This window comes from Iodobacter arcticus, assembly GCF_042664895.1.
Lineage (GTDB): Bacteria > Pseudomonadota > Gammaproteobacteria > Burkholderiales > Chitinibacteraceae > Iodobacter > Iodobacter arcticus.
Genome location: NZ_JBHTBQ010000006.1, coordinates 115,344 through 227,892, shown reverse-complemented (window position 1 = coordinate 227,892; position 112,549 = coordinate 115,344). Strand labels below are relative to the sequence as shown.

The following is a 112,549-nucleotide window of genomic DNA, read 5'->3' as shown; positions in this document are numbered from 1 at the left end:
TGCGGGCGTCCCGCTGGACCTTCCTTTCTTGCGCGGCCAAGAAACGAAGCCAAAGAAGGCCGCCCCAGCCAGCACGAAGGCCCCTCACTGCGGATAATCGCCTCGGCGACAAAGACTGCTCGCTCGCTGCCTCGCTACCCCTTTGCCGAAACCCCGAGCCGCTTATTCCTCGCTTCGGCGTGCTTCAAGGGGACTTTTAAGCCCCATGCCAAGAGCGGAGCACTTATGATTTTTGGCTGTTTGCTAATACAAAAGCAAACTAGTTAGCACACATGAAGTGTCACCTACCCTACGACAGCACTAGCAGCTGCTGCTCTATCATTTGTCGCAGAATTTTTTTGCTAACTTTGCCCACGCCGGTTTTAGGGAAGGCGTCGATAAACTCGATCCGGTCGGGGATTTTGTAAGCGGCGATGCCTAGTTTTCGTAGATAAGCATTCAGCTCCACCGCTCGCAGGCTGGCATCTCGGCGAATCACAAAGGCGCAGCTTTTTTCACCTAAAAAAGCATCCGGCATGGCCACAATCGCCACGTCGGCCACGCCCTGATGGGCCAGCAATAGATGCTCCACTTCTTCGGCAGAGATCTTTTCGCCGCCACGGTTAATCTGATCTTTTGCCCGGCCTTCCACCACCAGATAGCCCTCAGCGGTCTGCCTGACTAAATCGCCAGTACGGTAAAAACCATCGGCTGTAAAGCTACGGGCATTGTGCTCGGCAGCGCGGTAATAGCCATGAATGGTGTAAGGGCCGCGCGTCAGCAAATGCCCTACTTCGCCAATGGGCAAGGGCTGATCTTCATCATCTACCACGCAGATTTCATCGTCTGGCGAAATTGGCCTGCCTTGGGTGTGCAAGACCAACGCGTCGCTATCGTTGTAGCGCGTGTAATTCACAAGCCCCTCAGCCATGCCAAACACCTGCTGCAAGGTGCAGTCCAGCTCACGCACTAGGCGGGCAGCCATCTCGCTATTAAAACGAGCGCCACCGACCTGCACCACTTTCAGGCTGGATAAATCGGCTTGCAAGCTTGCTGCGGCATCCAGCCATATGGGCACCAAAGGCGGCACCAAGGCGCTGATCGAAACGCGCTCTGCGGCAATCAGCGGGAAAACATGATCAGGGCTGGAATTGCTGCTCAGCACCACCGTGCCACCCGCGTAGAAAACGCCTAAGGAGCCGGGCGAGCTCAGTGCAAAATTATGCCCAGCTGGCAATACGCAGAGGTAAACGCTTTCCGGGCTAAGCTGGCAGATTTCTGCGCTGCCCCGCAGGCTGTAAATATAATCGTCGTGAGTGCGCGGAATCAGCTTAGGCGTGCCCGTGCTGCCACCCGATAGCTGGAAAAACGCAACATCTGAAGCCTTAGGCGGCTCTGGCAGCGGGCCGGCAGCTAAATCATGCAAAGCCGTAAATGGCCCTGCATCACCCAGCACCAAAACATGCTGCAAGCTGGGCGACACGGCTTTTACTTCGCTGGCCAGATTGCGGTAATCAAAGCCGCCATGCTGATCGGCGATGATATAAGCCACCGCTTCGGCATGCTGGCAAAAATAGCTGATTTCTAATTTGCGATGTGCGGGCAGGGCAAAAATCGGCAAAGCGCCAATTCTAAACAGGGCAAAAATCACTGCAAAAAACTCGGCACAATTGGGCAGTTGCACCACCACCCTGTCTTTGGGCCCTATGCCCAGCGCGCTAAACCCCTTGGCAAGGTAATCTGCCTCTGCGGCCAGATCACGGTAGCTCCAGCGGGTTTGCCCGCTCACTACTGCCAGCCGCTCGCCATATTGCTCTACCCGCTCGTCCAGCAAGGCGCTAAAGGTTTGGCCACGCCAATAGCCTTTGCTGCGATATTCCGCTGCCATAGCTTCGGGCCATGGCGTGCAATGGGCTAAGAAATCGCTCATCGAACTACTCCTCCATGCACAAGAACCATGGCATTGAGCATGGTTTGAAACTTCGTCGAAGTTTCTGTCCGAGCACTTTGCGCTAAGAAATCGCTCATCGAACTACTCCTCCATGCACAAGAACCATGGCATTGAGCATGGTTTGAAACTTCGCCGAAGTCTCTGTCCGAGCACTTTGCGCTAAGAAATCACTCATCAAACCGCTCCGGCATGCACAAGGCCCATAGCATTGAGCATGGTGCGAAATTTAGCCGACGTTTCTGCCAGCTCGCTTTGCGGCGACGAATCGGCCACGATGCCGGCTCCGGCAAATAGGCGCAGGGATTTACCCAGCACTTCAGCGCAGCGAATCGTCACAACCCACTCACCATCACCGTTGGCATCGCACCAGCCCAGCATGCCGGTGTAAAAGCCGCGATCAAATGGCTCGATCTGCGAGATCAGATCTCGGGCGCTGCGCTTAGGATGGCCGCACACTGCCGGTGTAGGGTGCAGGGCAGAAGCCAGCATCAGCGACGTGGTGGCTTCATCAATCAGCTCGCCGCTGATTTCGGTGGATAAGTGCCACATCGTTTCGGTATGCAGCAGCACAGGCCGCTCCGGCACATTCAGTGTGCGGCAAAATGGCCGCAAACCGGCCGCAACCGCATCCACCACTACCGCGTGCTCGTGCAAATCTTTGGCCGACTGAAGCAGCGCCTCGCCACGCTCTCGATCAATTTTAGGATCGGGACTGCGGGCGGCAGAGCCTGCCAGCGGATTAGAAAACACCAACTTGCCCTGCTTGCGTACTAATAGCTCGGGGCTGGCACCAATCAAGATGCGCGGCGTGGCTTCCTCTTCTGCAGCGGCGGCAGAAAGGTTCACGGCAAAGGTGTAACCATGTGCATTGCGCTGCGCCAGCGTCACCAGTAATTTGGGAATATCTACCGCTTGCTCGGCGGTTAAATCCAGCGCACGGGCCAGCACAACCTTATCCAGATCTTTATTTTGCAAATGACTGACCGCCAGCGCCACGCCATCGGCATAAACTTGTGGCTCTGGCAGCGATTGAATGGTGCACGGCACGGCTTGCGGCTTAGGCTGCGCCAGACTTTGCGGCAAAGGCCCCGCCCGTAATACGCTGCGTGGGATGCTGAGGCAGGCTGGCTTTTGCCCATCAAAAGGAATCGCCCCCACCACCACCGGATCTAAATGCCCGGTGGCTTTAGCTTGCTTTAAAGCAAGGCTTACCGACTCATTTAGCGCTTCTAAGCTATCGGCCGTGGGCACGGTGGCGTAGTGGCCTTGCGCCAGCAAAGTTTGCCGGGAGCTGGCAAAAAATAAGGCTGAATCTGTTTGGTAGCCCGAGAGTAAATATTGAGCCTGCGTGCGCAATTCACCGCGAAAAAGATCGTTCATAAGCGAGTTCCTCTTGTTCAAAGTGGAATAGGCAAAGTAGTTAAAATCTATAAAACCATTCCTGCACTAGATTTCCTAATCACCACGAAATACCAGACCACGGAGCAAAATAGATTTAAATAAGCCAATAAAAACGAATGATAATGAGTATCATTAGCGAAGTTGGCGAGAGTATGTCATAAGCAAGATGAGTAAGCAATGCTCATGAAGTCACTCGATATTGGCTGTCTTTTATTGCAAGAAAAAGCCAAGAGATTGACAAATTAAAGAAGAAAAAAGCGCAGCCCCCTAAGGGAAGCTGCGCTTTTATAAAAATCAGCAGTCGCTGGCAAATAAGCGAGCATCACCTCATCAAAACGGGCTAGCCAGCTGAAAGCCTGTTGAGCTATAGATTTCTAGCAACCACGAAATACCAATCCCTGCCAGCAGCAGACCAATCACCAGCTTTAGCTTCACTTCAGGAATACTTTGCAAGCGCTTATGCAGCAACATAGCCAGCAGAGTCACAATGGCAATCCCCGTAAAAGCGCCGCCCAGCACGGCAGGCCAATCTCCGCTTATTGCCGCTACCGGAAAAACCACCAGCAAAATTTCAGTCGCTTCAATCACCGCGCTTTTAGTCATCACCAGAAAAACAAAGGGGGAAAACGCGAGGGGAATCAAAGATTCAGGCGTGATGCCTACTTTGCCCAAGGGGTTACTCACCCAGCGCGGCCGCTGATTAAGTATCTGCCTTTTAGCTGACTTAAAAGCCCAATACAGCCCCATGGCAGTGAGCAATAACGCCGCGATCAGCCTTAACCAATCCACAGGAATTGCCGTGTGCGCAGGCAATAGAAAAAACGCTGCAATAAATACCAGCAGATGACCAAAAATCACGGCAGAAATCGCCTCCCGTGGGTGCCCCGCCCGGATAATGGCGTAGGCAATCACCACCGTTTCAAAGAACTCCACTGATGTGCCGGTAAGGGCGGCAATAAAAGGCTGAAACATGGACAACTCCCAGATTTAGATCATAAGAAGTAGATCAATCAAAAAAACAAGCCCTTCACACCGTGATGCCATGCTTACAGTATCACTCAAAAAAACGCCCCTGCATCACAGAGGCACTTCGAGGTGGAATAGTTTGAAATAGCGTAATGCCCAATATTGAGAATAAATATCATTATTAATAATGCCATAGGCAAGCCCTGCCGTACAAGATTAATGTAAGTTTAATTAAGCCCGCACTAGGTGCAATTCATCATTCAAATTACTGAAAAATACAGACCTCAAGACGCAAAAAAACCGGCTGACTCATTGTCTGAACCAGCCGGTTTTGCGATAAAACGAATCAACCTAAGAGCAAGGCATCATCATCAATTTTCTCGCCGCGAGTTTTTTCAAACATCGCCAACAAATCGCCCACTTCCATGGTGTGGCGCTCGTCCCCTGCCACATCCAGCACCACTTGCCCCTGATGCAACATAATCGTGCGATGGCCATGATCAAGCGCTTGGCGCATGGAGTGCGTCACCATCAGCGCAGTTAAGTTGTTTTCTTTTACGATGCGGTTTGTCAGCTGCAACACAAAAGCCGCTGTTTTAGGGTCCAGCGCAGCGGTGTGCTCATCCAGCAACAGCAAACGGGATGGCTGTAAAGATGCCATCAACAGGCTTACCGCCTGCCTTTGCCCGCCGGAGAGCAAATCCATCCGGTCCCCCAGCCTGTTTTCCAAGCCCAGCTCTAAGGTCGCCAGCTTTTCACGGAAAATCGCCCGCTGCTCGTTTTTAACCGCCCGGCCAAAGCCGCGCTTTTTGCCGCGCTGCCAAGCCAAAGCCATGTTTTCTTCAATGCTCAGCCCTTCGCACGTGCCAGCCATCGGGTCTTGAAACACCCGCGCCACCATGCCAGCGCGCTGCCATGCCGACTGCCGTGTGACATCCTGCCCATCGATATGAATGCTGCCGCTATCCATTTGCAAATCGCCGGAAATCGCATTCAGAAAAGTCGATTTACCCGCACCATTGCTGCCGATCACGGTAATAAACTGGCCAGATTCAATGGTGAGCGATAGGCCACGTAAAACCAGATTTTCAATCGGTGTGCCGGGGTTAAAGGTTTTATATAAATCACGGACTTCCATCATGATTTTTTCCCCTTTTTACGAAACAACTTAGCCTTCAGCTTAGGCAACACCAGCGCCACACCAACCAGCACGGCCGTGATTAAGTTTAAATCCTGTGCCTTTAAGCCAATAAAATCGGCATTAAGCGCCAATGCAATCAGCAGGCGATACAGCAATGCACCCAGCACGGTCGCCAGCGTAATCACCCATAGGCTGCGCGATGGCAACAGCGTTTCACCGATAATCACCGCCGCCAAGCCCACCACAATCGTGCCCACGCCCATCGACACATCCGCACCGCCCTGCGTTTGCACATATAGCGCACCGGCAAAGGCAATCAGCGCATTCGATAAGGCCATGCCAATCAGAATCATTCGATCAGTAGCAATACCCTGAGCACGCGCCATTCGAGGATTAGCCCCAGTTGCACGCATCGCCAAGCCGGCTTGCGAGGCAAAAAACACATCGAGCCCTAGCTTGGCCAACACAATAATAACCGCCAACACCGCAGGCTGAACCAGCCAGCCCCGCTCAAATTGTTCACCAATAAAGGGTGAGAACACCGTTGGAGCGCCAATCAACGGTAAATTAGGCGCGCCCATAATGCGTAAATTAATCGAATACAGGCCAATCATCACCAAGATACTGGCAAGCAGCTGCAAGATATTTAACCGCACATTCAGCCACGCCGTTAGCCAGCCCGAGGCTGCCCCGGCCAATACAGCCATGGCACAGGCAAACCAAGGATCATGTCCGCCGGCAATTAAAGTGGCCGCCACCGCGCCACCCAGTGGGAAGCTGCCATCGGCAGTTAAATCGGGGAAATTCAGCAGGCGAAAAGAAATCAGCACCCCAAGCGCCACTAGCGCAAAGATCAAACCAATTTCCAATGCGCCCATTAAGGCAATGGGAGTCATAAGTATTCCAAGGGGTAAACGTCAAAAACATTCGCAAAAGATCTGTAGACACAGAGGGCCCAGAGTACACAGAGAAATACAAAGCTAGGCATTGTCTTTCTCTGTGCTCTCTGCGTTCTCATTTAGCTCTGTGTCTACAGACCTTTTTTGATTAATACAGAAGAGCTTACTTCACCACTTCTTTAGCTTCTTTTAGCAGTGCTGCAGACAGCGTTACACCTTGTTTCTTGGCAGCCGTGGTGTTGACCATCAGCTCTTGCTTAGAGCCTACTTCAGGTGCGATATCGCCGGCTTTTTCACCTTTCAGAATACGCACCACCATTTTGCCGGTTTGGCGGCCTAGGTCGTAGTAGCTCATGCCCATCGCCGCAATCGCGCCGCGTTTAACCAAGCTGGCGTCACCCGAGATCAAAGGAATCTGCGCTTGCTGAGCCACGCCCACTAAAGACTCGTAGCTAGACACCACGTTATTGTCGGTATTGGTGTAAATCGCATCCACCTTGCCCACTAAGCTTTTTGCCGCTGTAGAGATATCCACCGTGCGTGCTGCTGGTGCTTCTACCAGCGTCATGCCACGTTTAGCCAATTCGGCTTTTAATTCTTTAGCCACGATGGTGGAATTCACTTCCCCCGGGCTATACACCATACCGATACGCTTGGCTGTGGGTTTTACTTTGAGGATTAAATCGATCTGTGGGGATAATTGCAGCATATCGGATACGCCGGTTACATTATCGTTGCCCGTCTTCCAGCTTTTAACCAGCTTGGCCGCCACCGGATCAGTCACCGCCGTAAACACCACCGGAATACTGCGTGTTGCAGCCACCACGGCCTGTGCGCTTGGGGTGGCAATCGCCACGATCACATCAGGCTGATCGCCCACAAACTTACGTGCAATTTGAGCGGCAGTGGCGGTATTGCCTTGAGCGCTTTGAAATTGATATTTGATTTGCTTGCCCGGCTCAAAGCCCGCTGCTTTTAATTCATCTTCTACCCCTTTGCGTGCCGCATCTAACGCAGGGTGATCAACAATCGCCGTTACTGCTACTGATTTCATTTCCGCAGCGCCCGCAGTAAACGACAAGCTAATAAGTGCGGCTAAAAGAGTAGGTTTCAATAATTTAAGCATCGGGCAAATCCTTATTTCAAAGTGATTTTGAAGCTTGAGGGAAAGAAAATCTCGAATTTTTTAAGTAAAAAATAAGTTTGCTTACTTATATAAAACAATCGTTTTATTTTTTCATTTGAATGACAAACAAATAGCCAAGCCACTACTTTAGCTTGCAAATCATACTAAATAAAATACCTAGAAGATAAACACAATAAGCTTTAGTTGCGCCAAAGATAATAGAGGGAAGTCTGCATAGGATACAAAACGGGGATATCCCTAATAGAGGGTGTTTTCTTTAATGCAGATTTATACAGGAGGGAGTCAAACAGGCTGTGGATAACTTTGTGGGTAAGATATAAATAAAGCATTGATTAAAACGATTTAAAGCGATGAATCCAGCCTTGGTAGCAGCAAAGAAATAGTGCTAAGAGCCAAGCCAGATACCATTTAGCGGAAAAAAAAGCGATGAGAAATTATATTTATAAAAACCAGCCACAAGCACAGCTCTGCCTGTGTGTAAAGGCTTAGAGCACACTTTGATATACCGCAAAAAACCAGCACTTAAGATGTCAACAGCACTACAGGTTTTAATAAATTTTAAGGAAACAGCGGGTTAGCAAGAAAGATGTCTATCAGACTAGTTCACAGAAATGACATTATCCAGCAATATATTTGAAGGATATCTTGTAAGCTGAGGAACGGTTAAATGCCTTGCTCACACTTGTATTTTGACCTTCTTATGCCTCATTTCAAAAAAAACAAGGCGGAAAACTCTGAGGTTTTCCGCCTGTAAATTCAGGGCATTAGCAGCAGAGCAAGGCCAGCCAATGTGGCTGGCTAGCACTCCCCCTACATGCTGAGCCTGACAATTTAAAGCACGTAGCGCGCTAAATCTTCGTCTGCGGCAATGCCACCTAATTTGCTGCTTACGAATTCTGCATCCACCACAATCTTGCCGCTTTTTGCATCAAAGGAGATTTCTTCCAGCAAGCGCTCCATCACGGTATACAAACGACGCGCGCCGATATTCTCGGTGCTCTCGTTCACCTGCCAGGCAATTTCGGCCATGCGCTTTACACCGGCATCGGTGAAATCCAGCTCCACCTCTTCGGTGGCAAGCAAAGCCTGATATTGCTTCACGAGGCAAGCATCGGTGCCTGTCAGAATGCTGGCAAAATCGCCAACGGTGAGTGAATTCAGCTCAACCCGAATCGGGAAACGCCCTTGCAGCTCGGGAATTAAATCCGAAGGCTTGGCTAAGTGGAAAGCACCGCTGGCAATAAACAGAATATGGTCGGTCTTCACCATGCCGTATTTGGTGGTAACGGTGGTGCCCTCTACCAGTGGCAGTAAATCGCGCTGCACACCTTGGCGGCTGACTTCACCGCTGCCTGCCTCGGCACGGCTGGTAACTTTATCAATCTCGTCGATAAACACAATGCCGTTTTGCTCAACCGCTTGCAGTGCTTCGGTTTTGGCGTCTTCTTCATTCACCAACTTGCCGGCTTCTTCCTCGGTCAGCAGCTTTATCGCCTCAGCCACTTTCAGCTTTTGCGCTTTCTTTTTATCTGAGAACGCGCCTTTAAACATTTGCTGGATCTGGCTGGAGAAGTCTTCCATGCCCGGCGGGCTCATCACTTCCATCGTTGGCACGCTGGCTGCCACTTCGATTTCAATTTCCTTGTCGTCAAACTTGCCTTCACGCAGCATTTTGCGGAATTTTTGACGGGTATCTGATTCATCGTTGCCACCCGGTGGCAAGAGTACATCCAGCACCCGCTCTTCGGCGGCATCAGTAGCACGAGCACGATTGCGGCTAATGGCTTTATCCCGCACCTGCTTGACGGCAACCTCAACTAAATCACGAATAATGCTGTCTACATCTTTACCGACATAACCCACTTCGGTGAATTTGGTCGCTTCTACTTTAATAAAGGGTGCGTCAGATAATTTGGCAAGGCGGCGGGCAATTTCAGTTTTACCCACACCGGTTGGTCCAATCATCAAAATATTTTTGGGTGTGATTTCACTACGCAGCGGCTCTGCCACCTGCTGCCTGCGCCAACGATTACGCAGCGCAATCGCTACCGATTTCTTGGCCGCAGCTTGGCCAACAATATGCTTATCTAGCTCGTGAACGATTTCTTGCGGCGTCATATGGCTCATGGTCAATCCTTAACAATATATAAAAGGCAGATGGCGGCACTCTCGATAAATTTAAAGCCTGATACACACATATTTCATCTCTTTATGCCTTAGTTGGCCCCCTAAAACCACGGGTAATTAATACATAAAATCATAAGCACTTGCATACAAATCAACTAGATAAGTTCTACACTAGCTATATATAAGCCTTACGCAGAGAGAAATATGAGCAATAGCGTAGATGATGATTGGTTAGACGAAGACACTACAGATGAATCAACCCGTGATCACAAAGATTGCTGGACGATCTTGGTAGTGGATGATGAGCCAGATATTCACCATGTCACGCGGCTTGCTCTGGCCAATATCGAATTTCTAGGTAAGCGTTTAGAAATCTTATCTTGCTACTCCGGCGCAGAAAGTCTGGAACTACTCACTACCCGCCAAGATATCGCCTTAGTATTACTTGATGTAGTGATGGAGCAGGAAGATTCCGGCCTACAAGTGGCCCATGCCATCCGCGAAACCCTAGGCAATCACCAGATCCGCATTATTTTACGCACAGGCCAGCCCGGCGTTGCCCCAGAGCGGCGAGTGATTGAAAGCTACGATATCAATGATTACAAAGCCAAAACCGAACTCACCCGCGATAAGCTCTACACCGCTATTCTGGGCACTTTGCGCTCTTATAAAGACATTATGCAGCTTGAGCACCAGCGCCAGATGCTGGCCGCCAATCGTCGGGGTTTAATAAAAGTGATTGAGGCTTCGGCCAGTATTTTTAAACAGCAATCGATTCAGCAATTTGCCCAAGGCGTATTAGAGCAATTGCAATCACTGCTGTTTTTTGAGCAAGAAGCTTTATATGTGGTTGTTCAGGGCGGGATGGCCGCCCTATCACAAGATGGAGGCGTTCAAGTCATGTATGCCACCGGCGGCTATCAAGCGCTTTGCGGCAAGAAACTAGAAGTTGCACAGCTGGCCCAATTTGATGCCTCAATCAAACAAGCAATGCAGGAAAGCCACAGCGTCTACGCTACCGATCATTTTGTCGGCTTTTTTCATACTGAACGTGGGCCGGTTAATTTACTGATTATCGATGGCCCCGTGGCTTTATCTAATCCAGATAAAGAACTGATCGAATTATTCTGCCGCAATGTGAGTATCGCTTTTGAAAATCTAATGATGAATAAAGAAATTCAAGCGCTGCGCGGGGTGGAATGAATCGCTTATGGCGGGTGCAGCTTAGCTAGATACTGCAGCACAATAACAAGCATTGAATCATCGTAGGGCGGGTTGCACCCGCCCTACAAAAAATAAAACTCATGATCTTAGCCTAAGCGGATGCAGAGATAAGCCTGCTAGCCCAGCCTACCATTGCAGGCATAAGCTAACTGAGCTAATCCCCCTTCAGCAAAATAAATCACTCCGATTTGCTACTGCCTGCTTTTGCAAAGCCCCAAGCCCACACTTTCAACGGTAGAATCATCCATTCCCTCTCACCAACCCGTAGCATGCTATGTCGAAAGATTATCTGGAAAGTATTATCAAAGCCCGTGTCTACGATGTGGCTATTGAATCTCCGCTAGAATTCGCCCCCAATCTATCGCGCCGCATTGGCAATAAAGTGCTGTTTAAGCGCGAAGATATGCAGCCCGTGTTCTCGTTTAAAATTCGCGGCGCGTACAACAAGATGTCTAAGCTTAGCCATGCCGAATTGGAACGTGGCGTAGTGGCCGCATCCGCTGGCAACCATGCGCAAGGCGTAGCGATGGCCGCCCAGCATTTAAATTGCCGCGCTACCATTGTGATGCCAACCACCGCCCCACGTATCAAGGTAGACGCCGTTACCCGCCGTGGCGCTGAAGCAGTGCTAGTCGGTGATTCTTACTCCGATTGCTATCAGCACGCGCTTAATTTATCCGAGCAAACCGGCGCTACGCTGATTCACCCTTTTGATGATCCTGATGTGATTGCCGGGCAAGGCACGGTGGCGATGGAGATTTTGCGCCAATACCCCGATCATATCGACGCGATTTTTATTCCAGTAGGTGGCGGTGGCCTGTTGGCAGGGATGGCGGCCTATATCAAACGCCTGCGCCCAGAAATTAAAATCATTGGTGTAGAGCCAACTGACGCCAACGCCATGTATTTAAGCCTGAAGCTGGGCGAGCGCATTACCCTGCCACAAGTGGGTATTTTTGCTGACGGCGTAGCGGTTAAACAGGTTGGTGAAGAAACCTTCCGCCTCTGCAGCCAATTTGTCGACGACGTGATTCTGGTCGATACCGACGCCATGTGCGCGGCCATTAAAGATGTATTTGAAGACAATCGCTCGATTCTAGAACCAGCAGGCGCACTGGCCATTGCGGGCCTAAAAGCCTGGGCAGCGCGTGAAGGCAAGCAAGACGCCACCCTGATCGCCGTGGCCTCTGGCGCAAATATGAATTTTGACCGCCTGCGTTATATTGCTGAGCAAGCCGAAATGGGCGAGCAGCGCGAGGCGATTGTAGCCGTCACTATTCCAGAGCAGCCGGGCTCTTTCCGCACTTTCTGTAAGCTCATCGGTGCGCGCAATATCACCGAATTTAACTACCGCTACTCCAGCAGCACCGAAGCCCATGTTTTTGTCGGCCTATCGATTCAAAATCGCAGCGAAGTGATCGATTTGATTAGCGACTTAGCCACAGCAAAAATCGCCGCAGTCGATCTCACCGATAATGAACTCGCCAAGCTGCATATCCGCCATTTAGTCGGCGGCAAAGCACACAATGTACAAAACGAGCGCCTGATGCGTTTCGAATTTCCAGAGCGCCCTGGCGCCCTGCTGAATTTCTTAAATGGTATGAATGGAGAGTGGAATATCAGCCTCTTTCACTACCGCAACCACGGCGCAGATTACGGCCGTATTTTGGTCGGCATTCAAGTGCCAGAGCAAGACAACGACGCGTTTAAAGCCTTTGTTGAGAAACTGGGCTATATGCATTGGGATGAAAGCGATAATCCTGCTTATGCACTATTTTTGAGTGCTTAAAAAAACGGCCATCAATGATGGCCGTTTTTTTATGCATTAATCCCGGGTTGCAGCCCGCGATCGACAACAATTAAATCAAATTACGCGCAGCTTCAATCACGATATCTACCGCAGTATGCTCAGCCAATTTCATAGCTTCTGCATCTGGGATTTCTTGCTGGGTGCGGTTTACGATCACGCCAGCGACCATCCCTGCACGCCAACCTTGAGTCGCGCACATAGTTAGCAAAGTGGCGGATTCCATCTCGTAATTCATCACACCCATCGCCTGCCATTCTTTCATCGAACCTTGCAAGCTGCCTAGTACACGACCGCTACAAGTATCGTAGCGCTCTTGGCCTGGGTAAAAAGTGTCTGATGAAGCGGTTACGCCGATATGCAGTGGCTTACCGGCTTTTTTAGCCGCATTCACCAGCGCAGTCGTGCAGTCAAAATCGGCTACGGCAGGGAAGCTCATCGGGGCAAAGTGCAAGCTTGCGCCATCCAAGCGAACCGAACCGGTGGTCACCAGCACATCGCCCACATTGATATGCGACTGAATCGCACCCGTTGTACCCACGCGCAAGAAGGTGTTGATCCCCAACTGAGCCAACTCTTCAACCGCAATCGAAGTAGAAGGGCCGCCAATGCCGGTTGAGCAAATCACAATCGGCTTGCCATCGAGCTCAGCAAGGTAAGTGGTGAATTCACGGTGGCTGGCCAGCAACTTGGCATTGCTCATTTTTTCAGCAATACGCTGCACACGGGCAGGGTCACCCGGCACAATCGCAAGAGTGGCACCGGCTAAATCGCTTTTAGCGAGACCTAAATGGAAAACTTCAGATTTAGACATGAGAGTCCTTCAATTTGAAAAAAACGAACCCAAACCTTGAACCACGGAGAACACGGAGGGCCACGGAGAAAACCAATCATTTCCTCGTATCACCTCGTCTTCTCAGAAATTCCACGTTTTGTAGTTTGAGTTTAAATTTGAGCTCTAATCCGTAGGGCGGGTGAAACCCGCCGCTGTTTCATCACAAAACTTGGCGGGTTGCACCCGCCCTACGGTTTTGCATCCGGTTGGATATTTACAGCGCAGGTGTATCTTTTGGGTCGAGGTAGAAAGCACCCGGCAGCAGATCGCCTGCGGTGGTGATTTCCATATCGTCTTTCATATTGCCCAAGATCACTGGCAGCGCGGGTGTACCGATTTCTATCATCACCTGACGGCAAGCACCGCAAGGCGCGATTGGGCCGGGAGTATCACCCACTACGGCAATAGCAGAAAAATCACCCGGCTTATAGCCATTAGCTACCGCGCTAAACAGCACAGTACGCTCTGCACAGTTGCACAGGCCATAAGAAGCGTTTTCTACATTGCAACCATGAAATACGCGGCCATCTTTGGTAATCAGTGCCGCGCCCACTAAAAAGCGCGAATACGGCGCATAGGCTGAAGTGCGAGCGATACGGGCCTGATCTAGTAATTCTCTTGCATCGAGTTCTTCACGCGTCATGACTTACTCCAAGACATATATATAAATGAGTACAGTTGGTTCATTCAGTGCTTTCGTAAAAATCCCCCAGCATCGTTATGCCTCCTAGCCGTACAAACTGCACTGTCTTTGTCGGCATGCCTTGCTGGAAATTTTTTACTTAAGTACTTACGTTTTTTAAAACGGCTTAGTCTAAAAACGCTTTCCCAACAGGAAAGGACGACAGATTGAACCAGTTAGCCAAGCTCTGACCCACGTCTGCGAAAGACTCGCGAATGCCAATGCTGCCAGCCGGAACGCACTTGCCGTAGACCAACACCGGCACATGCTCACGAGTGTGCTCAGTGCCCGGCCAAGTTGGATCGCAGCCGTGATCGGCCGAGATAATCAGAATATCGTCGTCTTTAAGCAGGGCCAGCATTTCTGGCAGGCGCTTATCGAATAATTCCAAGCCACGGGCATAACCCGCTACATCGCGGCGGTGGCCAAATTTCTCATCGAAATCAACAAAATTGGTCATCACAATACTGTTGTCAGGCGCGTCGAGCGTGGCTTTTAGCGTGGCATCCCATAGCGCGGTTAAGCCGCTGGCTTTAATGCCCTTGGTAATGCCGCAATGCGCGTAAATGTCCGCAATTTTGCCGATAGAAACCACCGTGCCGCCTGCATCAGTCAGCTTTTCTAGAACCGTTTTAGCTGGGGGCGCAACAGCATAATCATGGCGATTACCGGTGCGGGCATAAGTTGCTGGTGTTTCGCCATCAAATGGGCGAGCAATCACGCGGCAAATATTGTATTGCAGCATTTCTTCATGGGCGATCTGGCATAGCTCGTAGAGTTTTTCTAAGCCAAAGCTTTCTTCGTGTGCAGCAATCTGGAATACCGAATCGGCCGAGGTATAAAAGATTGGCTTGCCAGTAGCGCGATGCTCATCACCCAGCTTGGCAATGATATCGGTGCCAGAAGCGTGGCAATTACCCAGATAGCCGGGCAGGCCTGCACGCCTTACCAAGGTTTCCAGCAGCTCTGGCGGGAAAGTGTCGGTTTTTTTGGTGAAATAGCCCCAGTCAAACAACACCGGCACACCGGCTAATTCCCAGTGACCCGATGGCGTGTCTTTGCCGGACGAAATCTCAAAAGCTGCGCCATAAGCGGCAGTCGGCTTGATCGTGGCGGATAGGCCTGCTGGCACTTTGCCGCTGGCTAAGCCACAAGCCAAACCCATTCCCAACGCTTCAAGATGAGGAATTTTCAGCGGGCCGCTGCGCTCGATATCAGCCTCGCCATTGAAACAACGCTCTGCAATATGGCCAAGTGTATTGGAGCCTACATCACCAAACTTGTCTGCATCAGGCGCAGCGCCTACACCGAGTGAATCCATAATCAGGAAGATGGCACGCATGGGTGACTCCTTAGGGCGGGTGTTTACCCGCCAAAATTAATACTATTAATAAATAATCGGATTGCTGGCAACGGCAACTAAGCCGTATGTAAACGCAGCCTGTATTTCTTGTACCGCCAGCTCGGCCGCCTGCGCGCTTTGTGCATGCACAATCGCCAATGGCTCGCCAGCTCTCACTTCTTGGCCTAAACCTGCAATTTGCGTCATCCCTACTGCGTAATCAAGTAGCTCACCCGGCTTACGACGGCCACCGCCTAGGCTAACTACAGCCATCCCTAGCGCACGGGTATCTATAGCCACAATAAAACCATTCTGTGCCGCTGGCACTGCAATTTGTAGCGCAGCCTGTGGCAAATATTCATCTGGCTTTTCAACAAAATCTGCCGGCCCGCCAAGGCTGGCGATCATACGGCCAAAGATTTCCGCTGCACGGCCGCTATTAAGGGCAGCCATTAGCTTGCTTTCTGCCTCGGCCACATTCGCCGCCAATTTACCCAGCACCAGCATTTCGCTACACAGCGCCATCGTCACCTGATGCAAACGCGCTGGGCGATGTTTGCCGCTTAGATAATCCAGCGCACAACGCACTTCGATAGCATTGCCCGCACATGGGGCGAGTGGCTCGTTCATATCGGTGAGCAGCGCTGCAGTGGGCAGGCCTGCGCCATTGCCAACTTCTACAATACTGGTCGCCAGCTCACGCGATGCGGCCAGATTAGGCATAAATGCACCGCTGCCTACTTTGACATCCATCACCAGCGCATCCAACCCTGCCGATAATTTTTTCGACAAAATCGAGCCGGTAATCATGGCCACCGATTCCACCGTGGCGGTCACATCGCGAATCGCATAGAGGCGTTTATCCGCAGGGGCTAAATCACCGGTCTGGCCAATAATGGCAACGCCCACTTCACGCACCGTTTTGCGAAATAGCTCGGTACTTGGCTCGGTGTTGTAGCCGGGAATGGCATCAAATTTATCCAGCGTGCCACCGGTATGGCCCAAGCCACGGCCAGAAATCATCGGCACAAAGCCGCCACAAGCCGCAATCATTGGCCCCAGCAGCAGCGAGACTAAATCGCCCACACCGCCAGTTGAATGTTTATCCAGCACCGGACCAGATAAATCCAAGCTGCGCCAATCCAAAACCTGACCCGAATCACGCATTGCCAAAGTCAGCGCCACGCGCTCGGCAAGCGTCATGCCTTTAAAGTAAACCGCCATTGCAAGGGCGGCGATCTGCCCTTCAGAAATGCTCTGATCGCTAATGCCGGACACAAAAAAACGAATCTCATCACCACTTAAAACATCGCCATTGCGCTTTTTACGGATGATTTCCTGGGGCAAAAACATATAAACCTCTTTGAAACAAAGCACATGCCATCACAAGCATTGAATCATCGTAGGGCGGGTTTCACCCGCCCTACAAAAACTTAAACCACAGAGAAAAACATTCTATCGTTGGCTTCCTCTGTGAAACTCTGTGCTCTCAGTGTTCTCTGTGGTTCAAGAATTGGCTCTGCTTAATCAATACGCCGATTTAGCCGTTGCGCCTGCATCGTGGCCCAAGGTGGTGAGCAAGCTGCCCATCAGGCTGGATGCGCCAAAGCGGAAAGTCGCTGCTTGCGCCCAATCTGGCCCCATGATGCGATCAGCAATTGCGAGGTATTCCAGCGCATCTTGTGCAGTACGCACGCCGCCTGCAGCCTTAAAGCCAACCGCTTTGCCGCTGTCTTTAATCGCCTGAATCATGATTTCAGCGGCTTCTTGCGTCGCATTAACCGGCACTTTACCGGTAGAGGTCTTAATAAAATGCGCGCCTGCAGCAATTGAAATTTCACTGGCTTTACGAATCAGCGCGGGTGTTTTTAACTCGCCGCTTTCGATAATCACTTTCAAAATTTTGTTGCCCACTGCAGCGCGGCTTTGTGCCACTACATCAAAGCCAACTTGCTCGTCCCCCGCCATCAGCGCGCGCCATGGAAACACCACATCCACTTCATCTGCGCCATTGGCAATGGCGGCAGCTGTTTCAGCTGCAGCCTCAGCCGGTGTTGGCTCGCCCTTAGGAAAATTAGTCACGGTGGCCACCGGAATATTTAAACCGTGAGCCGCCAGCGCCGCTTTTGCAGTGGGTACAAACTGTGCGTAAACACAAAGCGCAGCAGGATTGCCCACAGGAGTTTTAGCTGAAGCCGCCAAAGCTTCGATGGATGCCACGGTGTCAGAATCGTTCAGCGCGGTTAAATCCATTAAATGCAAACCACGCAGGGCTGCGGCACAGAGTTGATTTTGGGTCGTCATGATTTTTCCTTTTACAAAATATTTGAGCGGTTCGCCTCAAAGATGAAGCTTGATCTGAGCATGTTGGGTTACGCTTGTTTATTGGCAAATACGGCCAACAAACAAGCTAACCCAACCTACCCAACTAGCCACTAGGCTCTGTTGACTTGTATTTCACAAGGGAACAAATCAACAGAGCCTGCTTTAAAACCTTAAGCCATGCTAATAAACAAACCAGCAATCGTTGCACTCATCAAATTAGACAGCGTTGCAGCAGCCACCACGCGCAAGCCATAACGGCTTACTTCGGAACGGCGCTCTGGCGCTACCGAGCCAAAACCACCGGCCAAAATAGCAATCGACGAGAAATTGGCAAAGCCACACAGCGCAAAAGACAGAATCGCCAGTGTTTTAGCATCCAATACTTGCAAGCCAGCAGCCGTTACCGATGCCGCGTCTTTAAGGTAAGGAGCCAAACCAACAAAGGCCACAAACTCGTTCAAGATCATTTTTTGGCCAAGGAAGTTACCCGCCAGCGCCGCATGTTCCCAAGGCACACCAATTAAGTAAGCCAATGGCGAGAACACATAACCCAGAATCAATTCCAGATTGTATTCAGGATGGCCAAACAAACCGCCAACACCTGCAACCAAGCCATTGACCAGCGCAATCAAGCCAATAAACGCCAGCAACATCGCGCCTACATTCAGTGCAATTTTCAAACCCACCGAGGCACCTGCGGCACCCGCTTCGATCAGATTAGCCGGGCGCTCGTCGTCAAAAGTCAGGTCTTTAATTTCTACTGTGCTTTCTTCGGTGCTTGGACAAATGATTTTGGCAAATAACAAACCACCTGGAATTGCCATAAATGAAGCGGCAATCAGGTATTCCATACGCACGCCAAGGCCTGCATAACCCGCCAATACCGAGCCAGCAATCGCAGCCATACCACTCGACATCACCGCAAACAGCTCCGGGCCGCTCATGGTTTTCATAAACGGCTTAACCACCGCAGGCATTTCGCTTTGACCCAAGAAAATAGTCGTTACCGCTGAAAAAGATTCCAGCTTGCTCACGCCCAACAGCTTTTGAAAGATCGTGCCTAAAATGGTCACAATCCAGCGCATTACACCGAGGTAGTAAAGCACTGAAATAAATGAAGTCATAAAAATAATCATCGGCAATACACGGAATGCAAATACAAACCCGCCGTTGCCAAAGACCTCAAACATTTTTTTATCGACTAAACCGCCGAATAAAAAGGCGATACCATGATTGCCGTATTCCAATACATGATTCACGGCATTAGCCACATTGAGTAAAATATCTTTACCAAGCGGGATAAAAAGTACAATTGCACCAATTGAAATCTGTGTTAATAATGCGGCGATAATAACGCGGGGTTTAATTGCTTTTCTATTCATTGAAAGTGCAAAAGCAATCAATAATAGAACAGCGATACCGATTAGGCTGCGTCCAACTTCTAACATCTTCGTCTCCTGAAATTTCACATACCGCTTTATTTAGCGTGCGCTGCGGCTTGTTTTTTACGGGTTTTCACTCTGCCTGCAATATAGGCTTGGCAATATTTGAAGAAATAAGGTGTTTCACTTATACGTCGACCACCCAAAAAAGAATGAATGTTTAGCAAATCAGCCTATGTAAGTAAAGTAGTCATTTTTCAAAAAAAGCTGCACATATTAATGCTTTTTAAGTAAAAAAAGCTAAATTTCTCTGCCAATTATCAGAAAAAATCAATTTTCTTTGTTTTATTTTTTCATACATTGTAAGCAATAGCATTTACTGTTTTATTTGAGAGAAATCAAAAAAGGCACAACCCATAGGGTATGTGCCTTTTTTCGCCGATTAAATATGGCCACTTTTTTTAAACAAAATCAAGCAAAGCCTGACATTTTAAATAGGGGAAATCTGAATCTATTTATTTCATTAAAAGTAGCTCAGCGATTATTTTTAACCCATTCCAACCATGGCTTAAATAAGGATGGGCAGCGTGCGGCTACCACTGATCTTTGCCAGATATGATCCTGCCAATAATTGTCATGGTGGATACTGGCAATTTGCCCTCCGGATTCTAATAAAATCAAAACCCCTGCCGCGTAATCCCATAATTTTTGCGAGCCATGCAGCATTAAATCGGTACGCCCTGCTGCCAGCCAGCACCAATCGATAGTCGACGATCCATAATTGCGCAAGCTGCTGAAAGGGGCCACGCTCACCACCCGCGCTGGCAAGCGCCCGCCTAAATACTTAGGCTCCACCGCCGCCACCGCCTCACACAAAGACTTAGGTATCTCGGTGCGTAGCGGCAAAGAGCGCTCATTCATCCACGCGCCATAACCTGCCGCAGCGGAAAAACACTCATCCAAAGCGGGTACATACACCACGCCCAACACAGGCCGGCCTTGGCGAAAGAGCGCAATCGATACCGAAAAATGCGGCAAACCATGTACAAAATTAGTTGTGCCATCAATCGGGTCCACTATCCACAGCCCATCCGCATGGTTTTCCCACAGCGCCTTTTGCTCGGCAACGCTCATTTCCTCGCCCAGCACAGGGCAATTTATAATTTTAGGGAGCTCACGCTGCAAAGCTGCTTGCGACGCCATATCCGCCTCGGTAAAGAGACTGCCATCTTGTTTACGGCTCGACGCCACCTGCTGAAAACGCGGCATGATTTCATCAGCCGCCACGCGCCTAGCCAAAGCCACCAGATCAGATAAACGCTCAAAATCGCTCACAGCTTTCTCCCTTGTTTACCCCTCATTGTAAGGCCCCAAGCCCACTTTGTTGCATGTGCACATAAAAAAACGTTGGGGAATATGTGTAGGGAAGGAGGGCTAGTTTTTTTACCTATACACATTAGGCTGGGTATTTGTCATAGCATCTGCTGCACGTTAGTAAAAATAACGACTCATAGGACGGGTGAAACCCCATGTGCACTAGACAATTTGGTCTTTCGATAACAAACAGCAAAAAACGTAATAACCACGCTCTCGGCACGGGGCTTAAAAATCCCCTTGAAGCACGCCGAAACGAGGAATAAGCGGATCGGGGTTTCGGCAAAGGGGTTAGCCTTTGTCGCCGAGCCGATTATCCGCAGTGAGGGGCTTTCGTGCTGGTCGGGGCGGCCTTCTTTGCTTACTTTCTTGGCCGTTCAAGAAAGTGAGTCCCCGCGGGGATGCCGCACCAAAATCAACGTGCCGAAGGCACTAAAAAGATCTTTTAAACTTTTGTGAACAAAAACGGCGGGTTTCACCCGCCCTACAAAAGATCCCACCCATAAAAAAACCGCTCCCCCATCAGAGGAGCGGTTTTTGTGGGTTTTAATCAGCTAAACACCGCTAATTAATAAGGCCACTTCCAGTTTTTAACTTCTGGCATATCGTCGCCGTGTTCTGCGATGTATTGGCCGTGTTCTGCCAATTTATCCGACAGTTTTTGACGAACATGTGCGCCGATTTTTTGCAAAGATGGCACACGATCAATCACGTCGATAGCTAAGTTATAGCGATCTAGCTTGTTCACCACCACCATATCAAACGGTGTAGAGGTCGAGCCTTCTTCGATATAACCACGTGCATGAATATTGCTGTGACCATTGCGACGGTAAGTCAGGCGGTGAATCAGCCATGGGTAGCCGTGGAAGGCAAACATCACGGGCTTATCAGTTGTAAACAGCGAATCAAACTCACGATCTGATAAGCCGTGTGAGTGCTCTTTTTCTGGCTGCAAGGTCATCAAATCGCAGACGTTTACAAAGCGGATTTTCAGATCAGGGAAGTGCTGGCGCAGCAAATCAGTTGCAGCCAAGGCTTCCATAGTCGGTACTTCACCCGCGCAAGCTATCACTACATCTGGTTCGCCGCCTTGATCATTAGACGCCCAGTCCCAAATCCCCAGACCCTTAGTGCAATGGGTAATGGCTTGATCCATGGTCAGGTATTGCAACGCTGGCTGCTTACCGGCAACCACTACGTTTACATAGTGACGGCTGCGTAATACATGATCGGTGACGCTGAGCAGGGTGTTGGCATCTGCAGGCAGGTAAACACGGATCACTTCGGCACGCTTGTTGATCACATGATCAAGGAAACCTGGATCTTGATGGCTAAACCCGTTGTGATCCTGACGCCATACATGCGATGTGAGCAGGTAATTAAGCGATGGCAACGGTTTACGCCAGTTGATGGTGCGCGTTGTTTTCAGCCATTTTGCGTGCTGGTTAAACATCGAATCAATCACGTGGATAAACGCTTCGTAGCAGCTAAAGAAGCCGTGACGGCCGGTCAAGTTGTACGCTTCCAGCCAGCCTTGGCAAGTGTGCTCAGACAAGATTTCCATCACGCGGCCATCTTGCGCCAAGAAGTCATTGTTTTTATCGGCTTCAAGGTAATCAGCAAACCAAGTTTTGCCTGATACATCAAACACATCGTTCCAGCGGTTAGATGCAGTTTCATCCGGCCCAAAGATGCGGAAATTCTTTTGCTCTTCGTTTTCTACCATCACATCGCGCAGGAATTTACCCATCACGCGAGTGGCTTCTGCGTTCACTGTACCTGGCTTGTCAAAAGTAACCGCATATTTGCGGAAATCTGGCATGCGCAGATCTTTTGATTCCTGACCGTGCACCACTGGGTTAGAACCCATGCGCAATGCGCCTTCCGGTGCTAATTCAGCCAGCTCGGCCTTGAACGAACCATCGGTATTAAATAATTCTTCTGGACGATAGCTCTTCATCCAGTTTTCTAAGTTGTGAACGTTTTCTTCATCGATATCAGAGAACGGCACTTGATGGCTGCGCCAGTAATCTTCAACTTTCTTGCCCTTAATTTCTTTCGGGCCAGTCCAGCCTTTAGGCGTACGCATCACAATCATTGGGTAGCGTGGGCGAACGATGGGCTGACCAGCATCCATTTCCGCCTGTGCTTTAGCACGAATCGCATCCAGCTCGGCCATACACAGATCCATGGTCGCCGCCATTTTTTGGTGGATCTCGGTGAATGATTCATTCTTTTCATTGAATGTTTCGGTTTTCAGCTCAACAAAGTGCGGCTTGTAACCAAAACCTTCGAACATCTTGGTAATTTCTTCGTGGCTAATACGGGACAGCAGTGTTGGATTAGCAATCTTGTAGCCATTCAAATGCAAGATAGGCAGCACAAAACCATCATTCACTGGGTGCAGGTATTTATTAGAGTGCCAAGATGCAGCCAGCGGGCCAGTTTCAGCTTCGCCATCACCCACAACGGCAATCACCGTTTGAGTTGGATTATCAAATGCTGCACCAAAGGCGTGTGAAAGCGAATAACCCAACTCGCCGCCTTCGTGCATCGAGCCCGGAGTTTCTGGGGCTACGTGCGAAGGAATACCGCGTGGGAAGGAGAATTGCTTAAACAGGCGTTGCATACCTGCCGCTGTGCGGTCGATATGTGGATAAAACTCTTCGTAGCTGCCTTCTAGATAAGTATTTGCCACCAAACCTGGGCCGCCATGGCCAGGACCAGTGATGTAAATCATCGGGCTTTTGCGTTGTTTAATAATGCGATTGGCGTGTACATAAATAAAATTCAGACCGGGCGTTGTGCCCCAGTGGCCCAACAAACGTGGCTTGATATGAGCAAACTTCAGTTGCTCGGTAAGAAGCGGATTATCTAACAAATAAATTTGGCCAACAGAAAGGTAATTAGCCGCACGCCAGTAAGCGTGCATTTTGTCGATTTGTGCAAGAGATAGCTGTTGAGTCACGGAACACCTCGTTGAGAGTTGCTAATCAGTAAATCGTTAAGAATTTCATCTGTTGAAGCTCACTGTACATGATTGCTATTTCAGTCTGCATGACAAAAATCAAATCTGTTTAAAATAGAACACAATAAGTTTTTCACCTTAGTACAGACAGCCCAAAGGGCGATTTGTTCCTGATTTTTTCCAAAACAACAAAAAATACCATCGCATTAAATATAATATGGCGTATACACCCCTTATTTTAAAAAACAAAGCGGCATAAAGAAGACACATTATATTTTATTAACTGGCTGTTTATTTAAAATAAATAGCGTTATGTTTTAAATAAAACACATCTTTAGTTAAATATAATTATATTAATTGGAATTGGAATGCAGTTCAGGCAAGAATTTATCAGCAATAAGTATCGATCTAAGCAGCGCTATGCCTTACTTGCTCTTTATTTATTGTTCCGGTAACTTGGCAATGTTGCGTAAATTTAAAGTAAAAAAGCCTGTATATCATGCCCACACTAGTAGCCAAGCCATTTTCAAAACGGCTTATTTATACTAGCAAGTGCAGATAAGATGGCACATGGCACGCCTTACACCCCCATTTTTCTTATATTAAATGATTGGAGCAATCTATGAGCTTGCCTATGGCGAAAGAGCAGGAAAAAGTTCGTTTAGTTTTACAAAAGCAGAATGTGCCACCAAGCTTTAAAATCAATATGAAACTGTTTGCTGATGTAAGTGGCTCATTTAAAGATGAGTTCACCAAACAATTAGCCAATGGCAGCTATATTGTTGATCCATTTTTTACTGCTGCGCTCGCAATTGCAGGCGTCATTGATCCAGACCGTAACATTCAGATTATTGGCTTTTCTGATCGCGCACTCGATACGGGTGACTATTCGGTTGATGGGGCAGAAGGGATACGCACTGAATTCTTACAGCGTGCCAAGCCTATTTTATGGGGCTCTACCGATTATGCTAAGGCGCTAGAAGCTTTACTTAAAAGCGAAGCCATGGAGAAATCACTAGGTGGCATGCTCAAAGGCTTATTTGGCTTTGGCAAGAAAAAAACCGTAGAGAAAAAAGAAGCATTTTTAGTTTTATTTGTTTCCGATGGCGAAGATATGGGTTCGGCTCAGAATTTTATTTCTCAATTAAAAGAGCTGGCTGAGATTGGTACTTTTGTCGCATTAATTGGTGCAAACTCGGATAAAAATGTAAAGTTTAATTTGATGCAAAAAGCCGCTAAAGAAGTAGAAGGCTGCACATTTCATCGCTTAACTGAATTAGCCAACCTATCGACAGACCAACTTTATGATCGTATTTTTGATACTGAATTTAAGCGCTGGTTTGAGCAATTACCCGCTGAATATAAAGTGTAATATTGGCTGAATTAAGCGGCAGCCAAGCCTACCGTTTTAAGATTTGATTCAACATTAAACCAATGTAAGGATAAAAAATGCTCCCCATGACTAAAGGCGGCAGCTTGCCGCTCACAAAAAACAGTGAACCATTACAAGAAGTCCGCCTTGAGCTATCTTGGTCTCCGCCCAAAAATAGCAGCAAAGGCAGCTATGATCTGGACGCTAGCGCCTTCCCCCTCAATAGCAACGGTGGTGGCCCAATGGGAACCATCACCGAAGTAAGTCATATCTGCTATTGGGGCCAGCAAAAAACACCATCTATGGAGCACTTAGCTGGCGATGATCGTACGGGTGACGGCGATGAGCCTGATGAAATCATCTTGATCCGCTTTAATGCCCTGCCAAGCAATTGCGATTTGATCGCCATTGTTGGCTCCATCGATAAAGCCATCGAGCGTGGGCAAAGCTTTGCAGAGGTTGCCGATGCCACAATGCAAATCTTTAATAATAAAACCAATGAGCTCTTAGCCTCAGCTAAGCTTGCAGCGCTGGACGCTGGCTCTACGGGCTGCTTATTTGCAAGTATCCGCAAGAAAAATCAGATTTGGACAGTAGAAAACGTAAGCCAAGGCTATCCGGGCAAAGAACTGCCTGATTTCTTCCAGCTATTTGGCTATCAAGGCTAATCATGTCTGGGTATCGCGATTTATTTGGTGCTCCTTCAGCCCCAATGCGCGACCTGTTTGGGGAGCAGCCTGCTGCTCCCCAAACAGCCCCCGTTGCCGAAGCATTGACTGATCTATTTGCCGGGCAAATCAGCAGCGCCGTGCCTGCTAAGGCAGATTTAAGCCCAGCCCTCCTTGCACCAACAACAATTGCCAGCACTGAAGGCGTTAATCTGCGTTATGCAGAATTAACTCAAGCCAGCGAGCAATTAATGCACCGTGTAATCGATCTCACCCAATCCGTTAAAAGCCGTGAAAATCTATTAAATACGATATTTACTGAAGCCAAGCGCCAAGCAGATGATTTACAAGCCGCAATCAATCCCAAACGCAGCATATTATTCAGAAAAACAACGATAGATAAGACGCAGGCACATCACTTAATCGATCAGTTGCAATTATTTATGCGGCAAGAATTAAAACCAGATCTGTTTTTACAAAATGATATCGACGAATTACTACGCCAAACCGATTATTTAGATCGCTTGGCGCATGTTTTAAAAACAGATGCGCTACTTGTATTAGCGCCAGAAGATCAGCTACTTAACCGTATTCTGACACAAGCACAAATTCTGGCCCTGCAAGCGGCATCAACACGACAACTCACCGCCCAACTAGGCGAGCAATTACACGATATTGAAAACTGGCGCACTCATTTTCTATCTCTATTAGTCGTCAATATTCAGCAAAAACTCTGAGGATCACCATGTCGCAATATAAAGATTTATTTGGTAGCCCAACACCAGGCCCAAGCCCAAGCCCTCAAACTAGCGAAGTAAACCAAACCGTAAACACCGTGTTAAATGTTATTCAGCCATCAGAAGTGGCAGCCCCTGCAGCTGTCGATCCCGCAGCGACCTCAGCCCCAGTTGCAGATCCCGCCTTAGTGGCACAGATTCGCCAATTAGGAAACGAGCAGCTCGAGGAAATCGGCAACAGGCAAACTCAGCAATTGGTTAATTTATCCGACCAGCTACTAGCTAAAACACGCGCCAGTGATACCGGCGATTTTGGCCGTGGGATGAATGATGTGCTGAAGCTGATGACCACCGTGCACTACGATCAGCTCGGCGAGCCTAGCGGCTTAAACGGGCTGGTTAACCGCCTGAAACGCACTTTAAAAGTGGCAAAAGTAGATGTTGTGCAAGCGTTTGATAGCGCAAAAGGGCAAATCGACAAAATTTGCAACGATATGCGCAATCGCCTGCGCGTCATGGAAACCGATAACCAATGGCTAAGCAACGCTTACGAGGCCAATCTGGCCGATATGCGCGCCCTAGAGCAAATCCTGCCCGCCATCGGCGTTGTGCTGGCCGAAGAGCAGCAAAAGTTGGCAGCGCTTGATCCTAACGACCCGATGCAAATTGCCGGGCAACGGCAACGGGTAGATCGCTTAACCCGCAGGGCAGAAACAATTGAGCTGCAAATCCATCAGGCCAAATTACGCGCATTTCAAATCAAGGGCCTAGAAGACGCAAATCGTGGGATTACCGATGATTTTCGCTCCTTGCTGGAAAACGCGATTCCCGCATGGGGAACGGATATCAGCATGGGTTTACTCAGCCTGCGACAAAAAGCTAATTTAGAGATTAGTAACCGCGTTAAAGATCAAATTCAATCTTCAATGAAACGGGCAGCAGATCAAATTCACGACAATGTAATTGGCGCTGAAACCGCACTACAAAGGCAGGCTGTAGATGTGAATACGCTGCAACATGTGCAAGATAAAACCATTAATATGATCAGGCAAAAAATCCAATTGGCCGAACAGCGCAGCCAGCAGCGAGCCAAAACAACCCAAGAGCTGATGCGGATGGATGCCGAATTAAAACAAACTTTAAAGCAATAATCCAAAGCATTTAAAGCCAAAGTTTTACGATTACTCATTGCTATTAGTAAAAAGCCCCGCTGTTTTTGCAGCGGGGCTTTTTATTTTAAAACGAATGACTAAAGAAAATTAAAGTCATTACTACAAATAACGGTAAAAGAATCGCGCAAGACCAAGCCATATAGCCAAAGAAGCTTGGCATTTTAATACCACGATCTTCAGCAACTGCCTTCACCATAAAGTTCGGTGCATTACCAATATAGCTTAATGCGCCCATAAATACCGAGCCTGCCGAAATAGCCAGCAAGGTAGAAGCCATCGGGCCCATCATTTGCACCGCATCGCCATGAGCCAGATTAAAGAACACTAGATAAGTTGGTGCATTATCCAGGAAGGCAGAGAGTAAACCTGTCATCCAGAAATACATATAATCAATTGGGCCACCACTCGCATTACTCACTGTATTGACCAGAGGCGCTAAATGCCCTGCCTCTCCCGCCCGCAAAATTGCAATTGCCGGAGCCATTACAATAAAAATACCGGCAAATAATTTAGCCACTTCTAGAATAGGGCCCCAATTAAAGTCATTACCGGCCCGCACAGGCTTGGGAGTGAACTTTAAAGAAAGCAGTGCTAAAGCCAGCAGAATTAAATCGCGCATTAAATCCTGAATCGCCAGCTCAGTACCCGCAATATTCCAACTAATTCCTGGCTTCCACACACCCGACATCACCACCGATGCCACCACCGCTGCGATCAAAAAGAAATTGAATTTGCCATGAATTTTAATCGGCTTATCTTTGGTTTTATCAATTTCCAGCTCGCCTTCTTTTTTGAAGTAATAGCTATCAATAAAATAAAACACCGTCAGCAATACAGCAGCGGCAAAAGCCACTAAGGGCAGCATATGGCTAAAGGTCCAGAAAAAATCTACACCCTTTAAAAAACCCAGAAACAAGGGAGGATCACCCAAAGGGGTTAAACCACCACCAATATTCGCCACCAAGAAAATAAAGAACACCACCACGTGCACATTATGTTTGCGGTTGTCATTGGCTTTAATTAAGGGACGAATCAAGAGCATCGCCGCGCCAGTCGTTCCCATAATCGATGCCAATACCGTGCCTAAAGCTAAAAGAGCGGTATTAAGTTTGGGAGAACCGTGCAAGTTTCCCCACACTAAAATCCCACCCGAAATGGTGTACAGGGCAAATAAAATCAAGATAAAGGGAATATATTCAGCAATCATCGCATGCGCAATCACGCCCAGCGATGTAGATAAGCCAAACACCATGGTAAACGGCAGTAAAAGACATGCCACCCAAAAAGCGGTGACCTTGCCAAAATGGCTGTGCCAAAAATGCGGTGCAAACAGCGGGAATAGCGCAATTGAGAGCAAAATACCCACAAAAGGCAGCGCCCAAAGCAAGCTTAAGCTAGCACCATCAAAATCTGCCGCCAGCGCAACGCCAGGCAGCAGACTTAAAGCAAGAAGTAAGTTTTTTTTCATCATGACTTTTGGATAAATTCGATTTTGTAACCATCCGGATCCTCAACAAAAGCAATAATCGTAGTGCCATGCTTCATTGGACCCGGCTCGCGAACCACCTTACCGCCTTTTTGGCGTACATCGTTACAACAGGCAAAAATATCGTCTATTTCAATGGCGATATGTCCATATGCATTGCCAAGATCATATTGTGCGGTATCCCAATTATGAGTGAGCTCAAGCACTGTACCGCTGGCTTCATCTTCGTAGCCTAAAAATGCCAAAGTAAAGCGCCCCTCGGGAAAATCTTTGCTGCGCAATAAACGCATCCCTAATACTTCGGTATAAAACTGAATAGATAGTTCCAAATTGCCCACACGGAGCATGGTATGCAACAAGCGCATGACGATTGTCCAATTCAAGAAAACTTAAGTTTACCGTGTTTCTATTGCCTTGCTGTATTAAGGCCACGGCATAAATTCACGATTTTTTGCCCTTGTAGCTTTAGCCAAAGCCAATCGATACACCCATTCACCTTACAAAAAACACCTGTAAAATCAGTAAGTAAGCGATTAACTTAGTTATTTAAAGCTTATTTTTGCTGCCTAAGGGTTGACACAAAATCTCAATACATTACAATGCGTCCTCTCTGAAGTGCGAGCGGGTCGTTAGCTCAGTTGGTAGAGCAGTGGACTTTTAATCCATTTGTCGCAGGTTCGAATCCCGCACGACCCACCACTCACTCCACTCAGATAAAAGATTTAGGGCTGTTAGCTCAGCTGGTAGAGCAGCGGACTCTTAATCCGTAGGTCGACAGTTCGAATCTGTCACAGCCCACCAAAAAACAACCCAATCAAAAATGATTGGGTTTTTTGTTGGCTGTCGTTTTACCCCCCCCCATTCATCGATTACAATTACAGCCGCCTTAAGCTGCCCAGCCACAGATCTTACCCATGAATGAAGCCCAACAAATGCGCTGTCTGCAGCTCATTAGCCTCGGCACTTTCCGCTAACGCGCATCAATAGAGTCTGTTAACCCTTCATTCACAATTGTGCTGAGCCGGAAAACAGCTAGGCACAAGGCATACTACGAAGACAATAACGGGTTATTTCCGAGGAGCATAACGCAGTGAATGGCCGTTTTCCAGCCAAGCCCGGTCTTGGCGAGGAAAAACCCTCGCAGGCGGAGGGGCTGTACGGAGTTAAAATGCCTAGGTGCTTGTATTTCATATCAATCGCAAGTTTATAAAGTAGCAAAGTAATCTATGCAGGGATGCCGGCGCTCTGCCACAGGGGTGTAAAGGTCAAGAACACCCCAGAACAAGAGCAAGCAACAACAAACATTTCCTGCTCACTAAAGTATTTATTTTTCAAAAGCATTTGACAAGCTAAATATATCAGCTATAATCCGCATCTCTTTAGAGCGGGTCGTTAGCTCAGTTGGTAGAGCAGTGGACTTTTAATCCATTTGTCGCAGGTTCGAATCCCGCACGACCCACCAAGTATTAAGTATACAAAAAGCCCAATCTTCAGATTGGGCTTTTTGTTTTTCAGCAAGCCTTCTGTATCCCTGCCTCCTTCCCCCAAGCTCATATCCCACACTGCCACTTTATTATTTTTCTTTGATTAACTGTAGTTTTTTACAAATTCAGCGGGTTTAAGTTAGTATTTAATGTGATCCAAAGACTATATTTTTAATCTTTTTAAAAAAGTACTTAGATATTAATTTTTAAGTATCGAGCCTGAGCTCATCACATCAGTAGTATAAGGATATTTGAATGCTTGGCCTGCTAGGAACCCTTAGTGCCATTTTATTGGTATTTCTGGTGATGGCGATTATTTTAATTCGTCGCTTGCTAAGGGATAGTCAGCGCTATCAGGCACTGCTCGACAGCATTCCGGATTTAGCCTGGGTCAAAGATAAACAAAGCCGCTTTGTGATTGTTAATCAGGCCTTTCGCAATATATGGGGTATTGCAGACCCAAAATGGCTCATAGGTAAGGATGATTACGCCCTTTCCCCGCCTAATTTAGCAGCCAGTTATCAGGCAGATGATCAACGTGTCATGAACAGCGCAAAAACAATGCGCTCCGAGAATAATTTTGAGCACATTCAGGATGGCACTCGCTGGATGGAGCTAATCAAAGTCCCTGTATATTTGCGCGGCAACGTTATTGGCACAGCGGGTATTGCCCGTGATATCAGTGAGCGAAAAACCGCCGAAGAACGTTTATTCTGGCTTGCTCACCACGACCCGCTCACTCAGCTAGGTAATCGCACCTTCTTAGCCCAGCAGCTCACCCAAAAGATCAAGGCCGCCCAACCATTTTGCGTTTGGCTGATTGATTTAGACCACTTTAAGCGCATTAATGACGCTCTGGGGCATCAAGCAGGCGATCAGGCGCTCACACAAGTCGCCAGCAATCTCAGTAGCTTAGGCTCAGAGGTATTTCGCTTGGGCGGTGATGAGTTTGTATTGCTTGATGCGCTCAATCACGCTCACGCCATTAATCAGGCCTTAATGGGGCTTTTAAACATCCCGATCATCATTGAAGGCTTGAAGTTTGAGCAGACATTTACTGCAGGGCAAGTGGATTTTCCCAACGATGGCACTTCGGCAGAGCAATTATTAAAACACGCCGATGTGGCACTCTATGAAGGCAAAGCATTAGGGCGAGGACATATACGCCGCTTTGAAACTCATATGGCTACCCAAGCCGTCAGACAATTAGAATTAGAGCGGGATTTACGCAGCGCATTAATCAATCAGCAGTTCAGACTAGTCTATCAACCACAAATCGCCCTCTCTACTCAAAAACTGATCGGCTTTGAGGCCCTATTACGATGGCATCACCCAGAACGAGGAGAAATCCGCCCCTGCGACTTTATTCCCTTTGCAGAACAAACCGGCATTATCTGTGCAATTGGTGAATGGGCTTTAGATCAAGCGATTGCCGAGCTTAGCTATTGGGATCAATCAGGCCTGCCCTTAGTGCCGGTATCAGTGAATGTCTCTGCACTACAATTAGAAATCCCCAGCTTTGCCGATTCCGTCATTGAGCGATTAAACCTTTTACCAGTCCATTTACGCAGCAATATTGCGCTAGAGCTAACAGAATCAACCCTCATGCAAAATCAAGCATTAGAAAGCATTCAAGCTTTATGCGCGGCAGACATTCCTTTGTATATGGATGATTTTGGAACGGGCTATTCTAATTTATCGATCATCTCCCAATTAGGCCTTTCTAAATTAAAATTTGATCGCAGTTTAATTCAAAACGTACCCAATAATAATGCTCATCAGAAGGTATGCAGTGCCCTGCTCGATTTAGCCGGAGCTTTAGAATTAGAAGTCATTGCTGAAGGAGTAGAAACGCCAGAAGAAGCACAATGGTTACTTGAGCAAGGCGTTTTATATGCACAGGGTTATTGGTTCTGCCATCCGCTTGAAAGCGCACAAGTGGTGCACTACCTGAAAGAGCACCAGCCCTAATCGCCGAATAAGCTTTTAAGCGCTCCCTATTTAACTCTTTTTAAAAGCAATGCTTGCGCCAGTCTATAACGGCTTATCCCTTGATTGGAGCATCATGATGCGCGCCCTCTATTTTGCTTAGCTCTACAAGCTTTGCTGCTGAGCTTATGCCCCAGATAGGCCAATGGGAAATCACCAGCGAAATGCCTGTTGAGCAAAAAGCAGCGATGAGCAAAATGACACCGGAAATGCTCAAGCAAATGCAGCAAGGCAATATGCGCTTCGATTCCAAGGCAGGAACAATGATTATGTCGACTTGCTTATCCAAAGATAAGCTGGGCACTTGGCAGCAGATGGGGCAAAAACCACCGCAGCATTGTGATGCCGCCAAAATAAGCTATAGCGGCAATACCGTAACCATGGATATGCAATGCCGCCAGCCACAGACATCAACAATGCATAGTGTGATTCAATTTAGTGCAGCAAGAGACAGCGATCAATACCAGCACCATATTCAGGCTCAGGGTAAAACAATGGTCTTAAAAGGAAGCGCAAAGCGGCTAGGAGATTGCAAATAAGGCGGAAAAAAACAGGGGCGCAATTTGCCCCCCTGTTTTTACAATTAGCTCTGAATACGGAATGTACGCAGGAAAGGGGTATTGGTTTGCGGCCCAAACCAGCGATTAAAGATCAGCTCTGCTTCACCGCTTTTTTCAGTTTCCAGCAGTGTTTCATTAATCAGATTAAGCAGGCGCTTTTCATTGAGCTTCACGGCGACAGAAAGAATTTCAGTGGCATTGGCAAAGCTGGACAATTCATACTGTGCTTTTGTTGTCATGGTGTTTAAAGCGCCCGCCAAGGTAGGCTCATCATCCATCACCGCATCCACACCGCCCTGCTCTAAAGATCTAACTGCATCAGATATATCAGCAAAGGCCGTGATATTTGCCTTAGGGTAAAGCTTTCTGGACAGATCTTCTCCTGTCGTACCACGTGATACGGCAATCCGCGATTTAGCCAGTGATTCTGCAGTAGGATACTTCCCTTTTTTGCTCAATGCTTTTTGCGAAGCAACGAAATATCCAATACTGCAGGCCACTTCACGTTCACGCTCCGGCGTTTTAGTAAAAGCCGCCACAATCACATCAACCTTGCCTGTTTTTATACTGGGAATTCGCTCTGCCGGATCGACATCCTGTACAACCAGCTTCACCCCTATTTTTTTAGCAATCGCCGCTGCAAAATCAACGTCATAACCTGAAACAGTACGGTTTTTATTTCTTTGCCCAAACGGAGGTACATCTGCGGAAACACCGACAATCACCGTGCCTCGCGCTTTGATCGTATCGAGCAAATCAGCATGCGCCACTATGCTGCAAACACTAAGTAAACCAGCCAAAAGTAATCGTTGCATAACAAGCTCCGGGCAATAGCACAAAAACCTGCACTTCATTGCCGTATCAGATTAGAGATAGCTAATCTTAAAGCGCTTTCGCCACGACCGTCATACTGCGGTAATCGCCAACTGTATAATTTATCCCGCTGTGCATGCGTTCAAAAACACCACAATACATAACTTCACTAACTGGCTAGCTTGGTTACTTACAATAGAGCAACAAAAACACTCAGTATAAAAACTTATGTTTATAACTGAGTGTTGTTAAATCAACCGCGAATCTTGAATGTACGTGGGAATGGTGTCGCCGTTTGCGGGCCAAACCATTGATTAAAGATGCGCTCGGCTTCACCACTGTTTTCCATCTCAACCAGCGTTTCATTAATCAGGCTCATCAGGCGTTTTTCACCCAGCTTGGTGGCAATTGCAAAAATCTCAGTTGAGTTTGCATAGCTAGATAATTCAAATTGAGTTTTATTTGACATCTTGCTTAAAGAACGCGCCAGAGAAGGCTCGTCATCCACCACAGCATCAATCTTTCCATCCTCAAGGAAACGCACTGCTTCAGGGATATCATCAAAAGCAATCACAGTGGCCTTAGGGTATTGCTTACGCACCAGATCTGATCCGGTAGTACCACGCGCCACACCAACATTAGCTTTGGCTAAGGATTCCGGTGTAGGAAACTTACCTTTTTTTGACAGTACTTTTTGGGCGGCGACAAAATAGCCAATACTGCAGCTCACTTCACGCTCACGCTCTGCTGTTTTCGTAAAGGTTGCAACCAGCACATCCACTTTGTTGGATTTCACGGCAGAAATACGCTCGCTAGGATCCAGATCCTGAACCACCAGCTTCACGCCTAGCTTTTTGGCGATCGCACCAGCGAAATCGACATCGTAACCAGAAACTGTTTGATTTTTATTTCTTTGGCCAAAAGGAGGGATATCAGCACGCACGCCAACAACCAAAGCACCACGCGCTTTAATCACATCCAGTAAATCGGCATGTGCCATCAGGCTACTACAAGCAAACAATGTGGCAAGTAAGAATTTATTCATTATATGAATCCTAATTTTGGGCAGTGTCAGACACAAAGCAGTAAATGCTTTGTACTAGTACATCAGTGTTTGCTTATTCTATGTGTTTGGGATATTTCCACAATTGGGGATAAGTCGCAAGTGTAGATACTTATACCCATTAAAGCCTTACTCACTGCCCTGCTTAAAACTCATATAAGCAGCTATTCTCCTGCACCAAGATGCTTTTTATTTCAGGCACTCAATATCATCAAATGTATATTGAGTGCCCTCCACAGACTAAGCCTGAATAAACCCACGAATCTGGCTTAGCAGCTCTTCTTCCTGATAAGGCTTACCCAAGAAGGCATTAACGCCCAGCTCGAATGCGTAATTCTTATGCTTATCTGCAGTACGCGAGGTAATCATAATGATAGGGATCTGACGCGTTCCCTCGTTAGCACGCACATTACGAGTCAGCTCAAAGCCATCCATACGCGGCATCTCGATATCCACCAGCATGACATCGGGTGTTACATCAGAAAGCTGTTGCAAAGCATCCACACCGTCTTTCGCTGTAAGCACCTGGAAGCCTTCACGCGCTAGCAAGCGTCCCGTGATTTTGCGCACCGTCAGGGAATCATCCACCACCATTACCAAAGGTGTGGTTTTGAGCGTTTCCGGCGCAGCAGATTCAGCAGTAGTACTCCGTGTTTCACCATGTGCCAGCAGCAAAAGTGGATTCATAATCATCACCACATCACCGTTACCCAGCACAGTAGCGCCTGTCACCCCTGGAATCCGTGCTAACTGTGGCCCAATGGTCTTCACTACCACCTCTTGGTTACGCAACAGCTCATCCACATGCAAGGCCATACGCCCGGTACCGCTACGCAGCAACAAAATAGTGTTATAGCGTTTTTGTTCAGGCACCGATTGCGCATCGCCCAACAATCTCGGGAAATAAGCAAATGGATAACGGTGATCCATCCATTCCTGGAAACGGCTCTCGTAAATTCGCTCCAATACGCCCAGCTTAATTTCCTGCACCTGCTCGATCATTCCCGAAGGAATAGCGAATTGCTGTCCACCCGCTTTCACCAGCACCACTTGGGTTACGGCAAGGGTTAAAGGCAGGTAAATGGTAAAGGTCGTTCCCACACCCGCTTGGCTGGATACGTCGATGCGTCCACCCAAATCACCCAATTTATTTTTTACCACGTCCATGCCGATACCACGGCCTGAAAGTGCAGTCAGCGAGCTCGCCGTACTGATGCCCGGCTCAAAAATCAGCTCGGTCACCATCTGATCGCTGGCATGAGCGGCCAGCAGACCTTTTTCCACCCCCTTAGCGCGAAGTGTTTCCAGATCGAGGCCCTTACCATCGTCTTTTAGCACTAAGACCAGCTCGTTACCTTCCTGTCTTACTTCAACCTGCACTTCACCAAACTCAGACTTACCCAAGGCAACTCGTTGTTCGGTTGTTTCCAGACCATGATCGATGGCGTTACGCAGCATATGCTCAAACGGCGACATCATTTGATCCAGCACCCCGCGATCAACTTCTACACGACCACCACGCAGCTCCAGATTGACCTTCTTACCGACATCCTTACCGGTCTGTCGAGTCAGACGGTAGAGGCGATCAGATAAGCTGCTAAACGGCACCATACGCACTCGCATCAGGCTTTGTTGTAGCTCTTTGGTCATCCGCGCCTGCTGGCTAAGCGCTGCAGTAGAATCATCGTGATTTTTCAGCAAGTTTTGCTGAATAGTTGCCACGTCGTTCACACTTTCAGCAATAAAACGCGTTACTTCCTGCAAACGGGTAAAGCGATCAAACTCAAGCGGATCAAAATTAGCCTCATGGCTTTCTTGTTCCTTCACCTTCGCCTGCATTTGCGATTCAGCTTGGATTTCCATCTCACGCAGCTGGCTGCGCAAACGATTTACGTTTTCTGTTAAATCGAGCAACGATGCTTTCATGGTGATCATTTCGGCATCAATACGCGATCGGGCAATCGAAACTTCACCGGCCTGATTCACCAGCTGATCCATCAGCTCTGATTTAACCCGGATCGTCGTGCCGCTTTCTACATCGACCTGATTAAGCGGAGCAGCTTTAGCAACGACAACCGGTTGTTTAACACCTTTTAATTCATCCGCTAAGGTTTGAATTAAATCAAAATCAGCATCAAGCGCGTCTAACAATGCCGCGGAGTAGTGATTACCAGCAGCCAGCAAGCGACTTTCCATTTGGTGGGCCACTTCCCCCATCCGCATCGCACCCGCCATCCGCGCGCTGCCTTTAAAGGTATGTAAATCACGCTTTAATGCACTGGATTCTTGCTGCACTTCGGCTGGCACACGCAAACCACGCAAAGAGCCGCTAATTTGCTGCATCAGCTCGTCTGCTTCTTCGATAAACACGGGCAAAAGCTGCTCATCAATATCATCGGTTTGCAGGCCATCCAGCTCAGATTGGCGCTGCACATCGTGTTTATCCAGCAACTGCTCAAACGGCGTCAGCGATTCCATATCCAAGAGGCTGACCAACTGCTCTTCTTCGTCGGCGCTATCCAGATCATCAGGCTGATTCAGCAAGCCATCAAGCAGCGGCGATAGAGCCTCTGACTCGTCTTTAAGCTCATCAACTACGGGTTCTGCCACCTCCTGTGTTTCAGCGACCTCGCTGCTAAGCGGCTCTGCCTCACCCTGTTGCTCAAACTCATTCACCGGTACCAGTGCTTCTGCCAACAGCTCGTGCTCTTTGAAGACATCCGACAATTCAGAATCAATTTCTTCTATCAAAGACTCGGCAAACGCATCGTTAGCAAGCTCGGCGGGCTGATCTAATCCATCCAGCAGTTGCTCGTGTTCTTTGAAGCTATCCAGTTCAGAGTCAATTTCAGCAACTAAAGGCTCAGCAAACACATCGCAGGCAGGCCCGGCAAGCTGATCCATCCCATCCAGCAGTTGCTCGTGCTCTTTGAAGGCATCCGGCAATTCAGAATCAATTTCTTCTATCAAAGACTCGGCAAACGCATCGTTAGCAAGCCCAGCAGGCTGATCCAGCCCATCCAGCAACGGCTCGTGCTCTTTAAAGGCATCCAGCTCTAGGCCAACCTCTACTGCCAGCTGCTCAGTAAACGTATCGCTGACAAGCTCTGGTTTGATCGCAAGATCAAGAGGGCCTTCAAGTGAAAAATCTAACGGCTCAGCGAGCTCATCAAGAGCTGCTTCTGGCTCTACGCCCGCGATATCGTCTGCTTCAACCACATCGGGCACGGCAAACTCTGCTGCACTGCTATCAAGCAGTAGGGCCTCATTTTCTGCCTCAGGCTCGCTTTCAGCTAAACCATGCCCAAGCTCGATCGCTACGCCTTCAGGCTCAATGGATTCATCCAAGGATATTTCATATGTTTCGGCTTGCAGATTTTGTAGAGCAAGGATTTCAGCCTCAGCAAAGCCTGGCGCTTCAAGAGCAAAAATAGACTTCAGCATGCTGCCGATTCGCTCTACAGCCTGATCCAGCGCGGGTTCCCGGCCGATCACCGTTTCACCCAGCTGCTGTACTGCGTGCTCGAGGGTATAAGCCAATTCGCCTAAGCTGCGAAAGCCTGCAGTCGAAGCAATGCCACCAAGGGTATGAGCAGCCAAAAGATAGGCTGATGGATGGCTGTTTTTTCCGCCTTGCAAGGTCTGCAAATATTGGGCTGCTTCATTGCGGAATAAGGAAAACAACGAGGACGATACCGTCACCGTACCGATTGTCACTTCGTCGCTGGCACCCTGCTCACCCTCAAGCGATACGCTGTCTTCAAATGGGGCAGAAACCACGTCAAGGTGGGCTTTTAGTTGCTCTGCTGCTGCAATCAGATCACTACCTTCAACCTGAGCAACGCCATCACGACCAAGCTGCTGCACCCACGTCGCAAACGCGGTATGCGCCTGGGCCAGTAATTGCAATAGCTCAGGCGTGGCGGTTTTTTCAATTTGCATCAGCTTATTGAGCAGTTGCTCAATGGCCCAGGCAACCTGAGCTAAGTGATTCAACCCCACCATGCGGCCACTGCCTTTTAAGGTGTGGAAGCTGCGCCTTAAGACAGTAAGCGCCTCTCTGTCATGCGGAGTCTGCTGACAAACCAAGATTTGCTCGGAAATACTCGCCAGCACCTCAGCCGCTTCTTCTAAGAAGACTTCAAGCAGCTCGGCATCTACTGCCGCGTCGCTTGCGGGCAATGGGCGCGAAGGATCAGGTAAAGGTTTAACATGCTGCGGTGCAGGTTCGGCATCAAGCTGCGGTTCTTCTTCCAGCTGTTCAAGCTCGTTTTGCGCTGCATCAGGCTGCACCGAGCCAGCCAGCTTATCAATCATCACCAAGAGCGAGGCAGGCTCGTCTCTGTTTTGGGCAATGCTATCAATATAAAAACCAAGGCAGGATAAACCTTCGGCCAATAGCTCCAGATCTTCTTGCGCAGGAAGCAGCAGCTCACTCTGCGTAAACTGCTCAATTCGCTGCTGACAGCGTTGTAATAGCTCAACAGCCTGATGCTTCTCCAGCATCACCAAAGCGCCTTGAATCTGGCGCAGGCTTGGGTCAATTTTATTTAATTCTGCGCTGCTGTCTGGTTTACGGAACCAGCCATCAAGAATGTCTTCAACTCCCTGCAAATTGCTGCGCATTTCGTGCGCCAATTGGGCTTGTAATAAGCGCTCTTGTGCCTGCCGGGTGATTTCATCAAGCTGAGGCAGCTCATTTTTTACAGTTGGGTGCAGCAAGCGCAGGCACATGGCCTCCGCCTGGGCAGGAAAATCATCTGCTAGGAGAGGGTAAATCACCAAGCAGTTATCGATCAGTAATAATGCGGTGGCCACTTCAAGGGCATCTGCATCACTCGGCGCATGATCATGCAAACGCTGCACAGCCACGGTAATCGCGGGCCATAGCTGATCCAAGCCCGGAATCGCTAAAGGCTCAGCACGCGCGGATAGTGGCTCAAAATCGGCCATAAAGGCATTTAAGCGTTCAAACTGACCCGAGCTGATTCTGCCCCAGCCTTCTTTACACGCATCCAGCTCTTCACGCAGGCTGCGGGCCAATAAGACACGCAATGCGGATTCGGGCGACAATAAATCGCTATCTGCGCCCGGTAATAAGCTCTCTAAAGCAAAGCCTTTGCGTAATGCCAAGGCTAGTGTGCTGCTGGTTTCCTGCATTAACAGGGCGTACAAAATATCACGGTATAAGCGCTCTGCAACTTTGCCTGAGCCCTCACTCAAACGGCGTAATTGCATATTGAGCCGCAAGATAAGCTGCTTCAGATCCAAATCTATATTTAAATCAAGCGGTCCTTGATGACGGCTTAAACCATCGAGTAAACCCGCGGCGGCCCACCAAAAATGACGCGAAATAGCCAAGGATTGCGTGGCCGCAATTTCAGCCAGACACTTGGCCATTACTCCCGCAGCGGCGGGCTCGTTACCAATCCAGCTCAGCAATACCGCTTCAAAACGTTGGCGGCGCAAACGAATAAAAGCACTCGCGTCAGCGGCTGCCACCGTGCGAACAGGCAAACCCTTAGGCAGCTCCAGATCAGCAAGGTGCGGAAAAAACAACTCGGCACCGCTCTCTGAAGCCTGACGCAAAGCAGCCATCTTTTTAAAGCTGCCAAGTAATCTTAAAGGCTGATTAGGCGCGCCTGCGGCAATTTGCTCCAGATAATGGCTGGCTTCTGCAATCGCTCTTTGGATAATGGCAAGTGTGTCAGGACTGATCTCGTCCGAGGCAAGTGTTTGTTCGATTTCTTCACAAAAACGCGCAAGGCCAGTGAGCTCAACCATTTGCACTGCACCATAAGCCTGATGCAAAAAGGTTCGAGCATGTTTCAGCAGTGCGCTATCTTTGGTCTCGCCAAACTGAGCCAAAGCTTGCGACGCTTTTTGTAAAGTTTGCTCGATTTCGCTCTTAACCCAGACCAGAGAGCCCAGATCAAATTCGGTGTGCGCGCTCATTTAAAGCCTATTTTCAAGTAACACTTCAACATATTAGATGTAGGTTGGGTTAAGCGATCTATCGTCATAACCCAACGTCCTTATCAGCCTCTTGGCTTAGCAAGCGTCATCGCCTAAGCCTATAGGCGTCAACTTAAGTGCCAAACTTAACCTTTGCAGAATAAGTTTTCTGCAGGCGGGCTATACAGCCCCCTGCAGATGCCGTCAGCTAGCAATAGAAAAATTAAAGCTTAAAGCCCGAAGCGGAGTCTTTCAGCTCTTGCGCCAGAGACGTGAGCTGCCCCACCGCCGCCGCAGATTGCTTCGTCCCTGCTGTAGTTTGCTCAGTAATAGCCAAAATATCACGCATGGACAAGTTAACCTTACTAGCCAGTTGGGTCTGATCTTCCGTTTCATGCGCAATCGATTCAATCAAACGCGCCAGATCACGGGAAACCTGACCAATCTCGGTCAGTGCCTGACCCGCGGCATCGGATAGTTTTGCCCCTTCAACCACACCCTGTGTGGAAACTTCCATCGCGGCTACCGCATCATGGGTATCGGTCTGAATCGTTTTCACAATCGCACTAATCTGCTTGGTCGCCTCGCCTGAACGTTCCGCCAGACGCTGCACTTCCTCAGCAACAATCGAGAAGCCGCGGCCTGCATCGCCCGCCGCAGCAGCCTGAATCGCCGCATTCAAAGCCAAAACGTTAGTCTGTTCGGTAATGTCTGAAATCAATTCAACGATTTCACTAATTTCTTGCGAGCTTTCACCCAGACGCTTAATCCGCTTCGCCGTTTCCTGAATTTGCTCGCGAATGTCGCCCATACCCTTAATCTGATTCTGTACCGCCTCTGCGCCCTTCTCTGCAGCCATCAGGGATGACTGCGCCACGTTGGCTGATTCGGCAGCATTGCTCGATACACCGCGAATCGATGTCACCATCTGCTCAACCGTCTGATTGGTACCTTCAATTTCTACAGATTGGCGTTCAGCAGCAGCCAGCAACTCATCAGAAATACCCTGCGCTTCTTGTGTGGCCGAAGTAACCTGCCCTGTTGCACGGTTAATCTTGGTAATCAGGGAACGCAGCTCTTCAATCGTGTAGTTAATCGAGTCAGCAATCGCCCCCGTCAGGTCTTCAGTAACCGATGCACGAACGGTCAAATCTCCGTCAGCTAAATCGGCCATTTCATTCAGCAGGCGCAAAATCGCCTCCTGATTCTTTTTGTTCTCGGCTTCCAGTACCAAACGACGACGTACCGACTCCTGGTTAAATACCGCCACCAGTAAATACAGGGCCAATACAGCTACCACGATAAAAATAAACTCTAAAAGACCATTGACGATACTACTGGCGGTGTTTTCATAGGCATCCGCCAGTTCGCTGGTTTCTTTCAATAGTTTTTCTGAGTCAGAAACGATACTTTGGCTGGCCATCCGCGAGCTCACCAAAGGCTGCATGTTTTTAGAGAACGAAGCCACAACCACTTCAAAGTCATTAAAACGCTTAGCAATTTCATTTAATTTAGCAATCATTTCAGGATTGCTAACCGCCCGCAGTTGCAGCTCTGTATTTTTGCCATCCAAAAATGCAGTTACGATTTCATCAAATAAAACCGCGTCCTTACCCAATAAAGACACCACTTCAGGGTTGATCAGATCATCGCCGAAAACGGTGTTCGAGTTTTTCGCCATACGCTGCGATAACATCGATAGGAGATACGCGTTCTCCATTTCGCTTGCATTACCGCCATTTGCGGCCAGCAGTTTGGCGAAATCCTGGGTGTTTTCCAGTAATACGGCATCGTTACGGTTAATCGTAAATACAGACTGACCAATCGTCACCAAAGCTTTCTCTTGCTTCAGGATGGTATCTACGGTGGGGCGGGATGCATTGCTACTAAACGATTGCTTCCACGTCGCATTAATCGAGCTAATCAGCTTGGATGGGTTATGCGACAACAAGCTAACCAGCAAGCCACCGCTCGACAGCTGCGTCAAATTGGCGTCAAAGCGAACATAAGCATCTTTCAAAATAGGGAAAGCGTCTGCCTTACCCTGAACAGCCTGCGTAGATGCTCGCGCAATACGCTGCGAAAGCATCTGCATTTCAGTAGAAATAGCACGACGCTCAGCGTTATAAGACGAAGCTCGAAACGCAAGAAACGCGGTAATAATAAACAAGCCGGCAGAAAGCAACATAACCGCTAGCAAAATAGCCATTTGCTGACGAATTGGCAGCGCCCCAATCACGGGCAATGGTTTTTTTACTTGTGTGTCATCCGACTCAGGCAGACTCAACTTTCCCATGATCCATGTTGTTTTTGTCGGCTCATAATTAGCCGCAACAGGAGCCGCTTGTTTGCTTCCGGAAAAAAGGCGTTTTACGCCATCCAGATTCAGTGCCATTTTGTGTTACTCCCAATCCCGTATCTATTTTTATGGGTGCTGCTCATTAAACAGACCATTTAAAACCACTACGCCCTCACCATCATCCAATGATGTATGAGAGCAATGGCAGGAACGCCCAGCTTACAGTCATAAACCGAGCTTTTTTACTACCCTGCCATGCTCTGGCCAAGGGGATGCTACATTTTTCAACAGCCCGCTACATTTGACCTGTCTGTAAAAAAGCAGGCTGTGCAACTAAAGTCTGAATATCTAAGCTACGCCAAGAAACACCCACCGCATCGCGATACGCATCTCCTGTACAAGCAGATGAGCGGCTAAGTACAGAATCAGGCGTTAAATCTGCTAAATGCTTTAAACCAAGCATGCGATCAACCAACACCGCGCAATGCAAGATATGCCGAGGATGCAAGAGCAATAATCTCGCGGCAGGGGTAGCGGATAAGCTGCCCGTGCCAAGAAACGCAGCCAGATCACTCACACTGACTAAATTACCCCGTAAGTTCGCCACCCCTTTAAACCAGTGGTGAACCAAGGGAACAGTTGAAAGGGCTGGCACAGGCATCACCTCAGCCACGTCTGATAAATCAACCAGCCAATTCTCTCCGCCGATTCTCACGCCCAAACGAGCATCAACTTGAGCACTTGCTGCCACGCTTTTTAAACGCGCCATTACCCCTTCTTGATAATCGCGCAGGCTAATCCGTTTGGCCATGATTCTTCCGCTTAAATAAGCTGCAATTTAAAATACAACAGATCAAAATTCAGTCAATACCTGATTCACCTCAATAGGAGGCAGAAAATCATGCCGAAGAAACACTAAACGAGTAAATGGCTGACTCATTTTAGAATCAGCCATTCGCTTTAAAAATGCGGACTAAATCTCACCTAAATGGCGTTATTTCTGGCCCGATTTTTATGTTTCTTACAGATATATTGCGGCTTAATCAAGCAGCTCTATATCAAAGGCTTGGCATAGGAATAAGCTATTTTTTACAAAGCCGCAATTTTGGCAAGCAATTCCTGGGGGTCAACCGGTTTAACCACGTATTCCACGGCACCTTGTCTGCGCCCCCAGACCATATCTGTTTCCTGGTTTTTAGAAGTGCACATAATGATAGGAATATGCTTAGTCACTTCATCACGGCTAATTGTGCGAGTTGCTTGAAAGCCATTCATTCCTGGCATTACAACATCCATCAGAATTAAATCTGGCATTAATTCTTTAACTTTTGCCACCGCTTCCTCACCCGACTCTGCGGTGACGACTTGAAAACCATTCTTCGTAAGTAATTCACCTAGGAAATGACGCTCTGTTGGTGAATCATCGACGATAAATATTTTTTTGATACTCATTGGTGTCCTACCCATAGTCAAACGCTGCGAATATGCGCAGCAACAGCCTGCAATAGGCTGTCTTTAGTAAAAGGCTTAGTTAAATACTCATCAGACCCAACCATCCTGCCTCTGGCACGATCAAATAAACCATCTTTAGAGGACAGCATAATAACGGGAGTCGTTTTATATCGAGGATTTTTTTTAATCAGCGAGCAGGTTTGATAGCCATCAAGCCTTGGCATCATTACATCAACAAAAATCACATCGGGTAAACGATCGCTGATTTTAGCCAATGCATCAAAACCGTCCTCTGCAAGAATCACCTCGCAGCCAGCCTGCCCCAAAAAAATCTCCGCACTTCTGCGTATGGTATTGCTGTCATCAATCACCATGACTTTTACCCCGGCGAGCTGTGACATTACTTTTTTCCCCTCATCAATTTTCTTAGCATGGTTTTATCGGGAGCAAACAAAAATTATAATATTAGTGGGCAGTATATGCGCCCTATTTTATCTGCGCACATTCTTTGCCGCAAAATAATAGGCCAATACTAAGAAAATAAGAAGATAGAGGGATATAGAAAAAAAAGAAACCCCGGTCTGAGCAGGCATTGACCGGGGTCATACAGGCTTTGGCACGTTGCCAAAGCACCCGCTCAGGGAGGAAAAAGCGGGAGGTGCAGGGGCGCACCTAGAATCAAGATAGAACCCCGGCATAAAACTGCAAGCCTGTTTACTCCCCGTCTATCAGCTCTGGGTTTTCACCTACGCTTTTGAGCTGCTCTGACTGGTAATTCATGGCATCAAACCAGCCGCCAACGACCTTTTCAGTAATATCTGCTCCTAGCTTTTTAGAGCTGGAAAACAGCTGAACTGTAATCATCGATTCGTCAGCAAACTCTGCCTCTACCTTGCGTAAAATGGCAATTTGATCTTGGCGGTTCAATTTGTCACATTTGGTCAAAATGCAGTGGATCGGCTTGCCCGTTGGGCGAAACCAGTCGAGCATTTGACGATCTAAATCGGTAAGTGGACGGCGAGAGTCCATAATCAATACCAGACCGATTAAGTTAGTTCGCCTTACCAGATACTGGCTAAGCAATTTTTCCCAGTGTTGTCTTACTGACACAGGTACTTCAGCGTAACCATAACCTGGCAAGTCAACCAATCGGTTGTTGGCGTTACCAAATTTGAAATAGTTGATATGTTGAGTACGGCCCGGTGTTTTAGAAACAAAGGCAAGCCGCGTATGGTTAGCCAGTGTATTGATAGCACTGGACTTGCCGGCGTTGGAGCGTCCGGCGAATGCAACTTCCATACCGTCAGCCGGAAGAGCCTTCAGGTCGTTGACGGTTGTCAGGAATTGCAAGCCTTGGAAAAGCGACATTGGGTAACCACTGTGGTTTGTGAACGGGTCTTGTTATAGAATACCAGCAATTGAATAATCTTCGGCCGGTTCAACTTATTGCAAAATTGACTGCGACGCTCGTACGGCATGCTAAAAACAAAAAAATCCTCATTTACTCTAGTAAATTCCAGATTTTTTGTCTTACCTGCCCAGTACCTGCCCCGCCCTATTTTGCAGCAAGCTGATTTATCCGGCTACTCGCACTTTTGAGGAGCAAATGCTTATGCGCCGTGCGCCTGTTGCAGCAATCATTGCCACACTATTAATGGTGGCCCCGACCGCATTTGCCGCTGGCGGCACTAAAGCAGATCCGGCAAAAGGTAAACAATTGGTCGAGCAAGTCTGCGCGGCCTGTCATGGTATTGATGGAAACAGCGCTGCATCTGCTAATCCCAGCCTTGCAGGCCAACATCCTGAATACATTGTAAAACAATTGGTCGAGTACAAGACGGCTAAGCGAAAAAATCCCGTTATGATGGGAATGGCAGCGCCTTTATCTCCTGCTGATATGGCCAATGTAGCGGAATACTTCTCCCAGCAGCCCGCCAAAGATCGTGGCGCATCTGATAAAGCGCTGATCGAAACCGGTAAAAAAATCTACCGTGGCGGCATTATGGCGAAGGGTGTTCCTGCCTGTATGGCCTGTCATGGCCCGTCTGGCGCAGGGATTCCCGGACAATACCCTCGCATGGGTGGCCAGCACTCGGCCTACACCTTGGCTCAGCTCAATACTTTCCGTAGCGGTGAGCGCACCAACAACAGCGTAATGACTGATGTTGCGGCCAGATTGTCTGATGCAGAAATTAAAGCCGTTGCTGAATATATTCAGGCACTGCATTAATTTAGACCGTAGAGCAGCACAAGCTGGCTCAATCCGCTTGTGTTGCTACTCCTTACCGGAACTTTATTCGGTATCAGGGTTCTTTTAAGCTAGCTACAAACAACTGTAGTTGATTAACGGATCCCTAGAACAAGGGGCTTATGCCCCTTTTTGACTTCTATGACACCCAAAACTTCTTTTCTAAAAGCATGGTACGAATTATTTTCGTCGATGCGTTTTGCCGTAAGCCTGCTGACTATTCTTGCAATTGCTTCGATTATCGGTACCGTCCTCAAACAAAACGAACCTTACGCCAATTATAAAATTGAGTTTGGTGAATTCTGGTTTCATATTTTTCATCCCTTAGGCCTGTTTGACGTTTACCACAGCGCATGGTTTTTGCTGATACTTTGCTTTCTGGTGCTTTCCACCAGCTTATGTATCTGGCGGCAGTGGCCGGGAGTTTGGCGTGATATTCGCGGCTACCGCGAAAATGCCAGCAATAACTCGCTGCGCCTGATGTCGCACAATACCGAACTGGACAGCGAATTAGCCTCCGAAGAAGTGATTGATGTGCTGGCTAACCGTGGCTACCGCAGCCGTATTCGGGAAGAACACGGCCATGTACTGATTGCTGCCAAAAAAGGCAGCTTTCAGCGTTTGGGCTATTTATTTGCCCATGCCGCCATTGTCGTGATCTGCTTAGGCGGCTTACTTGATGGCAATGTGCCGCTCAAGCTAACCGAGCTATTTGGCTTTAAAACGCCAGAAATACACGACGTACCTCAAAGCAAAGTCCCCGAACAAAGCCGCTTGCCCGAAGATAATTTATCTTTCCGTGGCAACGTCACTCTGCCCGAAGGCTCGGTAGGAGATGTGGTCTTTTTAAACGCAGGCCAAGGTTATTTTGTACAAGAGCTGCCATTTGCACTGCGTTTAAATAAGTTTTATATCGAGCATTACTCCACAGGCCAGCCTAAGCTCTTTGCCAGTGACATCGATTTACTCGATAAAAAAACCGGCAAAGTGCTGCGCAGAGCCAAGGTAGAGGTCAATAAGCCACTAATTTATAATGGAGTTGCCGTATATCAAGCCAGCTTTGGCGATGGCGGCTCCTCGCTGGAAATGCGGCGCTGGGATTTAAACAGCAACACCTCGCAAGCACTAAGTGCCCGCTCGCAAGCCAGCCAGGCGATTCAAATTAATGGCCAACCTTACCAGCTAGAAATGGGTGATTTCCGCGCATTTAATATTGAAAACATGGGCAAAGTGGCCAACAACGCCATGGCCGTCAGCAAATTTGCCCAAGCCATGGCCTCTGCCCAAGCCGTGCAAAGCGAACACAATCTCAAAAATATCGGCCCATCGATTCAATTTAAATTGCGCGATAAAAACGGCCAGGCAATCGAATACCTGAATTATTTCTCCCCTTTCTTTGAAAAAAGCGCAGGTTATGCCGTAACAGGCATGCGCCGCGAAGTGGCAGCACCTTTCCAGTTTGTCCGTATTCCTCTCGACAAGGAAATGGAAGCCAACACCTTTATGCGCTTGCGAGCGGCTCTGCTGGATAAATCGCTCTACCCGGAAATTGCCCGCCGTACCGCAGCCAAAGCATTTCAAAGTGGCGGGATTTCCAAAGAAGGTGAAGCACAATTTAAAGATGTCACCATCGGAGTGCTCACTCGCTTTAGCGAAGGCGGCTTTCCTGCCATAGAAAGTTTCCTTGATGATAAAGTCCCCAAAGATCAGCGCCAGACCGTTGCCCAAACCTATATCAAGATTCTGCAAGGCACGGTGATTGATGCAATGGATGTGGCACAAGGACGCGCTAGCCTGCCGATACTGCCTATTGATGAGACGCAATATCGCTTTCTAATGGATAGTCTGGTGGCAGTGAGCAGCTTATTTGAATACGGGCCGCCAATCTGGCTGGAAGCGAATCGCTTTGATGAAGTCAAAGCCAGTGGCTTTCAGATTACCCGCGCTCCGGGCCAGAATATTGTTTATTTCGGCTCTTTATTATTAGTTATCGGTATCTTCTGCATGTTTTATATTCGTGAAAATCGCGTTTGGGTGCGCCTTGCCTCTGGCAAAACCTTAATCGCCATGAGTAGCAACCGCAAAAACTCCGATCTGGATCATGAATTTACCGAGCTAAGCTCGGCTCTGGCTGCCAAAGGAAAAACACAATGAGTCTCTCCAAACGCCGTCTGTCACCGTTTGATATGGTGTTTGCCGGTCTGATTATTGCCTCTGGGCTATTTGCCTATAAGCGCTACGCCGCGTTTATGGATTATTACGAAGAAGGCATCTTACTTGGCACCGTGGCCGCCATCGTATGGTTTGGCCGTTTTTGGCCAGCGATGCGCGTATTTTTGCCGGTCAGCGCACTGTTCGCTCTGGCAGGGATTGGCCTGTATCAAAACTCGCTGGCTAATGGGCAAAGTGTTTTCTGGCTCAAATATATCCTCTCCAGCCAATCGGCCGTGATGTGGATGTGCGTGCTTTATCTTTTGGCCACACTGATGTACTGGCTAGGCATGTTGCGCCGCTCTAATACCGCTCTGGATATCGCCAGCAGCTTAACTTGGGCTGCAGCTTCCGCCGCGCTGATCTCTAAACTGGTGCGCTGGTATGAAAGCTATTTAATCGGCGCAGATGTAGGCCATATCCCTGTTTCCAATCTGTACGAAGTCTTTATTCTGTTTTGCCTGATTACTACCCTGATGTATCTGTACTACGAGCAAAAATTCAAAGCACAGAGCATGGCTAAAACCATGGGCGCATTTGTACTACCCATCATTCTGGCCGCGGTTGGTTTTATTCTCTGGTATAGCGTTGATCGTCAGGCGCATGAGATTCAGCCGCTCATCCCTGCCCTGCAATCCTGGTGGATGAAGATTCATGTACCGGCAAACTTTGTGGGCTACGGTGCATTTGCATTATCTGCGGGCTTGGCAACGGCTCAGCTTTTAGTTTCGCGTGGCATTCTGGTCAACCGTCTGCCTAGCTACGAAACGCTGGGCGAAGTGATGTACAAAGCGATATCCATCGGCTTTCTGTTCTTTACCATCGCCACCATTTTAGGCGCGATGTGGGCTGCCGAAGCGTGGGGTGGCTACTGGAGCTGGGATCCAAAAGAAACATGGGCGCTGATTGTATGGCTCAACTACGCATCATGGCTGCATATGCGCTTAGTGAAAGGCTGGCGCGGCAATATCTTGGCTTGGTGGGCACTGATTGGCTTGCTAGTCACCACCTTCGCTTTTATTGGTGTAAATATGTTTTTATCAGGCTTACATTCATACGGCGGCTTATAAGTAACATCTTACTAAATCCAGCAAAGCTTTATAAAATATCGCCTCATGCACCCCTGTGCATGGAGGCGAATTACTTTCTAGCCCTGAATGCATTATGAAAGTACCACCTCTTGCTAAATACTTACAAATACAGCCTATCCTCACCATACCTCAATACTGTTGATGCTCTAGACAAGGCACCTACACGCCTTTCCCCCTCCTCAATTAAAGTGACTCTCACTCCACTGCATCTAGCGTGCAAGAACGTACTCCTGCTCGCCACCGCTCATTCTTAGCAATAAATATAAGCCCTAAGCAAGAAAACAAAATAACTTACTTACAGAAATACCTGCTCAATATCGATGAGTATTTGACTCTCAAGCAAAGCCCATCTAGCTTTACTTATGCTTTTTCACTTACTTTACTTTTTAAAGAGGCCGAGGCCATCCATGAAAGCGGCTTGGTTTGATGATCTTATCCGCTTAGTTTTGACTCGTACCGGCATCGTCGTTCGCGAGCAGGATAGCCCGCTGCTGTGCAAAGAAATAGAAGTCTTGAGCAGCAAGCAACTTGGCCTGACCCCCACAGAATTACTGATGTCCTTGCATCAAAGCAAAACCGAATCGAGCAAGGTATGGCGAGAGCTGCTGGCCCTACTCACCGTCGGTGAATCATATTTCTTCCGCGATCAGGGGCAATTTAGCCTACTTAGCGATCACATCCTACCGGAGCTTATTGCGCATAAGTGTGAATCTCGGCGGCTACGCATTTGGAGTGCCGCTTGCTCATCAGGGGAGGAAGCCTATTCGATTGCCATTATGATTAGCCAATTACTGCCCATACTGGCCGCTGGGCAACAATGGGATATTACAATTGTTGCCAGCGATATTAATCAAGCCGTTTTAGATAAAGCCCGTGCGGGTATTTATAGTGCGTGGTCATTTCGCCGCGTCGATCCGGCGGTCAAAGAAATGTATTTCACTAAGCAGGGGGATGGCTGGAAGATTAATCAAGATATACAAAACAAGGTGCATTTTTGCTACGGTAATTTACTCGAAGATCAATATCCTAGTTTAGGATCGGCACTGCATGATTTTGATTTAATTATTTGCCGTAATGTATTTATCTATTTTCAAGCAGAAACAGTGAATAAAATCGCCAGCAAATTAGCGGACTGTTTAAATGAGCATGGCTATTTAATTGCAGGCCATGGCGAATTAGGCCTACGGGGCATTAAAGGATTAGAAACAAAAAGCCTTGATAATCTGGTGGTGTATAAAAAAGGAAATACAACACCCATAGTAATGCCTCCAGTATTCAAGCCTATCGCTGCGGCCATGATTACGATACCAATGATCCAAGCTGCACCAACGATTACAGTAAAACCAATAAAACCTGCTCCCGTCTTTGCTAAGTTATTACAAGAGGCAAAAACACTGGCCAATCAAGGCCAATACGATATGGCTGCGCTAAATTGCCAGCAGGCAATCAGTATGAATCAAGATTCACCGCAGCCTCATTTTGTATTGGCCCAAATCGCCGAAGTGCAAGGCCGTCGCCAAGAAAGCAAAGTGATACTCAAAAAAGCTTTGTATTTAGATCACGAATTTCTGCCTGGTTATGTCGAATTATTTAATATCTATTTGCAAGAAGATAATAAAAAATTAGCAGGAAAAATGCTCGCTAGCGCCCTTCATATTGTACGCAATCTACCTGGCCATACTCCGGTTCATTTATACGATGAAACCAATGCCAGTGAATTACTAACTTTATTAGAACAATTTCAAACCAGCTTATAAGCGGTGAAACAAATGGAAATATCTAGTAATTTATATTTTGTATTTAGTTTAAATAACGCGCTGTATGCGATTGATGCCTTGGCCGTTAATATGACGTTTAGCCTCCCCGCCATTCGTAATATGGAAGATGCGCCAAGCTATATTGCCGGAGTAATTAATTTACGCGGCAGCATTATCCCTGTCTTGGATTTAAGCCTGCTCTTAGGCGGTGGCACACAAGAAAAAAATCTATCCGATGCAATTTTGGTGATGCAAAACGGGAAAGCACTGGTTGGCATGATTGTGAATGAAGTGCTGGACGTGATTAATATCTCCAGCGAGCAAATTGATATTCCACCAAGGCTAGAAGGCAAAAAACAGCGCCATACCTCCCTTGTGCTAGGAATGGCGCGGGTGGATGAGCAGATCATTAGTATTCTGGATCATAGCCGCTTGATGGATCAAGAAAGCGATCTCATGCTGGACGAGCAACAGCATAACGATCTATATAAAACACCAGATGTGCCGAGTAATGGCGATAAAAGCATTTATCAAAAACGCGCCGCAGAATTAATGCGCAAAGTAGAAGCCGATAGCGATAGCGAAACCCTGCAATTGGCGGTGGTTTTACTCGGCCAAGAATACTTTGGTATGGATATTCGCTATGTGAATGAATTTACCAAAATTAAAAACATTATTCCCCTCCCCAATTGCCCCCAACATGTATTGGGCAATATGAATTTGCGCGGCAGTATTCTCACCATTATTGATATTCGCAATACCCTAGGTATGTATTCAGAAACCTTTAACCACAGCGCCAAGATTGTCGTCAGCTCAGCAGGCGATATTTTAGTCGGCGTGGCCGTAGATGAGATCGACGATATTGTGCAAGTGAGCCCCACTGATGTCGTACCGCTGCCCGCATCCACCCATTCTGATGTCTTGCGCTATGTCATGGGCACGGTGCATTACAACCAAAAAGCCATGACGATTCTTAATTTGCCGGAAATTTTAAAAAACAAAGATTTAGTTGTAAACGAGCGTTAGCAATGCCAATTGAAGAAGGCATTACCCAAGGAGATCGTCATGTTTGAAGGATTAAAACTCAAATACAGCATTTTGCTAGGCTATGTTATGCCACTGCTGCTGCTGATCGTGGTTGGCTTTATTGTTTACAAAAATATCAAAACGGCCGAGGAGCAATCTATAGCTGCGGAACAAGCCAGCGAAATTGTCGCAGAGGCCGCATCGCTTCAATTTCATTTAGTCGGCATGCAGGCCTCTGCTCGCGGCATGCTCTTGATCAAAAATGACAAAGATCATACGAATTATCAGGAGCATGTAGCCGAGTACAAAAAAACAATGGATGCTTTAGAAGGTATGGTGCATGACCCCAAGCAACGTGAAGCCCTAAGTAAAATTAAAGAATTAGCACAGTTCCTTAAAGATGCCACCGGCAGCTATATGAGCCAAGTTCAGGAAGGTGCCGCTGAAACTGCTCTGGCTACTTTTCGCGCAGGAAAAACATTATCTGCGGGCCATGAATTACAAGTGACCGTCAATGAATTCCAAAAAAAGGAACGTGAATTACATGACGAACGACAAAAGAATGCCACGGAGGCATTTACTTCGCTCATTACCACCCTCGTGTATGGCATCGTGCTCGCCGTTGTTTCGGCCATCCTACTCGGCCTATTTGTGGCCTCGCGCATTACTCGCACCATCAATGTAGCGGTCAATGCGGCCGCAACAACATCGAGCGAAATTGCCGCCACCATCGCCCAGCACGAGCGCACGGCCAATCAGCAGGCGGCCATGACCAATGAGATGACCACCACGTTGGAAGAATTATCCGTCTCCTCGCGCCAGTCTTCAGACCAATCGACCAATGCTGCCGATATGGCCAAAAACGCCAGCAATATGACCGAAGACGGCAATGAAGCGATACGGCAAGTGGTCGAAGCCATGGGCGGTTTGAAAGTCAAAATTGGTGCGATTGCCGAGCAAATTTTGTCACTGTCTGAGCAAACGGGCCAAATTGGCACCATCACCGAGCTGGTCAAAGATCTCTCCAACCAAATCAATATGCTGGCCTTAAACGCCGCCGTCGAGGCCGCCCGAGCAGGCGAGCATGGCAAAGGCTTCTCGGTGGTGGCAGCAGAAGTCAGAAAGCTATCGGTAGAAAGTAAAAAATCCGCCGAGCAAGCCAAGGGCATTGTTTCAGGCATTCAAAAAGCCTCTGATACCACCATCATGCGCACCGAAGAAGGCACCCGCAATATCGAAACTGTGATGGGCATTGTTGCCAAGGTGAACGAGCTATTTGAATCGATTTCTGGCTTATCCAATCAGGTTTATCAAAGCTCGCAACAAGGTGCACTCAACGCCAAGCAACAAACCGCCGCCATTGCCGAGGTGGTAGGAGCCGCGAACACCATGAACGCCGGAGCCAAAGAAACCGCCGCCGGTATCACCCAAACCAAGGTCGGCATCCAGAACTTGAACGAAGCCAATAACAAGCTGAAATCGATTGTTTGATTAAAAAAACAGCGTCTTGCTATATTTAGTTGGGCGGGTGAAACCCCACTTAGTAATTTTTGTACATTAGCAAACAACGAAAAACACAATAACCACGCTCTTCGCATAGGGCTTAAAAGTCCCCTTGAAACACGCCGTAGCGAGGAACAAGCGGGGCGGGGTTTCGGCAAGGGAGCGAGGAACGAGCCAATCCCGCCCGCCGCCGACTCGATTGTCCACAGCGAAGGGGCTTTCGTGTTTCGTGGGGTCGCCTTCTTTTGGTTCTTTTCTTGGCGAAGCAAGAAAAGAACGCCCCTGCGGGGGCTCCCGCGCCTAAATCAACGTGCCGAAGGCACTAAAAAGGTCTTTTTGTATTTGCTTAGAAAAAACGGCGGGTTTCACCCGCCCTACAAAAGGCTCGATCGCCTGGGAGGTCGCATGATAGAAGATAATGAGATGCGCGATTTATTCCGCATCGAAAGCAGTGAACACCTGCAAGCGATTGAAGATGGCTTACTGAAAATTGAAAAAGATCCTGACAATCTGGCACAGCTAGAGGAGCTATTTCGTGAAGCACATAGCTTAAAAGGTGCTTCACGGATGCTGGAGCTCTATGATATCGAGCGTATTTTCCATCGCTTTGAGGATATATTAGGCAAGGTCAGAATCAGCGGGCAACACATGGCTGGCGATACCATAGATGGCATGTATAAATCGCTTGATGCCATCAGAAAGCTAGTCGATGAGGCGGTAAATGGCGGCATTGCCGATGTAGATGTCTCTGAAGTTCTCGCCTCACTCAAAATACCCGGCATAGCCGTGTTAAACACAACTGAAACCATTGCGAAAGATAGCCTCACCTCCACCCAGCAAACAGCAATTGCGGCTCAGATTGAGCCCACCCCCAACCTGCCACAATCTGACACATACCCTGCCTCAAGCGAGCCCATTCCAAACGGGCAAATTGATGAAGTCTTTGATGTAAGCAAAGCGATTCTCAGCAGCAAAGCCAATACCGAACAATTTGTCATCGAAACCATACGCGTTGAAACGCGTAAGCTCGATATGCTGATGACACATGCAGGCGAGCTAACCGTCGCAAAAATTCGCATTGCCCGCCGTCATATGGAGCTGGAAGAACTCCAAGAGAAATGGGACCAAATTTATCTAAATATTAAAAATTCCAGCGCTAAAAACGCCCATCTGCTCAGCATGCTGGATCAATACACCAGCCATTTAGAAAACTTAATCAGTGCCGCTTATGAGGACAGTGCAAGGCTGGATTTTGTCACTGGTGAGCTAGAAGAAGGCATTCGCACCATACGTCTGCTGCCACTTTCCACTATTTTTAATTTATTCGGGCTGATGGTCAGAAAGCTGTCTCGTGAGCGCGCTAAAGAAGTAGAGCTATATATCGAAGGCGGTGAAATCACCGCAGATAAGCGCATTTTGGAAGAAATGAAAGACCCGCTTATGCATATCCTTAGAAATGCAATTGACCATGGCCTTGAGTTGCCAGCAGAGCGTTTAGCCAAAGGTAAATCCAGCACAGGAAACATCAGGCTGCGTGCCTATCAATCATCATCCAAAATTGTCATTGAAATTGAAGATGATGGCCGGGGACTGGATCTGCAAGCGATCAAAAGTGCCGCCAGTAAAACGCGCTTATGGCGAGAAGAAGAATTAGCAGCGATGAGCGATGAGCAAGTGATGGGCCTGATATTTATGCCCGGTTTTTCTACCAGTCACTTTGTTTCTGATGTGTCCGGGCGCGGCGTAGGTATGGATGTGGTACGCGCCAATGTAGAAAAGCTTAAAGGCAACGTGAATGTATCGTCCGTGCCGGGCCAGTCATGCACCATCAATATCAAGCTACCACTCACCCTCGCCACATCACGGGTTTTGATTGTGCTCGCAAATTCAATCAAATATGCAGTGCCGGTTGAATATGTACAGAAATCCTATCCGCTTTCAAAAAAAGAGCTATTCACCGTAGAAGGCCATCTGGCCACCATGTTTGAAGATAAAGCCGTCGCAGTGGCTAGGCTACTTGATTTGCTGCAATTTAAGCGCAATGATTTTGTCCCCGCAGCCGATGATAAGGCCGAACAAAAAGCCGATGAATCATCGCCGTGCATCATTATGGAGGTCAATGGCGAGCGCTTTGGCCTGATCGTCGATGAATTACTCGATGAGCAGGAAATTGTTTTGAAATCACAAAGCGCCCTGCTCAAACATATCAGTGATCTGTCCGGCGTCACCATCCTAGGCACAGGCGAAGTATGCATGGTGCTTAACCCGCCTGATTTCATCGCTAAGCTCAAACAGCAAGCCAGCCAAGCCGTCACCGCCAGCAGCCAGGAAGTAGAACGTAAAAAACAATTAATCTTATTGGCCGAAGATAGCTTAACCACCCGCGCCCAGATGAAGCGCATTTTGGAATCAGGCGGCTATGAAGTAGTCATGGCAGTCGATGGCCTAGATGCTTTTAGCAAGCTGGAAACACGGCCCTTTGACGCGATTGTGAGCGATATCAATATGCCCAATATGGATGGCTTAACGCTGGTTCAGAAAGTGCGCAGCAATAAAAAACACACCGAGCTGCCCATCGTACTGGTCACCATGTTATCCACCGAAGAAGATAAAAGGCGGGGCATGGAAGCAGGGGCCAACGCTTATATTTCTAAAGCGGCTTTTGAACAAAAGCTCTTACTCGATACCTTAAGAAGATTGGTGTGAAATGCGACCAGATAAAATACGAGTCCTGCTGGTTGATGATTCGCCGATTGCGCTTCGTATCTTAATAAAAATATTGGAAAAAGCCGATGATATCGAAATAATTGGCACTGCCAGCAATGGCAAACAAGCTTTAAAAATGATTGCCAGCTTAAACCCGGCCGTGGTTTGTACCGATTTTCATATGCTAGGCATGGATGGTTTAGAGCTGATACAAAACATCATGGAACATCATCCATGCCCTGTGCTGGTCATTAGCGTCTCGGCCATGCCCGGCTCGGTAAATGTATTTAAACTACTTGAAGCAGGCGCTTTAGATATCGTCACCAAACCTAGGCTGGAGCAAGAATCTGTTTATGGTGGCATTCGCTCTGAATTACTTAGCAAAATACGTATTTTGGCGGGTGTGCATGTGTTTCGTAAAAAGAACCCTGCCCCCCGCTTGCTACCCGATATCCTCTCAGCAGCAAGCTGTAAATACCGCTTACTCATCATTGGTGCATCAACTGGTGGGCCACAGGCGCTGCAAGCCATACTCTCGCAGTTACCAATCAACTTTCCGCTGCCTATTATTTGTATTCAACACATCAGCGATGGCTTTTTGCATAATTTAGTCTCATGGCTAGGCGAGCAATCTGCTTTAAAATGCCAGATCGCTGCAGCGGGCCTAGCTCCACAGGCTGGGCATGTGTATTTTCCTCAGGAAAAAATGCAGCTCGAATTTGATTCCTATGGCCGCTTCTTAATGAGTAATAATGTGCCCAATAAGGGGCACTGCCCTTCCGTTAGTACTACCATGCAATCTGCAGCAAAACAGTTTGGTGAAAATACAATCTCTGTTTTGCTGACAGGAATGGGCGATGATGGGGCAGATGGTATGCAAGCCATCAGCCAAGCGGGTGGCATGACCATTGCCCAAGATGAAAAAAGTTGCGTGGTCTTTGGAATGCCTAAGCAAGCTATTGAGCTGGGTTCAGCCAAGCGCATCTTGGCTTTAAACGATATTGCACCCCATTTAATCAGCCTCTGCCTGAGAGCCGCCTAATGAGCACATTCGATTCCAGCCCAAGCGGCATAGCGACATCGGTGTTAATCGTCGAAGACAGCACGATTCAGGCCATCATGCTCAAGCGTATTTTGCTGGCCGAGGGTTATCAGGTTTTACTCGCAAAAAATGGCAGTGAAGGGCTGGAAATCACACGCAGCCAGCGGCCTGATATCGTCATCAGCGATATTAATATGCCCAATATGAATGGCTTTGAATTATGCACATATATTAAGCAAGATCCTGCCCTGCAAGATATCCCGGTGATTCTGTTAACCTCGCTCACTGATGTAAAAGACGTCATCAAGGGGCTTGAATGCCGTGCGGATAATTTTTTGACCAAGCCCTACGATACAAATGATTTATTGCTCCGCATTAAATATATGCTGCTCAGCCGCGATATCTATAAAAACAACGATGCAGATGCAGGCGTACCGGTTTTTTTCTCGGGAGAGAAGTATTTAATTAAATCTGATAAACAACATATTCTAAGCCTGTTGCTTTCTATTTATGAAACTGCAGTACAAAATAATAATAAACTATTAGAAATGCAGGAACATATTCGCAGTGCCAATGAAAAACTAGAACAAATGGTTAAAGAAAGAACCGGCGAACTCTCTAAAGAAGTAGAAGAGCACAAAGCGGCAGAGCAAAAAATATTAAAATTAAACCTGGAATTAGAAAGCCGGGTAGAAGAGCGCACTGCGCAACTACAATTAAGCTACAAAGAGCTAGAAAAAGCACGTGATTCAGCCGAACAAGCCACCAAGGCAAAAAGTGATTTTTTAGCGTCAATGAGCCATGAAATCAGAACACCGATGAATGCAATTATTGGCCTTTCTCATTTGGCACAGAAAACAGATTTAAACCCTAAGCAAAGAGATTACATTGATAAAGTACAAGGAGCTGGTAAGCACCTATTAGGTATTATCAATGATATTCTAGATTTTTCTAAAATAGAAGCAGGCAAGCTGGATATTGAGCTTGTTGATTTTTCTTTAGAAAAAGTATTAGATAATGTAGCCAACCTGATTAATGAAAAAGCAGTTGCTAAAAACTTAGAGTTGGTTTTTGATATCGACCACGCTGTGCCACGGCATTTAATTGGCGACCCTACTCGTCTGGGGCAGGCAATCATTAACTATGCCAATAATGCAGTCAAATTTACCGAACAAGGTGTTATTAAAGTCATTATCAAATTAAAAGAACAGTTTAACAATGATGTGCTGATCTATTTTGCAGTGCAAGATACCGGCATTGGTTTAAATAGTGAACAAATCAGTAAATTATTTCAATCTTTTCAGCAAGCAGATTCCAGCACTACCCGTAAATATGGCGGCACAGGCTTGGGCTTGGTCATTGCTAAAAAACTAGCACAATTAATGAATGGCGATGTGGGTGTCGAAAGCGAGCCAGGCAAAGGCAGTACATTCTGGTTTACTGCCCATTTAAAACTTGCAACAGACGGGCCTAAGTACCCTGTGCCGCAACCTGATTTACGCGGAAGGGATATTTTAATCGTCGATGATGTGGATAGCGCACGTGAAGTCATGCAAGATTTATTAGAAAGCATGTCATTCAAAACAACAGCCGTGCCCTCTGGGCAAGCGGCCTTAGAAACCATCAAGCAACGCCAACACTCGCCTTTCGATGTGATTTTAATCGATTGGAAAATGCCGGAAATGGACGGCATCGCTACGGCTCAGCATATTTTTGAAATGAATTTATCTCCGCCACCTAAGGTGGTGATCATCACTGCTTATGATAGCAGCGATGTGCAATCCCAAGCACAGCAACTAGGGATTGAAAACATTCTGGTCAAACCTGTTCAGGCATCTCAATTATTCGATGTGGTCATCCGCGTGCTAAGCGCTGGAAACAGCACCACAAGAAAGCAGATGGAGCGCTCATCAGCAAGCCAGGAAGAGCAGCTTAAATCGCTCGCAGGCGGGCGAATTTTGTTAGTAGAAGATAATGAACTCAACCAGCAAGTAGCAAGTGAGCTTTTATCCGATGCTGGCTTAATCGTTGCCATTGCCGACAATGGCGAAATTGCAGTGCGCATGGCCCAAGCCGCTCCTTACGATATAATCTTAATGGATATGCAAATGCCGGTTATGGACGGCATTAGCGCAACACGCGAAATTAGAAAAATTGATCGGCTCAGCAAGACCCCCATTCTGGCCATGACCGCCAACGCAATGCAAAGCGACCGGGACAATTGCACAGCAGCAGGGATGAATGACTTTATCAGCAAACCTATCGATCCAAATGTATTCTGGGGAGTATTACTAAAATGGTATACAGCGCCTGCAACAACGGTATCTCCTGCTCCCGATACCATTACGAAATCCGTTTCTAGCTATGCAAATCAGCTACCCTGCAATATTGAGGGGCTCAATGTTGAAGCAGGCTTGCAATTATGTTTGGGGAAAAAAGATCTTTATCTATCGATTCTGCGCAAATACGTTAAAGCACAAAAAAACACCGCAGCTGAAATTAATGCCGCAATGGAACAAGATGATTGGGCCAGTGCCGAACGAATAGCCCATACGCTAAAAAGCACATCCAGTTATGCAGGTGCTGATTTTATCCATGAATTATCAGCCTCGATTGAGCTAGCGATTAAAAGCCGGCGCTCAAAACAAGATATCAGCACCTTGGTCTACACTCTGGAGATCATCTTATCGCCATTAATTCATAATTTAGAAGTTCAATTAGCGCTTGAAACTTCAACATCCTAATAAGCCTTCCCCCACTACACCATTCAGTGGCTGTGGTGTCTAAACCACACTCGCTCATATTAAATGGCAGCAATAGTCCGCTATAAACAGTGGTTTTACATGCTCCTTTCAGCAAAATAGCCGCAAATATTTTTATACTGTAAATTTAAAAATAAATAAATAAATTCATCATTAATATTTTATATAAGTAGTATTGGCTTATATGTGAGAGTGGGGTAATCTGAGCTTACACAACCCTATCTGGCCGGCCGTAAAATGGATCAGCAGCGTTTCACTAAAACAGCCAAAGGTAGTAAAGAAATCGAAGAGCGCAGTGGTTTGCTCTCTTCGGTAGCGCGTCGTATTTTAATTATGACAGATGGAAAAAGAAGCCGTGCTGACTTACTACAAACATTCAGCATCAATGAATTGGAAGAAGGCTTAGCCCGATTGGAGTTGCTCAAGCTGGTAGAAGAAGTGGGCAGTAATAGCCACGGTATAGTCAGCATTGATCAGCGTGCTTTGTCCCAAATACGACAAATGATGCATATGAGTAATCAGCAATACTTGGCAGGCCAGCTTGATCGTTTTTTAAATGAAGACTTTGCCCATATCCACAATAGAGCAGGACTAGAACCAGTATTAGAGCATTGGCATCGGCTATTATGCGATGCAGGACATGAAGTAACAGCCTATGCCTATCTTAGACAGATTAAAAGCACTTTAGGCTGGGATAAAAGAGCCGCATAATGATGTGTTGGTTTGTAATCAGCCAACATCATGCAGTGCAATAAATATAGCTAGAGCAATTTCATCCGGCTTTGCGTTTGCAGCTGTAAAATTCGCTGCCGGTGTTTTGCGCTTATCTTAAAAGTGTGTCTCTCTTCATTTTGCAGTAGGGCATTAAAACTGGGCATCGCCAATTCATAATGATGCTGTGCAATATGCCACTGAATTAAACCCGTATGACAGCGATTTTGTAATTCTTTTATTCCTGCCTGTAGTGCTAAATTTAAAGCCTGCTGCAATCTCTCTCCGGCAGCAACATCATTCAATACTAGTAATACCTCGGCCAAAGCGGTTAAAGCATGAGCTTTACCCCACATATTTTCATTTTGATCGCAGAGGGTAAATGCAGTTTCTAATTCAATTTTGGCTTGTGCAAATTGCTTTTGCTCTGCGTGCACAGCCCCTAGATAATAAATAATTTCTGCAGACCATATTGGATTAATAACCGATTGCTGTAATAGTTTTTCTGCTTCAGCAAGACATTGCAAAGCATAAGAGAACCGTTTTAAACGATAAGCATCACTGGCCACATTCAGCAGCACCTCGCATTTCAGGTGATCACTCCCCAGCTTGCGGGCTAACTCCAGTGCCAGCTCATTAAACCCCAACGCCGCCTGATGATCACCAAAACCAATATAAACCTGCCCGATCCCCATATAGATGCGCGCGCAGAGTTTTCTGTTTTTTAATAGGCGAGCTATTTTTAATGCCTCAGACCAATCGTCAAGAGCAAGCATCGGCTGGTGGCTCAATAAATGCGAAAACCCCAGCAGAATCAGCGTTTCGGTTTGCTCCTTCTTACACTGCATGGCTTTAAAGCCCTGTATTCCCGCCAGAAAAGCCTGCTGGGCCTTCAGATGCTCGCTTAAATGCTGCCAGGAATGCCCCAGAATCACCTGAGCCGTTGCCATCAGTTGCTCATCACCTGCTGCCGCAAGCAATAGCTGCTCTGATTCAGAGGGTGAAGGAGGTGCACCGCAATACGACGCCTTGGCAATCATTTCTAATTGGGCCGCAAATTGTAATTTCGCGCTCATTTTGTGGCTTCATCCCAGAGTAATTGACCTTGCCCTTTGCGTTGCCCCAGAAACAGGGCTAAATCTGCCCGCAATTGCAAAATCTCGGCGGTATCGCCCTGCTGGAAAAAAGCCCCTCCCATACCCACACTAAATGGCTCGGGCAAATGAGCGCTTTCCAGATGCGCAACATCCAGCTGCATGCAGGCAGCCATTTGCTCAATAGCCGCTTTATCCATACCGGCTAAAACCAAGGAGAATGAGCCTATTCCAGCGGACACCAAGATAGCTTTAGCCGGGGTATGCTGCTGCAAAATACGGGCAACCTGATGATAGGCAATGTAGGCCAGCTCGCTGCCAAAGACTTCCCGAAGACTGGCAAAGTGATCTATGCCAATACTGAGCAGACAAAGCGCTGTTTCATCAGCCTGATCTAATAAAGCAGGCCAGCGCATCGCAAGATAGCGTGCATTATGCAAGCCGCTTAGCTCATCGCGAAAACTCACGTTTTCTAGCTCTTGCACCTGTTGATGCTGTGCCACATTTTTTTCACGCAATAGTTCAATTTCAATATCGCTGGTCATATGGCGCAGCTTGTATTCCACCGCAGCCAAGCGCCTTGGCCGAGATTTTTTCTGCACTTTAGCCAGCTGCAAGGCATGGCGAAAGTAATCCGCAGCCTCAGCAAATTGCCCCAATGCCTGACAAGCATGGCCCAGCTCTGTCTGCATTTCGCGCTGATAATTGGGCAGCAAATGCATGTATTTTTTTACAATAGCAATCCCATCAACCGATTCAGACCAGACAGCAGCCTTGGCCTGCAATTTAAGTAAAGCCAAGCCACAGCATGCCAGCGCCAGCGGCTCGTTCTGATACAGAGCAATCGCCTTTTCCAGCAGGACCAGCGCCTGCAACCATTCGGCTTGCAAGGAATAAAGCTGGCTTAATCGCTCAAGCAGGTAGGCGCATTCATATAGTGCAGGGTTTTCCATGGACTGTTGCATCATGGCGAGCGCCGATGCTGGTTTATTCAGTACCCATAAATCGGCAGCCAGTCCTAGCCTCGCAGCGCAAATCAAATACGCATCGTCTGCTGCTAATTGCAATCCATATTGATTTAAAGCTAATGCCCTTTCCACCTGCCCTGTTTCGCGGAATAAATGCGCCAGCTCAAGCCAATAAATAGCTTCGTTTTCGCCCTTATCCAGAGATTCTTCGATACCAGAAAGAAAGGCAGAAATAGCCAGAGCAGGCTGCCCTTGCCGGTATAAGTTCCGCCCTTCCAGCAATAGCGCTTGCTGATGACTCATGTTGATCTACTCACACCCTGCACGTAATTTGCACAAAATCAACAGCCCTCACTTAAGGCGCTGGTTTAAGCGCATCAAACGGATAAGCAGACAAACTAGCCCAGCAGCACTAGGCACCACATCAGCGCCAGATTAAGTAAACACACCAGTTGCGCTGCGCTACCTAAGTCTTTGGCCCGTTTAGCCAATACATGGCGCTCTAAAGAGGTGTGATCGACAGCGGCTTCAATTGCAGAATTAAGCAACTCTACAATCATCGAGGCCAAATGGCTGCCAACCAAAATAGCGCGCCCCCAGTGAGGCAGGCCAGGAATCAAAAAGGCACAAGGAATACCAATAAAAGCCAGCATGCTCACTTGGCGAAAAGCGGCTTCATTAAGCCAGCCCGCTTTTAAACCGTCTAATGAGTAGCCCAGTGCATTAAAAATGCGGGCGACTCCTGTTTTACCTTTGAATGGGCTTTCCAGCACTTTAGGCTCCATCAACGCCGACGGGCGCTGCGTCAAAAATTTCTCGGTATGCCATATATTGCGTCAACATCATGACAGGCAGCACAACGACTAATGCAAGCATTAAAGTAAATGCCGACAAAATAAATAAAGCGGCAGCAAGCATGCCACTCAGTAAAAAAGCCTGCCAATTGCTGCAAACACCTGAAAACGACAGCTTCATTGCTTCAATCGCTGAATGACCTTTAAGCAGTACCAAGGCCGGTGCAAACCACGTAGCGCACTTCACGGGTGCCATTAAAATCAGGCTCAAAGACACGTGTAAATAGATGGCTTTCATCTGTTCCGGGCTGGGCAAAGTGTCGGCAGGAACATCAGGAAAACTACCTTGGCTACCAAAAAAACTGAGCAATATCGTAACCAATACCGCAGCAAATAAATCAACAAAACCAATAAAAAGTAAGGGCTTTATTTCGCCGCGAAAAGCAGCAAATAAATCCAAAGGACCCAGTTTATTGCCTAAATCCGCTTGCTTAGCCGCCTGATAAAACCCCGCAAATAACACAGGAGCCGCTAGGGCATAAGCGATGGCACCCACGACCGAAAGCACATAAGCCAATAAAGCGACAACCAAAAACTGCAGGGCAAGCACAATCCACATCCCTGACTGGCGGCGAAACAGCTTAAATCCACTCACATACCACTGCCAGCCGCGCCCGGCAGGCAGGCGACGTGGCTCAGGCAAGAGATCAATTACATTATCATTTTCCATTTTTTCCTACTCGTACTCCGGCAAGGCTTGAAGGATACGTGAACCACCTGGCTTACTCAAAGGTAAACATAGCAAGCAAGCTAGAAATGGGCTTACTACGATAAATTTGCATGAAACAATTAGCCCAGTATTTGTTGCAAACATAAAACTAAATCACTGCAGTCCGTGAAGTTACCTTCAGTTTTAAGTAGAGCACGGAAGATTGCCCGCTGAGTGCAGCCATTGTGCTGCTTTTAAATAAAAATTTAATTTCAAAGCAGATTAACAACACCCCCTACTGCATTTGTTTTTTACATAAAAAAAGCCACATGAATCAACTCATGTGGCTTTTTTAACACTAGAAAATTAAATGGCAATGCACTTTAAAGCATGACGTGCAATCATCAACTCTTCATTGGTTGGAATGATATACACAGGAACACGGCTGCTTGGCAGAGAAATGCAGCGCGCTTCTCCTGAGCGTTTTGCGTTTTCTGCTTCATCAATTTCCACGCCTAACCAGCGCAATTCATTGCATACCGTAGCGCGGGCAATATCGTCGTTCTCGCCAATACCTGCCGTAAACACCAGCGCATCAAAGCCTTGCATCGCCGCAGCTAAAGATGCCGTTTCACGCACAACACGGTGAGCAAAATAATCCACAGCAAACTTAGCATGTGGATCGTGGCTTGCGTGCAGATCGCGCATATCGCTAGAAATACCCGACATACCCAATAAACCTGATTTTTTATAGATTAGCTCTTCAATTTGTGAGGCATCCATTTTCAGATGGCTCATAAAGTGCAGAATCAAAGCTGGATCGATCGTGCCGCAACGTGTGCCCATAGGCAGGCCTTCCAAGGCGGTAAAGCCCATTGTCGTTGCCTGGCACTTCCCACCCAGCAAAGCAGCCATCGACGAGCCATTGCCGAGGTGAGCTACAACCGTGCGGCCTGCGGCAGCCTTAGCATCAATCGCAGGCAGCACACTGGCGATATATTCATAAGAAAGGCCATGAAAGCCGTAACGACGAATACCGTGTTTTTCGCTAAATTCATAAGGTAAGGCGTATTGTTGTTCGATTTCTGGCTGAGTGCGGTGAAAAGCGGTATCAAAGCAGGCAACTTGCGGCACATTAGGTAACAGCTGAGCCAGAACACGCATCGGCATAATATTATGCGGCGCATGCAGTGGTGCTAGCGCAATCGTTTCATCCAGACCTTTTAAAACGTCTTCTGTAATCTGTACTGGCTGGCAAAAGCTTAAACCACCATGCACGACACGATGGCCAATCGCTGCAATGGTGCGGCCTTCGATATGGCCATTGAGCCAAGCTAGCATATGACGTAGTGCAGAGTCGTGGTTCTTAGGCATATCTGCCGGTATCGATTCGGAAACCAGCTTATTGTCATTCGCATCTTTAGCCACAAATTTAGGATCGACATAAATGCCGTCTGCTAAGCCTTTAAACAGCAAGACAGGATCTGCTGCTGTGGTTTCAAACAGGGAAAATTTGATGCTGGACGAACCGGCATTGATAACTAGAACCAACTCACTCATAAACTACTCCTTAGTATTACGCTGGCGGTGATAAGAATACCTTACCACCAGCCCTGTTGTGCCTTTGCAAATCATCATTCAATCGCAACATCACCTGCTTTTCAAAAGCGGGCCGATAATCAAGCCTTGGCCTCTGTAAACACGCCATTCAGAGACAATCAATCCAGCAAAATCAACGCTGGTCTATCTCATTTTTCGTGTCAACCAAAAAAATCGGGCAGGCTGCCAAGCTGTGGCTGCGATAATATTCATAGCAATTGCTGCTTATCTCTTACTCATTCGGCGCAATGTTAGAAACTGCAATGCTGCGCTGCAATGGAATAATTACTAGTGCATATTCTAAACAGCCATAAAGTCGGCTGTATTGGCCAAAATCAAGCAAAATCACTCAAATTAGGTGCATATTCACCATGACCGCATTCACGACCCACCTGATCTGTGTTCCCGAGCTGGCAGATTCCGCCTGCGTGAGCGCTCTGCATATCGCGCCCGGCCACCATGTTCAGAGTAATGCCCCCCTGCTAACCTTAAGCTACGGCAGTGAAGAAATAGAAATTTGTGCGCCCGAAGCGGGTCTGGTTTCTCATTTAATGGTTTCACTCGCCGAAACCGTATTTTGTGGCGATTTATTATTACAAATGGAAATCGAAGAAACACCCGAAGCTGTTTTTGGTGCAGAAGCCACCTTTGTGAGCGCCTGCCAAGTTGACTGGCCGGAAACAGCCGTGCTCAGCGTTAGCCCGCAAGCCGCTCAATTTGCAGCAAGGCTAGGTGTAGACCTCAGTGCCGTCGTGGCCGAGGGTAAATACATTGAAATCACCGATGTAGAAGCCCATATACGATCAGTGATGCTGCAATGGCAAGCTGCAAACCATCATTAAAAAACCTGCCGCACTTGCTTGCATAAGAGCGGGAGTAGCCGCGCCTGCACCTGCTGCAAAGACTAAAGTTCAGCAGGCTGCCCAGCGCTATTTTTTTTGCAACTGCTCCATAATCGCAGCCGGATTCTGGCTCGTCGCCAATACCGCCCGCACCTGATTAAATGCAGTGCTTGCCTCATTAGGATGTTTGCCATAAGACACCACACTGGCGTGTTTCCAGCCTGCCGCCAGCAAAGCATTGCGTTTAAACGTGGTTCCCTCGATACCACCACCACCCAGCTGCATCAAAGCTTGTTCGATCAGAACATGGGGTAAAGGAGTGCGAGAGATAATATTAAAATGATCGGGTAGTACTTCATCAAATTGCATATGCTGGCTCCGATATCAGGCAATATATTTCCAGTATGGCAAGCTGTTTGCTAAGCGATCTTTCAAAAAAATAGACAACTTAGCTAAGACGCCCTCAAAAAAATATCCCTGATCGTTTATCAGGGCATTTTCAATACTAGTAAAGAGCTGTGCCAAATCCAGTAATTCCTTTCCATGGGCACTCGCTAAGCGGCAGATGGAAATGCAAAACGCCCCGATTTACGGGGCGTTTTCTTATAAAGCTCAAACTTATTTCAAGCTTTTAAATATGTACTTTAGCAATTGCACGACGATCAACCACTGCCTTGGCTAAATCGATCAGCATGGTTTCAGTTTGATCCCAGCTAATGCAGCCATCCGTAATCGACTGACCATAAGTCAGCGGCTTGCCTTCAACAGGATCCTGACGGCCACCCACTAAATGACTTTCAATCATCACACCAAACACCGCATTGTTGCCCCTAGCAAGCTGCCCACACACATCGGCGGATACATCAACCTGCCGACGGTAATCCTTGCTGCTATTTGCATGGCTAAAATCGACCATTATTTTTTGTGGCAGACCCGCTGCAGATAAATCGGTCATCGCAGCGCACACATGATTGGTATCAAAGTTAGGCTCTTTACCACCACGCAAAATAATATGGCAATCAGGGTTGCCCGCTGTCGCCACAATAGCTGAATGGCCCATTTTGGTTACAGACAGAAAGTGGTGCGACTGGCTGGAAGCACGAATGGCATCAAGAGCAATTTTTAAATTGCCATCGGTCCCGTTTTTAAAACCAACCGGGCAAGATAAGCCCGAAGCCAGCTCGCGGTGTACCTGCGATTCAGTAGTGCGCGCACCAATTGCGCCCCAGCTCATCAGATCCGCCATATATTGTGGCGTGATCATATCGAGAAACTCACCCGCGGTTGGCATGCCGTCATTGTTTAAATCAAGCAGCAATTTACGCGCAATACGCAGGCCATCGTTGATATTAAAGCTACCGTTCAGGTAAGGATCGTTAATCAAACCTTTCCAGCCAACAGTAGTGCGTGGTTTTTCAAAATAAACCCGCATCACGACTTCTAAATCGTTTTTATGCAGCTCACGCAGCACTTTAAGCTTAGCGCCGTATTCATGCGCAGCATCAGTATCGTGAATGGAACAGGGCCCAATGACGACCAAAAGACGATCATCTGTTCCTTGCAGAATGCGTTGAATGGCTTGCCGGGTTTCAAAAACGGTGACGGATGCAATTTCGCTGACGGGAAATTTTTCCATCACGGCAATAGGGGGAAGTAGCTCTTTGATTTCTCGGATACGGACATCGTCTGTTTGATATTGCATATTCTTCCCTAGAGCGGCTGCCTTGCACCACGACAAGCACATAATAAAAGGAAGAGATTATCGTCTATCGACAGTCGGCGCAAATGCCTTTCACGGTGATTTCAACCATGCGAGCCATAAAGTGCGCAGGCAAACTTACGGGCAGATCACTGCTGACGTTTTCTAGGCAGAAAAAACGGCCACAATTTTCACACTGAAAATGTGCATGATGGTGTGGGGCGGGTGCAACAGAAAAGCGCCAAACCCGATCATCGCCAGATAATTTATGCGCTAAATGCTGCTCAGTGAGCCAATCCAAAACTCGGTAAACCGTCACCCGGTCGATGGCAGGCTGTAACGCGGCCAGCACATCAAGATGCGATAAGGGACGCTGAGCATCCAAGAGAGCAGCCAGCACCCGTACACGCGCAGGCGTACTACGGGCACGGGTCTGGATGACTAAGTCACGTGCTTTCGCAATTGTCTCGGAAGTATTACTCATCAACACAGCACGGCATTAATCTGCGTACTGCTTTTTCATACGTTCACGACGCTCTTGCGCTTCCAAAGACATGGACGCAGTTGGGCGTGCAACCAGACGTGGCAGGCCAATCGGCTCGCCGGTGTCTTCACAGTAGCCGTAATTACCCTCGTCAAGCTTACGCAAAGTCGATTCAATCTTCATTAGCAACTTACGCTCACGATCGCGAGTGCGTAGCTCTAATGCGTATTCTTCTTCTAAAGTAGCGCGATCAGCCGGATCAGGCGTGGCTTCCTGCTCTTGCAAGTGTTGGCTGGTCTGATTGGCATTTGCCAACAGCTCTGCTTTCATTTGCAGAAGCTTAGCCCGGAAAAACTCGAGGTGATCCGAGTTCATGTAATCATCTTCTGAGCCGTTCCAGTTAATGATTTCTTGTTCCGTGAGTTTGGCCATGGTAGTTCTCCCTTTCTGCAAATGGGGGCGGGGCAAAGATGTGCTGTGAGAGTATTTCATGAATCTGAAACAAAAACTAAACAGAACATCAACTTACGAGCATACACCCCACCAAATGGGGAGGCAGCATAATCAAGTCCCCGCCGCAATGCAATAACTCGTTTTGCCATACAGGCGGTATGGTATTAATGAGACAACACCCAACGCACAATAATCCTTAAATCTTTCTCTTCAATTTGCTGGGCAGGCATAGGAATTTTGCCCCATTTCCCGCCCGGTAAACCACTACGCACTTCTTTCATTAACATCGCTTCTGCATCTTTTTGCCCACGATACTTAGCGGCTACTTCTTTATACGACGGACCAACGATTTTAGTATCAACAGCATGGCAAGCTAAGCAATTATATTTTGCAGCCACTTTTGCGCCATCTTCAGCCCAGGCAAGCGGCGTACAGGTCAGCAATAGCGGCAAAAAATACTTAATCATGTTTTTTCCTTACGGGTAGATGAAGCGTAAAGCTATTTTAGCAGCAAGCAGGCAGCCTGCGTCGTGCTACACTCCCGCGATTAAAAATCTTAGGCAAGTACAGGTTGGCAAATGGATAGAGCGCAACGCTTTATGGCTCTGGGCGGGTTCTTATCGGTACTCGCACATGCCATTCCTATTTTCGGCATGAAGTTTGTCATGCCCGATCCTAAGACGCTGTTTTCAGCACAACCACTCGAAGTGGTGCTTGTGAACCAGCGCACACTGCAAGATGCTCACAAAGCCGATGCATTAGCCCAAGCCAATCTCAATGGTGGCGGCAATACGGATGTGGCCAATCAACACGTAAAATCCCCCCTGCCTGCCAGCAATAATGCCCAATCCAAAGAGCTTGAGCGCGTTAAAGAACAGCAAAAAAAGCTGGAAGCCGATGCAGAAAAGCTGATGTTGCAGCTCAAAGCCAATACCCGCGTCGCACAGGATTTGGGTAAGAGCACGCAAACTGAAAACGTAGGTCTGGATAATGAGCAATTAAAGCAGCAGGCGCGTGAAATAGCTGGCTTAGCGGCGCAAATCAGCAAGCAAACCAGCGATTATCAAAGCCGCCCACGCATGACTTTTATTGGCGCACGGGCGAGAGAATATCGTTTTGCCCGCTATGTAGAAGACTGGCGAATGAAAATGGAGCGAGTCGGTGCGCTGGCTTATCCGCTGGATGCGCGCGGGCAGAAAATGTACGGCCGCTTGCTGGTTTCAGTAGAAATTGATGCTAACGGCAATGTGCGCCATGCTGAAATCACCAAATCATCGGGAAATAAAGAATTAGATTCTGCCGCTTTGCGCATCATAAAAATGGCCGCGCCTTTTGGTAAGTTCCCAGACGATATTCGTAAAGACACCGATGTGCTCAGCATTAGCCGCACTTGGACCTTTGCCAAAGGTGACACTGTTTTAGGTAATGATTAGTAGCCAGTCAAGCTGAAACGACAGGCATAAATCGCGTCTTTTTCCGCCTAGCTGCGTTGCTCGTCATTGCATAGCCAGCTAGGCGGCTTCCTCGCACCTTGCCAGACGAAAAAATCCGTCGATTTCTAACCTGCCCTTTTTCAACTGGACTGACTACGAATGCGTATTTTAGGAATTGACCCCGGCTCTAGAATCACTGGCTTTGGGGTGATTGATGTCGATGGGCAAAATAGGAGTTATGTGGCTTCGGGCTGTATTCGTACACCGGGTGGGGAGCTCGCTGCGCGGATTAAATCCATTCTGCGCGGCATTGCAGAAGTCGTCGAAACTTATAAGCCAGACGTGGCCGCCGTTGAGATTGTATTTGTAAACGTCAATCCACAATCCACTTTAATGCTGGGCCAAGCCCGAGGGGCGGCAATGTCGGCCTTGGTATTGGCGGATCTCCCGATTGGGGAGTACACGGCACTGCAAGTGAAGCAGGCCGTGGTGGGAAATGGCCACGCCGATAAAGAGCAAGTCAGCCAGATGGTGCAACGCATGTTGCGCTTAAATGGTGCGCCACAATCTGATGCTGCCGATGCCTTGGCTGTGGCACTTACCCATGCTCAGCACGATAGTGGCGCAATGAAGCAACTGGCAAGCCTAGGCCTCACCATTAAGCGTGGACGTTTAGCTTAAAGCTTGCTACGGCAAAGCGGCAGCTCGGCATTAAAACGCGCAAGAAACTCCGGCTCTTCTTTTAAGAAACGATGGCCAAAATACACCCCTAAAGGTTTGTCTTCTAATAGTTCAGAACGAATTTTTCGTTCTGAATGCGTTAAACGAATCGACTCATTCATCGCCAAATCACTCGCCAATACCGCCTCTACCCTTCCTGCTATCAGCATTTTTAATAACTGATCGTGAGCGGGAGGAGAAGCATAAATACGATAACCGGACATTTTTAACCAGCTCAGCATATTCGAGCCAAAATAAGCCCCCACCATGGCTGACTGGCGGAATTCTTCACTTAAAGGCTTGGCATGACTATCGCGGCGAAAATACCAGCGCCACTGCTGAGGCGCAATCATTTGCGTCAGCGTGGCATAGCGATCCCGCTCATGGCTTTGCGATGCTGAAAAAAAGCCATCGGCTTCACCCAGCTCAACTAAATTCTGTGCACGCTTCCATGGCAAAAACTTAATTTCTACCGGGCGCTGCAATTTATTCATGACGCAACGTACCGCTTCTAGGGCAATGCCCGTCTGGCGCCCGTCTTCCTGCTGATTACTGTATGGTAATTGCTGCTGCGTCAGTAGCTTTACGGGCACTGCACCCGCTTTTAGAGCAGATGCTAAACAAAAAATACCTAACGCCACTTTCAAATTCGTCAAGCGATTGTCGGCCATTTATACTCCCCGCTTTGATAAAGAGATGCACACCATGATCGGACGCCTTACCGGAACCCTGATCGAAAAACAGCCGCCGCAAATTGTGATTGAAACCAATGGCGTGGGCTACGAAATAGACGTGCCCATGAGCACGTTTTATGTATTGCCCCACATGGGTCAGCCATCCAGCTTATATATTCATATGGTAGTGCGTGAAGACGCACAGCTTTTATACGGTTTTGCCACCCGGGCTGAGCGCGATACATTCCGCTCGCTGATTAAAGTAAGCGGTATTGGCGCAAAAATTGCGCTCGCTATTTTATCGGGAATGAACGCCGACGAGCTTGCGCAAGCGATTGCCGCAGAAGATCTGGTGCGGCTATCCAAAGTACCGGGCATTGGTAAGAAAACAGCAGAGCGGCTGGTTTTAGAACTACGTGGCAAACTCAACAATCTGCCTATTATGACCTCTGTCAGCAATAATAGTGCACTGTTTCAAACGCCTGCATCAAATAAAGATGATGTGCTACATGCATTAATTGCCTTGGGATATAGCGAACGCGAAGCCAATGGAGCGGTCAAAGAGCTCGCCAACGATGTTGATGTTTCTGACGGCATCCGGCGCGCCCTTAAACAACTGGTTAAAACCTAAATGCGAATCCTGTCCATCACCGCCATTACCGGCACTATCCTGTTCATTTTTTTAGCCACGCTCTTGAGTACGCCAGAGCTCAATGCACTTGATGATGCCATCGGTAATGTCTTTTACAATGGACCAACATGGCTGATTGCTCTCTGCAAAACTTTAGCTTGGTTTGGCAGTGCATTAGGCTCCCTGCTGCTGGCATCGGTGATTGGTGCAGGTTTATGGTTTAAATTAGGCGATCGCCGCAATGCCATTGGCCTGCCCTTGGCCATTTTCAGCGGCTGGCTATTAAATGCCGCACTTAAATTCAGCATTTTACGGCCCCGCCCCAGCTTAGAGTTTTTAGCCTCGGCACACGGCCCGTCTTTTCCTAGCGGCCACGCCATGAGCGCATGGATTATGTCTTTTGTACTGGCCCTGATTGCCTCACAATACCAGCCACAACGCCGTACGCTGTGGTTTGGCCTTGCCTTTTGTGCTGCCATTTTAGGTGGAATAGCCAGGCTGGTACTCGGTGTGCATCATTTCTCCGATATCATTGCAGGCTTTAGTGTTGCGAGCGTGGTGGTACTTGCTTATTGCTACGCTGCAAGCCGTACTACCCTCTTGGATCGCCTACTGCCATGATCGAAACCGATGCGCTTTCTGCAGCTCCTGCTGATCGCCTGATTAGCAGCACAAAATTATCTAATCAAGAAGAAAGACAAGAACACGCCCTCAGGCCCAAATTACTCGATGAATACGTTGGGCAGGCCAAGGCGCGTGAGCAATTAGAAATTTTTATTGAGGCTGCTAAAAAGCGTGGTGAAGCACTCGATCACGTGCTGCTGTTTGGCCCACCTGGCTTGGGAAAAACCACGCTGGCGCATATTATTTCCCGCGAATTGGGCGTGAATCTGCGCCAAACTTCAGGCCCGGTACTTGAGCGTGCTGGCGATCTGGCTGCAATTCTGACTAATTTAGAGCCGCATGATGTCTTGTTTATCGACGAAATCCACCGGCTCAGCCCTGTGGTCGAAGAAATTCTTTACCCGGCGCTCGAAGACTTTCAGCTCGATTTAATGATTGGCGAAGGCCCGGCAGCCAGATCAGTAAAGCTTGATCTGCCACCGTTTACGCTGATAGGGGCAACCACCCGGGCGGGGATGCTCACCAACCCGCTGCGCGATCGATTTGGGATTGTGGCAAGGCTAGAGTTTTACACCGCAGAAGAGCTGACTCGCATCACCACACGTTCGGCACAATTACTCAATGTGAATATCGCACCTGACGGCGCATTCGAAATTGCGCGAAGATCACGGGGCACGCCGCGAATTGCTAACCGCTTGCTACGCCGTGTGAGGGATTACGCCGAAGTGCGTGCCGATGGGCATGTAACGCGAGAAGTGGCCGATGCCGCGCTCTCGATGCTGGATGTCGATCATGCGGGGCTAGATGTCATGGACCGGAAGCTTTTATCTGCCATTCTAGAAAAATTCGCTGGTGGGCCAGTGGGCCTCGATAACGTCGCCGCAGCAATCGGCGAATCATCGGATACGATTGACGATGTGATCGAGCCTTTTTTGATCCAGCAAGGCTTTTTACAAAGAACACCGCGCGGCAGGATTGCTACACTGGCAGCGTACGAGCACTTCGGGCTTAGCCCGAAGAAACAAGATTAATGCCAGATTCAAGCGGCACAGAATATTATTTCGGCGGCTTCAACCGCCATAACAACACGCTAATAAAGGATTCCCCAAAGTGGACGCTGTTGCAGCCAATCAAGATCTGTCGATTATCACTTTAGTCCTGCACGCCAGCCCCGTAGTACAAGCCGTCATGGGCATTTTGCTGGTGATGTCGTTTATGTCTTGGTGGTATATCTTCAGCAAGCACTTCGCCCTCTCCCACGCAAAAAAACAAACTGAAGAGTTTGAAAACCGTTTCTGGAATGGTGCGGATCTAGCAACTCTTTACGATCAAGTGCGCCGTGGCCAGACACTTGGCATGGAAAAGATCTTTCAGGCGGGCTTTGGCGAATTCTTAAAATTGCGCCAGCGTGCGGGCGAGCGCGGCAATATGGAATTATCTGACGTCATGGAAGGCAGCCGCCGTGCCATGCGCGCCGCTTGCCAGCGTGAACTGGACGAGCTGGATTCGCACACTGCGTTTTTGGCTACCGTTGGCTCGATCAGCCCCTATATCGGCTTATTCGGTACGGTATGGGGCATTATGAATGCCTTTACCGGCCTCGCAAATGTAGGCCAGGCTACCTTAGCCACCGTTGCCCCCGGCATTGCCGAAGCCTTGGTGGCCACCGCCATCGGCCTGTTTGCCGCTATTCCTGCCGTCGTTGCCTATAACCGCTTTGCCAATGATGTAGACAAGCTCGCCAATCGCTTTGATACCTTTATCGAAGAGTTTTCTAATATCTTGCAACGTCAGGTGAAATAATGGCCCGCCGCGCACGCAGAATTAAAAACGAAATCAACGTCGTTCCCTATATCGACGTGATGCTGGTTTTGCTGGTGATTTTTATGGTTGCCACACCGATGATGCAACAGGGCGTGGTGAATCTGCCTACAGTTGGCAAATCTGATCAGGAAGTGAACGTAGCCCCGCTGCGAGTTGAAATCGACGCCGCTGGTGCAATTAAGCTGCACGATAAAGAGGAAAGCAGCGATCTAACCGATCTCAAAGCGCTAGTCGCCAGTGTGCAAGCCAAACAAGCCATCACGCCCAATCGCCCTGTGGTGATTGCCGCAGATAAAACCATACGCTACGAGCAGGTAATGAATGCGATGGATGCTTTAAAACAGGCCAATATTGCCCGAGTTGGCCTGCTCGTTCAGCCGAAGTGATATGAGCCTAACTCTTAACCGTAATGAACGTCCCACACTGGCCTTTATACTGGCCGCTGCCGTCCATTTATTACTAGTGGTGGGCTTATTGCTGTCGATGAACTGGCAAACCAAGAAACCAGAACCGATAGTGGTTGAATTATGGGGAGGGCCGCCGCCTGCCAGCTCGCAGCAAACACCTGATCCAGAGCCTCCTACGCCCAAAATTCGACAGCCAAAAGTCGAGCCCAAGCCTGAGCCTTTACCCGAAAAGCCCGCCGATATCGCCACGGCCAAGGTAAAGCCAGCGCCGACTCCACGGCCTACCCCAATTCCCACGCCAACACCGACGCCAAAGCCTAAAGCGACGCCGGTGCCGACTGCAGTGCCTACTGTTCAGCCAAAACCTACTGCGGCTCCCGTAGCCAAGCCAACACTAGCCCCCAAAACCCCTTCTAAGCCAAAAATATCGGCATTTGATGCGGCATTATCTGAAGGCAGCTCCTTAGAGCCCAATAAACCTGGAGCAAAGCCGGGTGGCAAAGGCAATAATTCCAATGCCACCAACAACACCGGCCCTGGCTCGGGCAGTGGCAATAGTCCGATTGCCAGTAAGGGGGGGCTAGGCGACTATCGCAGCAAAGTTTCGCAACTGATTCGCTCTAAATTGGTCTACCCCACACCTAAGGGCAACCCATCGGCAGAATTTAGGATTAGCGTACTGCCCAATGGCGAGATTCAAGACGTCACGCTGCTGAAATCTAGCGGCGAAACAATGTATGACGAAGCAGCAAAACGTGCCATTCTAGCCTTGCAACGCATGCCGCCTTTGCCTGATGGGCGGCTCTTTAGCGGCGATATGCGCAATATCACCATCTCGTTCCGTTTGAATGACTAAGCCCTATCCCGCAGGGGAAAGGGGGACGTATAGCACCTTCGCTGCCGTTTTTATTTTCTGGAGAACTCCAATAATGCTTTGGCGTAAATTTTTTAGTCTGCTCACTGCAAGCTTGCTCTTAAACGGCTTAGCTCATGCGGATATGACCATTGATGTGGTTGGCGTAGGCGCATCGCAATACCCAATTGCCATTGCCCCTTTTCAAAATGAAAACCAGCAAAAACAAGCGCTCACGCCGGTTATTAATGATGATTTAACCCGTAGCGGGCTGTTTAAAGTGATCGGCGCAGGCGATCTGTCGCCCGTGCCATTTGCACCGGAGCAGGTCAATTACACGACGGCACTGGCAAAAGGCGCGCAAACCATGGCCATTGGCCGGGTAACGCCTGATGCGGGTGGCTTTAATGTGCAATTCTGGCTCATCGATCTAGCCAGCAAAAAACCCTTAATTACTTGGGAGCGCAAAGCCACTGCAGGCCAGATGCGCCGGGTTGCCCATCAAATTGCCGATTTGATTTATCAGCAAATCACCGGCCAGCCGGGTGCGTTTAATTCACGGATTGCCTATGTGCTCAAACAAGGCTCACGCTTTGAATTACAAGTGTCAGACGCCGATGGCTTTGGCTCACAAGCCATTTTGGTCTCCAAACAACCAGTGATGTCGCCAAAATGGTCGCCAGATGGGGGCAAATTGGCCTATGTTTCTTTTGAAGCCCAAAAACCCGTGGTGTATGTGCACGAATTAGCTTCAGGACGGCGCTGGAAAGCGGCTAGCTTTAAAGGCAGCAACTACGCGCCAGCTTGGGCACCCAATGGCCGCGAACTCGCCGTTGTACTCACCCAAAGTGGCAGCTCGCAAATTTATCTGGTCAATACCGATGGTAGTGATTTACGCCAGCTAAGCCGGGGCGGCGAAATCAATACCGAGCCTGCGTTTTCACCCGATGGACGCTTTATTTATTTCACCTCGGATCGTGGTGGCAGCCCGCAAATTTATCGCATGAATAGCAATGGCAGTAACACAGAACGGGTAACGTTTCAGGGTAGCTACAATAGCTCGGCTAAGCTCAGCCCGGATGGCAAGAATATGACCTTTATTACCCGTGATGGTGGCTACCGTGCCGCAATTATGGATTTAAGCAGCCGTCAGGTGTTAACGCTCACCGATACAGGCTCTGACGATTCGCCCAGCTTTGCACCAAATGGGCAAATGGTGTTGTACGAAACCAAAGCGGGCGGGCGGGGTGTGCTAGCGGCAGTTTCAAGCGATGGCAGAGTAAAACAGCGCCTTAGAGCGCAGGCTGGAGACGTAAGACAACCCGCATGGGGGCCGGTACTTCGGTAAAGATACCATGTGCGGAACCTTTGCTAAGCTAAATGTCATACTGCTCGAACGCTTAGCTTTATTTCTTTAAGATCTCAGGAAGAAACACAATGAAAAAAGTAGCGCTTAGTTTAATCATGACTGCCCTGCTAGCCGCATGCGCTAGCACCCCGGTGCCAACAACAAAACCTGCTGACAACTCTGGCTCAACAAATACCAGTACGACTCAGCCCAGTACTAATCCTACAACCGTTGACCTGACTCAAGGCACGGCAAAATCCTTTACCGAGCTGACAGATCCAAACAATACTCTGTCCAACCGTCGTGTATATTTTGATTTTGATTCCTTTATTGTGCGTCCGGATTTTCATGAGCTGGTACAAGCTCATGCTAAATACTTAAATACGCACAAAGACGCCAAAATCATCCTGCAAGGCCATACCGATGAGCGCGGCACAGCAGAGTACAACTTAGCTCTGGGCCAAAAACGTGCAGATTCAGTACGTAAAATGATGAATGTGCTTGGTGTACCCGATAGCCAGATCGAAACAGTGAGCTTTGGTGAAGAGCGTCCGCTTGAAGCCGGTGATAGCGATGCCATTCGCGAACGTAATCGTCGTGCCGAAATTGTTTACAATGGTGAAACTGCGCAGTAATCAACTTGCCGCTAAAGCAAAAAAGACCTAGTCTCTACCACGGACGAGCAATAGCTCGTCCGCGCGTTTTCAACTTCACATCAGATCAATCTATGAAACGAATTGCTACTCTGCTCTTGCTCGCATTTTCTGTGCAGGCTCACGCTGGTCTTTTTGATGACAAAGAAGCGCGCCAGCAATTAAATGATCTGCGTAATGTTCAAACCCAGGCGCAAAAAAAGACCGATGATCGCCTCATGCAATTAGAGGCAAGTAATAGCCGCGCTATCGAACTAGTTGGCCAGCTAGAAAAACTACGCCAGGAAATTGCCACTTTACGTGGGCAAAATGAAGTGCTGCAATTTAATCTAGACGAAGCCGCCAAGCGTCAAAAAGATCTTTACACCGATCTAGATGCTCGCATGCGTGCGATGGAGCTGGCTAAAGTAGAAAGCAAAGCCGCCGCCGTCGTGTCTGAACAGCAGCAATTAGACGATATCGTGCAGCTCACCCGCTCAAGCAAACACAAAGAAGCGGTAGTCGGCCTGCAAAAATTTATTAACGAAAACAGCGGCAGCGCACAGCTGCCCACCGCCTATTACTGGATGGGAGTCAGCCAAACAGCGCTTAAAAGCTATAAGGGTGCACAAGCCTCTTATCAGCAAGTGCTGGCCAGCAATGACGAAACTCGTGCACCCGATGCACTCTTTGGCCTAGCCATTATTGCCAACGCACAGGGCGATAAAAAATCATCGCGTCGCTTTCTATTGCAGCTGATTGAAAAGTATCCACAAGCAGAAAAAGCGGCGGCAGCCAAGAAAGCACTGCTTGCAACTGATTAAGTGTAATTAAAACAACTCTAAAAACACTAAAACTGCGTAAAATTGCTTCGCTGAAACATTGCAACGCCCACATTTTTACCCGGCGTCACCGATTAGGTTGACGCCGTTTTTATTTCCACCGGACTGTTTTCCGGTTTGCCATGCAGCATCAAATGCTGCCGCTGGCTTAGGAGCTTCTCTTGAAAGACGCATTACGCATTACCGAAATTTTCTGCTCATTGCAGGGCGAAACCACCCGTATGGGTCTGCCTACGGTGTTTGTCCGCCTGACCGGCTGTCCGCTGCGCTGTGGCTATTGCGACAGCGCCTATGCTTTTACCGGCGGCGAAACGCAATCTTTTCAAACCATCCTCGATAAAATCGCCTCATTTAACACCCACCATATTTGCGTAACTGGCGGCGAGCCTCTGGCGCAAAAAGGCGTGCATGAACTGATGCGCTTGCTCTGCGATGCAGGCTACTCACTTAGCCTAGAAACCAGCGGTGCTTTATCGATTGCCGAAGTGGACCCACGTGTTTCACGCATTCTGGATATCAAAACGCCAGGCTCGGGTGAATTAGCCAAGATGCACTGGGAAAACCTCGCATACTTGAGCAAAACGGACGAAATCAAGTTTGTTTTGTGTGATCGTGGCGATTACGAATGGGCGCGCGATTTAATCCGTGAACGTCGTCTAGAAACACTTGCTCCGGTGCTCATGTCGCCCGTCTGGGAAACACTCCCGCCCGCTAGTCTCGCCGCTTGGGTACTGGAAGATCATTTGCCAGTACGCATGCAAGTGCAATTACACAAAATCCTCTGGGGTGAACGTCCCGGCGTTTAATAGGCAAGCTCATGTATTGGAAACGTTGGCTGGTACGCATTAAGCACTTACCAGAACGCAGCCGCGCCACACTGGCTCTCTGGTTTGGAGCGGCCTTAGTAGGCCTTGTTGCTGTTGTTTTGGCCAAGGTGGCTGACGGCGCACTGGCGATTTTCCAAAGCATGAGTACACGCTGGGCATGGTGGCCCTTTTTTGCACTACCCTGCGGTGGCATGGCGATACGCTGGCTGATGCAAAGAATGGGTAAAGGCTCAGAAGGCAGCGGCATTCCGCAGGCAATGGCCGCATTGCAAGTAACCGATCAGCCCGCCCTCATCAAACAACTGCTCAGTTTACGTATCGCTTGCGCCAAGTTTATCGGCGTGGTCGCGGGGCTTGGATGTGGCTTTGTGTTAGGGCGTGAAGGCCCGACCGTGCAAATTGGCGCGAGCTTAATGTATGCCTGCCGGCGCTTTATTCCATTATCTGATGCCGTATTTCGCCGCCAACTGATTCTGGCTGGGGGAGCCGCTGGGATTGCCGCCGCGTTTAATACGCCACTGGCAGGGATTGTGTTTGCATTTGAAGAGCTGGCGCGATCTGTAGAAGAAAAAACCTCGGGCAAGCTATTAGGCGCAGTGATTTTAGCTGGTGTAGTTTCTTTGGCAATTCAAGGTGATTACACCTATTTTGGCCGCATTCATGTGCCCGGTTTTAACTACAGTATTTTGTGGCCGATGTTTATTGTGGCGGTGAGTGCGGGCTTAGTCGGTGGATTTTTCTCCTGGCTTTGCGTGCATCAGGATCGCTGGTTGCCTGTAAAAGTAAAGATGTGGCGCGCAGCCCAGCCCTATTTATTTATCGCCGCATGTGGCTTTTTAATTGCCTGCATGGGGCTGGCCGCTCCTATTTTTGGCAGTGGGGCAGAAATCACCAGTGAGGTGGTTACAGGCCAAGGAACAATGGCTTGGTACTTTTTGCCGCTGAAGTTTTTAGGGCTGCTGGCGACCTTTTTGACCGGCTTACCTGGCGGAATTTTTGCCCCGTCGCTCTCTATGGGCGCAGGAGTCAGCAGCTGGTTTTTGCCATGGTTTGATAGCAGTATTCATATCAAACTGATAGCAATTGGAATGGCGGCAATGCTGGCCGCAGTGACGCGAGCACCGCTGACCTCGGCTATTATTTTGATAGAAATGACAGATGGACACACGATGGTGATTTCAATTTTGGCAGCCGCAATGATTTCATCCACCATAGCCCGCCTCTTTGGCACCAATCTTTATCATGATCTGGCGGAAAAAGCCCTGCAACGCTTGGCTTACCCCCAACTTTTAAAGTGATCCTATGCGCTACTTTTTAGCAGTATTTGCACTCATGGCCGCGTTTGCTCAGGCAGAATCCACAGGGCCTGACGGGATGACCACTGCTCAGCTCAGCGAGTTTTTAACATCGCTGCAAACAGCCATCGCCAAAGACAATGCCGCCAGCGTGGCTAAGCTGGCCCGCTTTCCCCTGCGAGTAAATCTGCCAAATAAAAAAACACTGAAAGCGCCGCAGTTTATTGCCCAGTACCCAAAAATTATCACACCCAAAGTAAAAGCGGCCGTGCTGGCACAAACAGCTGAATCGCTATTTCGCAATAGCAATGGCGCGATGATAGGCAATGGTGAAATCTGGTTTTCCGGCGTTTGCCTGAATAAGGCATGCACAGAGCAAACCACCAAAATCATTGCCATTAATCCATAAACAACACTATTTAAACTGAAAATATCATGACCAAAAAACCTGCTGTGATCTTACTATCTGGTGGCCTAGATTCCGCTACCTGCCTTGCCATTGCCAAAGCAGAAGGCTTCGCGCCCTATTGCCTGTCTTTTGATTACGGCCAAAAACACAACGCCGAGCTAAAAGCCGCCGCCCGCGTGGCAGAAGCGCTAGGCGCAGTTGAACACCGCATTCTGAAAATTGATTTAGCAGGCTTTGGCGGATCGGCACTCACCGACGCCAATATTGATGTGCCCGTCGACGGCGGCAAACCCGGCGAGATCCCTGTGACCTATGTGCCCGCACGCAACACCGTGTTGCTCTCTTATGCGCTGGCTTGGTCTGAAGTACTGAAAGCCGATGATATTTTTATTGGCGTGAATGCCGTGGATTATTCAGGCTACCCAGACTGCCGCCCGGAATATATTGCGTCTTTTCAAGCCATGGCAAGGCTGGCGACTAAGGTGGGCGTTGAAGGCTCGAAGCTCACCATCCACACCCCGCTGCTAAAACTCACCAAGGCAGAAATCGCCCAAAAAGGCACCGAGCTGGGCGTTGATTATGCCCTTACCGTGACCTGCTACAAAGCCGACTTTGAGGGCCGCGCCTGCGGCCAATGCGAAGCCTGCCGCTTGCGCAGCGCTGGCTTTGCCAATGCAGGGTTGACTGATCCAACTCGCTATCAAAAATAATATCGGGCGTACTGAGAGGCTTTTCGAGTAACGTTTACGTCGCTCATCAAAAGCAAACTGAGACGAAAATGACCTACAAAAAAATCGGCTTACGTGTTTGCACGGAGCCGATTTACTTTTATATCAACTAACAACGAAAAATTGTAATAACCACGCTCTCCGCATAGGGCTTAAAAAACCCCTTGAAGCACGCCGAAGCGAGGAATAAGCGGCTCGGGGTTTCGGAAAAGGGGTAGCGAGGCAGCGAGCGAGCAGCCTTTTTCGCCGAGCCGATTATCCGCAGTGAGGGGCCTTCGTGCTGGCTGGGGCGGCCTTCTTTGGCTTCGTTTCTTGGCCGCGCAAGAAAGGAAGGTCCAGCGGGACGCCCGCACCTAAATCAACGTGCCGAAGGCACTAAAAAAGCACTGTTTTTGATCTGCTTCACCCCTTACAACAACACATCACTTCCCAGCCAACCACCTAGCTGCATCCAATGCAAAGTAAGTCAAAATCCCATCTGCACCAGCACGTTTAAAGCCCATTAAGCTTTCCAGCACCACGGCTTCTTCATTCAGCCAGCCATTTTGTGCGGCGGCTTTGAGCATGGCGTATTCGCCAGACACCTGATAAACAAAAGTCGGCGCGGCGAATTCGTCTTTTACTCGGCGCACTACATCCAAGTAAGGCATGCCCGGCTTCACCATCACCATATCAGCGCCTTCTGCCAGATCAAGCGCTACTTCGTGCAAGGCTTCGTTTAGATTGGCAGGGTCCATTTGATAGGTTTTTTTATCAGCCTTGCCCAGATTAGCAGCCGAACCAACGGCATCGCGGAAGGGGCCGTAAAATGCCGATGCGTATTTTGCCGAGTAAGCCATGATGCGGGTATTGATAAAATCATCCGCATCCAAAGCCTTACGAATCGCACCAATACGGCCATCCATCATGTCTGACGGCGCAATAATATCGACGCCCGCCTCAGCATGGCAAAGCGCTTGCTTGACCAGTGCGGCAACGGTTTCTTCATTTAATACATAGCCATTGCCATCAATAATGCCGTCCTGACCATGAATGGTATAAGGATCAAGCGCACCATCGGTAATCAGGCCCAGCTCCGGGAAACGCGCTTTTAACTCACGCACTACGCGTGGCACTAAGCCATTCGGGTTCCAGGCCTCAGCCGCATCCAGTGTTTTTAAATCTTGCTCAATTACAGGGAATATTGCTAAGGCAGGCACGCCCAGCTTGACTGCTTGCTCGGCGGTATAAAACAGCTGGTCCAGACTCTGGCGATTTACCCCGGGCATAGAGACAATCGCCTCACTGCGATTTTCACCATCTAAAACAAACACCGGCAAAATCAGATTATCCGCAGTTAAATGATTTTCACGCATCATCCTGCGCGAGAAATCATCGTGGCGCATACGGCGTAAACGGGTAGTAGGGAACGAGCGATTGCTATGCATAAGGCGCTACCAATAGATGAGTACGCTTATTTTAACGAAGATTGGGAGGGGATGATTGCGCAATGCTGACAAAACTTGAAAAAAAATGGGGTGAACAAATGTTCACCCCATATCGAGATCAATAACGCGCCAAAGCCAAGCCGCTGCTTTCGATTTCTGGTTGTTTCTTGGTAATCAAATCAGCCAGCACACGGCCAGAGCCGCAGGCCATTGTCCAGCCTAAAGTGCCATGGCCAGTATTCAGCCACAGATTTGGATAAGACGTGCCGCCCACCAGCGGTGTGCCATCCGGCGTCATGGGGCGCAAACCCGTCCAAGGCGTGCCCTGGCTGGTATCCCCAGCATCAGGGAACAAATCATTGGTGACCATTGCCAGCGTGGCAACGCGATTCATATCCAGATGCCGATCGTAACCTGCTACTTCGGCCATGCCACCCACGCGCAGGCGTGAATCAAAACGAGTCAGCGCAATTTTATAACTCTCATCCAGCACGGTAGAGCGTGGCGCAGCATCGGCATTTTTTAAAGGAATAGTCAGCGAATAACCCTTCACCGGATAAACTGGCAAATCTAGACCCAGCGGCAAAGCCAAGGCACGCGATGTGCAGCCAGCGGCCAGCACCACATGATCAGCATCGAGAATTTCACCGCCCTTAAGCTGCACTTGGCGAACTTGCTGATTTGCAGCAATCAAGCGCTCAACCGTCACGCCGTAGCGAAACACCACACCTGCGGCTTCGCATCGTGCAGCCAGCTTATCGGTAAACATTTTGCAATCGCCAGTCTCATCATTAGGCAATTGCAAAGCGCCAACCAATTTACCCGGCACCCGTGCCAGAGCAGGCTCTACATCAAGCAGGCCTTGCACATCCAGCAAATGATTAGGCACACCAATGGTTCTTAAGATCTCTGAATCGCGTTGTGCGCCTTCTAACTGCTTGGCCGTACGGAATACTTGCAAAGTGCCTAAGCTGCGTTGCTCGTATTGCAGATCAAGCTCTTCACGCAAATCGCGCAGGCAATCGCGGCTGTATTCTGCCAAGGGCACCATACGGCCCTTATTGCGCTCATAAGCGGCATGAGTGCAATTAGCCAGCATTCTTGCCATCCATGACAGCTGGAAAAAGCTGCCATCGGGGCGAATTTTGAGCGGGGAATGTGGCTGAGTCAGCCATTTAACCGCTTTCCACGGGATGCCTGGTGCCGCCCAAGGTGCAGCGTAGCCTGGGGACACTTGGCCCGCATTGGCAAAGCTCGTTTCGGTTGCAGGCCCGTCCAGTTGTTCTAGTACGGTGACATCGCATCCCGCTGCACGCAGGTAATGCGCAGTGGCTACGCCGACAACGCCAGCTCCGATTACAATCACTTGCATATTATTTATGTCCTTAACCCAGATGGGTATGTACTGTTTGCAGCATATCGCTGGGGGGTAGTTTCAGCGATAGGTGATTCCCCTTGCACAAGTATATTTGGGTATTTATTCCTTAATCAAATAAATAAAGAAATGATCAACCTAACTTTTTGGTCTATACGCAATTTAATTGTTATATACATCAAATATTGAGCATAAATTTTTTGTTTGCTTGCCGATTTGCGAAGCTTTTATATGAGTTAGAGTGAATAAATCTTGCTGGTGCATAAGCATCAAGCTACCCCCTAATTAATTACGAAATATAAAATATGAAATAATTCAAGCCATTATTCTTACCACGGCCTAACTAATTACTTCCAATGGTGGCGTAGCCCCCCCCGGCTCGGCAGGGGGTATGGCGGTTGTGGATCGGATCTGCACATACAGCGTCATCGATGGCTTCTAACTTGATAGTAGAGACAAAATACGTTTACTTAACAGCACACTGGTACGACGATTAAATCGTTCAACCATGCCGTTCATTTGCAGGTTACTTGGAGAAATCAGAGACCACTTCTTTTCTTTTTAAGAACGTAAAAACAGCAAACTAACAGAATAATAAATGGGATGCCAAACACCAATGTCATCCGGAATGTTTCTGTAAATGCGGTGGTCAATAAAATTGCGGTCATCAAAAACAAGCCAAGCAATGTACTTGCTGGGAAAAACTTCATTTTAAATGAAAGGGACAAGCCACCATTACGGTCATGATATCGTCGAAAGAAATAATGAGTTAAAAAAATCATTAGCCAAGTAAATATGGCACCAAACATCGATAAAGCAATCATGGTAGTAAATGCTTGCTCTGGAAATAAAACATATATTGCCGTGGCAAGTGCGATACCAACCGTAGATAGCAACAAAGCATTCATAGGAATACCATTGCTATTTAGCTTACCTAAGGCTTTAGGCGCATCCCCTCCACGGGCTAAGCTAAACATCATTCGGGTCGTAATATAAAGCTGACTATTCATTGCAGATAAAGCCGCTACAACCACTACAAAATTTAATATGCCTGCAGCGTATGGAATATTCAAAACTTCCATCACAGTTACAAAGGGGCTATGCCCTTCTCCAATTCTAGTCCAAGGCACAATAGCTAAAATGATAGCGAGTGATAAAATATAAAACACCAGCAAACGCACAATAGTTGCACGAAATGCTTGTTTGACCGCTGCCTCTGGATCTTTCGCTTCGCCTGCAGCAACGGCAATCATTTCTACACTTAAATAACTAAAAATAGAAATCACCACCGCCACCCACATCCCCCATACGCCATTGGGCATAAAGCCACCATTTGCCGTGTAGTTGTGTCCTCCATAATTGGGATTCCCCTCCCCCCAAATAACATAAGCCCCCATAATAATAAACCCGACAATTGCAAAAATCTTAACCGTTGAAAACCAATACTCCAGAGTTCCAAAAGCCTTCACACTCATTGCATTAATACCGATAAGCAAGCCAGAAAATAGAACAATCCAAAACCATGATGGCACGCCTTTAAACCAAAACTGCATATATTCCGCAACGGCAGTGATTTCTGTCCCCACAGCCAACACAATTGCAGCCCAATAGGCATAGCGCACTAAAAATCCCGCCAACGGGCTAATATAATGCTCTGCATATGCGCCAAAAGAGCCTGAAGTAGAATGAGCAACGGTCATCTCCGCCAGACACCCCATTAAAAGTAATGTAATGAATCCACCAATTGCATAACTTAATATGACACTAGGCCCAGCAAAGCCAATTGCAAATTTACTTCCCAAAAACAAACCAGTGCCAATCGCTCCACCAATTGCAATCATGCTCATTTGCCCTGCAGTTAGCTTTCTCTGCAAGCCTTGTTCACGGGCTTTAATTTTATCAAAACTCATCAGGCATCTCCGGTGGTATGCACAAAATTTGCGCTATTGCTTAAGCTCTATTGATCACGGCTATTGCAACTCAAATTACATTTTTAAAAAAGGGAGCAAAGATTCTTTGCTCTTGCCCCCCCTTTTTTAAGTCACAACAACACGCTGGTGATGCGTCTTTGTATTCCAAATTTTTCGATCCAAAATATCCTTAAGTGTATCTACTGCATCCCAAATATCGGTGTAACCAAGATAAAGTGGAGTTAGCCCAAAACGCAGCACTTCTGGTTCGCGATAATCACCGATGACACCTTTTGCAATGAGTGCTTGCATAATGGCAAACCCATATGGATGACGATAACTAACATGACTGCCCCGTGAGGCATGTTCTCGCGGCGTGACCAATGTCAGTGGATGATCAGCACAGCGCTCTTCTACTAAACGAATAAATAAATCACTAAGTGCCAATGATTTTTCACGCACAGCCAACATATCAGCTTGCAATGCAATATCCAGCCCACATTCGATCAATGACATCGATACAATCGCTTGTGTGCCGCAAAGAAAGCGGCGAATGCCTGATGCAGGCTGATACTCAGTCGCCATTGCAAAGGGATTTTGATGTCCCCACCAACCAGAAAGAGGCTGCCAGAATTGATCCTGATGCCGAGGGGATACCCAAATAAATGCAGGTGACCCAGGGCCGCCATTCAAATACTTATATGTACATCCCACCGCAAAATCAGCATGAGAGCCATTCAAATCAACGGGTACAGCCCCAGCAGAATGAGCCAAATCCCAGACAGTGATCACGCCTTGCTGATGTGCCAATGCTGTAGTAGCCGCCATATCATGCATATAGCCCGTGCGATAATTAACATGCGATAGCAACAAAACAGCAACATCCTCACCCACAGCCTGCTCGAGCGAAGTTTGCTCATCAATCAGCCTTAACTCATAGCCTTGCTGCAAGAAATCAATCATTCCCTGAATCATGTACAAATCAGTGGGGAAGTTATCACGTTCTGAGACGATAACTCGGCGCTGAGGGAGGGCCTTTTGCTGAATTCTTATTGCTGCTGCTAATGCTTTAAATAAGTTTAAAGAAGTAGTATCTGTAATCACCACCTCCCCCTTAGCGGCCCCCAACAAGGGTGCAAGTCGGTCACCAAGCCTCCCTGGCAAATCAAACCAATTGGCATCGTTCCAGCTACGAATCAAGCCTTGCCCCCACTCCTGACCAATCACATCATGGCTACGTGCCTGAGCACTTTTAGGAAGCACTCCCAAAGAATTACCATCCAAATAAATCACACCCGGAGGGAGAAAAAATAAATCTTTAAATGAAGCTAGTGGATCTTGCTGATCGGCCAGTAAACATGCAGCACGCGTTTGCATATAACTTCTCCTTATTAAAAAAAATTCAAAATCAAAGCCCACGCAATATGGCTCTGACAGGACTGGCATCTAAATGAAGAAGCTTCAAAGGCAGGGCAATCAATTCATAGTCCCCTTCCGGCACGTGATCGAGCAGTAGGTTTTCCAATACAGCCATACCGTGATGTGCTAGCGCATGATGCGCATCCAACGTTTTACTTGCCACAGGATCAAGTGAGGCACTATCTACGCCGAGCAGACAAACACCTTGTTCTGCCAGCCAATTTATCAACTCAACTGAAATCCCAGGAAAATCTGACCGCCATGTTTCAATTGGATTAACGTGCCATGTGCGAATCAAAAGCCGAGCAGGCAAAGGGGTATTCATTGTCTGTAAGCGATTTTGCACCTGAGCTAAGCTGACATGCGTCCCTGCATCTAAACAATGCACCACACGGCACACCCCTAAATAAGGAGTAAGGGAAAGTTGATCAACAGCGCAGCCATCCGATTGATAATGCAAAGGTGCATCAGCGTGTGTGCCACTGTGAGTAGAAAGCGTCATTCTGGACACATTGACAGGACAGTCATTTTCTAACTGCCATGTAAACTCCGTAGAAAATGGTGTATCTCCCGGCCAAATAGGCATCCCAGAAAAAACAGGCATACTGATATCTAAAAGCATAAAAGAGCTCCAATTTTTTATGGCATTCGCATACGCTGAGCTTGTGACCTAAAAATTTTCTTCCAAATACGAAGTAAAGTTTAGCACTGCCCCCCCTTGGAAAAATTGCAAGTTTGGCTTGCCCAAACCTCATTTTTCGCAGACTATTCAGTTATTTAAGTGCTTTTAGAAGGAAAGTTGTGTATGCACACTGATGCCATCGATTGGCGCATTCTTGCTGCACTACAGCAAAATGGTCGCTTAAGTAACCAGGACTTAGCAGATCAAGTAGCGCTATCCCCTTCCGCATGTTTAAGGCGAGTAAGAGCCTTGGAAGAGCAAGGTTTGATCAAGGGGTATCATGCGGTACTAGACGCTCAGCAACTGGGCCATGAGTTGGAGGCAATTGTCCATATTTCCTTGGACAGCTCCCGAGAGGGATGGCACGACGAATTTTTACAGCAAATCACTATTTTTTCAGAAATAGCAGCCGCCTATATTGTGACAGGCAATTGCAACTATATTTTGCACGTACGCTGCCAAAACCTTGCTGCGTTTTCTACATTTATGGTGGAGCGACTAAACAAGCTGCCGGGAATGCGTGATGTTTGCTCTTATATCGTCATGAAGAAGATTAAAGACCAACTTTCCTTACTCCCAATAAGCAAGGGACAACTGTCAAGTTCCGCCTAATTAGATCTAAATGAAGAAGCAACATCCGCCGCAGCTCAGCCACGATCCACTCCTGAGTCTGAGAGAGCGTAGCGTCTAGGCTCGCCCCGTTGTTGCCACTTACGCACTGTGTGCCAAATCGTGTTGTAGCTCTTGACCAAGGGAGATTCCTTAATTTTGCTTCTTGTTTTTGAGGTTGTGTGTGCATTGCTATCGATATGATGACGCATGCCTTGCCCCGCTCCAGGGTTTTAATTAGTGTCTGCGAATATCATAAGCTTCGAATAGAGCCCAGCTCCAAGTAGAGATGTATCCACACGGAACCAAACAAGTAAGCATCTAACATTCAAAATACTTGCCCAAGGCAAAAACATACCGTACGATTGGTTTGTTTTCACGCTATAGAGTGCTGTAATGCCCATCACCAAGCAACAGCTGATCGATCAAGCTACCGCCTTATTCAGAATGAAAGGTTATGCTGCAAGCAGCATCAGTGAAATTGTGCAGGCCTGCGGCATTACCAAGGGCAGTCTTTATCACCATTTTGCGAGCAAAGAAGCATTGGGGCTGGCTACGCTAGAGCAGTTAGAAGCTTATTTTGACGAGCATATTTTCTCAAAAATACGCCAAGATCAGTCCGCAGCAGGGCTTGCTGCATTTAATCTGGCAATTGAAGAATTCTTTTGGCTGCACCCCAATGGCTGCCTGCTTGCTAGCTTAAGCTTAGAAACGAGTACCGCGTACGAGCCATTCCAAACTGCCATTCTGCATTTTTTTAGCAAGTGGCAAAGCTGCTATTACCATGCTTTTATTGCTTTTTACCCCGCCGATCAAGCCAAAACACTCAGTATTGACGCCCTCGCCATCGTGCAAGGCTGCATTTTAATGTACCGGGTGAATGGCAATATCGAGCCCTTACAGCGCCAGCAGCAAGCTCTGCTCAAGCTCTGCGCTTAATTGAAGCTGACAGGGCTAAACTCGCCTTGCATAAAAAGACATACCAATCGTTCAGTATAAAAAAGGAAAATTATGATAGATAAGCACGCTTTAAAGCATGCCTTGCTCGCCGGAATGGGGGGATTTATTGCCATCTTACTGCTGGCAAGTGCCAGCGAATTTGGAGCGGCAGCACTGATTATGGCGCCGTTTGGTGCAAGCTGTGTTTTGCTTTTTGCACTGCCTGAAGCAGCACTATCGCAGCCTAGAAATGTGATCGGCGGGCATTTACTGACGGCAAGTGTGGGGCTGGCTTTCTATTTACTCACCCCCAATACCGCGCTATTTGCTGCACTAGCTGTAGGTGTTGCCATTAGCCTTATGGTGCTGACTAAAACCACTCACCCGCCAGCTGGCGCAAACCCATTATTATTTTTTCTAACTGCCAAGCCGCTGAGCATCTGGTTTTTACTCACTCCTGTGGCAAGTGGTGCCATTTTGCTGGTGCTACTTGCCACCCTCTACCACCGTGCCACAGGTAAATTTAGCTATCCGGTAAAGCGTTAAGCTGCAATCACCATATCGATATGCAGAATATTGTCTTCTAAGTATTCCTGCCCCACGGGTACAAAGCCAAAGTTAGCGTAAAAACCCTGTAAATGAGATTGCGCACCGATACGATGGCCTTGATCCGGGTAGAGCTGCCTTGAATAGCGTAAGCCTTCTGCCACCAGTTTTGAGCCTGTCCCGCCACGCCGTGCATCGGGATGAGTAATGACTCGGCCAATTGATGGCTCCGCATATTTAAGGCTCGGCGGCACGAGGCGCAAGCTGGCAAGCACCTGGCCATTTTGATCAAAACCCAGTAAATGCTGCGAAACAGCGTCGTATTTATCCATATCCGGATAGACGCAATTTTGCTCAACAATAAACACATCTTGCCGCAGCTTTAAATAGGCATACAAAGTAAGCGCATCAAAATCTGCTAATCCAAACCAGCGCCATTGCAATTCCATGATGAACCCCTAAGAAAAAAGGCTGCCGAAGCAGCCTGTTAGTACACATTCAGCGAAGGTTTCCCTCTAAAAAAGCAAAAAGATCTGTAGACACAGAGCTACGAAGAGCACACGGAGAACACAGAGAAAAACACGAGTATTCCAAGATTTTCTCTGTGTGCTCTGTGTTCTCACTGATCTCTGTGTCTACAGATTTGAAGCTTTTTTGAGAAGGGATAAAGTATTAGCAGCCTAGCTTTTCACGCCATCTGGCAATTTGTACCAGCACTTGGAATGGCGCAGTGCCGCCTACATGATTTCGGGCGTTTAAAGAGCCTTCCAGCGTCAGTACTTCAAAAATATCTTCGCCAATCAAGGGTGAAAAGCTTTGCAACTCAACCAATTGCAAATCACCCAAGTCTTTATGCTTTTGCTCGGCATAGCGCACTGCCAAAGCCACCGCTTCGTGCGCATCGCGGAAAGGAATACCACGCTTCACCAGATAATCGGCCAGATCGGTTGCAGTAGAGAAGCCCTGCTTCACCGCACGCACCATTGCTTCAGGCTTCACGGTAATGCCGCGCATCATATCGGCATAAATACGCAGGGTATCGGTCAGCGTGTCCACAGTATCAAATAGTGGCTCTTTATCTTCCTGATTGTCTTTATTGTAAGCCAGCGGCTGGCCTTTCATTAAAGTGAGCAAGGAAATCAGGCTACCATTTACACGGCCCGTTTTGCCACGCACCAGCTCAGGCACATCCGGGTTTTTCTTTTGCGGCATGATTGAGCTGCCGGTACAAAAGCGATCGGCAATATCAATAAAGCCGTAGCGCGGGCTCATCCACAGGATCAGCTCTTCAGATAAACGTGATAAATGCGTCATGACCAGCGCAGCGGCTGCGGTAAATTCAATCGCAAAATCACGATCAGAGACTGCATCGAGCGAGTTCTGACAGACTTCGTCAAAGCCCAGCAATTTTGCAGTGTATTCCCTGTCAATCGGATAAGTTGTACCCGCCAATGCAGCCGAGCCAAGCGGTAAGCGATTAACACGCTTACGTGCATCCACAAAGCGTTCTGCATCGCGGCCCAACATTTCTACATAAGCCATCATATGGTGGCCAAAAGTTACAGGCTGGGCTACTTGCAAATGAGTAAAACCTGGCATCACTGTAGATGCATTTTTTTCTGCCAGATCGATCAAGGAAACTTGCAGCTCATGCACAAGGCCAACCAGCAAATCAATTGCACCGCGCAAATACAAGCGGATATCGGTAGCTACTTGATCATTACGGCTGCGCCCAGTGTGCAGGCGCTTGCCTGCGTCGCCAATCATTTGTGTCAGGCGACGCTCAATATTCATATGCACGTCTTCTAAATCCAGGCTCCATTCAAATGTGCCTTCGCGGATTTCGTTCAGGATATCAGCCATGCCGCCTTGAATGGATTTCAAGTCTTCAATCGACAACACGCCTACTTTATTCAGCATGGTGGCGTGAGCTAAAGAGCCTTGGATATCCACTTCGGCCATGCGTTTGTCAAAATCTACTGAGGCGGTATAACGCTTAACGAGTTCGGTAACCGGCTCGTTAAAACGGCCAGACCACATCTTTTTACTCTGATCTTGCATGCTTTGTTTCCTGATCGAATCTAGATTTAGGGCAAATTATATCTGCCATGCCAGATAATACGTAAAATTTCCGCGTAATAAATCATAAGCAGGCATTCAACTGATGGCGATAGCATGTTGCTATTTTGCCCAAGAAAAGAACCTATACTGAGCTTAAAGTAGATTATTGCTTATACAGCCATGAGAATACGCTGTAAAAATACAAAATGCCTTATAAAAACCAAAAACGATGCCTGCTCCAAAAGTGTAAAGAGCCGTATAATCCGCAGCATAAATAGAAGTGACGGCATAATAATGCAAACAACATAAGTAGTTTCATTTAATCATCACAAAAATATAAAAATATCCTGAGCCAATATCCACAATAAAACGGTATTGCAAGCACGTCACTACTTATTAATCGTTTCTTATTTAGCTTAGAAACGTATCTTCTGAACTCAGAATCTTTAAGGAGTTGGACAGACTCTATGTCTATAAGTGCCCAATATAAATAGGCGCTTTGAGCTAGAAAACAGATCTGTCACAACTTAAACCGCCATTGAATACTGAAGCGCAACAGAGAGTAAGCAAGCAATGTCCAGAGACATGAAAAGAACACCTCGCAGCAATACCGGTAACGCCTCAAAAAGCGGAGGCGGAGGGTCCTTGCTCACAGGCTTATTGATTGGCTTATTCGGAGGAGTGGCTGTGGCTGTGGCTGTCGCCGTTTTCTTAAACCGTAGCGGCAATCCTTTTGCAGGAAAAGTCAGCAGCACGCCGGCCGACGCAATCTCTTCTGCCCCTGTTGGTTTGCCCCCACAAACTCCGGAAGTCTTATCCCCAGGTGGTAAAAATGATGTGATCATTGTCACCCCTACGCCCACCGCCTCAGCCGTTAAAAACGAAAATGGCGAGCGTTTTGATTTTTATAAGATGCTGCCGGAACTTGCAGACAAAAAACCTGCCGAAGCGGCTAAACCTGCCGAGCCTAAAAAACCAGAAGCCAGCCCCCCAGTTAAAGTAGAAGTGCCTAAAGGGGCTTATTTACAAATTGGCTCATTCCAAAATGAGCAAGATGCAGATAATCTTAAAGCGAAACTGGCCTTACTCGGCATAGAAGCCCGAATCCAAACCAGCGATATTCCTGGTAAAGGAATCTGGCACCGTGTTCGCCTTGGGCCATTTAATTCCAGCAGTGAGCTGGATAATGCCCGTTCACAACTTAAAGCGAATGGCGTAGATAGCGCCGTTGTTAAATAACAAAGTCCCTGCAAAACAGCCCCTAACAATAGGATCTATGTATGTTGAATACTTGGCTCAAAAGATTACTGATTAGCACCACACTTCTCGCTGCCAGCCTTGCTCACGCTGACATCCGTGAAGGCGTTGAATATAAAAAGATGACTAAGCCGCAAGCTGTTGCAGTTGCAGGCAAAAGCGAAGTCATAGAGTTCTTTTGGTATGGTTGCCCACACTGCTTTACCGTGGCCCCTTATGTAGAAGACTGGGCTGCTAAATTACCGGCCGATGTTAATTTCCGCCGCGTACACGTTGCATGGCCAGGCCGTAGCGATATGGAAGGCCACGCTAAAATCTTTATCGCCCTGCAAGCAATGGGTCTGGAAGGTAAGCAACAGCTTGCAGTCATGAGCGCCATCCAGAAAGATCGCGTTGAATTACGTAAAGAAGACATCTTGTTCGCCTGGATCAAAAAACAAGGCATCGATGTAGATAAATTCAAAGCGCAATACAACTCATTTAGCAGCAGCGCCAATATGAATAAGCTGGCGCAAATGACGCGTGATTACCAGGTAGATGGCGTGCCGATGTTTGTCATCAATGGTAAATACGTTACAAGCCCTGCCATGGTTGGCAAAGAAGATGGCACCATCACCCAAGTGATTGATCAGTTGCTCGCCAAAGACAAGCCAGCAACCGCCAAAAAGAAATAAGCTCACTGATAACTTGCATGCCCCGAGAATTCTTCGGGGCATTTTTTACGCCCTGAATCTAAGCACAAAAGGCATACTCAAAAACTGGATTGTTCATGCGGTGCAATCCCCCAACAGGAGCTTTCAACATGCAATGGATCGATCTGCGTAGTGATACCGTCACCCAGCCCACCCCTGCCATGCGCACTGCCATGATGAATGCAGCGGTAGGTGATGATGTTTATGGTGATGACAGCACAGTTAATGAGCTTGAGCGCCTTGCTGCAAGCACACTGGGCTTTGAAGCCGCCTTGTTTGTGCCAACCGGCACCTTTGGTAATCAGCTCGCGCTTTTTACCCACTGCGAGCGCGGTGATGAAGTGATCTTGGGCGAAGACACGCATATTGTCTGGCACGAAGTAGGTGGAGCAGCGGTGATTTCCGGCGTTAATCTACGCCCTATTCCCACACAAAATGGCGTGCTGGATGCCGAGCAAGTACGCCGCCGTATTCGCCCCGAAGGCGATATTCACCTGCCGCGCACTCGCCTTATCTGTATGGAAAACGCCCATTCTAGTGGCCGAGTAATTCCACTCGCCGCCATGCAAGAAGTCTGGGAAACAGCAAAATCTGCGGGGCTAAAAGTCCACCTTGATGGTGCACGCGTGTTTAACGCCGCCACCCACTTAGGCGTCGATGTAAAACAAATCACCCAATACGCCGATAGCGTGATGTGTTGCTTATCCAAAGGGCTGGCTGCCCCGATTGGCTCTATCCTTGCAGGCGACGCCATATTTATTGCCACCGCACGCAAAAAACGTAAACTCTTGGGCGGAGGCTGGCGGCAAGCCGGTGTACTTGCGGCCCCAGCGATCTTGGCGCTCACGGAAATGACAGAGCGCTTGGGCGACGATCACAACAACGCACAATATCTGGCTGAACAACTCGCCAGCCTGCCTGATGTACACGTTTGCACCGACCAGCTACAGATCAATATGGTGTTTTTTGAAATCAGCAAATCCATCGATGAAACCAAGCTGCTCACTTATCTAAGCGAATGTGGCATTAAATCAAATGGCACCGAAGACGGCCAATGGCGCTTTGTTTGCCACTGGCAGATCGACAAGGAAGAGATTGATAAAGTGATTGCTGCGATGAAAGTAGCGCTGGCCGCAGCTTAAGGCTCCACCTCAACGTGTGGGCACAGATCATGCCCACCCTAAGACTTACCTTAACTTATCCACAACCGCCAGCAGCGGCAACAAAACGCTTGCGCCAAACTGGCGGCTACGCTCGCCGTTCCAGCCGACTTCAGGCAATGGACGCTTGGCGGTGTCTTTAAATGGCATTTCGATGGTGTAAGCCAAGCAATCAAAAGCATCGCCTACCCAGTTGGTGCCAATGGTCAGTGTTTCCGGGCCAAATTTGCCTTTTTCATAGCCGAATTCGGTTTGGAAATCCGGGCTAGTCGCCAACCAAGCTGCTTTAAAAGCCTCTTGCAGGCTGGCTTGGTGAGCCGAGAATGAAGCATTATCATCACAGCCTGCCACAAAATTATGCGGAATTGCTTCATCGCCGTGCACATCAAGGAAGGCATCGATACCGGCTTCCAGCATCATCTGGCGCACAAGGAACACCTCTGGGCTGCGCTCCATGGTTGGCGTTGCCCATTCACGGTTCAAATTGGCCCCCGCCGCATTGGTACGCAAATTACCGCGCACACTGCCATCCGGATTCATATTTGGCACAATGTAGAACACCGCTTTTTCGAGTAACACACGCGCCACGGCGTTTTCCGGGTCGAGTAATGTTTCTAGCAAGCCTTCAACAAACCACTCAGCCATGGTTTCGCCCGGATGCTGACGCGCCGTAATCCAGATCTTTTTCTTGCCCGGCATTTCCACGCCAACGCGCAGCAAATCCATATCTCGGCCATCTAAGGTGCTGCCCAGATGCACCAACTCGCACAGGGGCGAAGCCTCTACGGCTTCGCCAACCAAGCGCATATGACGTTCCCACGAGTACGGCTCAAAATAAGCGTAGAAAACCGATTCGCGTTCCGGGCGGTGGTGGATACGCAGAGTTTGACCATCGTAGTCACTGGCCACGCGGAACCAGTTTTCCGTGTCGTAGCTGGCCACGGCATTGTAATCAGGCCAGCCGTCCGGATAAGCACTGCTGGCCGCATTATCAAAATGGATCACACAATCCTGATCTTTAGCGCCGAGTAAGCGAAAGTGGAACCACTGGCTAAATGGCGATGCGTTATCGCTGCGGATCTTCAAATGGATATTCTGAGCATCAGCAAGGCTGACTACTTCAATAGCACCAGAATCAAACTGGCTAGAGATTTTTAGCATGAGCTAACCTTATTAATTAAGAGACATAAAAGTTCTGTAGACACAAAGACCAGTGAGAACACAGAGCACAAAGAGAAAACCTTTTCCTAGCCAGTAGACAAAGAATTTAAAAGATTAAAAGTATGTTTTCTCTGTGTTCTTTGTGTGCTCGGCATCCTCTGTGTCTACAGGTTTAAGGTTTTTCAGCTTCAAACGGATAGACTAGGCCTAGCTCGGCTCTGGCCGCGTCCATCATGGCAATCATCGCTCTGGAATGAGCGTAAGGCATCAGCGGGCTTTCACTTTGACCTGTGGCCAATAAATGGCAAAAATGCGCGGCTTCGTATTGCAGGCCAGAGCCCACAGGCGGCATTTCCAGCCTGACTTTGCGGCCATCTTTATAAAAAATGGTAGCAGCAGTTGGGTTCCACCATTTTTCATCCAAAACGATATGCCCATCCGGGCCAGCCAGCATAGCCTCGCCAGAGCCAGCCAGATCAAGGCCACAGTAAAGCTGGCTGATGCCGCCACTGTGCTGGCTATTGATGCTGGCAAAAGTATCCACACCACCATTCAGCCGCCCCAAAGCCTGCGTCTGTTGCACATCCCCTAGCCAATCCACTGCTAAAAACGCGCCATAAATACCGATATCCAGCAGGCCACCACCCGCCATTTCAGGCTTTAGTACGGCATGATCTGCTGCTACATTAGGGTTGGCAAAGCCGCAACGCACAAAAGCAATTGGGCCGATCGGGTCATTCAATAAGTGTTCGCGCAGCGCCTGATAGAGTGGATAAAACCCCGGCTTCATCGCCTCCATAAATAACTGGCCAGTTTGCGTCGCCACATCCAGCACACGCTCCAGCTCGGCAAGGCTAGTCGCCGCTGGCTTTTCACACAGCACCGCCTTACCCGCCTTCATAGCTGCAATACTGTACTCAGCATGACTGGTATGGGGCGTGGCGATATATATCGCGTCGATATCGCTGGCGAGCAAATCATCCACGCTTTGATGCACCACCCCGCCATGCTGATCCACAAAAGCCGCAGCCTTAACCTGATTGCGATTCCAGACGGCAGCAAGCTGCGCCTGCTCCGAAATCAAAGCCAAGCCCTGAGCAAAGCGATTGGCGATATGGCCAGTGCCGATAATCCCGAAACGAATAGTCATTGAGTGCCTTTGTAATCAGGATACAAACCTTAAACCTGTAGACACAGAGAACACAGAGAGAAACAAAAAGAGATAATCACACAACGACCATTAACCATTTTTATTCGATTTTCTCTGTGAGCTCTGTGTTCTTAATTTCCTCTGTGTCTACAGAACTTTTAGATTTAAACTTTATTAAACCGCACCAAGGCCAAGCTACCTAATAGATTAGGCAGGAATTCTACTTTTTCGCCCTGATTCAATACCAGTTGATGATCAATTTTTAAGCCTAATTTATTCAATAATTTAGCAAAATCATGCACGGTGCAAAAATGGATATTGGGTGTGTTATACCACTCAAAAGGAATCGTTTCTGATACTGGCATTCTGCCCATGAGGATTTGCCAGCGATTTTCCCAAAAGCCAAAATTAGGAAAGGTCACAATGCCAGTTTTACCCACCCTGACCATTTCCTGCAAAATGCCTTCAATATTGTGCATGGCCTGAATCGTGAGGGAAAGCACCACATAATCAAAGGAATGGTCTTCAAAAGTCGATAAGCCACTTTCCATATCGCTTTGAATGACATTCACGCCATTGGCCACGCAGCCCACCACGCCATTGACATCAATTTCAACGCCATAGCCGCTAACATCTTTTTGGGCCGCCAGCCAAGCCAGCAATTCGCCATCACCACAACCTAAATCTAACACTCTGGATTGTGGGGCAATCCAATCGGCAATATATTGCAAATCGGGGCGTAAAGTTTTTAACTCGCTCATTGAGTAATCTCCTTAGCAATCCGCAATAAATAGTTGCGCATAATGGCGTGATAAGGAGCGTCTTCCATCAAAAATGCATCATGGCCGTGTTCTGATTCAATTTCTGCATAAGAAACTTGGCGCTTGGCAGCGAGTAAAGCCTTAACAATTTCTTTAGAGCGGGCAGGAGAAAAACGCCAGTCGGTAGTAAATGAAACCACTAGGAATTGTGCCTTAGCTTCACTTAAAGCTGCGACTAAATCATTATTGTAATGACGGGCCGGATCAAAATAATCTAGTGCTTTGGTCATCAATAAATAAGTATTGGCATCAAAGATTTCGGCAAATTTATCGCCTTGATAACGCAAATACGATTCTATTTCGAATTCCACTTCAAAGCCGTATTTATATTCACCCGAGCGCAATAGCCGGCCAAATTTCTCGCCCATGCCATCGTCGCTTAAATAGGTGATATGCCCCAACATGCGGGCCAATCGCAGGCCACGGCGTGGCAGGGTATTGTGCTGATAATAATCGCCGCCATGAAAATCCGGATCGGTCAGAATCGCTTGGCGGGCCACATCATTAAAAGCAATATTTTGCGCAGTTAATTTAGGTGCAGAGGCAATCACCAAGCAATGGCGAATTCGCTCTGGATGGGTAATGGACCAGCGCAGCGCTTGCATGCCACCCAAGCTGCCACCAATTACTGCAGCAAATTGGGCAATACCCAAACGATCAGCTAATCGCCTTTGCGTTTCTACCCAATCCCGTACCAATACCAATGGGAAAGTCGAACCATAGGGCTGGCCCGTGGCCGGATTAATTGAAGAAGGCCCGGTTGAGCCATGGCAACCGCCCAGATTATTTAGCCCGATAACAAAAAATTGATCGGTATCAATCGGCTTACCCGGCCCTATCATCGTATCCCACCAACCCGGATTTTTATCATCGACGGTATAGCGGCCAGCTACGTGATGATTACCCGACAAAGCATGGCAAACCAAAATGGCATTCGACGCATCGGCATTCAGCGTGCCATAGGTTTCATAAACCAACTCGTAATACGGCAGGATAGCGCCGGAAGATAAAGTAATTGGCTCGTCAAAAACCGCTTTTTGAGCGGTGACTAAACCAACGCTGCGAGGTAGCTGCATTGTTTTTCCCAAGTCTAAAAAGCTCAAACTACACCCCAAACCATAAACCTTCGACACGGAGAAAAACAAAAACGCGAGTGGAAAAAAATATAAATCCCCCTAAAGGTTTTCTCCGTGAAACTCCGCGTTCTCTGTGTTCTCCGTGGTTTAAGATTTGGGTTTTAAGCCCTATTTATTCAATTGTGCTAATTGCGCCCGCTCTGCATCCGACCATTTATCTTCCAGAGCTATCAGCTGATCTCTGTCCGCAAATGGCGGATAACCCGCTTTCATAGTTAAGCGAATATAGTGGTGGATAAATACATCTAGGCAAACATGCATTGCGCGCATATCGCCAATTTCTTGTTCACGCTTTTTAGTGCGCAAATATAAATCGAAATCTGCGGCCTGAATGCGCTCATCCCACTCGCCAATTTTAGCCAGCGCACTACGGGCAATCATCACTGTATTGCCCACAAAGCCTTCTTTAATCTGATGCTTAAATCGCGTTTGCCGATCAAGGCAAAAGCCTTCCCAATTACGATACATCAGCTTATGCATCCAGCTGAGCGTGGTGCGATTAAAACCAAATAAGCCAAGAAAGTTTTTAATTTTTTGCCAACGATGCTTCAGCTTTTTAGTCTCTTGAGCATTTTCAATTTGCTCAATTCCGCAAACCGTAGCGACTTCTAAACCATTCGCTGTCATCGATTCAATCAGCTTAAGGTCCCACTGGGGAGATACGATAATGTCATTATTCAGAAAAGCGAGCCAGTCATATTTTGCAATGACAATCCCTTGATTCTGGCTATGCGGATAAGCGTAATTCGCATGATTACGAATCACCGTTACCCCCACCGAATCAAAAAACTCCGCACTACCATCGTTCGAGCCATTATCAATAATAATCAGCTCAAAAGGGTGATGGGTATAGCGCTGCAGGTTTTCCCAGAATAATTGATTCACTGCTAATTGATTATGGATGGCCGTAATAATGCTAATCATAAAGAAACCTTACGCTGAAAACTGGAGCCCGCCAACAAAGCACAAGCCAAGAGCACATAGGCTAGGCCCGTAATATTATCGGTAAAAAAGGAATTGGCTAAAGTCGATATTCCATAAGAGCAAACTAAAACCAAACCCAACCAGCGCTCAGCCGAAATGGTATTCCATGCTTGTTTTGCTGTGGCGAGTAATACTAAAACCAAGGACAACATCCCCACAATACCCAGCTCTACACCCAACCATAAATAATCATTATGCGGATTAGCAAAAGAGCGGCGCACTTCCGAATCACCGGCATTTTTTAAATAATTCTGCTTATAGCTGCCAGTGCCGTGCCCTAAAACCGGCGCTTCTTTAATTAAATCTTTAGCTACTTTATGAAAAAATAATCTCAAGCCAACCGAAGTATCGATATCGCCTTTATCGTAGCTTTGCACATCGCTTTGCACGGTGCTCATTCCTGTACGCAATGAACTAGAGCCTAAATAAAGTAAGGGGCCCATTACCGCAGCAGCAATCAGCGCAATAAAGAAACCACGCCGCCCCTGCCATAGCACCACTAATAACCCTAACAGTAAGAGCAGCAATACTTGCGCCGTGCGCCCTTTCACCATAAAAAATACATCAAAAATACACAGGGCAATGGTGATTGCCGCTGGCCAGCGCCATTGCTTAGGCAAACGCCCCGCCATCCAATAAGCGGCAATACCGCAGGCAAGAAAACTCACAAAGGTGCTGTGATAGGTATGTGTTCTAAAAACGGAATAATCGCCGATTGCACCTTGAATAATAGGCGTGCCACTCAGGCCACTGCCAATTGAAAGCACAAGGGTAATCACCGCCCCAAGGCCGAATCCGGCTAATAAATACTGGCGAACAGGAGCTAAAGTACATACTGCAAAAAATAAAGGCGCTAATAAATAAGCCCGCATTTTAAGCAGCATGCCCAGCGCATCGTTAATTGATGAATCGGTCCAAAATACGCCCAATACAAACAGCGAATACATCAGAAGGCAGGCCTGAATTAAAGGCTGGCGTAATGCATTGCCAATATGTTGGCGGATTTCCGGAGTAAAAATCGCGAATAAAACCAATACCCCCGCGCTGATATTTTGCATGGCGGTTGAAACAGGAATAGCCAACCCCGCCAAAAAAGCAAACCAGAGTAGAGGCTGCCGAACGATATTTAGATTCATGCCACCACCAGACGATAATGTTTTTTAGTTAAATCGCGGCCCAGTAGTTTTTCTACTTTCATTTGCCAGCGATGACGTTTTTCGCGTTTGGATAAACGATATTGCGGATCAGGTGTGAATACTAATTCGGCATAATCCTGAAACCAAGGCTGAACAATAGCCGGATGTTTGCCTTTAAATGGCTGCAATATACTGGCATCAATCTGGCTGTAATCATGCGCCTTAGGGGTGTGATTCCAATAGCGAGAAACCTGACGAATCTTCTCATTCATTTTTTCGCTAGATCGCACATGGCCATAATGATAAATCGGGCAGCCCACCACCGCAGCATTTGGATAACGCCCACGCTTATTCTGATGCATCACCACCCAAAACAAGCCATCAGGTGCCCAGCTGCGAATGGTGTTTCTAATAATTCGAGGGGCACGGCGATACCAAGCAGGGCTTTTTGCTACTAAATCTGGGCAGCCATAAAAATGGTGATAATCAAACACCAGTGCTTCAACTTCAAGGTTAGCTAAATGCTTTTCCATGGCGGCGCGAATCTTGGGCGCATCTTCTTCGTGAATGACCTCGTCGCCTTCCAGATAAAACGCCCAATCACCACTGCAATTAAACTGAGCAATCATTTTTTGCTGAGCGTAGACATAGCCACGGTCTTTCATATCCTCATTCCACGTGGTTTCAATCACCCGAATCCGTGCATCGCCAATAGAGCGCACGCGCTCCAATGTGTCGTCATCGCTCTTACCTACCGCCACGACCACTTCATCGCAAACGCTCAGTAAGCTTTTTAAACTTTCAATATAGGGATAGCCAAGCAGAGTGCCATTGCGCAGGAAGGTAAAGCCGCTAACTTTCATAGGGAATCCGTAAAATGCAAGCTTGCAAGTAGCTAGCCAATCGCGAGATTATAGCAGCCTCAATACAGCTATCTCGCGTCTACACGCTTGCAAAACATGTTAAAAATAAGTGGTCTGATTATTACGTTTAATGAAGCGCACAATATCGTTGAATGCCTGCGCTCTATGAAACAGGTTTGCGATGACATTGTGGTGGTCGATTCTTGCAGTAGTGATAACACCGTGGAATTAGCCAAGCAAGAAGGCGCAACGGTGATTTCGCAGCCCTTCCTAGGCGATGGCCCGCAGCGCAGCGTGGGTTTGCCGCATTGCCGCCACGATTGGGTGCTTAATTTAGACGCCGATGAGCGCTTAGAAGACGATTTGGTGGCATATTTAAAAGATACCGATTTAAGCCAGCAAAATGTCAGCGCCATTGAAACGCGCCGCCGCAATTATATTGGCAATCAAACCACTCGCTTTGCCGGGCAATATCCGGATTATGTGCGGCGCATTTTTAATAAAACACAGGTGGATTTTTCGCCAGTCAGCGCGCACACCAAAATTCAAAGCCATTCATTAAAAAAAATACCTGCGCATATTACCCATTATTCATATAAAGATTATCCGGATATCTTTAAGCGAGCCTGCCTCTACGGCACATGGCAGGCGCAAACTATCGCCAAAACCAATAAAAAAATCGGCCCGCTCACGCCTGGGTTTCATTGCCTGTTTTCATTTTTAAAACATTATGTAATTAAGCTCGGCTTTCTGGCTGGGCACGATGGATTAGCGATCTCGCTAGGCAAAGCCATCGCCTCCTACATCAAATACGCCCATGCGATTGAACTACGCCGAAATAAAAACTAAAAACCCAAATCTTGAACCACAGAGGGCACAGAGAACACGGAGGGTCACGGAGAAATACCTTCTGTTGTTTGGTTTTCTCCGTGATCCTCCGTGTCCTCCTAAACTCCGTGGTTCAAGATTTGGGTTTGGATTTATAAATTCACATCATCGCGGCCAAGATGGCTGCCTCTATCGACGCCCAATCGGGCACGGTGTCGCTGCTGACGATCACTTCAAAACGTGAATCGCGACGATAAGCCGTAGTGGTAGCGCCCGGCATACCGTCTACCCAGTCGAATCGATACCAGTCCCGCTCGGTATGGAATACGCCTTTAGCTCGGGACAATCCTGTTAAACCCAAACTTTGTGGGCTAGATAGCGCATCAAATAAATCGGCGAGTTTGGCGCTAAAAAAGAGTGTTTCTGGGGCAAAAATCCAGCCGCAGCTGTGCGAGCCTAAGGCGGAGTGGGATTTTTTAATCGGCCAGACCAACTCTTCTTCCACCGCTGCAACTGGTTTAACGCGTTTACGCAGATTATTGCTATGAGTGTTAGGCGTTCTGGTGGCTGGCCAGCGCTCTGGGTGCAGCTCTAAATCCAGTAAAGCCGGATCGAACTCGCCTTGCACGGCTTGCACAATGGCGAGCTTTGGCGGGAACATCGCTTCTGCCATTTTCCACGCTGCGGCCATTTGATCGACATCGGCCAAATCGGCCTTGCTCAGTACAATCACATCGGCCAATTGCAACTGGTCGCGCCATGTTTCATGGCTGGTATAGCGGCTATCTTGCAAATGACGCGCATCAAGCAGCGTGAGCACCGCCCGCACATCCAAGGCTGCCGCCAAAAAAGGATCACGCAGTAAATCAATAATCCCCGCTGGATGACCCAAGCCAGATGGCTCGATCAGCAGGCGATCAGGGCGCTTACCTTTGAGTAATTTAGTCAGCGTAACTCGCAGCATGGGGCTGGTGGTGCAACAGATACAACCGCCGGGTACTTCGGCAACTTGTATATCTCCAACCGGCAAACCATCCCCCGCCACTGACAAGCTGGCTCCGTCTATGCCTACTTCACCAAACTCATTCACCACCACAGCCCAGTATTCATCTTGTGGCTTAGTGGCGAGCAGCTTCATCATGGCGGTGGTCTTGCCCACGCCTAAAAAACCACTGATTAGATTGACCGGAGTGCGATTCATAGATTGTCATTAGTCCTAAAACAGAAAATCTCAAAGTTCTTTAGGCATAAAACCCAATTCTTGAACCACAGAGGAAAAGGAGAACACGGAGGGCCACGGAGAAAAGCATTACAAGGTTTTCTCCGTGTAACTCTGTGTCCTCCGCGCTCTCCGTGGTTCAAGAATTGGGTTTTATGTGCAAGAAGAATTGCGGTGTTCTAGCTTATTGTGCCCGTATCTGGCTTAGGTTTATTTGGCCTTTGCACACCTGCGTGCAATTGCTGCATCGCCCCGCCCATATCGCCTGCCAGCATTTTAGGCAGCACATGATGGGCTTTGATAAACACATCCATGATGCCTTCAAATTCTTCTTTACGGGGTGGCTTCAAGACAAAATTAGCCACTTCGGCCTTATTACCAGGATGGCCGATTCCCACGCGTAAGCGCCAGAAATCAGGTGTTCCCAGATGGGCTTGAATGTCTTTTAAACCATTATGCCCACCATTGCCGCCACCCTGCTTCAGCTTGATCTGCCCAGCAGGGATATCCAGCTCATCGTGTACCACCAGGATTTCAGCGGGCAATATTTTATAAAACTGCGCCAAGGCCACCACGGATAAACCACTGCGGTTCATAAAAGTTTGCGGCTCTAGCAGCCATACGTCGCTGCCATGCAGGCGAGCTTTAGCAGCTAAGCCGTGGAATTTATTATCGTGGCGCAAAGAAGCATTAGCGTCTTTAGCTAATTCATCCACCCACCAAAATCCCGCGTTATGGCGGGTTTGCGCGTAATCGCTACCCGGATTACCCAGCCCTACAATCAATTTAATTTGCGGCATAGTCTTTCAAAAACAGGCGAAAAGGGCTACATGTTAGCAGCCTGTCAGACTTCTGCTAAGCGCCCATTGTTTTCAGCGCGGCAAAAGCTGCAGCATTGGGCTGGTGACGAATGATGCGCAAGCTGGCATCAGGTGCTAGATAAATCTTTCCCCATGCAATACGGTCTGATTCTATATCGATACTCCAGCCGCCAGACCAAGCCCAGCCTGAGCTCGCGGGGATCAGTTTAAAGCGCCCAATCCAGCGCCCCGGTGTAGCAGCTGTTGCATCGCCTACGCCGGGAACATCAATCACCGCCTGCCATTCAATTTTGCCAGCACGATTCCGTAACACTAATTGCTGGGTATTTTCTGATGAATACTGGCTCAGCGTAAACCCCGGCCAAGACCCAAGCAGGCTCAACTCGGCCTGAACGAGGGGCTGGCCTTGCGATACTTTACGATCAGTAGACACTTGCACATCAGTGAAGTAGGGAGCGTAGTTCAAGCCATCTTGCCGCACATGAAAAGGTGAAACGCCCAGCCTTGGCGCCAGCCAGTAGATCAAAATAAATAACAACAGCAGTAGCGCCGCCCCCATCACTTTTGCCTTATGCCTCGGTGGAATAACGGGTAAATTTGCCAACCACACCAAAGGGCTCCAGGTAAATGTCTGGATATAGTCCTGACCTGATGACTGCTCTTCTCTACGCATAGCTTTCTCTAATTTTTATTAGATAGAAAGAATAGCAGAGAGATAGAACTAAAAGACGAAAAAAAACCCACCGTAGCGGGTTTTTTAAGAGCTAAAACTTAAACAGATTTTGCACCGTTCAAGTTTACAACGCCCAAGTCTTTACCAGAAACCAACGATACCAATTCGATACCATCAGCCAACTTGATGTCGGACAAGTGAACTGAAGTCTTAAGAACAGACAAGTCGCTCAGGTCAACAGTTACGAATTCTGGCAGCTTAGAAGCTACGCAACGAACCATTACTTCGTTCAGCACAGTGCTGATCGTGCCACCTTGCAACTTAACACCTAGGCTGTTTTCGCCGTTGATGAAGTGCAATGGTACTTTCAATTCAACAACAGTTGCTTCGTTTACGCGTTGTAAGTCAACGTGCAGAACCAATTGCTTGAATGGGTGGTATTGAACAGCACGAACCAGAACTTGCTCAGCAGCAGCACCTTCAACATTCAGTGTGATCAAAGCAGTGTGGAACGCTTCTTTTTGCAAAGCGTAGTACATGCTGTTGTGGTCAAGTGTTACGGCTACAGGGGCTACATCGCCACCGTAAACGATTGCTGGCAAACGACCGTCACGACGCTGGCGGCGGCTCGCACCCGTACCTTGCGTGTCACGTGCTACTGCATTGATTTCAAAAGTCATGATAAAACTCCATAAGCACTTTGCTCACCCTTAGGGCTGGCTTGGTGCATTTAAATAAGTGCTGTCCGCGACCAGACAGCACAGCAAGCGGACCGAGGTCCGAAAATCAAATTAATCTACAAACAAGGATGAAACGGATTCATCGTTGTTAATGCGGCGCATCGTTTCAGCCAAGAGGCCAGCAATCGATACCACGCGTACACGGCCACTATCTTGTGCAGCTTGGCTCACTGGGATGGTGTCAGTCACAACCACTTCATCCAAGTCAGATTGCATAATGCGCTCTACAGCAGCGCCAGAGAATACGGCGTGTGTAGCGTAAGCTAATACGCGTTTCGCACCGTGTTGCTTCAGGGCTTGCGCCGCTTTGCACAGGGTGTTGGCGGTATCGATCATGTCATCGATAATCACACAGGTACGGTCTTTAACATCACCGATAATATGCATGACTTCGGCAACGCCAGCCTTAGGGCGACGTTTATCGATAATCGCCATATCCACACCCAATTGCTTAGCCATGGCGCGAGCACGCAATACGCCGCCTACGTCTGGGCTAACAACCATCAGGTTTTCATAGCGCTTTTCACGGATATCCGACAGCAAAACAGGTGTCGAGTAGATGTTATCTACAGGGATATCGAAGAAGCCTTGGATTTGATCTGCATGCACATCGACGGTCAGCACACGATCTACCCCAGCAACGGTCAGCATATTTGCAACCACTTTGGCGGATATCGGTACACGAGCAGAGCGTGGGCGGCGATCTTGACGGGAATACCCAAGGTAGGGGATTGCTGCAGTAATGCGGCCAGCCGATGCGCGTTTCAGCGAATCAACCATTAACATCACTTCCATCAGATTATCGTTGGTCGGAACGCAAGTGGACTGCAAAACGAAAACATCACGACCGCGAACGTTTTCCAGCAGCTCAACGGTCACTTCACCGTCCGAGAATCGACCAACCGTGGCACGGCCAATCGAGATGTCCAGGTGATTAACTACGCTATCAGCAAGTTTCGGGTTAGCGTTACCAGTGAACACCATGAGACTATCGTAAGCCATTTCTGTATTCCAGAAGGACGAAAAGCGCGTAATTTTTAAATTACACGCTTTTCTATTCGAATGATGGCAGGGGAAGAAGGATTCGAACCTTCGCATGTCGGAATCAAAATCCGATGCCTTAACCAACTTGGCGACTCCCCTAATGAAACTGCCTACACACTACTCGGCAAATTCATGTAATGGATGCTTACTTAATGACCTTGCTACATATCCAGTCATCTTTTTTGGCAGGTCGTATATTACACGGTTTGCTTCGTTGGGTGAAGAAAAACTTGCAAAAACACAACTACCTGAGCCGGTCATCCTTGCGTTTGCATACTGGCTAAGCCACGTAATACTTTCGCTTATTTCCGGATAACTCTTACACGCCACTTCTTCCAGATCATTTTGGGTAATGGCGCTGCTGAGGTGCGGAACTGTAATCGGCGGAGTATCCCTTGTCAAGTTAGGATCGGAAAATATTTGTGGTGTAGAGACATGCACTTGAGGATGAAGAATCACAAAATGGGCTTCAGGAGTAAGGATCGGCGTCATGATTTCGCCTATACCTTCTACAAAAGCATTCTCGCCAAAAATAAAGAAAGGCACATCTGCACCGAGGCTTAAACCCAGCTCCATTAAGCGTACACGTGGCAAATTAAGCTGCCAAAGGCGATTGAGCGCCAACATCACCGTGGCCGCATCAGAACTCCCCCCACCTACGCCACCGCCCATAGGCAGACGCTTAGTCACGCGGATATCCACGCCCTTGCTGCAGCCAGTCTCTTTTTGTAGCAGGCGCGCTGCACGCACAGTTAAATCGCTATCCGCTGGCACACCGGGTAGTGGATTAAGGTGCTGCACCTCACCGCCCTCGTTCACCCGCAGGCTAATGGTGTCGGCCAAATCAATCAGCTGAAAAACAGATTGCAGCAGGTGATAGCCATCGTTGCGACGACCGATAATATGTAAGAAGAGATTGAGCTTAGCCGGTGCAGGAAAATCTTGCCAATCGTAAGAACTGCTCATTAAGGATTCCATTGCCATTCTGATATCACTACTTTGATTTCTAAATCACTGCGACTTAGCGTTAATTTATGCGGCAAGCTGGGTTGCCCGCGATAATCACTACTTTCTATGTGCCAACCTGCCTGTAAGAGCAGGCGGCCATTTTCAATCTCACTCTGGCTTGTTACCGCAAGCTCTGGATCAGGCTCGCCACGCAGCCACCAGCGTAAACCTGATACAGGCAAAGGCCAGCCTAGTGCTTCTGCGATCAGTTCGTCAGCAGAGTTGGCTGTAATTTCGCGTTGATTAGCACCACGAAAGCTCGCTCTGCCGGGGCTAAAACGCAGCTCTGCTGCCGTTTGCCCGAGCGGGCCAGAAAGCGACAGCTCGCTTTGCTCGCCCAATTGATGCCAATCAAACTGAGCATAGTGCCTTTCATTCGCCACTTTTAAAGCCACCCGCCCGCTCGCCGAATAGCCCGCCCGAGTCGCTTGCGGGGTAGATGCGCAGCCTGCCAGCATAAATAGCAGCAGCAAAACAAAACCTAAGCGCATCAACGAATACCTAGCCGGGAGATTGTTTCAGTCAAGGTTTCATTTTTGGCATCAATCAAGAGTGCGGCATCCACCACCTTTTTCGCCTCGACCTTATCACCCAGCTGCCACAATACTTCAGCTAAATGTGCCGCAACATCAGGCTCAGACAATTTTGTGTGAGCCCGCTTCAGTAACTCTTTTGCCTCTGGCAGCTTGCCTTGCTTATAACGCAGCCAGCCCAAGCTATCCAGAATCACAGGGCTATCTGGCTCTAAGGCGATGGCTTGCTCGAGCCATTTTTCGGCTTCTGCAAGCTTGGTGGTGCGTGTCAGCAGCGTATAACCCAAGGCATTCATTCCCTGAGCATTAGCAGGTAGCAGCTGTACATACTTACGCAAATCGCTTTCAGCTAAAACGTAATTACCTTGCATATCGGCCATTAAGGCTCGATCGTAAATTAAATCTGCCGACAGTGGATAAGTTGTAATTCCCTTACTTAAAATATCCACACCCTTTTTATAATCGCGTGCCTCACGCCACAACTGAGCCTCCATCTGGATATGCTCAATCCTTGCTTGCTCGGTGTCCGCAGGCAAGGCTGTGATCGCCTTATGTGCCTCCTCCATGCGGCCTAAGCGGGCAAAGACCCGTGGCAAGCGTTTTTTAGCCGGCAAGGCAAATTCACCACCTACCTGGCTATACCACTTTAATGCTTCATCAAAACGATAACGCTCTTCGGCAATCTGCCCCAGGTAGTAACGTAAGTTATCCACATTGCGCGGGTTTTGCGTAATGGCAGCGCTTAAATTGCGATAGGCCGTATCTAAATCTCGCTGCTGCAACGCAATTAAACCCGTGCCAATCAAGGC

General features: G+C 48.1%; 99 protein-coding genes and 4 tRNA genes (1 of these 103 running past the window's edge). 44 read left to right on the top strand and 59 right to left on the bottom strand.

Annotated elements, in window-relative coordinates; all coding sequences use genetic code 11:
- Nucleotides 1-289 precede the first annotated feature (289 nt).
- The 7 genes from ACFQNF_RS03850 to hslU form a co-directional block, all read right to left on the bottom strand.
- Nucleotides 290-1,909, bottom strand: a complete 1,620-nt coding sequence (locus tag ACFQNF_RS03850) for a (2,3-dihydroxybenzoyl)adenylate synthase (protein WP_380186221.1) — start codon at nucleotides 1,907-1,909, stop codon at nucleotides 290-292.
- Nucleotides 1,910-2,104: 195 nt separating this feature from the next.
- Nucleotides 2,105-3,310, bottom strand: a complete 1,206-nt coding sequence (dhbC, locus tag ACFQNF_RS03845; protein WP_380186220.1) for an isochorismate synthase DhbC — start codon at nucleotides 3,308-3,310, stop codon at nucleotides 2,105-2,107.
- A 351-nt stretch (nucleotides 3,311-3,661) separates the two neighbouring features.
- A complete protein-coding gene (locus tag ACFQNF_RS03840) occupies nucleotides 3,662-4,303 on the bottom strand; it encodes a hypothetical protein (protein WP_380186219.1) in 642 nt (213 codons plus the stop codon).
- A 340-nt stretch (nucleotides 4,304-4,643) separates the two neighbouring features.
- Nucleotides 4,644-5,438 (bottom strand): ABC transporter ATP-binding protein, encoded by a 795-nt coding sequence (locus ACFQNF_RS03835; protein WP_046353661.1) that lies wholly within the window; start codon nucleotides 5,436-5,438, stop codon nucleotides 4,644-4,646.
- Entirely contained in the window at nucleotides 5,435-6,334 is a 900-nt protein-coding gene (locus tag ACFQNF_RS03830) for an ABC transporter permease (RefSeq protein ID WP_046353662.1), read from the bottom strand. The genes ACFQNF_RS03835 and ACFQNF_RS03830 overlap by 4 nt, the downstream gene beginning before the upstream one ends.
- Nucleotides 6,335-6,500: 166 nt before the next feature.
- Nucleotides 6,501-7,463, bottom strand: a complete 963-nt coding sequence (locus tag ACFQNF_RS03825) for an ABC transporter substrate-binding protein (RefSeq protein ID WP_380186218.1) — start codon at nucleotides 7,461-7,463, stop codon at nucleotides 6,501-6,503.
- Between the two features lie 852 nt (nucleotides 7,464-8,315).
- A complete protein-coding gene (gene hslU, locus ACFQNF_RS03820) occupies nucleotides 8,316-9,611 on the bottom strand; it encodes an ATP-dependent protease ATPase subunit HslU (RefSeq protein ID WP_380186216.1) in 1,296 nt (431 codons plus the stop codon).
- Between the two features lie 204 nt (nucleotides 9,612-9,815).
- Here hslU and ACFQNF_RS03815 point away from each other — a divergent pair, with 204 nt between their 5' ends.
- On the top strand, nucleotides 9,816-10,814 hold the full coding sequence (locus tag ACFQNF_RS03815) for a DUF3369 domain-containing protein (protein ID WP_380186215.1): 999 nt from the start codon (nucleotides 9,816-9,818) through the stop codon (nucleotides 10,812-10,814).
- 295 nt (nucleotides 10,815-11,109) lie between these two features.
- A complete protein-coding gene (gene ilvA / locus ACFQNF_RS03810) occupies nucleotides 11,110-12,624 on the top strand; it encodes a threonine ammonia-lyase, biosynthetic (RefSeq protein WP_380186214.1) in 1,515 nt (504 codons plus the stop codon).
- 70 nt (nucleotides 12,625-12,694) lie between these two features.
- On the opposite strand, the gene udp is transcribed toward ilvA, so the two are convergent.
- From udp to ACFQNF_RS03770, 8 genes are all read right to left on the bottom strand, one after another.
- Nucleotides 12,695-13,456 (bottom strand): uridine phosphorylase, encoded by a 762-nt coding sequence (udp, locus tag ACFQNF_RS03805; RefSeq protein WP_380186213.1) that lies wholly within the window; start codon nucleotides 13,454-13,456, stop codon nucleotides 12,695-12,697.
- Nucleotides 13,457-13,691: 235 nt separating this feature from the next.
- Nucleotides 13,692-14,120, bottom strand: a complete 429-nt coding sequence (locus ACFQNF_RS03800) for a cytidine deaminase (protein ID WP_380186212.1) — start codon at nucleotides 14,118-14,120, stop codon at nucleotides 13,692-13,694.
- Between the two features lie 166 nt (nucleotides 14,121-14,286).
- Entirely contained in the window at nucleotides 14,287-15,501 is a 1,215-nt protein-coding gene (locus ACFQNF_RS03795) for a phosphopentomutase (protein ID WP_380186211.1), read from the bottom strand.
- Nucleotides 15,502-15,546: 45 nt separating this feature from the next.
- Nucleotides 15,547-16,854, bottom strand: coding sequence for a thymidine phosphorylase (deoA, locus tag ACFQNF_RS03790; protein WP_380186209.1), 1,308 nt, complete (start codon nucleotides 16,852-16,854; stop codon nucleotides 15,547-15,549).
- A gap of 174 nt (nucleotides 16,855-17,028) precedes the next feature.
- Complete coding sequence (gene deoC, locus ACFQNF_RS03785) at nucleotides 17,029-17,805, bottom strand: deoxyribose-phosphate aldolase (RefSeq protein ID WP_046353669.1); 777 nt, start codon at nucleotides 17,803-17,805, stop codon at nucleotides 17,029-17,031.
- 191 nt (nucleotides 17,806-17,996) lie between these two features.
- On the bottom strand, nucleotides 17,997-19,274 hold the full coding sequence (locus ACFQNF_RS03780) for a NupC/NupG family nucleoside CNT transporter (RefSeq protein ID WP_380186208.1): 1,278 nt from the start codon (nucleotides 19,272-19,274) through the stop codon (nucleotides 17,997-17,999).
- A gap of 468 nt (nucleotides 19,275-19,742) precedes the next feature.
- A complete protein-coding gene (locus tag ACFQNF_RS03775) occupies nucleotides 19,743-20,543 on the bottom strand; it encodes an inositol monophosphatase family protein (protein WP_380186207.1) in 801 nt (266 codons plus the stop codon).
- Nucleotides 20,544-21,150: 607 nt separating this feature from the next.
- Nucleotides 21,151-23,550, bottom strand: coding sequence for a phosphoketolase family protein (locus tag ACFQNF_RS03770; RefSeq protein WP_380186206.1), 2,400 nt, complete (start codon nucleotides 23,548-23,550; stop codon nucleotides 21,151-21,153).
- A gap of 622 nt (nucleotides 23,551-24,172) precedes the next feature.
- On the opposite strand from ACFQNF_RS03770, the gene ACFQNF_RS03765 reads away from it, so the two are divergent.
- From ACFQNF_RS03765 to ACFQNF_RS03750, 4 genes are all read left to right on the top strand, one after another.
- Nucleotides 24,173-24,922 (top strand): VWA domain-containing protein, encoded by a 750-nt coding sequence (locus tag ACFQNF_RS03765; RefSeq protein ID WP_380186204.1) that lies wholly within the window; start codon nucleotides 24,173-24,175, stop codon nucleotides 24,920-24,922.
- 77 nt (nucleotides 24,923-24,999) lie between these two features.
- The gene (locus ACFQNF_RS03760; protein ID WP_380186203.1) at nucleotides 25,000-25,590 is read left to right on the top strand and encodes a TerD family protein; all 591 of its coding nucleotides are present in this window, start codon (nucleotides 25,000-25,002) and stop codon (nucleotides 25,588-25,590) included.
- Nucleotides 25,591-25,592: 2 nt separating this feature from the next.
- Complete coding sequence (locus tag ACFQNF_RS03755; RefSeq protein ID WP_380186202.1) at nucleotides 25,593-26,327, top strand: hypothetical protein; 735 nt, start codon at nucleotides 25,593-25,595, stop codon at nucleotides 26,325-26,327.
- A gap of 8 nt (nucleotides 26,328-26,335) precedes the next feature.
- Nucleotides 26,336-27,478 carry a toxic anion resistance protein gene (locus ACFQNF_RS03750; RefSeq protein WP_380186201.1) on the top strand — a complete coding sequence of 381 codons (1,143 nt, stop codon included), beginning with the start codon at nucleotides 26,336-26,338 and terminating at the stop codon, nucleotides 27,476-27,478.
- An 85-nt stretch (nucleotides 27,479-27,563) separates the two neighbouring features.
- On the opposite strand, the gene ACFQNF_RS03745 is transcribed toward ACFQNF_RS03750, so the two are convergent.
- Nucleotides 27,564-28,967, bottom strand: coding sequence for a sodium:proton antiporter (locus ACFQNF_RS03745; RefSeq protein ID WP_380186458.1), 1,404 nt, complete (start codon nucleotides 28,965-28,967; stop codon nucleotides 27,564-27,566).
- On the bottom strand, nucleotides 28,967-29,350 hold the full coding sequence (gloA, locus tag ACFQNF_RS03740; protein ID WP_380186199.1) for a lactoylglutathione lyase: 384 nt from the start codon (nucleotides 29,348-29,350) through the stop codon (nucleotides 28,967-28,969). The genes ACFQNF_RS03745 and gloA overlap by 1 nt, the downstream gene beginning before the upstream one ends.
- Nucleotides 29,351-29,608: 258 nt before the next feature.
- Between gloA and ACFQNF_RS03735 the strand changes: the two genes are divergently transcribed.
- From ACFQNF_RS03735 to ACFQNF_RS03715, 5 genes are all read left to right on the top strand, one after another.
- Nucleotides 29,609-29,684: transfer RNA gene (locus ACFQNF_RS03735), tRNA-Lys, on the top strand.
- 26 nt (nucleotides 29,685-29,710) lie between these two features.
- Nucleotides 29,711-29,786: transfer RNA gene (locus ACFQNF_RS03730), tRNA-Lys, on the top strand.
- A 585-nt stretch (nucleotides 29,787-30,371) separates the two neighbouring features.
- Nucleotides 30,372-30,447, top strand: a tRNA-Lys gene (locus ACFQNF_RS03725).
- 277 nt (nucleotides 30,448-30,724) lie between these two features.
- On the top strand, nucleotides 30,725-32,440 hold the full coding sequence (locus tag ACFQNF_RS03720; RefSeq protein ID WP_380186198.1) for a putative bifunctional diguanylate cyclase/phosphodiesterase: 1,716 nt from the start codon (nucleotides 30,725-30,727) through the stop codon (nucleotides 32,438-32,440).
- A 146-nt stretch (nucleotides 32,441-32,586) separates the two neighbouring features.
- Entirely contained in the window at nucleotides 32,587-32,997 is a 411-nt protein-coding gene (locus ACFQNF_RS03715) for a DUF3617 domain-containing protein (protein ID WP_380186197.1), read from the top strand.
- Between the two features lie 44 nt (nucleotides 32,998-33,041).
- On the opposite strand, the gene ACFQNF_RS03710 is transcribed toward ACFQNF_RS03715, so the two are convergent.
- The 8 genes from ACFQNF_RS03710 to yihA all read right to left on the bottom strand — a co-directional run bounded on the left by ACFQNF_RS03710 (nucleotide 33,042) and on the right by yihA (nucleotide 45,968).
- Nucleotides 33,042-33,833, bottom strand: a complete 792-nt coding sequence (locus tag ACFQNF_RS03710) for a transporter substrate-binding domain-containing protein (RefSeq protein ID WP_380186195.1) — start codon at nucleotides 33,831-33,833, stop codon at nucleotides 33,042-33,044.
- 251 nt (nucleotides 33,834-34,084) lie between these two features.
- Nucleotides 34,085-34,876, bottom strand: coding sequence for a transporter substrate-binding domain-containing protein (locus tag ACFQNF_RS03705; RefSeq protein ID WP_380186194.1), 792 nt, complete (start codon nucleotides 34,874-34,876; stop codon nucleotides 34,085-34,087).
- A 258-nt stretch (nucleotides 34,877-35,134) separates the two neighbouring features.
- Nucleotides 35,135-40,849: an Hpt domain-containing protein gene (locus ACFQNF_RS03700; RefSeq protein WP_380186192.1), complete on the bottom strand. Its 5,715-nt coding sequence runs from the start codon at nucleotides 40,847-40,849 to the stop codon at nucleotides 35,135-35,137.
- 223 nt (nucleotides 40,850-41,072) lie between these two features.
- Nucleotides 41,073-43,244, bottom strand: coding sequence for a methyl-accepting chemotaxis protein (locus tag ACFQNF_RS03695; RefSeq protein ID WP_380186190.1), 2,172 nt, complete (start codon nucleotides 43,242-43,244; stop codon nucleotides 41,073-41,075).
- A gap of 199 nt (nucleotides 43,245-43,443) precedes the next feature.
- Nucleotides 43,444-43,959 carry a chemotaxis protein CheW gene (locus ACFQNF_RS03690; protein ID WP_380186188.1) on the bottom strand — a complete coding sequence of 172 codons (516 nt, stop codon included), beginning with the start codon at nucleotides 43,957-43,959 and terminating at the stop codon, nucleotides 43,444-43,446.
- A 278-nt stretch (nucleotides 43,960-44,237) separates the two neighbouring features.
- Nucleotides 44,238-44,600 carry a response regulator transcription factor gene (locus ACFQNF_RS03685; RefSeq protein WP_046353685.1) on the bottom strand — a complete coding sequence of 121 codons (363 nt, stop codon included), beginning with the start codon at nucleotides 44,598-44,600 and terminating at the stop codon, nucleotides 44,238-44,240.
- A 17-nt stretch (nucleotides 44,601-44,617) separates the two neighbouring features.
- Entirely contained in the window at nucleotides 44,618-45,001 is a 384-nt protein-coding gene (locus tag ACFQNF_RS03680) for a response regulator (RefSeq protein ID WP_046353686.1), read from the bottom strand.
- Nucleotides 45,002-45,314: 313 nt separating this feature from the next.
- On the bottom strand, nucleotides 45,315-45,968 hold the full coding sequence (gene yihA / locus ACFQNF_RS03675) for a ribosome biogenesis GTP-binding protein YihA/YsxC (RefSeq protein WP_380186185.1): 654 nt from the start codon (nucleotides 45,966-45,968) through the stop codon (nucleotides 45,315-45,317).
- A gap of 238 nt (nucleotides 45,969-46,206) precedes the next feature.
- Between yihA and ACFQNF_RS03670 the strand changes: the two genes are divergently transcribed.
- The 10 genes from ACFQNF_RS03670 (at nucleotide 46,207) to ACFQNF_RS03625 (ending at nucleotide 61,657) form a co-directional block, all read left to right on the top strand.
- Nucleotides 46,207-46,830: a c-type cytochrome gene (locus tag ACFQNF_RS03670; protein WP_231743290.1), complete on the top strand. Its 624-nt coding sequence runs from the start codon at nucleotides 46,207-46,209 to the stop codon at nucleotides 46,828-46,830.
- 159 nt (nucleotides 46,831-46,989) lie between these two features.
- The gene (locus ACFQNF_RS03665) at nucleotides 46,990-49,002 is read left to right on the top strand and encodes a cytochrome c biogenesis protein ResB (protein ID WP_380186183.1); all 2,013 of its coding nucleotides are present in this window, start codon (nucleotides 46,990-46,992) and stop codon (nucleotides 49,000-49,002) included.
- Nucleotides 48,999-50,129, top strand: a complete 1,131-nt coding sequence (gene ccsB, locus ACFQNF_RS03660; protein WP_380186181.1) for a c-type cytochrome biogenesis protein CcsB — start codon at nucleotides 48,999-49,001, stop codon at nucleotides 50,127-50,129. Before ACFQNF_RS03665 ends, ccsB begins: the two co-directional genes overlap by 4 nt.
- A 428-nt stretch (nucleotides 50,130-50,557) precedes the next feature.
- Complete coding sequence (locus ACFQNF_RS03655; RefSeq protein ID WP_380186180.1) at nucleotides 50,558-51,907, top strand: CheR family methyltransferase; 1,350 nt, start codon at nucleotides 50,558-50,560, stop codon at nucleotides 51,905-51,907.
- Between the two features lie 12 nt (nucleotides 51,908-51,919).
- A complete protein-coding gene (locus ACFQNF_RS03650; protein ID WP_380186178.1) occupies nucleotides 51,920-52,933 on the top strand; it encodes a chemotaxis protein CheW in 1,014 nt (337 codons plus the stop codon).
- 39 nt (nucleotides 52,934-52,972) lie between these two features.
- Nucleotides 52,973-54,424, top strand: a complete 1,452-nt coding sequence (locus ACFQNF_RS03645; RefSeq protein ID WP_380186176.1) for a methyl-accepting chemotaxis protein — start codon at nucleotides 52,973-52,975, stop codon at nucleotides 54,422-54,424.
- A 417-nt stretch (nucleotides 54,425-54,841) separates the two neighbouring features.
- Nucleotides 54,842-57,142 (top strand): hybrid sensor histidine kinase/response regulator, encoded by a 2,301-nt coding sequence (locus ACFQNF_RS03640; protein ID WP_380186175.1) that lies wholly within the window; start codon nucleotides 54,842-54,844, stop codon nucleotides 57,140-57,142.
- Between the two features lies 1 nt (nucleotide 57,143).
- Nucleotides 57,144-58,184, top strand: a complete 1,041-nt coding sequence (gene cheB, locus ACFQNF_RS03635; RefSeq protein WP_380186173.1) for a chemotaxis-specific protein-glutamate methyltransferase CheB — start codon at nucleotides 57,144-57,146, stop codon at nucleotides 58,182-58,184.
- Nucleotides 58,184-60,928, top strand: coding sequence for a response regulator (locus tag ACFQNF_RS03630; RefSeq protein WP_380186171.1), 2,745 nt, complete (start codon nucleotides 58,184-58,186; stop codon nucleotides 60,926-60,928). The genes cheB and ACFQNF_RS03630 overlap by 1 nt, the downstream gene beginning before the upstream one ends.
- Nucleotides 60,929-61,183: 255 nt before the next feature.
- Complete coding sequence (locus ACFQNF_RS03625; protein WP_380186170.1) at nucleotides 61,184-61,657, top strand: hypothetical protein; 474 nt, start codon at nucleotides 61,184-61,186, stop codon at nucleotides 61,655-61,657.
- A 50-nt stretch (nucleotides 61,658-61,707) separates the two neighbouring features.
- Here the strand turns inward: ACFQNF_RS03625 and ACFQNF_RS03620 are convergent, their stop codons facing one another.
- The 5 genes from ACFQNF_RS03620 to ACFQNF_RS03600 all read right to left on the bottom strand — a co-directional run bounded on the left by ACFQNF_RS03620 (nucleotide 61,708) and on the right by ACFQNF_RS03600 (nucleotide 66,782).
- Nucleotides 61,708-62,733, bottom strand: a complete 1,026-nt coding sequence (locus ACFQNF_RS03620; RefSeq protein ID WP_380186169.1) for a tetratricopeptide repeat protein — start codon at nucleotides 62,731-62,733, stop codon at nucleotides 61,708-61,710.
- The gene (locus ACFQNF_RS03615; RefSeq protein ID WP_380186168.1) at nucleotides 62,730-64,022 is read right to left on the bottom strand and encodes a tetratricopeptide repeat-containing diguanylate cyclase; all 1,293 of its coding nucleotides are present in this window, start codon (nucleotides 64,020-64,022) and stop codon (nucleotides 62,730-62,732) included. Before ACFQNF_RS03615 ends, ACFQNF_RS03620 begins: the two co-directional genes overlap by 4 nt.
- Nucleotides 64,023-64,117: 95 nt before the next feature.
- Nucleotides 64,118-64,528: a diacylglycerol kinase gene (locus ACFQNF_RS03610; RefSeq protein WP_465262201.1), complete on the bottom strand. Its 411-nt coding sequence runs from the start codon at nucleotides 64,526-64,528 to the stop codon at nucleotides 64,118-64,120.
- On the bottom strand, nucleotides 64,494-65,243 hold the full coding sequence (locus tag ACFQNF_RS03605) for a BPSS1780 family membrane protein (protein ID WP_380186166.1): 750 nt from the start codon (nucleotides 65,241-65,243) through the stop codon (nucleotides 64,494-64,496). Before ACFQNF_RS03605 ends, ACFQNF_RS03610 begins: the two co-directional genes overlap by 35 nt.
- 345 nt (nucleotides 65,244-65,588) lie before the next feature.
- Nucleotides 65,589-66,782 carry an acetate/propionate family kinase gene (locus ACFQNF_RS03600; protein WP_380186164.1) on the bottom strand — a complete coding sequence of 398 codons (1,194 nt, stop codon included), beginning with the start codon at nucleotides 66,780-66,782 and terminating at the stop codon, nucleotides 65,589-65,591.
- 410 nt (nucleotides 66,783-67,192) lie between these two features.
- Between ACFQNF_RS03600 and ACFQNF_RS03595 the strand changes: the two genes are divergently transcribed.
- On the top strand, nucleotides 67,193-67,663 hold the full coding sequence (locus ACFQNF_RS03595) for a hypothetical protein (RefSeq protein WP_380186162.1): 471 nt from the start codon (nucleotides 67,193-67,195) through the stop codon (nucleotides 67,661-67,663).
- 87 nt (nucleotides 67,664-67,750) lie between these two features.
- Here the strand turns inward: ACFQNF_RS03595 and ACFQNF_RS03590 are convergent, their stop codons facing one another.
- From ACFQNF_RS03590 to ACFQNF_RS03570, 5 genes are all read right to left on the bottom strand, one after another.
- Nucleotides 67,751-68,032, bottom strand: a complete 282-nt coding sequence (locus tag ACFQNF_RS03590) for a hypothetical protein (RefSeq protein WP_380186160.1) — start codon at nucleotides 68,030-68,032, stop codon at nucleotides 67,751-67,753.
- A 262-nt stretch (nucleotides 68,033-68,294) separates the two neighbouring features.
- A complete protein-coding gene (gene aroG, locus ACFQNF_RS03585) occupies nucleotides 68,295-69,365 on the bottom strand; it encodes a 3-deoxy-7-phosphoheptulonate synthase AroG (protein ID WP_380186158.1) in 1,071 nt (356 codons plus the stop codon).
- Between the two features lie 64 nt (nucleotides 69,366-69,429).
- The gene (locus ACFQNF_RS03580; RefSeq protein ID WP_380186156.1) at nucleotides 69,430-69,846 is read right to left on the bottom strand and encodes a Fur family transcriptional regulator; all 417 of its coding nucleotides are present in this window, start codon (nucleotides 69,844-69,846) and stop codon (nucleotides 69,430-69,432) included.
- A gap of 15 nt (nucleotides 69,847-69,861) precedes the next feature.
- Nucleotides 69,862-70,278: an RNA polymerase-binding protein DksA gene (gene dksA, locus ACFQNF_RS03575; RefSeq protein ID WP_380186154.1), complete on the bottom strand. Its 417-nt coding sequence runs from the start codon at nucleotides 70,276-70,278 to the stop codon at nucleotides 69,862-69,864.
- A gap of 185 nt (nucleotides 70,279-70,463) precedes the next feature.
- Entirely contained in the window at nucleotides 70,464-70,766 is a 303-nt protein-coding gene (locus ACFQNF_RS03570) for a c-type cytochrome (RefSeq protein ID WP_380186152.1), read from the bottom strand.
- 111 nt (nucleotides 70,767-70,877) lie between these two features.
- On the opposite strand from ACFQNF_RS03570, the gene ACFQNF_RS03565 reads away from it, so the two are divergent.
- Both ACFQNF_RS03565 and ruvC read left to right on the top strand, forming a co-directional pair.
- Nucleotides 70,878-71,732, top strand: coding sequence for an energy transducer TonB (locus ACFQNF_RS03565; RefSeq protein ID WP_052746807.1), 855 nt, complete (start codon nucleotides 70,878-70,880; stop codon nucleotides 71,730-71,732).
- 159 nt (nucleotides 71,733-71,891) lie between these two features.
- Nucleotides 71,892-72,413, top strand: coding sequence for a crossover junction endodeoxyribonuclease RuvC (ruvC, locus tag ACFQNF_RS03560; RefSeq protein ID WP_380186150.1), 522 nt, complete (start codon nucleotides 71,892-71,894; stop codon nucleotides 72,411-72,413).
- Here the strand turns inward: ruvC and ACFQNF_RS03555 are convergent.
- Nucleotides 72,410-73,123 carry a substrate-binding periplasmic protein gene (locus tag ACFQNF_RS03555; RefSeq protein ID WP_380186149.1) on the bottom strand — a complete coding sequence of 238 codons (714 nt, stop codon included), beginning with the start codon at nucleotides 73,121-73,123 and terminating at the stop codon, nucleotides 72,410-72,412. The two genes, ruvC and ACFQNF_RS03555, sit on opposite strands and share 4 nt — an antisense overlap.
- Before the next feature lie 34 nt (nucleotides 73,124-73,157).
- On the opposite strand from ACFQNF_RS03555, the gene ruvA reads away from it, so the two are divergent.
- From ruvA to queC, 13 genes are all read left to right on the top strand, one after another.
- Nucleotides 73,158-73,757: a Holliday junction branch migration protein RuvA gene (gene ruvA / locus ACFQNF_RS03550; protein ID WP_380186148.1), complete on the top strand. Its 600-nt coding sequence runs from the start codon at nucleotides 73,158-73,160 to the stop codon at nucleotides 73,755-73,757.
- Complete coding sequence (locus tag ACFQNF_RS03545) at nucleotides 73,758-74,378, top strand: phosphatase PAP2 family protein (protein WP_380186147.1); 621 nt, start codon at nucleotides 73,758-73,760, stop codon at nucleotides 74,376-74,378. It abuts the gene before it with no gap.
- Nucleotides 74,375-75,412 (top strand): Holliday junction branch migration DNA helicase RuvB, encoded by a 1,038-nt coding sequence (ruvB, locus tag ACFQNF_RS03540; protein ID WP_380186146.1) that lies wholly within the window; start codon nucleotides 74,375-74,377, stop codon nucleotides 75,410-75,412. Before ACFQNF_RS03545 ends, ruvB begins: the two co-directional genes overlap by 4 nt.
- A 79-nt stretch (nucleotides 75,413-75,491) precedes the next feature.
- A complete protein-coding gene (gene tolQ / locus ACFQNF_RS03535; protein ID WP_046353710.1) occupies nucleotides 75,492-76,184 on the top strand; it encodes a protein TolQ in 693 nt (230 codons plus the stop codon).
- On the top strand, nucleotides 76,184-76,591 hold the full coding sequence (gene tolR / locus ACFQNF_RS03530; protein WP_380186145.1) for a protein TolR: 408 nt from the start codon (nucleotides 76,184-76,186) through the stop codon (nucleotides 76,589-76,591). Before tolQ ends, tolR begins: the two co-directional genes overlap by 1 nt.
- 1 nt (nucleotide 76,592) lies before the next feature.
- On the top strand, nucleotides 76,593-77,468 hold the full coding sequence (locus ACFQNF_RS03525; protein ID WP_380186144.1) for an energy transducer TonB: 876 nt from the start codon (nucleotides 76,593-76,595) through the stop codon (nucleotides 77,466-77,468).
- 73 nt (nucleotides 77,469-77,541) lie between these two features.
- A complete protein-coding gene (gene tolB, locus ACFQNF_RS03520; protein WP_380186143.1) occupies nucleotides 77,542-78,813 on the top strand; it encodes a Tol-Pal system beta propeller repeat protein TolB in 1,272 nt (423 codons plus the stop codon).
- Between the two features lie 89 nt (nucleotides 78,814-78,902).
- The gene (gene pal, locus ACFQNF_RS03515; RefSeq protein WP_380186142.1) at nucleotides 78,903-79,448 is read left to right on the top strand and encodes a peptidoglycan-associated lipoprotein Pal; all 546 of its coding nucleotides are present in this window, start codon (nucleotides 78,903-78,905) and stop codon (nucleotides 79,446-79,448) included.
- Between the two features lie 92 nt (nucleotides 79,449-79,540).
- Nucleotides 79,541-80,269, top strand: a complete 729-nt coding sequence (locus tag ACFQNF_RS03510; protein WP_380186140.1) for a YbgF trimerization domain-containing protein — start codon at nucleotides 79,541-79,543, stop codon at nucleotides 80,267-80,269.
- A gap of 179 nt (nucleotides 80,270-80,448) precedes the next feature.
- A complete protein-coding gene (gene queE, locus ACFQNF_RS03505; protein ID WP_380186139.1) occupies nucleotides 80,449-81,093 on the top strand; it encodes a 7-carboxy-7-deazaguanine synthase QueE in 645 nt (214 codons plus the stop codon).
- A gap of 11 nt (nucleotides 81,094-81,104) precedes the next feature.
- Complete coding sequence (locus ACFQNF_RS03500) at nucleotides 81,105-82,412, top strand: chloride channel protein (protein WP_380186137.1); 1,308 nt, start codon at nucleotides 81,105-81,107, stop codon at nucleotides 82,410-82,412.
- A gap of 4 nt (nucleotides 82,413-82,416) precedes the next feature.
- Nucleotides 82,417-82,818, top strand: a complete 402-nt coding sequence (locus tag ACFQNF_RS03495; RefSeq protein WP_380186136.1) for a hypothetical protein — start codon at nucleotides 82,417-82,419, stop codon at nucleotides 82,816-82,818.
- Between the two features lie 26 nt (nucleotides 82,819-82,844).
- Nucleotides 82,845-83,528: a 7-cyano-7-deazaguanine synthase QueC gene (gene queC / locus ACFQNF_RS03490; RefSeq protein WP_380186135.1), complete on the top strand. Its 684-nt coding sequence runs from the start codon at nucleotides 82,845-82,847 to the stop codon at nucleotides 83,526-83,528.
- A 440-nt stretch (nucleotides 83,529-83,968) separates the two neighbouring features.
- Here queC and hemB read toward each other — a convergent pair whose 3' ends face one another.
- The 5 genes from hemB to kynB form a co-directional block, all read right to left on the bottom strand.
- The gene (gene hemB, locus ACFQNF_RS03485; RefSeq protein ID WP_380186134.1) at nucleotides 83,969-84,973 is read right to left on the bottom strand and encodes a porphobilinogen synthase; all 1,005 of its coding nucleotides are present in this window, start codon (nucleotides 84,971-84,973) and stop codon (nucleotides 83,969-83,971) included.
- Between the two features lie 118 nt (nucleotides 84,974-85,091).
- On the bottom strand, nucleotides 85,092-86,345 hold the full coding sequence (locus tag ACFQNF_RS03480; RefSeq protein WP_380186132.1) for a D-amino acid dehydrogenase: 1,254 nt from the start codon (nucleotides 86,343-86,345) through the stop codon (nucleotides 85,092-85,094).
- 542 nt (nucleotides 86,346-86,887) lie between these two features.
- Entirely contained in the window at nucleotides 86,888-88,258 is a 1,371-nt protein-coding gene (locus ACFQNF_RS03475) for an amino acid permease (protein ID WP_380186130.1), read from the bottom strand.
- 126 nt (nucleotides 88,259-88,384) lie between these two features.
- Nucleotides 88,385-89,635, bottom strand: a complete 1,251-nt coding sequence (kynU, locus tag ACFQNF_RS03470) for a kynureninase (protein WP_380186129.1) — start codon at nucleotides 89,633-89,635, stop codon at nucleotides 88,385-88,387.
- A 31-nt stretch (nucleotides 89,636-89,666) separates the two neighbouring features.
- On the bottom strand, nucleotides 89,667-90,299 hold the full coding sequence (kynB, locus tag ACFQNF_RS03465) for an arylformamidase (RefSeq protein ID WP_380186128.1): 633 nt from the start codon (nucleotides 90,297-90,299) through the stop codon (nucleotides 89,667-89,669).
- 183 nt (nucleotides 90,300-90,482) lie between these two features.
- Between kynB and ACFQNF_RS03460 the strand changes: the two genes are divergently transcribed.
- The 3 genes from ACFQNF_RS03460 to ACFQNF_RS03450 all read left to right on the top strand — a co-directional run bounded on the left by ACFQNF_RS03460 (nucleotide 90,483) and on the right by ACFQNF_RS03450 (nucleotide 92,453).
- Nucleotides 90,483-90,971: an Lrp/AsnC family transcriptional regulator gene (locus ACFQNF_RS03460; protein WP_380186126.1), complete on the top strand. Its 489-nt coding sequence runs from the start codon at nucleotides 90,483-90,485 to the stop codon at nucleotides 90,969-90,971.
- 393 nt (nucleotides 90,972-91,364) lie between these two features.
- Complete coding sequence (locus ACFQNF_RS03455) at nucleotides 91,365-91,907, top strand: TetR/AcrR family transcriptional regulator (RefSeq protein WP_380186123.1); 543 nt, start codon at nucleotides 91,365-91,367, stop codon at nucleotides 91,905-91,907.
- A 72-nt stretch (nucleotides 91,908-91,979) separates the two neighbouring features.
- Nucleotides 91,980-92,453, top strand: a complete 474-nt coding sequence (locus tag ACFQNF_RS03450) for an HPP family protein (protein ID WP_380186122.1) — start codon at nucleotides 91,980-91,982, stop codon at nucleotides 92,451-92,453.
- On the opposite strand, the gene ACFQNF_RS03445 is transcribed toward ACFQNF_RS03450, so the two are convergent.
- Both ACFQNF_RS03445 and argH read right to left on the bottom strand, forming a co-directional pair.
- Nucleotides 92,450-92,902 carry a GNAT family N-acetyltransferase gene (locus ACFQNF_RS03445; protein WP_380186120.1) on the bottom strand — a complete coding sequence of 151 codons (453 nt, stop codon included), beginning with the start codon at nucleotides 92,900-92,902 and terminating at the stop codon, nucleotides 92,450-92,452. The two genes, ACFQNF_RS03450 and ACFQNF_RS03445, sit on opposite strands and share 4 nt — an antisense overlap.
- A gap of 223 nt (nucleotides 92,903-93,125) precedes the next feature.
- On the bottom strand, nucleotides 93,126-94,514 hold the full coding sequence (argH, locus tag ACFQNF_RS03440; RefSeq protein WP_380186118.1) for an argininosuccinate lyase: 1,389 nt from the start codon (nucleotides 94,512-94,514) through the stop codon (nucleotides 93,126-93,128).
- A gap of 585 nt (nucleotides 94,515-95,099) precedes the next feature.
- Between argH and ACFQNF_RS03435 the strand changes: the two genes are divergently transcribed.
- The 3 genes from ACFQNF_RS03435 (at nucleotide 95,100) to ltaE (ending at nucleotide 97,605) form a co-directional block, all read left to right on the top strand.
- Nucleotides 95,100-95,753: an SPOR domain-containing protein gene (locus ACFQNF_RS03435; RefSeq protein WP_380186116.1), complete on the top strand. Its 654-nt coding sequence runs from the start codon at nucleotides 95,100-95,102 to the stop codon at nucleotides 95,751-95,753.
- 41 nt (nucleotides 95,754-95,794) lie between these two features.
- Complete coding sequence (locus tag ACFQNF_RS03430) at nucleotides 95,795-96,445, top strand: thiol:disulfide interchange protein DsbA/DsbL (protein WP_380186115.1); 651 nt, start codon at nucleotides 95,795-95,797, stop codon at nucleotides 96,443-96,445.
- Between the two features lie 128 nt (nucleotides 96,446-96,573).
- Complete coding sequence (gene ltaE, locus ACFQNF_RS03425) at nucleotides 96,574-97,605, top strand: low-specificity L-threonine aldolase (protein WP_380186113.1); 1,032 nt, start codon at nucleotides 96,574-96,576, stop codon at nucleotides 97,603-97,605.
- 45 nt (nucleotides 97,606-97,650) lie between these two features.
- On the opposite strand, the gene ACFQNF_RS03420 is transcribed toward ltaE, so the two are convergent.
- The 7 genes from ACFQNF_RS03420 to ACFQNF_RS03390 all read right to left on the bottom strand — a co-directional run bounded on the left by ACFQNF_RS03420 (nucleotide 97,651) and on the right by ACFQNF_RS03390 (nucleotide 104,874).
- Complete coding sequence (locus ACFQNF_RS03420) at nucleotides 97,651-98,784, bottom strand: M14 family metallopeptidase (protein ID WP_380186112.1); 1,134 nt, start codon at nucleotides 98,782-98,784, stop codon at nucleotides 97,651-97,653.
- Nucleotides 98,785-98,956: 172 nt separating this feature from the next.
- Nucleotides 98,957-99,934 carry a Gfo/Idh/MocA family protein gene (locus ACFQNF_RS03415; RefSeq protein ID WP_380186111.1) on the bottom strand — a complete coding sequence of 326 codons (978 nt, stop codon included), beginning with the start codon at nucleotides 99,932-99,934 and terminating at the stop codon, nucleotides 98,957-98,959.
- 164 nt (nucleotides 99,935-100,098) lie between these two features.
- Entirely contained in the window at nucleotides 100,099-100,695 is a 597-nt protein-coding gene (metW, locus tag ACFQNF_RS03410; protein WP_380186109.1) for a methionine biosynthesis protein MetW, read from the bottom strand.
- Nucleotides 100,692-101,831, bottom strand: a complete 1,140-nt coding sequence (metX, locus tag ACFQNF_RS03405) for a homoserine O-succinyltransferase MetX (protein ID WP_380186107.1) — start codon at nucleotides 101,829-101,831, stop codon at nucleotides 100,692-100,694. Before metX ends, metW begins: the two co-directional genes overlap by 4 nt.
- Before the next feature lie 168 nt (nucleotides 101,832-101,999).
- Nucleotides 102,000-102,815, bottom strand: a complete 816-nt coding sequence (locus ACFQNF_RS03400) for a glycosyltransferase family 2 protein (RefSeq protein ID WP_380186106.1) — start codon at nucleotides 102,813-102,815, stop codon at nucleotides 102,000-102,002.
- Nucleotides 102,812-104,011 carry an O-antigen ligase family protein gene (locus ACFQNF_RS03395; RefSeq protein ID WP_380186104.1) on the bottom strand — a complete coding sequence of 400 codons (1,200 nt, stop codon included), beginning with the start codon at nucleotides 104,009-104,011 and terminating at the stop codon, nucleotides 102,812-102,814. The genes ACFQNF_RS03400 and ACFQNF_RS03395 overlap by 4 nt, the downstream gene beginning before the upstream one ends.
- Nucleotides 104,008-104,874: a glycosyltransferase family 2 protein gene (locus ACFQNF_RS03390; RefSeq protein WP_380186103.1), complete on the bottom strand. Its 867-nt coding sequence runs from the start codon at nucleotides 104,872-104,874 to the stop codon at nucleotides 104,008-104,010. The genes ACFQNF_RS03395 and ACFQNF_RS03390 overlap by 4 nt, the downstream gene beginning before the upstream one ends.
- Nucleotides 104,875-104,970: 96 nt before the next feature.
- On the opposite strand from ACFQNF_RS03390, the gene ACFQNF_RS03385 reads away from it, so the two are divergent.
- Nucleotides 104,971-105,723, top strand: a complete 753-nt coding sequence (locus ACFQNF_RS03385) for a glycosyltransferase family 2 protein (RefSeq protein WP_380186102.1) — start codon at nucleotides 104,971-104,973, stop codon at nucleotides 105,721-105,723.
- A 139-nt stretch (nucleotides 105,724-105,862) separates the two neighbouring features.
- Here ACFQNF_RS03385 and ACFQNF_RS03380 read toward each other — a convergent pair whose 3' ends face one another.
- The 9 genes from ACFQNF_RS03380 to ACFQNF_RS03340 all read right to left on the bottom strand — a co-directional run.
- A complete protein-coding gene (locus tag ACFQNF_RS03380; protein WP_380186101.1) occupies nucleotides 105,863-106,903 on the bottom strand; it encodes a CobW family GTP-binding protein in 1,041 nt (346 codons plus the stop codon).
- Between the two features lie 197 nt (nucleotides 106,904-107,100).
- A complete protein-coding gene (gene pth / locus ACFQNF_RS03375) occupies nucleotides 107,101-107,721 on the bottom strand; it encodes an aminoacyl-tRNA hydrolase (protein ID WP_099396809.1) in 621 nt (206 codons plus the stop codon).
- Nucleotides 107,722-107,776: 55 nt separating this feature from the next.
- On the bottom strand, nucleotides 107,777-108,415 hold the full coding sequence (locus ACFQNF_RS03370; RefSeq protein WP_380186099.1) for a hypothetical protein: 639 nt from the start codon (nucleotides 108,413-108,415) through the stop codon (nucleotides 107,777-107,779).
- Between the two features lie 98 nt (nucleotides 108,416-108,513).
- On the bottom strand, nucleotides 108,514-109,095 hold the full coding sequence (locus tag ACFQNF_RS03365) for a 50S ribosomal protein L25/general stress protein Ctc (protein ID WP_380186098.1): 582 nt from the start codon (nucleotides 109,093-109,095) through the stop codon (nucleotides 108,514-108,516).
- Between the two features lie 111 nt (nucleotides 109,096-109,206).
- Nucleotides 109,207-110,157, bottom strand: a complete 951-nt coding sequence (locus ACFQNF_RS03360; protein WP_099396806.1) for a ribose-phosphate pyrophosphokinase — start codon at nucleotides 110,155-110,157, stop codon at nucleotides 109,207-109,209.
- A 64-nt stretch (nucleotides 110,158-110,221) separates the two neighbouring features.
- A tRNA-Gln gene (locus ACFQNF_RS03355) sits at nucleotides 110,222-110,298 on the bottom strand.
- Between the two features lie 18 nt (nucleotides 110,299-110,316).
- Entirely contained in the window at nucleotides 110,317-111,165 is an 849-nt protein-coding gene (gene ispE / locus ACFQNF_RS03350; protein ID WP_380186095.1) for a 4-(cytidine 5'-diphospho)-2-C-methyl-D-erythritol kinase, read from the bottom strand.
- Nucleotides 111,165-111,698 (bottom strand): lipoprotein insertase outer membrane protein LolB, encoded by a 534-nt coding sequence (lolB, locus tag ACFQNF_RS03345; RefSeq protein ID WP_380186093.1) that lies wholly within the window; start codon nucleotides 111,696-111,698, stop codon nucleotides 111,165-111,167. The genes ispE and lolB overlap by 1 nt, the downstream gene beginning before the upstream one ends.
- Nucleotides 111,698-112,549 carry the 3' portion of a tetratricopeptide repeat protein gene (locus tag ACFQNF_RS03340; protein ID WP_380186092.1) on the bottom strand. The gene runs 843 nt beyond the window's last position, so 852 of the gene's 1,695 nt are visible here — the last part of the coding sequence; its start codon lies off the right edge, out of view — the gene reads right to left on this strand; the stop codon is at nucleotides 111,698-111,700. Before ACFQNF_RS03340 ends, lolB begins: the two co-directional genes overlap by 1 nt.

What these genes read in the sequence shown, in the direction of transcription:
- ACFQNF_RS03750 (WP_380186201.1), top strand. Translation starts at nt 26,336, where the DNA reads ATGTCGCAATATAAAGATTTATTTGGTAGCCCAACACCAGGCCCAAGC.
- ACFQNF_RS03555 (WP_380186149.1), bottom strand. Translation starts at nt 73,123, where the DNA reads ATGGCCGACAATCGCTTGACGAATTTGAAAGTGGCGTTAGGTATTTTT.
- ACFQNF_RS03415 (WP_380186111.1), bottom strand. Translation starts at nt 99,934, where the DNA reads ATGACTATTCGTTTCGGGATTATCGGCACTGGCCATATCGCCAATCGC.
- ACFQNF_RS03460 (WP_380186126.1), top strand. Translation starts at nt 90,483, where the DNA reads ATGCACACTGATGCCATCGATTGGCGCATTCTTGCTGCACTACAGCAA.
- ACFQNF_RS03795 (WP_380186211.1), bottom strand. Translation starts at nt 15,501, where the DNA reads ATGCGTGCCATCTTCCTGATTATGGATTCACTCGGTGTAGGCGCTGCG.
- ACFQNF_RS03780 (WP_380186208.1), bottom strand. Translation starts at nt 19,274, where the DNA reads ATGTTAGAAGTTGGACGCAGCCTAATCGGTATCGCTGTTCTATTATTG.
- ccsB (WP_380186181.1), top strand. Translation starts at nt 48,999, where the DNA reads ATGAGTCTCTCCAAACGCCGTCTGTCACCGTTTGATATGGTGTTTGCC.
- lolB (WP_380186093.1), bottom strand. Translation starts at nt 111,698, where the DNA reads ATGCGCTTAGGTTTTGTTTTGCTGCTGCTATTTATGCTGGCAGGCTGC.
- ACFQNF_RS03380 (WP_380186101.1), bottom strand. Translation starts at nt 106,903, where the DNA reads ATGAATCGCACTCCGGTCAATCTAATCAGTGGTTTTTTAGGCGTGGGC.
- ACFQNF_RS03755 (WP_380186202.1), top strand. Translation starts at nt 25,593, where the DNA reads ATGTCTGGGTATCGCGATTTATTTGGTGCTCCTTCAGCCCCAATGCGC.
- ACFQNF_RS03760 (WP_380186203.1), top strand. Translation starts at nt 25,000, where the DNA reads ATGCTCCCCATGACTAAAGGCGGCAGCTTGCCGCTCACAAAAAACAGT.
- ACFQNF_RS03695 (WP_380186190.1), bottom strand. Translation starts at nt 43,244, where the DNA reads ATGGCACTGAATCTGGATGGCGTAAAACGCCTTTTTTCCGGAAGCAAA.
- ACFQNF_RS03680 (WP_046353686.1), bottom strand. Translation starts at nt 45,001, where the DNA reads ATGTCACAGCTCGCCGGGGTAAAAGTCATGGTGATTGATGACAGCAAT.
- ACFQNF_RS03685 (WP_046353685.1), bottom strand. Translation starts at nt 44,600, where the DNA reads ATGAGTATCAAAAAAATATTTATCGTCGATGATTCACCAACAGAGCGT.
- hslU (WP_380186216.1), bottom strand. Translation starts at nt 9,611, where the DNA reads ATGAGCCATATGACGCCGCAAGAAATCGTTCACGAGCTAGATAAGCAT.
- ACFQNF_RS03745 (WP_380186458.1), bottom strand. Translation starts at nt 28,967, where the DNA reads ATGAAAAAAAACTTACTTCTTGCTTTAAGTCTGCTGCCTGGCGTTGCG.
- ACFQNF_RS03625 (WP_380186170.1), top strand. Translation starts at nt 61,184, where the DNA reads ATGGATCAGCAGCGTTTCACTAAAACAGCCAAAGGTAGTAAAGAAATC.
- ACFQNF_RS03445 (WP_380186120.1), bottom strand. Translation starts at nt 92,902, where the DNA reads ATGGAATTGCAATGGCGCTGGTTTGGATTAGCAGATTTTGATGCGCTT.
- ACFQNF_RS03590 (WP_380186160.1), bottom strand. Translation starts at nt 68,032, where the DNA reads ATGCAATTTGATGAAGTACTACCCGATCATTTTAATATTATCTCTCGC.
- ACFQNF_RS03850 (WP_380186221.1), bottom strand. Translation starts at nt 1,909, where the DNA reads ATGAGCGATTTCTTAGCCCATTGCACGCCATGGCCCGAAGCTATGGCA.
- ACFQNF_RS03430 (WP_380186115.1), top strand. Translation starts at nt 95,795, where the DNA reads ATGTTGAATACTTGGCTCAAAAGATTACTGATTAGCACCACACTTCTC.
- ACFQNF_RS03600 (WP_380186164.1), bottom strand. Translation starts at nt 66,782, where the DNA reads ATGAGTGAGTTGGTTCTAGTTATCAATGCCGGTTCGTCCAGCATCAAA.
- ACFQNF_RS03395 (WP_380186104.1), bottom strand. Translation starts at nt 104,011, where the DNA reads ATGAATCTAAATATCGTTCGGCAGCCTCTACTCTGGTTTGCTTTTTTG.
- pal (WP_380186142.1), top strand. Translation starts at nt 78,903, where the DNA reads ATGAAAAAAGTAGCGCTTAGTTTAATCATGACTGCCCTGCTAGCCGCA.
- deoA (WP_380186209.1), bottom strand. Translation starts at nt 16,854, where the DNA reads ATGTTTTTGCCCCAGGAAATCATCCGTAAAAAGCGCAATGGCGATGTT.
- ispE (WP_380186095.1), bottom strand. Translation starts at nt 111,165, where the DNA reads ATGAGCAGTTCTTACGATTGGCAAGATTTTCCTGCACCGGCTAAGCTC.
- ACFQNF_RS03655 (WP_380186180.1), top strand. Translation starts at nt 50,558, where the DNA reads ATGAAAGCGGCTTGGTTTGATGATCTTATCCGCTTAGTTTTGACTCGT.
- ACFQNF_RS03565 (WP_052746807.1), top strand. Translation starts at nt 70,878, where the DNA reads ATGGATAGAGCGCAACGCTTTATGGCTCTGGGCGGGTTCTTATCGGTA.
- gloA (WP_380186199.1), bottom strand. Translation starts at nt 29,350, where the DNA reads ATGCGCTTGTTGCATACCATGCTCCGTGTGGGCAATTTGGAACTATCT.
- ACFQNF_RS03605 (WP_380186166.1), bottom strand. Translation starts at nt 65,243, where the DNA reads ATGGAAAATGATAATGTAATTGATCTCTTGCCTGAGCCACGTCGCCTG.
- udp (WP_380186213.1), bottom strand. Translation starts at nt 13,456, where the DNA reads ATGTCTAAATCTGAAGTTTTCCATTTAGGTCTCGCTAAAAGCGATTTA.
- ACFQNF_RS03385 (WP_380186102.1), top strand. Translation starts at nt 104,971, where the DNA reads ATGTTAAAAATAAGTGGTCTGATTATTACGTTTAATGAAGCGCACAAT.
- ACFQNF_RS03480 (WP_380186132.1), bottom strand. Translation starts at nt 86,345, where the DNA reads ATGCAAGTGATTGTAATCGGAGCTGGCGTTGTCGGCGTAGCCACTGCG.
- ruvC (WP_380186150.1), top strand. Translation starts at nt 71,892, where the DNA reads ATGCGTATTTTAGGAATTGACCCCGGCTCTAGAATCACTGGCTTTGGG.
- ACFQNF_RS03435 (WP_380186116.1), top strand. Translation starts at nt 95,100, where the DNA reads ATGAAAAGAACACCTCGCAGCAATACCGGTAACGCCTCAAAAAGCGGA.
- ACFQNF_RS03570 (WP_380186152.1), bottom strand. Translation starts at nt 70,766, where the DNA reads ATGATTAAGTATTTTTTGCCGCTATTGCTGACCTGTACGCCGCTTGCC.
- ruvB (WP_380186146.1), top strand. Translation starts at nt 74,375, where the DNA reads ATGATCGAAACCGATGCGCTTTCTGCAGCTCCTGCTGATCGCCTGATT.
- ACFQNF_RS03365 (WP_380186098.1), bottom strand. Translation starts at nt 109,095, where the DNA reads ATGACTTTTGAAATCAATGCAGTAGCACGTGACACGCAAGGTACGGGT.
- yihA (WP_380186185.1), bottom strand. Translation starts at nt 45,968, where the DNA reads ATGTCGCTTTTCCAAGGCTTGCAATTCCTGACAACCGTCAACGACCTG.
- aroG (WP_380186158.1), bottom strand. Translation starts at nt 69,365, where the DNA reads ATGCAATATCAAACAGACGATGTCCGTATCCGAGAAATCAAAGAGCTA.
- ilvA (WP_380186214.1), top strand. Translation starts at nt 11,110, where the DNA reads ATGTCGAAAGATTATCTGGAAAGTATTATCAAAGCCCGTGTCTACGAT.
- ACFQNF_RS03545 (WP_380186147.1), top strand. Translation starts at nt 73,758, where the DNA reads ATGCGAATCCTGTCCATCACCGCCATTACCGGCACTATCCTGTTCATT.
- hemB (WP_380186134.1), bottom strand. Translation starts at nt 84,973, where the DNA reads ATGCATAGCAATCGCTCGTTCCCTACTACCCGTTTACGCCGTATGCGC.
- ACFQNF_RS03500 (WP_380186137.1), top strand. Translation starts at nt 81,105, where the DNA reads ATGTATTGGAAACGTTGGCTGGTACGCATTAAGCACTTACCAGAACGC.
- ACFQNF_RS03495 (WP_380186136.1), top strand. Translation starts at nt 82,417, where the DNA reads ATGCGCTACTTTTTAGCAGTATTTGCACTCATGGCCGCGTTTGCTCAG.
- ACFQNF_RS03690 (WP_380186188.1), bottom strand. Translation starts at nt 43,959, where the DNA reads ATGGCCAAACGGATTAGCCTGCGCGATTATCAAGAAGGGGTAATGGCG.
- ACFQNF_RS03705 (WP_380186194.1), bottom strand. Translation starts at nt 34,876, where the DNA reads ATGAATAAATTCTTACTTGCCACATTGTTTGCTTGTAGTAGCCTGATG.
- tolB (WP_380186143.1), top strand. Translation starts at nt 77,542, where the DNA reads ATGCTTTGGCGTAAATTTTTTAGTCTGCTCACTGCAAGCTTGCTCTTA.
- ACFQNF_RS03640 (WP_380186175.1), top strand. Translation starts at nt 54,842, where the DNA reads ATGATAGAAGATAATGAGATGCGCGATTTATTCCGCATCGAAAGCAGT.
- argH (WP_380186118.1), bottom strand. Translation starts at nt 94,514, where the DNA reads ATGCAAGATCAGAGTAAAAAGATGTGGTCTGGCCGTTTTAACGAGCCG.
- kynB (WP_380186128.1), bottom strand. Translation starts at nt 90,299, where the DNA reads ATGCTTTTAGATATCAGTATGCCTGTTTTTTCTGGGATGCCTATTTGG.
- ACFQNF_RS03595 (WP_380186162.1), top strand. Translation starts at nt 67,193, where the DNA reads ATGACCGCATTCACGACCCACCTGATCTGTGTTCCCGAGCTGGCAGAT.
- dhbC (WP_380186220.1), bottom strand. Translation starts at nt 3,310, where the DNA reads ATGAACGATCTTTTTCGCGGTGAATTGCGCACGCAGGCTCAATATTTA.
- ACFQNF_RS03815 (WP_380186215.1), top strand. Translation starts at nt 9,816, where the DNA reads ATGAGCAATAGCGTAGATGATGATTGGTTAGACGAAGACACTACAGAT.
- ACFQNF_RS03710 (WP_380186195.1), bottom strand. Translation starts at nt 33,833, where the DNA reads ATGCAACGATTACTTTTGGCTGGTTTACTTAGTGTTTGCAGCATAGTG.
- dksA (WP_380186154.1), bottom strand. Translation starts at nt 70,278, where the DNA reads ATGGCCAAACTCACGGAACAAGAAATCATTAACTGGAACGGCTCAGAA.
- ACFQNF_RS03665 (WP_380186183.1), top strand. Translation starts at nt 46,990, where the DNA reads ATGACACCCAAAACTTCTTTTCTAAAAGCATGGTACGAATTATTTTCG.
- pth (WP_099396809.1), bottom strand. Translation starts at nt 107,721, where the DNA reads ATGCCGCAAATTAAATTGATTGTAGGGCTGGGTAATCCGGGTAGCGAT.
- ACFQNF_RS03400 (WP_380186106.1), bottom strand. Translation starts at nt 102,815, where the DNA reads ATGATTAGCATTATTACGGCCATCCATAATCAATTAGCAGTGAATCAA.
- ACFQNF_RS03475 (WP_380186130.1), bottom strand. Translation starts at nt 88,258, where the DNA reads ATGAGTTTTGATAAAATTAAAGCCCGTGAACAAGGCTTGCAGAGAAAG.
- ACFQNF_RS03700 (WP_380186192.1), bottom strand. Translation starts at nt 40,849, where the DNA reads ATGAGCGCGCACACCGAATTTGATCTGGGCTCTCTGGTCTGGGTTAAG.
- ACFQNF_RS03715 (WP_380186197.1), top strand. Translation starts at nt 32,587, where the DNA reads ATGCCCCAGATAGGCCAATGGGAAATCACCAGCGAAATGCCTGTTGAG.
- ACFQNF_RS03450 (WP_380186122.1), top strand. Translation starts at nt 91,980, where the DNA reads ATGATAGATAAGCACGCTTTAAAGCATGCCTTGCTCGCCGGAATGGGG.
- ltaE (WP_380186113.1), top strand. Translation starts at nt 96,574, where the DNA reads ATGCAATGGATCGATCTGCGTAGTGATACCGTCACCCAGCCCACCCCT.
- ACFQNF_RS03620 (WP_380186169.1), bottom strand. Translation starts at nt 62,733, where the DNA reads ATGAGCGCGAAATTACAATTTGCGGCCCAATTAGAAATGATTGCCAAG.
- ACFQNF_RS03650 (WP_380186178.1), top strand. Translation starts at nt 51,920, where the DNA reads ATGGAAATATCTAGTAATTTATATTTTGTATTTAGTTTAAATAACGCG.
- ACFQNF_RS03645 (WP_380186176.1), top strand. Translation starts at nt 52,973, where the DNA reads ATGTTTGAAGGATTAAAACTCAAATACAGCATTTTGCTAGGCTATGTT.
- ACFQNF_RS03510 (WP_380186140.1), top strand. Translation starts at nt 79,541, where the DNA reads ATGAAACGAATTGCTACTCTGCTCTTGCTCGCATTTTCTGTGCAGGCT.
- ACFQNF_RS03580 (WP_380186156.1), bottom strand. Translation starts at nt 69,846, where the DNA reads ATGAGTAATACTTCCGAGACAATTGCGAAAGCACGTGACTTAGTCATC.
- ACFQNF_RS03455 (WP_380186123.1), top strand. Translation starts at nt 91,365, where the DNA reads ATGCCCATCACCAAGCAACAGCTGATCGATCAAGCTACCGCCTTATTC.
- ACFQNF_RS03420 (WP_380186112.1), bottom strand. Translation starts at nt 98,784, where the DNA reads ATGCTAAAAATCTCTAGCCAGTTTGATTCTGGTGCTATTGAAGTAGTC.
- ACFQNF_RS03390 (WP_380186103.1), bottom strand. Translation starts at nt 104,874, where the DNA reads ATGAAAGTTAGCGGCTTTACCTTCCTGCGCAATGGCACTCTGCTTGGC.
- ACFQNF_RS03840 (WP_380186219.1), bottom strand. Translation starts at nt 4,303, where the DNA reads ATGTTTCAGCCTTTTATTGCCGCCCTTACCGGCACATCAGTGGAGTTC.
- queC (WP_380186135.1), top strand. Translation starts at nt 82,845, where the DNA reads ATGACCAAAAAACCTGCTGTGATCTTACTATCTGGTGGCCTAGATTCC.
- ACFQNF_RS03670 (WP_231743290.1), top strand. Translation starts at nt 46,207, where the DNA reads ATGCTTATGCGCCGTGCGCCTGTTGCAGCAATCATTGCCACACTATTA.
- ACFQNF_RS03825 (WP_380186218.1), bottom strand. Translation starts at nt 7,463, where the DNA reads ATGCTTAAATTATTGAAACCTACTCTTTTAGCCGCACTTATTAGCTTG.
- ACFQNF_RS03370 (WP_380186099.1), bottom strand. Translation starts at nt 108,415, where the DNA reads ATGCGTAGAGAAGAGCAGTCATCAGGTCAGGACTATATCCAGACATTT.
- cheB (WP_380186173.1), top strand. Translation starts at nt 57,144, where the DNA reads ATGCGACCAGATAAAATACGAGTCCTGCTGGTTGATGATTCGCCGATT.
- ACFQNF_RS03765 (WP_380186204.1), top strand. Translation starts at nt 24,173, where the DNA reads ATGAGCTTGCCTATGGCGAAAGAGCAGGAAAAAGTTCGTTTAGTTTTA.
- ACFQNF_RS03835 (WP_046353661.1), bottom strand. Translation starts at nt 5,438, where the DNA reads ATGATGGAAGTCCGTGATTTATATAAAACCTTTAACCCCGGCACACCG.
- deoC (WP_046353669.1), bottom strand. Translation starts at nt 17,805, where the DNA reads ATGACGACCCAAAATCAACTCTGTGCCGCAGCCCTGCGTGGTTTGCAT.
- ACFQNF_RS03800 (WP_380186212.1), bottom strand. Translation starts at nt 14,120, where the DNA reads ATGACGCGTGAAGAACTCGATGCAAGAGAATTACTAGATCAGGCCCGT.
- ACFQNF_RS03615 (WP_380186168.1), bottom strand. Translation starts at nt 64,022, where the DNA reads ATGAGTCATCAGCAAGCGCTATTGCTGGAAGGGCGGAACTTATACCGG.
- kynU (WP_380186129.1), bottom strand. Translation starts at nt 89,635, where the DNA reads ATGCAAACGCGTGCTGCATGTTTACTGGCCGATCAGCAAGATCCACTA.
- ACFQNF_RS03525 (WP_380186144.1), top strand. Translation starts at nt 76,593, where the DNA reads ATGAGCCTAACTCTTAACCGTAATGAACGTCCCACACTGGCCTTTATA.
- ruvA (WP_380186148.1), top strand. Translation starts at nt 73,158, where the DNA reads ATGATCGGACGCCTTACCGGAACCCTGATCGAAAAACAGCCGCCGCAA.
- tolR (WP_380186145.1), top strand. Translation starts at nt 76,184, where the DNA reads ATGGCCCGCCGCGCACGCAGAATTAAAAACGAAATCAACGTCGTTCCC.
- metX (WP_380186107.1), bottom strand. Translation starts at nt 101,831, where the DNA reads ATGCAGCTACCTCGCAGCGTTGGTTTAGTCACCGCTCAAAAAGCGGTT.
- metW (WP_380186109.1), bottom strand. Translation starts at nt 100,695, where the DNA reads ATGAGCGAGTTAAAAACTTTACGCCCCGATTTGCAATATATTGCCGAT.
- ACFQNF_RS03630 (WP_380186171.1), top strand. Translation starts at nt 58,184, where the DNA reads ATGAGCACATTCGATTCCAGCCCAAGCGGCATAGCGACATCGGTGTTA.
- ACFQNF_RS03830 (WP_046353662.1), bottom strand. Translation starts at nt 6,334, where the DNA reads ATGACTCCCATTGCCTTAATGGGCGCATTGGAAATTGGTTTGATCTTT.
- ACFQNF_RS03720 (WP_380186198.1), top strand. Translation starts at nt 30,725, where the DNA reads ATGCTTGGCCTGCTAGGAACCCTTAGTGCCATTTTATTGGTATTTCTG.
- ACFQNF_RS03360 (WP_099396806.1), bottom strand. Translation starts at nt 110,157, where the DNA reads ATGGCTTACGATAGTCTCATGGTGTTCACTGGTAACGCTAACCCGAAA.